104 protein-coding genes, 4 tRNA genes and 3 pseudogenes (2 of these 111 cut by a window edge) are annotated in these 115,343 nt (G+C 39.7%); 60 read left to right on the top strand and 51 right to left on the bottom strand.

The window, feature by feature from the left end:
- On the bottom strand, window positions 1–1,074 hold the 5' portion of the coding sequence (locus F944_RS10825; RefSeq protein WP_004990403.1) for an ammonium transporter. The gene continues 114 nt to the left of window position 1, outside the view; 1,074 of the gene's 1,188 nt are visible here — the first part of the coding sequence; its start codon is at window positions 1,072–1,074; its stop codon lies off the left edge, out of view.
- A 226-nt stretch (window positions 1,075–1,300) separates the two neighbouring features.
- On the opposite strand from F944_RS10825, the pseudogene F944_RS10820 reads away from it, so the two are divergent.
- Window positions 1,301–1,537: pseudogene (locus F944_RS10820) on the top strand (hypothetical protein); the annotation flags it as partial.
- 138 nt (window positions 1,538–1,675) lie between these two features.
- Window positions 1,676–2,257: a putative periplasmic lipoprotein gene (locus F944_RS10815; protein WP_004990402.1), complete on the top strand. Its 582-nt coding sequence runs from the start codon at window positions 1,676–1,678 to the stop codon at window positions 2,255–2,257.
- A gap of 226 nt (window positions 2,258–2,483) precedes the next feature.
- Here F944_RS10815 and F944_RS10810 read toward each other — a convergent pair whose 3' ends face one another.
- Window positions 2,484–5,387 (bottom strand): valine--tRNA ligase, encoded by a 2,904-nt coding sequence (locus F944_RS10810; RefSeq protein WP_004990401.1) that lies wholly within the window; start codon window positions 5,385–5,387, stop codon window positions 2,484–2,486.
- Window positions 5,388–5,632: 245 nt separating this feature from the next.
- Between F944_RS10810 and F944_RS10805 the strand changes: the two genes are divergently transcribed.
- Both F944_RS10805 and F944_RS10800 read left to right on the top strand, forming a co-directional pair.
- Window positions 5,633–6,313 carry a hypothetical protein gene (locus F944_RS10805; protein ID WP_004990399.1) on the top strand — a complete coding sequence of 227 codons (681 nt, stop codon included), beginning with the start codon at window positions 5,633–5,635 and terminating at the stop codon, window positions 6,311–6,313.
- A gap of 25 nt (window positions 6,314–6,338) precedes the next feature.
- Window positions 6,339–7,145: an SDR family NAD(P)-dependent oxidoreductase gene (locus F944_RS10800; RefSeq protein ID WP_004990398.1), complete on the top strand. Its 807-nt coding sequence runs from the start codon at window positions 6,339–6,341 to the stop codon at window positions 7,143–7,145.
- 32 nt (window positions 7,146–7,177) lie between these two features.
- Here the strand turns inward: F944_RS10800 and F944_RS10795 are convergent, their stop codons facing one another.
- From F944_RS10795 to sdsA, 8 genes are all read right to left on the bottom strand, one after another.
- The gene (locus F944_RS10795; protein WP_004990396.1) at window positions 7,178–7,639 is read right to left on the bottom strand and encodes a YbjQ family protein; all 462 of its coding nucleotides are present in this window, start codon (window positions 7,637–7,639) and stop codon (window positions 7,178–7,180) included.
- A gap of 10 nt (window positions 7,640–7,649) precedes the next feature.
- Entirely contained in the window at window positions 7,650–8,000 is a 351-nt protein-coding gene (locus F944_RS10790; RefSeq protein ID WP_004990395.1) for a YbjQ family protein, read from the bottom strand.
- Window positions 8,001–8,099: 99 nt separating this feature from the next.
- A complete protein-coding gene (gene adeK, locus F944_RS10785; protein ID WP_004990394.1) occupies window positions 8,100–9,551 on the bottom strand; it encodes a multidrug efflux RND transporter AdeIJK outer membrane channel subunit AdeK in 1,452 nt (483 codons plus the stop codon).
- Window positions 9,551–12,730, bottom strand: a complete 3,180-nt coding sequence (locus F944_RS10780) for an efflux RND transporter permease subunit (RefSeq protein WP_004990392.1) — start codon at window positions 12,728–12,730, stop codon at window positions 9,551–9,553. Before F944_RS10780 ends, adeK begins: the two co-directional genes overlap by 1 nt.
- A gap of 12 nt (window positions 12,731–12,742) precedes the next feature.
- Window positions 12,743–14,011, bottom strand: coding sequence for an AdeA/AdeI family multidrug efflux RND transporter periplasmic adaptor subunit (locus tag F944_RS10775; RefSeq protein WP_035245649.1), 1,269 nt, complete (start codon window positions 14,009–14,011; stop codon window positions 12,743–12,745).
- Entirely contained in the window at window positions 14,008–14,646 is a 639-nt protein-coding gene (locus F944_RS10770; protein WP_004990390.1) for a phosphatase PAP2 family protein, read from the bottom strand. Before F944_RS10770 ends, F944_RS10775 begins: the two co-directional genes overlap by 4 nt.
- Window positions 14,647–14,836: 190 nt before the next feature.
- The gene (locus F944_RS10765) at window positions 14,837–16,891 is read right to left on the bottom strand and encodes a site-specific recombinase (RefSeq protein WP_004990389.1); all 2,055 of its coding nucleotides are present in this window, start codon (window positions 16,889–16,891) and stop codon (window positions 14,837–14,839) included.
- Window positions 16,892–16,903: 12 nt separating this feature from the next.
- Window positions 16,904–17,881, bottom strand: coding sequence for an All-trans-nonaprenyl-diphosphate synthase (sdsA, locus tag F944_RS10760; RefSeq protein ID WP_004990385.1), 978 nt, complete (start codon window positions 17,879–17,881; stop codon window positions 16,904–16,906).
- 440 nt (window positions 17,882–18,321) lie between these two features.
- On the opposite strand from sdsA, the gene rplU reads away from it, so the two are divergent.
- Complete coding sequence (rplU, locus tag F944_RS10755) at window positions 18,322–18,633, top strand: 50S ribosomal protein L21 (protein ID WP_004664501.1); 312 nt, start codon at window positions 18,322–18,324, stop codon at window positions 18,631–18,633.
- Between the two features lie 18 nt (window positions 18,634–18,651).
- Window positions 18,652–18,909 carry a 50S ribosomal protein L27 gene (rpmA, locus tag F944_RS10750; protein WP_004929519.1) on the top strand — a complete coding sequence of 86 codons (258 nt, stop codon included), beginning with the start codon at window positions 18,652–18,654 and terminating at the stop codon, window positions 18,907–18,909.
- A 63-nt stretch (window positions 18,910–18,972) separates the two neighbouring features.
- Here rpmA and F944_RS10745 read toward each other — a convergent pair whose 3' ends face one another.
- Entirely contained in the window at window positions 18,973–19,857 is an 885-nt protein-coding gene (locus F944_RS10745) for a pirin family protein (RefSeq protein WP_004990381.1), read from the bottom strand.
- A gap of 300 nt (window positions 19,858–20,157) precedes the next feature.
- Between F944_RS10745 and lolA the strand changes: the two genes are divergently transcribed.
- The 5 genes from lolA (at window position 20,158) to F944_RS10720 (ending at window position 25,144) form a co-directional block, all read left to right on the top strand.
- Window positions 20,158–20,853: an outer membrane lipoprotein periplasmic chaperone LolA gene (gene lolA, locus F944_RS10740; protein ID WP_004990379.1), complete on the top strand. Its 696-nt coding sequence runs from the start codon at window positions 20,158–20,160 to the stop codon at window positions 20,851–20,853.
- 159 nt (window positions 20,854–21,012) lie between these two features.
- Complete coding sequence (locus F944_RS10735; protein ID WP_004990376.1) at window positions 21,013–21,798, top strand: RsiV family protein; 786 nt, start codon at window positions 21,013–21,015, stop codon at window positions 21,796–21,798.
- 117 nt (window positions 21,799–21,915) lie between these two features.
- Window positions 21,916–23,187: a serine--tRNA ligase gene (gene serS, locus F944_RS10730; protein WP_004990373.1), complete on the top strand. Its 1,272-nt coding sequence runs from the start codon at window positions 21,916–21,918 to the stop codon at window positions 23,185–23,187.
- 68 nt (window positions 23,188–23,255) lie between these two features.
- Complete coding sequence (cysG, locus tag F944_RS10725; protein ID WP_004990371.1) at window positions 23,256–24,629, top strand: siroheme synthase CysG; 1,374 nt, start codon at window positions 23,256–23,258, stop codon at window positions 24,627–24,629.
- Between the two features lie 35 nt (window positions 24,630–24,664).
- Window positions 24,665–25,144: a tRNA (cytidine(34)-2'-O)-methyltransferase gene (locus F944_RS10720; RefSeq protein WP_004990368.1), complete on the top strand. Its 480-nt coding sequence runs from the start codon at window positions 24,665–24,667 to the stop codon at window positions 25,142–25,144.
- Between the two features lie 6 nt (window positions 25,145–25,150).
- Here the strand turns inward: F944_RS10720 and F944_RS10715 are convergent, their stop codons facing one another.
- Together F944_RS10715 and F944_RS10710 are read right to left on the bottom strand one after the other, a co-directional pair.
- On the bottom strand, window positions 25,151–25,534 hold the full coding sequence (locus F944_RS10715; RefSeq protein WP_004990367.1) for a VOC family protein: 384 nt from the start codon (window positions 25,532–25,534) through the stop codon (window positions 25,151–25,153).
- Between the two features lie 14 nt (window positions 25,535–25,548).
- Window positions 25,549–25,932, bottom strand: coding sequence for a winged helix-turn-helix transcriptional regulator (locus tag F944_RS10710; protein WP_004990365.1), 384 nt, complete (start codon window positions 25,930–25,932; stop codon window positions 25,549–25,551).
- A 133-nt stretch (window positions 25,933–26,065) separates the two neighbouring features.
- Here F944_RS10710 and F944_RS10705 point away from each other — a divergent pair, with 133 nt between their 5' ends.
- Entirely contained in the window at window positions 26,066–26,626 is a 561-nt protein-coding gene (locus tag F944_RS10705) for a flavodoxin family protein (protein ID WP_004990363.1), read from the top strand.
- 169 nt (window positions 26,627–26,795) lie between these two features.
- Here F944_RS10705 and F944_RS10700 read toward each other — a convergent pair whose 3' ends face one another.
- Window positions 26,796–27,350, bottom strand: coding sequence for a hypothetical protein (locus F944_RS10700; protein ID WP_004990362.1), 555 nt, complete (start codon window positions 27,348–27,350; stop codon window positions 26,796–26,798).
- A 251-nt stretch (window positions 27,351–27,601) separates the two neighbouring features.
- On the opposite strand from F944_RS10700, the gene F944_RS10695 reads away from it, so the two are divergent.
- Both F944_RS10695 and F944_RS10690 read left to right on the top strand, forming a co-directional pair.
- A complete protein-coding gene (locus tag F944_RS10695) occupies window positions 27,602–29,101 on the top strand; it encodes a cation:proton antiporter (protein WP_004990361.1) in 1,500 nt (499 codons plus the stop codon).
- Window positions 29,102–29,710: 609 nt separating this feature from the next.
- On the top strand, window positions 29,711–30,919 hold the full coding sequence (locus F944_RS10690) for a tetratricopeptide repeat-containing glycosyltransferase (RefSeq protein WP_004990359.1): 1,209 nt from the start codon (window positions 29,711–29,713) through the stop codon (window positions 30,917–30,919).
- A gap of 38 nt (window positions 30,920–30,957) precedes the next feature.
- Here the strand turns inward: F944_RS10690 and oxyR are convergent, their stop codons facing one another.
- From oxyR to rubA, 4 genes are all read right to left on the bottom strand, one after another.
- Window positions 30,958–31,863: a LysR family transcriptional regulator OxyR gene (oxyR, locus tag F944_RS10685; protein WP_004990358.1), complete on the bottom strand. Its 906-nt coding sequence runs from the start codon at window positions 31,861–31,863 to the stop codon at window positions 30,958–30,960.
- Between the two features lie 6 nt (window positions 31,864–31,869).
- On the bottom strand, window positions 31,870–32,814 hold the full coding sequence (gene estB / locus F944_RS10680) for an esterase EstB (RefSeq protein ID WP_004990357.1): 945 nt from the start codon (window positions 32,812–32,814) through the stop codon (window positions 31,870–31,872).
- A 60-nt stretch (window positions 32,815–32,874) separates the two neighbouring features.
- Window positions 32,875–34,056, bottom strand: a complete 1,182-nt coding sequence (rubB, locus tag F944_RS10675) for a rubredoxin reductase RubB (protein ID WP_004990352.1) — start codon at window positions 34,054–34,056, stop codon at window positions 32,875–32,877.
- A 79-nt stretch (window positions 34,057–34,135) separates the two neighbouring features.
- Complete coding sequence (gene rubA, locus F944_RS10670) at window positions 34,136–34,300, bottom strand: rubredoxin RubA (RefSeq protein ID WP_004990351.1); 165 nt, start codon at window positions 34,298–34,300, stop codon at window positions 34,136–34,138.
- A 394-nt stretch (window positions 34,301–34,694) separates the two neighbouring features.
- Between rubA and F944_RS10665 the strand changes: the two genes are divergently transcribed.
- Entirely contained in the window at window positions 34,695–35,231 is a 537-nt protein-coding gene (locus F944_RS10665; protein ID WP_004990346.1) for an adenine phosphoribosyltransferase, read from the top strand.
- A gap of 64 nt (window positions 35,232–35,295) precedes the next feature.
- On the opposite strand, the gene F944_RS10660 is transcribed toward F944_RS10665, so the two are convergent.
- Window positions 35,296–35,799 (bottom strand): YqiA/YcfP family alpha/beta fold hydrolase, encoded by a 504-nt coding sequence (locus tag F944_RS10660; protein WP_004990343.1) that lies wholly within the window; start codon window positions 35,797–35,799, stop codon window positions 35,296–35,298.
- A 259-nt stretch (window positions 35,800–36,058) separates the two neighbouring features.
- On the opposite strand from F944_RS10660, the gene lysS reads away from it, so the two are divergent.
- Window positions 36,059–37,588 (top strand): lysine--tRNA ligase, encoded by a 1,530-nt coding sequence (gene lysS, locus F944_RS10655; protein WP_004990341.1) that lies wholly within the window; start codon window positions 36,059–36,061, stop codon window positions 37,586–37,588.
- Between the two features lie 59 nt (window positions 37,589–37,647).
- Here the strand turns inward: lysS and F944_RS10650 are convergent, their stop codons facing one another.
- On the bottom strand, window positions 37,648–38,334 hold the full coding sequence (locus F944_RS10650) for a superoxide dismutase (protein WP_004990340.1): 687 nt from the start codon (window positions 38,332–38,334) through the stop codon (window positions 37,648–37,650).
- Between the two features lie 453 nt (window positions 38,335–38,787).
- On the opposite strand from F944_RS10650, the gene F944_RS10645 reads away from it, so the two are divergent.
- Together F944_RS10645 and F944_RS10640 are read left to right on the top strand one after the other, a co-directional pair.
- A tRNA-Met gene (locus F944_RS10645) sits at window positions 38,788–38,864 on the top strand.
- Between the two features lie 149 nt (window positions 38,865–39,013).
- A complete protein-coding gene (locus tag F944_RS10640) occupies window positions 39,014–40,201 on the top strand; it encodes a hypothetical protein (protein WP_004990338.1) in 1,188 nt (395 codons plus the stop codon).
- A 52-nt stretch (window positions 40,202–40,253) separates the two neighbouring features.
- Here F944_RS10640 and F944_RS10635 read toward each other — a convergent pair whose 3' ends face one another.
- Both F944_RS10635 and F944_RS10630 read right to left on the bottom strand, forming a co-directional pair.
- The gene (locus F944_RS10635) at window positions 40,254–41,318 is read right to left on the bottom strand and encodes a hypothetical protein (protein ID WP_004990336.1); all 1,065 of its coding nucleotides are present in this window, start codon (window positions 41,316–41,318) and stop codon (window positions 40,254–40,256) included.
- Window positions 41,308–42,936, bottom strand: coding sequence for an NAD+ synthase (locus F944_RS10630; RefSeq protein ID WP_004990329.1), 1,629 nt, complete (start codon window positions 42,934–42,936; stop codon window positions 41,308–41,310). The genes F944_RS10635 and F944_RS10630 overlap by 11 nt, the downstream gene beginning before the upstream one ends.
- A 265-nt stretch (window positions 42,937–43,201) precedes the next feature.
- On the opposite strand from F944_RS10630, the gene F944_RS10625 reads away from it, so the two are divergent.
- The gene (locus tag F944_RS10625; RefSeq protein WP_026039879.1) at window positions 43,202–43,660 is read left to right on the top strand and encodes a hypothetical protein; all 459 of its coding nucleotides are present in this window, start codon (window positions 43,202–43,204) and stop codon (window positions 43,658–43,660) included.
- A 197-nt stretch (window positions 43,661–43,857) separates the two neighbouring features.
- Here the strand turns inward: F944_RS10625 and F944_RS10620 are convergent, their stop codons facing one another.
- The gene (locus F944_RS10620) at window positions 43,858–44,091 is read right to left on the bottom strand and encodes a hypothetical protein (RefSeq protein ID WP_004990327.1); all 234 of its coding nucleotides are present in this window, start codon (window positions 44,089–44,091) and stop codon (window positions 43,858–43,860) included.
- 498 nt (window positions 44,092–44,589) lie between these two features.
- Here F944_RS10620 and F944_RS10610 point away from each other — a divergent pair, with 498 nt between their 5' ends.
- Window positions 44,590–45,588 carry a CobW family GTP-binding protein gene (locus tag F944_RS10610; RefSeq protein WP_004990326.1) on the top strand — a complete coding sequence of 333 codons (999 nt, stop codon included), beginning with the start codon at window positions 44,590–44,592 and terminating at the stop codon, window positions 45,586–45,588.
- A 48-nt stretch (window positions 45,589–45,636) separates the two neighbouring features.
- On the opposite strand, the gene dctA is transcribed toward F944_RS10610, so the two are convergent.
- Complete coding sequence (gene dctA, locus F944_RS10605; protein ID WP_004990317.1) at window positions 45,637–46,896, bottom strand: C4-dicarboxylate transporter DctA; 1,260 nt, start codon at window positions 46,894–46,896, stop codon at window positions 45,637–45,639.
- A 203-nt stretch (window positions 46,897–47,099) separates the two neighbouring features.
- Between dctA and F944_RS10600 the strand changes: the two genes are divergently transcribed.
- The 10 genes from F944_RS10600 to F944_RS10550 all read left to right on the top strand — a co-directional run bounded on the left by F944_RS10600 (window position 47,100) and on the right by F944_RS10550 (window position 56,294).
- Window positions 47,100–47,636 (top strand): YaeQ family protein, encoded by a 537-nt coding sequence (locus F944_RS10600; protein ID WP_004990315.1) that lies wholly within the window; start codon window positions 47,100–47,102, stop codon window positions 47,634–47,636.
- Between the two features lie 44 nt (window positions 47,637–47,680).
- Entirely contained in the window at window positions 47,681–48,022 is a 342-nt protein-coding gene (locus tag F944_RS10595; protein WP_004990308.1) for an FKBP-type peptidyl-prolyl cis-trans isomerase, read from the top strand.
- 647 nt (window positions 48,023–48,669) lie between these two features.
- Window positions 48,670–49,062 carry a hypothetical protein gene (locus F944_RS10590; protein ID WP_004990307.1) on the top strand — a complete coding sequence of 131 codons (393 nt, stop codon included), beginning with the start codon at window positions 48,670–48,672 and terminating at the stop codon, window positions 49,060–49,062.
- Between the two features lie 474 nt (window positions 49,063–49,536).
- Window positions 49,537–51,612 carry a poly-beta-1,6-N-acetyl-D-glucosamine N-deacetylase PgaB gene (gene pgaB / locus F944_RS10580; protein ID WP_004990304.1) on the top strand — a complete coding sequence of 692 codons (2,076 nt, stop codon included), beginning with the start codon at window positions 49,537–49,539 and terminating at the stop codon, window positions 51,610–51,612.
- A gap of 12 nt (window positions 51,613–51,624) precedes the next feature.
- Window positions 51,625–52,887, top strand: a complete 1,263-nt coding sequence (pgaC, locus tag F944_RS10575) for a poly-beta-1,6-N-acetyl-D-glucosamine synthase (RefSeq protein WP_004990303.1) — start codon at window positions 51,625–51,627, stop codon at window positions 52,885–52,887.
- 28 nt (window positions 52,888–52,915) lie between these two features.
- On the top strand, window positions 52,916–53,329 hold the full coding sequence (gene pgaD, locus F944_RS10570) for a poly-beta-1,6-N-acetyl-D-glucosamine biosynthesis protein PgaD (RefSeq protein ID WP_004990302.1): 414 nt from the start codon (window positions 52,916–52,918) through the stop codon (window positions 53,327–53,329).
- A gap of 232 nt (window positions 53,330–53,561) precedes the next feature.
- The gene (locus F944_RS10565; protein ID WP_004990298.1) at window positions 53,562–54,695 is read left to right on the top strand and encodes an acyltransferase family protein; all 1,134 of its coding nucleotides are present in this window, start codon (window positions 53,562–53,564) and stop codon (window positions 54,693–54,695) included.
- A gap of 80 nt (window positions 54,696–54,775) precedes the next feature.
- Window positions 54,776–55,354: a nicotinamide riboside transporter PnuC gene (pnuC, locus tag F944_RS10560; RefSeq protein ID WP_004990296.1), complete on the top strand. Its 579-nt coding sequence runs from the start codon at window positions 54,776–54,778 to the stop codon at window positions 55,352–55,354.
- Entirely contained in the window at window positions 55,351–55,665 is a 315-nt protein-coding gene (locus F944_RS10555; RefSeq protein ID WP_004990294.1) for a hypothetical protein, read from the top strand. The genes pnuC and F944_RS10555 overlap by 4 nt, the downstream gene beginning before the upstream one ends.
- Before the next feature lie 29 nt (window positions 55,666–55,694).
- Window positions 55,695–56,294, top strand: coding sequence for an alpha/beta hydrolase (locus F944_RS10550; RefSeq protein ID WP_004990290.1), 600 nt, complete (start codon window positions 55,695–55,697; stop codon window positions 56,292–56,294).
- Between the two features lie 49 nt (window positions 56,295–56,343).
- On the opposite strand, the gene F944_RS10545 is transcribed toward F944_RS10550, so the two are convergent.
- Window positions 56,344–57,639 (bottom strand): MFS transporter, encoded by a 1,296-nt coding sequence (locus F944_RS10545; RefSeq protein ID WP_004990289.1) that lies wholly within the window; start codon window positions 57,637–57,639, stop codon window positions 56,344–56,346.
- Between the two features lie 243 nt (window positions 57,640–57,882).
- Entirely contained in the window at window positions 57,883–58,086 is a 204-nt protein-coding gene (locus tag F944_RS10540) for a hypothetical protein (protein ID WP_004990286.1), read from the bottom strand.
- A gap of 298 nt (window positions 58,087–58,384) precedes the next feature.
- On the opposite strand from F944_RS10540, the gene F944_RS10535 reads away from it, so the two are divergent.
- The 3 genes and pseudogenes from F944_RS10535 to F944_RS10525 all read left to right on the top strand — a co-directional run bounded on the left by F944_RS10535 (window position 58,385) and on the right by F944_RS10525 (window position 61,401).
- A complete protein-coding gene (locus F944_RS10535) occupies window positions 58,385–59,251 on the top strand; it encodes a Cof-type HAD-IIB family hydrolase (RefSeq protein WP_004990284.1) in 867 nt (288 codons plus the stop codon).
- Window positions 59,252–59,406: 155 nt separating this feature from the next.
- The gene (gene def, locus F944_RS10530; protein ID WP_004990282.1) at window positions 59,407–59,889 is read left to right on the top strand and encodes a peptide deformylase; all 483 of its coding nucleotides are present in this window, start codon (window positions 59,407–59,409) and stop codon (window positions 59,887–59,889) included.
- A 219-nt stretch (window positions 59,890–60,108) separates the two neighbouring features.
- A pseudogene (locus F944_RS10525) lies at window positions 60,109–61,401 on the top strand (glutaminase).
- Here F944_RS10525 and F944_RS10520 read toward each other — a convergent pair.
- The gene (locus F944_RS10520) at window positions 61,390–62,178 is read right to left on the bottom strand and encodes an AraC family transcriptional regulator (protein ID WP_004990277.1); all 789 of its coding nucleotides are present in this window, start codon (window positions 62,176–62,178) and stop codon (window positions 61,390–61,392) included. The pseudogene F944_RS10525 and the gene F944_RS10520 sit on opposite strands and share 12 nt — an antisense overlap.
- 105 nt (window positions 62,179–62,283) lie before the next feature.
- Between F944_RS10520 and F944_RS10515 the strand changes: the two genes are divergently transcribed.
- The 3 genes from F944_RS10515 (at window position 62,284) to F944_RS17110 (ending at window position 64,192) form a co-directional block, all read left to right on the top strand.
- Window positions 62,284–63,507, top strand: a complete 1,224-nt coding sequence (locus F944_RS10515; protein WP_004990276.1) for an MFS transporter — start codon at window positions 62,284–62,286, stop codon at window positions 63,505–63,507.
- 179 nt (window positions 63,508–63,686) lie between these two features.
- Window positions 63,687–63,980 (top strand): cold shock domain-containing protein, encoded by a 294-nt coding sequence (locus tag F944_RS10510; protein WP_004990275.1) that lies wholly within the window; start codon window positions 63,687–63,689, stop codon window positions 63,978–63,980.
- Between the two features lie 68 nt (window positions 63,981–64,048).
- Window positions 64,049–64,192, top strand: a complete 144-nt coding sequence (locus F944_RS17110; protein ID WP_004990274.1) for a hypothetical protein — start codon at window positions 64,049–64,051, stop codon at window positions 64,190–64,192.
- A gap of 62 nt (window positions 64,193–64,254) precedes the next feature.
- Here the strand turns inward: F944_RS17110 and F944_RS10505 are convergent, their stop codons facing one another.
- The gene (locus F944_RS10505) at window positions 64,255–65,001 is read right to left on the bottom strand and encodes an IS5 family transposase (protein WP_004990272.1); all 747 of its coding nucleotides are present in this window, start codon (window positions 64,999–65,001) and stop codon (window positions 64,255–64,257) included.
- Between the two features lie 19 nt (window positions 65,002–65,020).
- Between F944_RS10505 and F944_RS10500 the strand changes: the two genes are divergently transcribed.
- The gene (locus tag F944_RS10500; RefSeq protein WP_004990271.1) at window positions 65,021–65,365 is read left to right on the top strand and encodes a hypothetical protein; all 345 of its coding nucleotides are present in this window, start codon (window positions 65,021–65,023) and stop codon (window positions 65,363–65,365) included.
- Window positions 65,366–65,372: 7 nt separating this feature from the next.
- Here F944_RS10500 and F944_RS10495 read toward each other — a convergent pair whose 3' ends face one another.
- Complete coding sequence (locus F944_RS10495; RefSeq protein ID WP_001040037.1) at window positions 65,373–66,305, bottom strand: IS5-like element ISAha2 family transposase; 933 nt, start codon at window positions 66,303–66,305, stop codon at window positions 65,373–65,375.
- 56 nt (window positions 66,306–66,361) lie between these two features.
- Here F944_RS10495 and F944_RS16790 point away from each other — a divergent pair.
- Window positions 66,362–66,532 (top strand): annotated as a pseudogene (locus tag F944_RS16790) (IS256 family transposase); the annotation flags it as partial.
- A 36-nt stretch (window positions 66,533–66,568) separates the two neighbouring features.
- Here F944_RS16790 and metH read toward each other — a convergent pair.
- Window positions 66,569–70,255, bottom strand: a complete 3,687-nt coding sequence (gene metH, locus F944_RS10490; protein ID WP_004990270.1) for a methionine synthase — start codon at window positions 70,253–70,255, stop codon at window positions 66,569–66,571.
- Window positions 70,256–70,692: 437 nt separating this feature from the next.
- Here metH and F944_RS10485 point away from each other — a divergent pair, with 437 nt between their 5' ends.
- Window positions 70,693–72,324, top strand: coding sequence for an inorganic phosphate transporter (locus F944_RS10485; RefSeq protein WP_004990269.1), 1,632 nt, complete (start codon window positions 70,693–70,695; stop codon window positions 72,322–72,324).
- Between the two features lie 148 nt (window positions 72,325–72,472).
- On the top strand, window positions 72,473–73,810 hold the full coding sequence (locus F944_RS10480) for a D-serine ammonia-lyase (RefSeq protein WP_026039927.1): 1,338 nt from the start codon (window positions 72,473–72,475) through the stop codon (window positions 73,808–73,810).
- A gap of 73 nt (window positions 73,811–73,883) precedes the next feature.
- On the opposite strand, the gene F944_RS10475 is transcribed toward F944_RS10480, so the two are convergent.
- The 5 genes from F944_RS10475 to F944_RS10455 form a co-directional block, all read right to left on the bottom strand.
- Window positions 73,884–74,252 carry a DUF1090 family protein gene (locus tag F944_RS10475; protein WP_004990267.1) on the bottom strand — a complete coding sequence of 123 codons (369 nt, stop codon included), beginning with the start codon at window positions 74,250–74,252 and terminating at the stop codon, window positions 73,884–73,886.
- A gap of 142 nt (window positions 74,253–74,394) precedes the next feature.
- On the bottom strand, window positions 74,395–75,927 hold the full coding sequence (locus F944_RS10470) for a hypothetical protein (protein ID WP_004990263.1): 1,533 nt from the start codon (window positions 75,925–75,927) through the stop codon (window positions 74,395–74,397).
- Window positions 75,928–76,075: 148 nt separating this feature from the next.
- Window positions 76,076–77,074, bottom strand: a complete 999-nt coding sequence (locus F944_RS10465; RefSeq protein ID WP_004990261.1) for an SUMF1/EgtB/PvdO family nonheme iron enzyme — start codon at window positions 77,072–77,074, stop codon at window positions 76,076–76,078.
- On the bottom strand, window positions 77,071–78,753 hold the full coding sequence (locus F944_RS10460; protein WP_004990260.1) for an arylsulfatase: 1,683 nt from the start codon (window positions 78,751–78,753) through the stop codon (window positions 77,071–77,073). The genes F944_RS10465 and F944_RS10460 overlap by 4 nt, the downstream gene beginning before the upstream one ends.
- Window positions 78,754–78,937: 184 nt before the next feature.
- The gene (locus F944_RS10455; RefSeq protein WP_010588749.1) at window positions 78,938–79,555 is read right to left on the bottom strand and encodes a rhomboid family intramembrane serine protease; all 618 of its coding nucleotides are present in this window, start codon (window positions 79,553–79,555) and stop codon (window positions 78,938–78,940) included.
- A gap of 161 nt (window positions 79,556–79,716) precedes the next feature.
- On the opposite strand from F944_RS10455, the gene nfuA reads away from it, so the two are divergent.
- From nfuA to F944_RS10440, 3 genes are all read left to right on the top strand, one after another.
- Entirely contained in the window at window positions 79,717–80,355 is a 639-nt protein-coding gene (gene nfuA, locus F944_RS10450; protein WP_004990256.1) for a Fe-S biogenesis protein NfuA, read from the top strand.
- A gap of 188 nt (window positions 80,356–80,543) precedes the next feature.
- On the top strand, window positions 80,544–82,688 hold the full coding sequence (locus F944_RS10445) for a TonB-dependent receptor domain-containing protein (RefSeq protein ID WP_004990254.1): 2,145 nt from the start codon (window positions 80,544–80,546) through the stop codon (window positions 82,686–82,688).
- 210 nt (window positions 82,689–82,898) lie between these two features.
- Window positions 82,899–84,968 (top strand): TonB-dependent receptor domain-containing protein, encoded by a 2,070-nt coding sequence (locus F944_RS10440; protein WP_004990249.1) that lies wholly within the window; start codon window positions 82,899–82,901, stop codon window positions 84,966–84,968.
- 62 nt (window positions 84,969–85,030) lie between these two features.
- Here F944_RS10440 and F944_RS10435 read toward each other — a convergent pair whose 3' ends face one another.
- Complete coding sequence (locus tag F944_RS10435) at window positions 85,031–86,026, bottom strand: hypothetical protein (protein WP_004990247.1); 996 nt, start codon at window positions 86,024–86,026, stop codon at window positions 85,031–85,033.
- Between the two features lie 176 nt (window positions 86,027–86,202).
- Complete coding sequence (locus F944_RS10430) at window positions 86,203–87,249, bottom strand: alpha/beta fold hydrolase (protein WP_004990245.1); 1,047 nt, start codon at window positions 87,247–87,249, stop codon at window positions 86,203–86,205.
- A 324-nt stretch (window positions 87,250–87,573) separates the two neighbouring features.
- On the opposite strand from F944_RS10430, the gene F944_RS10425 reads away from it, so the two are divergent.
- Window positions 87,574–88,188 (top strand): carbonic anhydrase, encoded by a 615-nt coding sequence (locus F944_RS10425; protein WP_010588747.1) that lies wholly within the window; start codon window positions 87,574–87,576, stop codon window positions 88,186–88,188.
- A gap of 36 nt (window positions 88,189–88,224) precedes the next feature.
- Here F944_RS10425 and F944_RS10420 read toward each other — a convergent pair whose 3' ends face one another.
- The gene (locus F944_RS10420) at window positions 88,225–88,812 is read right to left on the bottom strand and encodes an arylesterase (protein ID WP_004990241.1); all 588 of its coding nucleotides are present in this window, start codon (window positions 88,810–88,812) and stop codon (window positions 88,225–88,227) included.
- A gap of 93 nt (window positions 88,813–88,905) precedes the next feature.
- Between F944_RS10420 and F944_RS10415 the strand changes: the two genes are divergently transcribed.
- Entirely contained in the window at window positions 88,906–89,643 is a 738-nt protein-coding gene (locus F944_RS10415; RefSeq protein WP_004990239.1) for an ABC transporter ATP-binding protein, read from the top strand.
- Window positions 89,640–92,105 carry an ABC transporter permease gene (locus F944_RS10410; protein WP_004990237.1) on the top strand — a complete coding sequence of 822 codons (2,466 nt, stop codon included), beginning with the start codon at window positions 89,640–89,642 and terminating at the stop codon, window positions 92,103–92,105. The genes F944_RS10415 and F944_RS10410 overlap by 4 nt, the downstream gene beginning before the upstream one ends.
- Before the next feature lie 32 nt (window positions 92,106–92,137).
- On the opposite strand, the gene F944_RS10405 is transcribed toward F944_RS10410, so the two are convergent.
- On the bottom strand, window positions 92,138–92,950 hold the full coding sequence (locus tag F944_RS10405) for a rhomboid family intramembrane serine protease (protein WP_004990236.1): 813 nt from the start codon (window positions 92,948–92,950) through the stop codon (window positions 92,138–92,140).
- Window positions 92,951–93,030: 80 nt separating this feature from the next.
- Between F944_RS10405 and mtgA the strand changes: the two genes are divergently transcribed.
- Both mtgA and ppk1 read left to right on the top strand, forming a co-directional pair.
- Window positions 93,031–93,705, top strand: a complete 675-nt coding sequence (mtgA, locus tag F944_RS10400) for a monofunctional biosynthetic peptidoglycan transglycosylase (protein WP_004990234.1) — start codon at window positions 93,031–93,033, stop codon at window positions 93,703–93,705.
- Window positions 93,706–93,843: 138 nt separating this feature from the next.
- On the top strand, window positions 93,844–95,937 hold the full coding sequence (ppk1, locus tag F944_RS10395; protein ID WP_004990233.1) for a polyphosphate kinase 1: 2,094 nt from the start codon (window positions 93,844–93,846) through the stop codon (window positions 95,935–95,937).
- Window positions 95,938–95,998: 61 nt separating this feature from the next.
- On the opposite strand, the gene F944_RS10390 is transcribed toward ppk1, so the two are convergent.
- Window positions 95,999–96,442, bottom strand: a complete 444-nt coding sequence (locus F944_RS10390; protein ID WP_004990231.1) for a universal stress protein — start codon at window positions 96,440–96,442, stop codon at window positions 95,999–96,001.
- 251 nt (window positions 96,443–96,693) lie between these two features.
- Between F944_RS10390 and F944_RS10385 the strand changes: the two genes are divergently transcribed.
- Window positions 96,694–97,002 (top strand): MGMT family protein, encoded by a 309-nt coding sequence (locus F944_RS10385; RefSeq protein ID WP_004990229.1) that lies wholly within the window; start codon window positions 96,694–96,696, stop codon window positions 97,000–97,002.
- A 17-nt stretch (window positions 97,003–97,019) separates the two neighbouring features.
- On the opposite strand, the gene F944_RS10380 is transcribed toward F944_RS10385, so the two are convergent.
- On the bottom strand, window positions 97,020–97,457 hold the full coding sequence (locus F944_RS10380) for a universal stress protein (RefSeq protein WP_004990227.1): 438 nt from the start codon (window positions 97,455–97,457) through the stop codon (window positions 97,020–97,022).
- 181 nt (window positions 97,458–97,638) lie between these two features.
- Between F944_RS10380 and F944_RS10375 the strand changes: the two genes are divergently transcribed.
- Window positions 97,639–98,337, top strand: a complete 699-nt coding sequence (locus tag F944_RS10375; RefSeq protein WP_004990225.1) for a toxin-antitoxin system YwqK family antitoxin — start codon at window positions 97,639–97,641, stop codon at window positions 98,335–98,337.
- Between the two features lie 95 nt (window positions 98,338–98,432).
- On the opposite strand, the gene greA is transcribed toward F944_RS10375, so the two are convergent.
- The 3 genes from greA to carA form a co-directional block, all read right to left on the bottom strand.
- Window positions 98,433–98,909 carry a transcription elongation factor GreA gene (greA, locus tag F944_RS10370; protein WP_004990223.1) on the bottom strand — a complete coding sequence of 159 codons (477 nt, stop codon included), beginning with the start codon at window positions 98,907–98,909 and terminating at the stop codon, window positions 98,433–98,435.
- An 89-nt stretch (window positions 98,910–98,998) separates the two neighbouring features.
- Window positions 98,999–102,232: a carbamoyl-phosphate synthase large subunit gene (gene carB / locus F944_RS10365; RefSeq protein ID WP_004990222.1), complete on the bottom strand. Its 3,234-nt coding sequence runs from the start codon at window positions 102,230–102,232 to the stop codon at window positions 98,999–99,001.
- A gap of 14 nt (window positions 102,233–102,246) precedes the next feature.
- A complete protein-coding gene (carA, locus tag F944_RS10360) occupies window positions 102,247–103,386 on the bottom strand; it encodes a glutamine-hydrolyzing carbamoyl-phosphate synthase small subunit (protein WP_004990219.1) in 1,140 nt (379 codons plus the stop codon).
- A 321-nt stretch (window positions 103,387–103,707) separates the two neighbouring features.
- Between carA and F944_RS10355 the strand changes: the two genes are divergently transcribed.
- Entirely contained in the window at window positions 103,708–104,133 is a 426-nt protein-coding gene (locus F944_RS10355) for an IFT57 family protein (RefSeq protein ID WP_004990217.1), read from the top strand.
- Between the two features lie 62 nt (window positions 104,134–104,195).
- Here the strand turns inward: F944_RS10355 and F944_RS10350 are convergent, their stop codons facing one another.
- Complete coding sequence (locus tag F944_RS10350; RefSeq protein ID WP_004990215.1) at window positions 104,196–104,732, bottom strand: DOMON-like domain-containing protein; 537 nt, start codon at window positions 104,730–104,732, stop codon at window positions 104,196–104,198.
- Between the two features lie 13 nt (window positions 104,733–104,745).
- Entirely contained in the window at window positions 104,746–105,069 is a 324-nt protein-coding gene (gene yhbY, locus F944_RS10345) for a ribosome assembly RNA-binding protein YhbY (RefSeq protein WP_004990213.1), read from the bottom strand.
- Window positions 105,070–105,288: 219 nt separating this feature from the next.
- On the opposite strand from yhbY, the gene rlmE reads away from it, so the two are divergent.
- The 5 genes from rlmE (at window position 105,289) to F944_RS10320 (ending at window position 109,660) form a co-directional block, all read left to right on the top strand.
- The gene (rlmE, locus tag F944_RS10340; protein ID WP_004990210.1) at window positions 105,289–105,939 is read left to right on the top strand and encodes a 23S rRNA (uridine(2552)-2'-O)-methyltransferase RlmE; all 651 of its coding nucleotides are present in this window, start codon (window positions 105,289–105,291) and stop codon (window positions 105,937–105,939) included.
- A gap of 134 nt (window positions 105,940–106,073) precedes the next feature.
- The gene (gene ftsH / locus F944_RS10335; RefSeq protein WP_026039926.1) at window positions 106,074–107,969 is read left to right on the top strand and encodes an ATP-dependent zinc metalloprotease FtsH; all 1,896 of its coding nucleotides are present in this window, start codon (window positions 106,074–106,076) and stop codon (window positions 107,967–107,969) included.
- A 131-nt stretch (window positions 107,970–108,100) separates the two neighbouring features.
- Window positions 108,101–108,952, top strand: a complete 852-nt coding sequence (gene folP / locus F944_RS10330; RefSeq protein ID WP_004990207.1) for a dihydropteroate synthase — start codon at window positions 108,101–108,103, stop codon at window positions 108,950–108,952.
- A 126-nt stretch (window positions 108,953–109,078) separates the two neighbouring features.
- On the top strand, window positions 109,079–109,273 hold the full coding sequence (locus F944_RS10325) for a hypothetical protein (RefSeq protein ID WP_010588745.1): 195 nt from the start codon (window positions 109,079–109,081) through the stop codon (window positions 109,271–109,273).
- A gap of 72 nt (window positions 109,274–109,345) precedes the next feature.
- On the top strand, window positions 109,346–109,660 hold the full coding sequence (locus tag F944_RS10320) for a DUF5713 family protein (protein ID WP_004990204.1): 315 nt from the start codon (window positions 109,346–109,348) through the stop codon (window positions 109,658–109,660).
- Between the two features lie 472 nt (window positions 109,661–110,132).
- Here F944_RS10320 and F944_RS10315 read toward each other — a convergent pair.
- A tRNA-Leu gene (locus F944_RS10315) sits at window positions 110,133–110,218 on the bottom strand.
- 73 nt (window positions 110,219–110,291) lie between these two features.
- Window positions 110,292–111,455 (bottom strand): glycerate kinase family protein, encoded by a 1,164-nt coding sequence (locus F944_RS10310; protein ID WP_004990202.1) that lies wholly within the window; start codon window positions 111,453–111,455, stop codon window positions 110,292–110,294.
- A gap of 105 nt (window positions 111,456–111,560) precedes the next feature.
- Between F944_RS10310 and F944_RS10305 the strand changes: the two genes are divergently transcribed.
- Window positions 111,561–111,806 carry a hypothetical protein gene (locus F944_RS10305; protein ID WP_010588743.1) on the top strand — a complete coding sequence of 82 codons (246 nt, stop codon included), beginning with the start codon at window positions 111,561–111,563 and terminating at the stop codon, window positions 111,804–111,806.
- A gap of 73 nt (window positions 111,807–111,879) precedes the next feature.
- Here the strand turns inward: F944_RS10305 and F944_RS10300 are convergent.
- Window positions 111,880–111,965 (bottom strand) — tRNA-Leu (locus F944_RS10300).
- Window positions 111,966–111,978: 13 nt separating this feature from the next.
- Window positions 111,979–112,052: transfer RNA gene (locus F944_RS10295), tRNA-Cys, on the bottom strand.
- Window positions 112,053–112,205: 153 nt separating this feature from the next.
- Between F944_RS10295 and folD the strand changes: the two genes are divergently transcribed.
- Window positions 112,206–113,054, top strand: a complete 849-nt coding sequence (folD, locus tag F944_RS10290; RefSeq protein ID WP_004990201.1) for a bifunctional methylenetetrahydrofolate dehydrogenase/methenyltetrahydrofolate cyclohydrolase FolD — start codon at window positions 112,206–112,208, stop codon at window positions 113,052–113,054.
- A 1-nt stretch (window position 113,055) separates the two neighbouring features.
- Window positions 113,056–113,724 (top strand): class I SAM-dependent methyltransferase, encoded by a 669-nt coding sequence (locus tag F944_RS10285; protein ID WP_004990198.1) that lies wholly within the window; start codon window positions 113,056–113,058, stop codon window positions 113,722–113,724.
- A 41-nt stretch (window positions 113,725–113,765) separates the two neighbouring features.
- Here F944_RS10285 and F944_RS10280 read toward each other — a convergent pair whose 3' ends face one another.
- Complete coding sequence (locus tag F944_RS10280) at window positions 113,766–114,194, bottom strand: hypothetical protein (RefSeq protein WP_004990195.1); 429 nt, start codon at window positions 114,192–114,194, stop codon at window positions 113,766–113,768.
- A gap of 241 nt (window positions 114,195–114,435) precedes the next feature.
- Here F944_RS10280 and glpD point away from each other — a divergent pair, with 241 nt between their 5' ends.
- A protein-coding gene (gene glpD / locus F944_RS10275; protein WP_004990192.1) for a glycerol-3-phosphate dehydrogenase crosses the window boundary here: on the top strand, window positions 114,436–115,343 show its 5' portion. Its footprint extends 613 nt past the window's final position; only the first 908 of its 1,521 coding nucleotides appear in the window; its start codon is at window positions 114,436–114,438; its stop codon lies beyond the right edge, outside the window.

Here is a 115,343-nt window from a genome sequence, read left to right as displayed (position 1 = left end):
GACAATGAAGCCGCCCAGTAAAGCAATACTGACAGCCAAAGCACTTCCAATTAACTGAGATATAAAAGAAACATGACCTAATCCACCTAGCCATTGTTGTCCAAATATTCCTACAGCAAGACCACCAAAAACACCACAAACGCCATGCAAAGGCCAAACACCTAGAACGTCATCAATTTTCAGTTTGTTTTGGGTATAAGTAAATAATTTAACGAAAATCACACCTGCAATTAACCCAATCAGCAATGCCCCAAAAGGATGCACCACATCTGAGCCTGCACAAATTGCAACAAGTCCAGCCAAAGGCCCATTATGTAAAAATCCTGGATCATTCTTTCCGACTAAGTTTGCGCTCAATGTACCGCCGACCATTGCCATGAGTGAATTAATCGCAACAAGACCAGAGATTGCATCGACGCGCTGGGCACTCATAACATTAAAGCCGAACCAGCCAACAATTAAAATCCATGAACCTAAGGCCAGAAAAGGAATAGATGATGGCGGATGCGCACTGACACGACCATCATTTTTATAACGACCATGACGTGCACCCAATAAAATTACGGCGGCAAGTGCAATCCAGCCACCCATGGCATGTACCACAACTGAACCTGCAAAGTCATGAAATGGCGCACCAAAATGTGTTTGTAACCAATTCTGTAAACCAAGATTTCCATTCCATGCAATACCTTCAAAAAATGGATAAACCAGAGCAACCAATAAAAAGGTGGCAATCGCTTGTGGTCGCATTTTGGCTCGTTCGGCAATACCACCTGAAATAATGGCAGGAATGGCTGCGGCAAACGTCAGTAAGAAGAAACAACGCATTAGGTTATAACCATGTTCTGCCGAAAGCGTTGTGCCCATGTGAAAAAAATGCAGCCCATAAGAGATGTAATAGCCGATAAAAAAATAGGCAATTGCTGAAATAGAAAAATCGGTCAAAATTTTACTGAGGGCGTTGACCTGATTTTTATGGCGAACTGTTCCTAATTCCAAAAATGCAAAACCTGCATGCATGGCTAAGACGAGTACTGCTCCAAGCAATAAGAAAAAGAGATCTACATTTTGCATAGTTTGCTCAAAATAGGTGCTATAAACCAGTTTTAATACATAACTTTTAGAGTTAATGCACCAAAATGGTTTAGTAAATCTAAAAAATAGGAACCAAAGTCATCATGCTTTGATAATTTAAAACTTTAAGCAAAAAACGCACCAGTTTGGATGTGATTCATCATTTTTTCAATAATTGTGGTGCATATTGGGCAAATATGGTGCTTGTAGTGATGAGTAAACGAAGTGTCTGTGGCTTGAGTTATCGCATCTTGAAATTCAGATTGTGACGATCTTTTTTGCTTTAGCGACTGCATCGACCGCTTATATTTTAACTAAAGTTTTAAAAGCAGATAGCCAACTAATGGCTGCGGTGATTAGTTTACAGACTTTGTGTGCTGCAATGACGTTGTGTTTGGTGATTTGTTTGGGGATGATGTTGATAAGTATCTGTAATCAAATTTATTTAACGCTTTTACTTTGAAAAGACATAGTTTAAATATCCTGTTATTTCAGTTTTAAATATGCATGTAATTTAATTTGAAAAGCAGATAGAATTTTGATGCGTTCAAAGACTTAGTCTTTGTTAATGCTTATATTAATCTTTATGTGAAATTAAAATATGAAAAAATTTTTAATGGTGATTTTACCAGTAGTCTTGGGTATGGTTGGTTGTGCATCTAATCCACCTAATATTGATAAAAAATCACAAAATATTATTGCCTTCACCAATATGCACCCTAAACAATATAAATTGAATGACGTAAATATTCGGTTAGAGAGCAGTGTGCAAAAGGAAGGTTTTCTCACAAAAGACAACATTCAGCAAACATACGTAGATGAGCTAAATAAGCAACTAGAACGTCAGCATAAGAATATAACTAATGTATCGACAGGGTTTGCACTAGTAGATATAGGCTTAATTCATAAACGAGTATTTATGGGAGAAGGGTTAAAGTTTATAGGTGGAGATAAACTTGTTGGTGGCTATGCGGATACTGTTTTTACTTACAATGTGAAAGTTACTTATAACGGAGAAGTCGTTCAAACGTTTCAACGTAAACAACAAATAGCATCTAAAGGTGGAATGATAGGAAATTTTAAAAAAATAGCTCGTGATTTATCTAGTACTGGTACTCCACAGAATGAAATCGAGGATATCGAAAAAGCTGTAATGACGATTGTTAATGATTTACAACCATAAAATATGAAGATTATGCATGTTTTAATATTTTTAAGTGGACTTAGCCCAAATTAATTGAGAGCTAATGTAGAAAAGATAACGAACTTATGGATTGGTTATATGTAAATTGATACTTCATAAATTTATCTAGATGATATTTTAATTTGAGCTTGTTTATTGAATGACATAAAAATACCCATCTTAAATAAAATTAGGATGGGTATTTTTTATGTTGAGAATAAGTATTTTAAAGCGCAGCAATCTGCTCCATACTTGCTTTAATCTTACTTAACTGATCCGCACATTCAGCCAACTTGGCTTTTTCACCTTCAACTACCGCCACAGGTGCTTTTGCCACAAAACCTTCATTACCTAGTTTATTGGCAATCTGGTCATGTTGCTTTTGAACTTTATCCAAGTCTTTCTGTAAACGACCCAGTTCAGCTTTCGGATCAATCAAACCTTTCATTGGAACAAAGACAGACGCATGACCGACAACACTAGAAGACGATAATGGTGGTTCTTGATCTTTCGTCAAAAATTCAATACTTTCAACTTTAGCCAATGCTTTAAATAACAGTTCAATACGCTCGATTTGAGTACGTTCTGCATCAGAAATATTTTGCAGCAATACAGGCAATAAACGTGCATTGCCTAAGCCCATTTCACCACGAATATTACGTACCGCACCAATCAAGCCTTGTAACCACTGCATATCTGCTTCGGCTTGTTCATTGATTTTTGCTGCTTCAGGAACAGGGTATTGCGCCGTCATGATCGTATCGCCACCTTTACCAATCATTGGTGCAAGGGTCTGCCAGATTTCTTCAGTCAGGTATGGCATGAGTGGATGTGCCAAACGTAAAGAAGCTTCCATCACTGTAAGCAACACACGGCGAACTTCTGCCTTACGTTCTTCTGACACATTGGCATCGTTAAGCACAGGCTTGGTCAGTTCGACATACCAGTCGCAGTATTCATTCCAGATAAAGTCATAAATGGTTTGCGCGGCAAGGTCTAAGCGATAGGTTGCAAATGCCTGATGAACGGCTTGTTCGGCTTTTTGCAAACGGCTGATGATCCATTGTTCTGGAAGCTCCCAAAGCTCAGGGCGAGCTTCTTGAGCAACAGTTTGACCTTCAACATTCATCAAGACAAAACGAGTGGCATTCCAGATTTTATTACAGAAATTACGATAGCCTTCGACACGTTTTAAATCAAACTTAATGTCACGGCCAGTATTGGCAAGTGCACAGAAAGTAAAACGTACCGCATCTGTACCGTAAGCATTAATCCCTTCGGGAAACTCTTTACGCGTTGATTTTTCAATCTTTTCAGCTTGTTTTGGATTCATTAAACCAAAAGTACGTTTCGCCACCAGACTTTCCAAGTCAATCCCGTCAATCAAATCTAAAGGATCAAGTACATTCCCTTTAGATTTTGACATTTTTTGACCTTCGCCATCACGAACCAAACCATGTACGTACACAGTTTTGAACGGTACTTGTGCAGTACCATCTTCATTCTTCATAAAGTGCATAGTCAGCATGATCATGCGTGCCACCCAGAAGAAGATAATGTCAAAACCAGTCACCAACACATCAGTTGGGTGGAAAGTGTTTAAGAAATAGTTTTCTTTATCTTTGGCAGCATCACCAGTCCAGCCTAAGGTGGAGAATGTCCAAAGACCCGATGAGAACCAAGTATCCAAAACATCTTCGTCCTGCTGTAAAGTCACATTGTCAGCAATATTATGTTTGGCACGGACTTCTTCTTCGTTACGACCGACATAGATGTTGCCATCAACGTCGTACCATGCAGGAATACGATGACCCCACCACAATTGACGTGAAATACACCAGTCCTGAATGTTGTTCATCCATGCCATATACATATTGGTATATTGCTCTGGAACAAACTTGATGCGTCCATCTTGAACCGCTTCAATCGCAGGTTTGGCAAGCGGTGCAATTTTCACATACCATTGATCAGTTAATAATGGCTCAACAATGACACCTGAACGGTCGCCACGAGGTGCTTTTAAGTCATACGGTTGAATTTGATCCAACCAGCCTTCTGCTTCTGCCTGTGCAACCAATTTTTTACGTGCAGCAAAACGCTCCAGACCGATATAGTCTGTCGGTGCCGCAATCGTCGCTGAAATCTGTTCGCCTGCTTTTGCAATAAATTCAAAATCAGCCAGAATTTCGGCATTTTTATTAAAAATATTGATAATTGGCAAGTCATGACGTTTGCCTAGGTCATAGTCATTAAAGTCATGCGCAGGGGTAATTTTGACGCAGCCTGTACCAAAGTCTTTTTCGACATACTCATCCGCAACAATCGGCACTAAACGGCCAGTAATCGGCAATACGATATTTTTGCCAATCAGATGTTGATAACGTTCATCTTCAGGATGTACCGCAACTGCACTATCACCTAATAAGGTTTCAGGACGTGTGGTTGCAACGACGAGATAGTTATTGCCATCTTGGGTTTTAAGAGATTTATCTTCAAAGAAATATTTGAAATGCCACAAAGAGCCTTTTTCTTCAACTGATTCAACTTCAAGGTCAGATAGGGCAGTTTGGAGTTTTGGATCCCAGTTGACCAAGCGTTTGCCACGATAGATCAGACCTTGTTCATGCAGTTGAACAAAGACTTCTTTAACGGCATTAGATAAACCTTCGTCCATGGTAAAACGTTCACGCGACCAGTCAACCGAAGAACCCAAACGACGAATTTGTTTGGTAATGGTGCCGCCAGATTGTTCTTTCCATTCCCAGACTTTGTCGATGAATTGCTCACGCCCCAAGTCATGACGACTGACATTCTGCGTGGCCAATTGACGCTCAACCACCATTTGCGTAGCGATACCTGCATGATCCGTTCCCGGTTGCCATAAGGTATTTTTTCCCATCATACGGTTATAACGGGTCAAAGCGTCCATAATGGTATTATTAAAACCATGTCCCATATGCAAGCTACCCGTGACATTCGGCGGTGGAATCATGATACAGAATGATTCACCATGACCAGATGGCTTAAAGTAACCTTGTTGTTCCCAAGTTTGATACCATTTTTTTTCAATCTCAGTCGGATCGTAAGTGGTCGCAATGTTTTGAGCAGATGGAGCGTTTGCGTCAGACATAATTTAAAAGTCAAAAGTGTATAAAAAATTGCATCTATTGTAGCAAAAAAACAATGAAAATGGCGTGTTACGATCAGATTGGATTGGGCTAAAAAATTGTTATCTATTTTGGTGCAAAAGTAATCTGTAGAGTCAGTAAAAAAGTTTATGTTTTAATCGAAACTTGTTAAATTTACATCAGATCAATGTTTCACTGGTCTATAAAAACAAACTACAGAAGATGTTAGGAATTTAGGGATGATGCAATGGGATATGCAGTTTTTTTAAAAATTAATGAAGCAACACATGGTCGTTTTGAAAATATTCGTACCCAATTAAATTTGGGCGCTGAACAAAGTCAGTCTAAGGCATTGGGGAATGTCTTATCTGAAATTGCCTGTGAAATTATTGAGCAGGTCTTTGCCGATTTGTTATATCAACAAAAGCAAAAGAATAGTGTAGATGCGCAAAAGCATGTCGCAGAATCAGAAAAAGTAGTTCAACAGGTTTTAGAGACTATGCGTAAATATATGCCGTGGTCTGTTTCTTTTTTTAGCAATGAACGATTAACACCGCTAGTCAACTATTTTTCAGATTTATTAAGTGAGCATAATCGACAAATTTATGTTCGTTATGAGTTAGATCCATCCTTGGTTCAAGAAGCTTTTGCACATATTGAAAAAGTGCGCGAAGGGCAGATGAGTTATGTGCCTAAGGCATTTCAGGTACTGACTCAGATTGTGGACGAGGGGGTTACCAGTCTTATTCGTAAGCCTAAGAAACTGCTCAAATTTAATTTGGTTGTCGATAAAACCCTTAATGGTGTGATTAAGATGACCACGCATCTAGGATACAAACGTCTTGAAAAATTAGGTGAAAAAATTGATTCAAGCACAGCAAATGAATATATTGAACACTTTCTGATTTTTATGCAAAAAGAAACATAGTTTCATTATTTATAAGGAAATAAACATGGCGAAGTTAACAACACTTGAAAATAAAGTCGTCTGGATTACTGGGGCATCATCGGGTTTAGGCAAAGCTTTGGCACGTGAATGTGCATTACAGGGAGCGCAGGTTATCTTAACCGCGCGCCGATACGATGAACTGGAAAATGTCAGAATCAGTTTATTTAAACCTGAACGACATCTTTCAATTGCTGCGGATATTACCGACGAAGTTCAAATTCGCCATGCCTATGTACAAGTTCTGGAAGAAAAAGGAAAAATTGACTGGCTCATTAACAATGCAGGATTGAGTCAACGCGCGCTCATTCAGGACACCACTATGCAAACTGAACGCGCGATTATGGAAATTGATTATTTTTCACAAGTTTATTTGACTAAAACCGTACTTCCGACATTTATTCAGCAAAAAACAGGTCGAATTGCCTTTGTGTCTAGTGTGGCGGGTTTGTTAGGCACTCAATATCGCGCTAGTTATTCGGCAGCTAAAGCAGCGATTCATATGTGGGCGAATAGCTTACGTGCTGAAATTGCACAGTTTGGCGTTGGAGTTTCGGTGATCTTTCCAGGCTTTGTTAAAACCAATGTGTCTTTTAATGCGCTTAATGGCGAAGGAAAGCCACAAGGTCATCAGGATGAAGCAATTGAAAATGGTCTTGAAGCCGATGAATTTGCGCAGGAAGTGGTGAAGGCGCTTATGCAGGAACAGGAATATATTGTAGTCGGGGGGACTAAAGAAAAACTAGGTGTTTTAATCTCTCGCTTAGCCCCTTCTTTACTTTATAAAATGATTCGTAAAATGAAAGTGAAATAATAGCTTTATTGGCTTTTATCAAGAAGTTGCTTTCAACTTCTTGATTGTTCTACTGTAGCTTTAGCAAAAATAGCTGTTCCATAAGCAAATACTTCAACCATACCGCCTTGCATCCCGAGTTCCGTGGTACTTAAACGTAGTCCCATGATTTTATCTGCACCGTGACGAACAGCTTCTTGTTTAAGTCGGACAATGGCTTCTCTTCGTGCACGATCGACTACGGTTTCATAACTGGTGAGCCGACCACCAAAAAAATTCTGGATATTGGCAATGATGTATTTAAAATAATCATGAGAAATCACAACATTACTTGAAATAAATTGACCTGATAATTCACTATAGACAAAGCGATTGCTATCAATGCGAATATGAGCAAGTTGCTGCTCTTTGTGCTCAAGTTCACGCCAGTGTTTTCGTTCAAAATACCGACCAAAACCCCATCCAATAGCACAAAGAATCAAAAAAAGAACAACCTGAAAAATAAGATTTTCCATCAGTTATGCCTTAAGAACTAAAAGGATCGGGGAGTTTGGGTGCATGAGGTTGCACAATCACGGCTGTACCATACACAAAAAGTTCGGATGCACCTTGTGCAATGTTCGATGTCGAGAAACGTATTCCTACAATTGCATTTGCACCTAATTGCTCAGCTTTAGCAATCATACGTTGCATAGCCTCCTGACGGGATTCTTCTAGAAGTTCTGTATATGCGGTGAGTTCACCGCCCACGATATTTTTTAAACCTGCAAGCAAATCGCGTCCCGCATGTTTACTACGAACAGTGCTTCCGTACACGACATCAAGTTGTTGTGTGATGAGGTAACCTGGCATACTTTCTAAATTACTTAATAACATATACTTATTTTTTAAAAATGGTGTTATGAAGATATAAAAAAAGTCATATAGATGCAATAAAAAAGCCCACCGAAGTGAGCTTAGTCAAACTATTGAGAATTACTGTTTTTTCAAGTCAGCACTTGATGGCTGATGAACAACAGTATCTGTAGTATTGGCTTTAACGCCACCACCCAGAGTCTTGTAAAGCTCAATTTGATTATTCAAATTGGCTTGTTCAAGTAACAATAAGCCTTGTTCTGCTGAGTAAGATGAGCGCTGAGCATCCAATACCGTTAAGTAGTTATCAATACCTGCGCGGAAGCGGGCATTAGATAAGTTGTAGGTTGTATTGGTTGCTTCCACCAGACGGCGTTGCGCAGAGATACGATCTCCGATATTGGCACGTGTGGCTAATGCATCGTTAACTTCGCGGAATGCTGACTGAATTGATTTTTCATAATCAGACAATGCAATTTTCTGATCAGTTTCAGAAATTTTGATGTTCGCGCGACGAGTGCCCCAATCAAAGATTGGCAGGTTAATACTTGGTCCAATTGACCACATACCTGAGCCAGATTTAAACAAATCGCTTAATTCAGCAGACGCATAACCTGCCGAACCTGTAAGGCTAATCGTCGGGAATAATGCTGCTTTTGCTGCGCCAATATTTGCGCCAGCGGCACTCAATTGATATTCCGCAGATTTCACATCAGGACGATTATTCAACAGGTCACTTGGTAAGCCCGTCGCAAATAAATTTTGACGTGTTACAGATTTAACAGGTTGATTTGGCAGTAAGTTCTGTGGAACAGGTTGCCCGACCAGTAAATTTAACAAGTTTTGTGCTTGCGCGATTTGGGTTTTATAGTTCGCTACATCATTACGTGCAGTTTCAACAGAAATCTGCGCCTGACGTAAAGGAACTTCACTATCGATCCCGACATCAAAGCGTTTTTTGTTCAAATTATATGAATCAAGTTGAGCTTTTAAGGTCTGATCAGCCAGTTTCAAATTCGCACTAGCAAAAGAATAACTTAACCAAGCTTGAGCCACCTGACTGACCAAACTAATTTGTGTCGCATCACGCGCACTTTGCGTCGCGAGATAATTATCGAGGGCAGCATCTTTTAGACTACGGACACGTCCCCAAAAATCCAACTCATAAGAGGTCACCCCTAAACCGACCTGAAAGGTGGAATAAGGATTATTTGGATCACGAGTCGGTGTGACTTGACGAACAGCACTACCACTTGCACCAATAGTTGGTAACTGATTGTTTTCAGTAATTTGATATTGCTGCTGCGCGCGTTGAATATTCAAAGTCGCCGTACGAAGATCACGGTTATTGTCTAGAGCCAACTCAATCACTTGCAATAAGCGAGGGTCAGAGAAAAAGTCTTTGTAGCCTTGTTCTGCAATAGATGTACCTGAAGCGCCATAACTATAGCTTCCAGGAATATCGGCCTTTGTCACTGGTTCTGGGCCACGCATGCTTTGACAAGCTGTCAAAGCAAGCGCAAGTGCAGATACCGCAATGCTACGACCCGAAATAGACCATACTTTTTGCATCACGATGTTTGCTCCTGATTATTTGGGGTTTTTGGTTTGTACTTAAAGATACTACGAATCCATACATAAAATACAGGGATAAAGAAAATACCTAAAAGTGTTGAACTGAGTACGCCACCGAGTACACCGAAACCAACAGAGTGCTGGCTTCCTGCACCCGCACCTGAAGAAATTGCAAGTGGGAGTACACCAAAGCCAAAGGCAAGTGTGGTCATAATGATGGGACGTAAACGCATTTTTGCAGCATGCATGGTCGCATCAAATAATTCTTCACCTTTTTCCTGTAACTCTTTGGCGAACTCAACGATCAAGATCGCATTCTTCGCGGATAGACCAATCACGGCAATGATCGCTACCCTAAAGTAGATGTTATTGGAAAGGTTTGGATTATGCAGAACATGGAAGCCAAAGTAGGTGAGGAGTACGGCACCTAATACACCTAATGGCACCACCAGCATCACTGAAAATGGAATTGACCAGCTTTCATATAACGCGGCAAGACACAAGAATACAATCAGCAAAGATAGAACATAAACCGCTGTTCCTGATTGACCAGAATCACGTTCTTCTAAAGAAAGTCCTGTCCATTCATGGTCAAATCCAGAAAGACCCATAGATGGAAGTTTTTGCATGATGTCTTCCATGGCTTGCATCGCTTCACCAGAACTTACGCCAGGGGCAGGTGAACCTTGAATGTTCATGGATGATACACCGTTATAGCGCTCTAGACGCGGTGAACCATAGCTCCAGTGGCCTGTGGTAAATGCTGAGAAAGGAACCATCGTACCCGCACTATTACGCACATACCATTTATCCAAATCTTCAGGCATCATTCGCGCAGTGGCTTCGCCTTGCATATAGACTTTCTTGATACGACCACGGTCGAGGAAGTCGTTTACATAGCTACTCCCCCAAGCAATACTCATAGTATTATTGATATCTGCCAGACTAACGCCCATGGCACCAGCTTTCGCCTGATCAATTTCAATTTGGTATTGTGGTGTATCTTCCATGCCGTTTGGACGTACTGCGGTCAAACGTGAATCTTTGGATGCAAGACCCAGTATGGTATTTCGAGCTTGTAATAGTTTTTGATGTCCTTGACCATCCACGTCTTTCAACATGAAGTCAAAGCCCTGACTCACACCCAATTCAGGCATGGCTGGCAATTGTAATGGGAAGATCATGGAGGCATCTTGAATCATGCCGTTCAAGCGCATGGCTCGACCAACAATCGCACCAATTTGAGTGTCATCTGATGTACGATCTGCCCAGTCTTTTAAGCGAACAAATGCCAAGCCTTGGTTTTGTCCCTGACCTGTAAATGAGAAGCCAGATACGGTAAAGATAGAAGCGACACTTTTCTTTTCCTGATCAATAAAATAATCAGTAATCGTATCAAGCGTTTTATCTGTTCTTTGTAATGAAGCATTCGGAGGTAACTGTACCAGTGTCATGATCACACCCTGATCTTCATCAGGTAGGAACGAGGTTGGTAAATTACGGAACACTAAGACAAAAATAGCAATAATGACAGCATAGAATATCCCTGAGAATATTTTATGATGTGTCATATGGTTGACACCATTTTGATACTTAGAAGAAAGCTTGTCGAAACTCTCGTTAAACCATCTAAAAAAGCGTGCAAAAATATTATTGCTTGGTTTTTTATCTGGATCGTGCTGCTTCAAGAATGTTGCACAAAGCGCAGGAGTAAAGGTCAGCGCGATGAACAAAGAGAAGATCATGGCTGTCACTAGCGTAATCGAGAATTGCCTGTAAATGACCCCTGTTGTTCCACCAAAGAAAGCCATCGGCACAAATACTGCTGTTAAAACGCTAGTAATACCCACAAGAGCGCCAGAGATCTGTTGCATTGATTTTTCGGTTGCAGGTACAGGTTCAAGATGTTCCTCCTGCATAATTCGTTCGACGTTTTCCACTACGACGATCGCATCATCGACCAATAAGCCGATCGCGAGAACCATGGCAAACATGGTAAGTGTGTTGATGGTAAACCCAAACAAATTAATGACTGCAAATGTACCCAATACAACAACAGGCACTGCAAGTGTTGGAATAATCGTCGCGCGCCAGTTCTGTAAGAACAAGAACATCACGATAAATACCAGTACGATTGCTTCAACCAATGTATGAACTACGTTTTCAATCGATAGCTTGACGAATGGAGTGGTATCAAACGCAATTTCATCTTTAAATCCAGCCGGATAGTTGGGACGAAGTTTGTCTAAAGCAGTCTGTACGTTGTTCGCAGTATCGAGTGCGTTTGCACCTGTTGAAAGACGAATCGCAATACCACCTGCTTCTTTACCATTATATTTTGAGTTGAACTGGTAGTTTTCCGAGCCTAATTCAACGCGAGCTACATCCCCTAAACGTACCTGAGCACCAGATGAAGTATTCTTCAGGAAAATATTACGGAACTGTTCTGGTGTCTGTAACAGACTTTGAGCGTTGATTGTGGCATTGATGGTTTGACCTTCTACAGCAGGTGCACCACCAACCTGACCAACTGCAACCTGAGCATTTTGTGCCTTAATTGCATTTGATACATCAATAGGAGTAAGTTGGTAGGTATTTAGTTTTGCAGGGTCGAGCCAGATACGCATTGAATACTGACCACCAAAGACCTGTACTTCACCGACACCTGGGACACGGCTCAGTGGGTCTTTGATGTTGGCGTTAATATAATCTTTAATATATGCACCAGATAGAGAATTATCGGGTGAATAAAATGCAACGACCTGTAAGAAACTAGCGCCCGATTTCTTAATGGTAATCCCTTGACGTTGTACCACTTCAGGTAAAGATGCTGTGGCAGTTTGCAGTTTGTTTTGAACCTGAACCTGCGCGATGTTGGCATCGACACCTTGATTGAAGTTAACATCAATGGCAACGCTACCATTAGATAAACTCTGAGAGCTGATATAACGTAAACCATCCAAACCATTTAACTGTTGCTCAATGACCTGTGTTACTGAGTTTTCAATGGTTTCAGCAGATGCACCTGGATACGTCGCCGAAATCGAGATTTTGGGCGGCGCAATCGTTGGATACTGTGAAATTGGCATTTTTGACAGCGAGATAATCCCTGCCAACATAATGACCAATGCAATCACCCACGCAAAGATGGGGCGATGAATAAAAAATTGAGCCATTCACTCTACCCCTTATGCATTTGAAGCAGCTTTCTGTTCAGGTTGAGCCTTATTTTGATCAGCTGACTTTTGTGTTTCTGCATTTGCTTTCGGATTTTGTGGTTGATCACCTGCTTGCGGCGCTGGTGCCTGATAAGGTTTTGCAGAAACCTGCTGACCTTCTTTCACTTTTGCGATACCGTCAACGATAATTTTATCGCCAGTTTTTAAGCCGTTGGTCACAATCCAGTTGGTACCATTAGTACCTGCTGTTTCAATTTGTCGCGGTTCCACTACGCCTTTTGCATTGACCAACATGGCAACTGCTTGACCTGTAGGTGTACGTGTAACGGCTTGTTGCGGAACTAGATAAGCATTAGGAATCACGGCTTGAGTGATCTGAGCAGTCGCATACATACCAGGAAGCAGTAAATGATTTGGATTTGAGAATACAGCACGTAAAGTCACCGTACCTGTATCTGGATCTACGCTGGCATCAGAAAAAGCGAGATGACCTTCAATTGGATAAGTTGAACCGTCTTCAAGGCGGATTTTAACTTTGGTGTTGTTGCTGTTATTCAGATTGCCTTTGCTTAATTGTTGGCGTAAACGTAACAATTCAGCGCTCGACTGGTTAATATCAACATAAATTGGATCTAGCTGTTGAATCTTCACCAGTGGATCTGTCTGATTCGCTGTGACTAATGCACCAGCCGTTACCGAAGAACGTCCTGATTGACCAGAAATAGGTGAACGAATGGTTGAATATCCAAAATTGACTTCAGCATTTTTAACTTGCGCTTTAGCCGCAGCAACTTGAGCTTCTGCAACGTTCACTTGTCCAACTAAATCATCATATTCTTGCTTAGAAACCGCATTACTCGAAACCAGTTGCTTGTAACGATTCATTTTGGTTCTTAGTGAGTTTAGATTCGCTTCCTGTTGTAACAATGCTGCCTTGGAGTTATCTAAAGTCGCACGATTTGTTCTTGAATCCAGCTCATACAATGACTGACCTTCACGAACATAACTTCCTTCTGTAAATAACCGCTTCAGAATTACACCGCTCGTTTGAGGACGCACTTCAGAAATTTGATAGGCTGTTGTACGCCCAGAAAGCTCAACCTTTTGCTCAACATTTTGTGGCTGTGCGACAAGCACACCCACTTCAGTCGGGGGCATTTGCTGAGCTGCACCAGCTTGCTGCGCATCTTTTGGATCTTTGCTACAGCCAACAAGTGCGATACTTGCTGCTAATGTGCAAGCAGTAAGGGCTGGAGCCCAAAGCTTTGCAGACATCATTGTTTCACCTCATTTAGAGCTTTATCTAAAAATAATTTGTTGTTGTTCAACTTGCTTTGTTTCCACAACCAAAGCAGTGAGATCCAAATAAAACCGATACTCCAACCCGCTAATACATCTGTAGGATAATGAACACCTGCATACACTCTTGAGAGCCCCATACTAAGCAGCCAAAAACAGGAAACCACTAGGAAATATGATCTTTTAGGATGATTTTGATAAATCAAGATGACTAAACTGGCAAGAGTAGCCGCGTAGGCACTATGAGCACTGGGAAATGATGCGCCATAGTTGACCACCAGCTGATAGACTTCTGGTGGTCTGGGCCGATTAAAACACCACTTTAATAACCATCCTAAAACAATACTTCCGCTCACACCTATTAAAATGAAGATGAGTGTTGAGTATTTTTTATACCATGCGCAGACTAAACACCAGACCATAGTAAAAAATAATACAAAAGGCATGCCACCTAAATAAGCTAAAGTAATTACAATTTGATTGAGCGTTTTATTTCGGTGTTCATTCAGGATTTGAATTGCATGTAGATCAAATCCTGAGATGACGGGAGAGTATAAACCAAACACACTCAACAAAAATAAAATGCAACCAATACAGAGTATTAGGTAGGGCATGCTTACAACCTTCAGTTTAACCAAGCTTATCGGTTGGAATATGGTTATGAAGTGTACTCGTCAGTACACTTTTTTTCAAGACTAGGTTATTTATACTAATTTCTTTTTTGAAAATATTTAACTATCAGCACACAAATATAACAATTTTAAGTGAATTTTGGCACATTTTCTTCATTATTTAGAACCGTCGCTAGTGTGATGCAGATCCTGACTTGGCTGTACCATCATCCACTTCAAGAGGCTGTTTGGGTGGCCAGAAAAAATCACTAGGACGAGTGAGAAAATGTGTGATTACCAGTTTGGCTAAAGGTTTCCATTGTTCAAAGCGTACACGACGCGCCCGCAAAGCCACAATAATAGTCAAACTAAAACTAACAAATAGGTTGGTCAAACCGATGAGTAACACCCCTAAAAAAGAAACAATAATGAGTCCAATATCTGGGGGACCATTAATACACATCAAACCTTGTATAAAGTTGGCAGAAGCAAACGCAATATGTCGGATATCTAGAGGTAAACCTAAAATAAAGCCTATGGTTCCCATACTCCCGAGCATAATCCCGAAAATAAAGTTACCCGAAAGCGCACCAAGATTACGTTGGATGTAGTCGGCAAATTTATTGAGGCGCTCTTGACCCATCCAGTTTGCCAACCGTTGGTGTGCTTTCAACCGTGGGCCGACTTTACGATAGATAGCCATATTGTCAAAATAACCCGCCAGCAAGCCTGATAAAAATAAACACACACCAGCAATAGCGGCATGGGGAATAGCCAGCGAGGTAAAAGGGTTCAAACTATGCAGTACGATATTGGCTTTTGCATGATTGAGTAATGGTTCATCCAAAAAGTATTGCCACAGATAAGTAATGATGGCGGCCGTAGGAATGGCGATAGAAATATTTCCTAAAATCGCAACAAACTGTGTCCTGATAATATTGATAATTAGGGCTGCCAGTTCTGCAATTTGAGCCGTTCTTGAACCTTTGCGTTGTTGTACAGTCGAAGCAAGCGCAGCCGCAGTCATGGCAGGCTGTTTTGTCGCAACCGTAAAATGCAAAACATGAATCAGAACAAAGCCCAATGAATAGTTCATACTATAAATAAAGGCATGCATCATGGGGGCGAGGGTGAGTCGTGCGGCCAATATTTTCAGTGTTGCCATGATGGCAATGATCACACCTGCACCTGCGGCGGCCCGATACATTTCAAAAAAACCTTTTTTATCGGTACTTACATAGTGTTCACCAGTACGGCTGGCGTTTTCTGTCACTTGTAAGGCGATTAACTCACTGTTTGTGGTCATCAGTGAGCGTACGCTTTTTTCACTATAATGTGCTTCTGTAATATTTTCTAGAAATTCGCCCAGCGAGAGATAACGAATTTGGGCATCACCCACCACAATATTTAAAAGTAACTCGATTCGATCCAGACATTGCTCAAGCAAGGACAATAAATAAGTCAGACTCAGACTGACACCGATCCGTTTGGTGGCTCGTCGTATTTTAAGTACAACTTCCCGACATTGCTCAAACATAACAAAGGCTTGAGAGGCATCAGGCGGTTCAAGCACTGCAACTTCGTGACCGGTATAATGCTGCTTTTTAAATTTTTCAATAAAATCGATCACTTCTCGATTTTGCACTAAAAAAGGCGATTCATATTCGGTCAGTTCAGGCTGCGCATTAATAAATTCTGGATATAAGCCAATACCACTGATACGGTAAGATAAAACCGTAATGGCTTTAATCATTTGATCCTGAATGGCACGTTTTTCATCGATATTGCTATTACTTTGCCCAATGATTTCAAAAAGAGCATACCAGTGCTTTTCATCAATCGCATTTAGCCAATATTTGTCACTACGTTGATGAAATACCTTTCCAATCAATGTACTCAGGTCATGGTCATCCTGAATTAAAGGGAGAAAATGTGCGCCAAGACGTTTGACTAGCTGGTTCCAAAAACCATCTAAAGACAATATGCCGCTGTCGGCATATAAGCTGGTTTGTTTGTATTGATTGATTAGGCGTAATAAAAAGCTTTGTAAGGTGTTGGCGGCGTTAGGTCCGATCAGTAAAGACTCGACAAATGCCTCAAACTTATCATTGATTTCATCTTGATCTTTGCTGTCGCTTGGACGAATACGATTGATCAGCTCAATAATAATATGTTCATCTAAAACAGCCTGAGTTTGATCAAGCTGTTGCTGCATTTGAATGTAAAGATCAGATAAATTTATATGCATAGGCAAAAGAGATTATTGAATCCGATGTAAAGCCATTAAAGTCAGATTGGTAAGTGCTTGACGCGCCTCACTATCTGGTAATTGATTTAAAGCATCAAGCGCAGCTTGTGTTTCTTGTTCAGCACGGGCGCGACAATACTCTAAAGCCCCCGAATTTTGCACAATCTGGATGACTTGCTCAAGTTGTGTGATGCCACCTGTGGAAATACTTTTACGAATAATGTCATGTTCTTCGCCAGTGGTTTTTTGTAACGCGGCAATCAATGGTAGCGTGGGTTTGCCTTCCATCAAGTCATCACCGATATTTTTACCTAAGGTGTCTGCATCAGAAGTGTAATCCAAAATATCATCAATAATCTGAAAAGCATTACCAAAATGACCGGCAAAATGACGTAATGGCTCACGATATTGGGGGGTATTGGCTAAAATCGCTGCGCCTTCGGTGGCCAGTTCAAATAGTCGGGAAGTTTTACCGTGAATAATATTTAAATAGGTTGTTTCTGTAGTTTCAGGGTCATGTTGCGACTGAAGTTGTAGCACTTCACCTTCAGCAATTTCACAGGTTCCTGTTGAAAAGTCCTTGAGTAAGACCATGTCGTTTAGATCGACCAATAAATCAAAAGCACGGGAGATTAAAAAATCACCTACCAAAACCGCCGTTTGATTGTTCCACGTTGCGTTGGCTGTTGGGCGGCCACGACGTAAGCCTGACTCATCCACAACATCGTCATGTACTAGCGTCGCGGTATGCAGCATTTCAATGATCGCAGCCAATTTACGATGATGTTCTAAGTCTTGAACGCCACATGCCTGACCTGCCAGCAAACACATGATGGGGCGCATACGCTTACCGCCAGCTTCGACTACATGTTTACTAACCGCCATGACTAAAGCGACTTTTGAGGTAATTCCTTCATTAATAAATGTGTCCATCACAGCAAAGTCATGAGCTACAGGCGCGAGTATATCTTGCTTAAAGTCGATGGCCATATGAAAGGAAACCTCATCAATATATTGGTAATTTGCTCAATGGATTTAAAGCTATAAAATCTTAAACTCAAATGAATGACAAAACACAAGTTTTCATACCGACCGATACAACGGTATGAACGTTTGATGTTAAATATTGTCTAGCCAGCGATAGGGAGAAGCTCCATGTTGAGTGGTTTTATAGTAGCAATTTGTTTTTAAACCTTATTTGCGATTTTACACATATTCAAACGAAATACTAGATTGATTCAGCCGATCATAAAGCTTAACTGTCTTTCTTCTTATTTTTTGTTTTAGCTTGCGTAATTTTGCATCAAAATACTTGTTGTTTGCCCAGTTATCCCTTAAAATCTTTCGCCTTATACATCCCAGTGGCGTTCGTTTTAAGATCGATATATCCCTTTATCGACACGACGACACGGGCTTGGTTGGAGTACGTTATGTACGCAGTAATCCAAAGCGGTGGTAAACAGCACCGTGTAGTTGAGGGTGAAACCCTTAAAGTTGAATTGTTGAAAGCTGAAACTGGCTCAACTATTACGTTTGATGACGTATTAATGGTTGTAAATGGTGATAGCATTCAAATCGGTGCTCCAGTTGTTGCTGGCGCAAAAGTAACTGCAGAAGTGGTTGGTCATGGTCGTCACGACAAAATCCGCATCATCAAAATGCGTCGTCGTAAACACTACCGTAAACAACAAGGTCACCGTCAATGGTTTACCGAGTTGAAAATTACGGGTATTGCAGGCTAATCACGAGGAGTAATAGACATGGCTTCTAAAAAAGCTGGTGGATCGACTAAAAACGGTCGTGATTCGAATCCTAAAATGTTAGGTGTTAAAATCTACGGTGGTCAATCAGTAACTGCTGGTAACATCATCGTTCGTCAACGTGGTACTGAATTCCACGCTGGTGCTAACGTAGGTATGGGTCGTGACCATACTTTATTTGCTACTGCTGATGGCGTAGTAAAGTTTGAAGTGAAAGGTCAATTTGGCCGTCGCTATGTAACTGTTGAATCTGTATAAGTTTTAATAGTTTAAAAAACCCGCATCTTGCGGGTTTTTTTATGTTTAAAGCCACTACTTGGTTTACGAACTTGACTCTTTAGCCTGATTTCGAATAAATCGATGATGTTTAATGTCATCGTAAGCTTGTAAAATTTCATCATAAGTATTCATGACAAAAGGACCTTGACCATTGATAGGTTCACCTAATGGTTTTCCTGAAAGCAAAAGTAATTTGCTGTGATGCAATGCCGTGATTTCAATATTGTCTCCATGACTCGACATCACAGCCAACGCTTGCTCTTCTAAAAGCTCATCTTGTTCGGTAAATTGTATCTGACCATGACGCAAATAAAGCAAAGTGCTGTCCCCATGTTGGGCAGGCAAGATCAGGTGCTGTCCTTGACGTAGATCAATATCTAAAACAGTCATTGGACTGTAGGTCAGTGCGGGACCCTGTACGTGTTGGTATTGTCCTGCAATGACCCGAACTGAACCCGCTTCTTGAGCCAATTCAACCTTTGGAATATCGGCATTTTTTAAACTTTGATAACGTGGCTCGGCCATTTTATCTTTAGCGGGTAAGTTGACCCAAAGTTGTACCATTTCAAAAGCTCCACCGCGCTCACGAAAAGCAGAACTAAATTGTTCGCGGTGCATCACGCCAGAGGCCGCAGTCATCCATTGTACATCGCCTTTTGCAATGATTCCGCCACTGCCAGTAGAATCACGATGTTCTAACTCACCTTCAAACATAAAGGTTATGGTTTCAAATCCGCGATGTGGATGTTCATTTACACCACGACGTTTATTTGACGGACTTAATACGCCAGGACCTAAATGATCCAACAATAAAAAAGGGGAAACGGTATTACCTAGTTCATGATAAGAAAACACGGAAAGTACAGGGTAGAAGTCACCGACTGAAAAACGGGTATCGTTGCGATGAATAAATGCAAGGCTTTTCATAGGTGAACTCCATTATTTTTAATCTATTGTCATCTGTTTTAGCATATGCCTTTTATCCAGATAAGATCAGTCTGTATAATAGGACACTGTATTTTAATTTCAGTATGTTCTCCTATTACCGCAAGCGTGTATTTGAATATCTTTATCTTGTTATTTTCTTCATAATGCTGTGATTTCTGTACATAAAATTGTTATTGGAGACATTAATTACACAAAATCAATGTGTTTCTCCACAGTTTTATTTTTCAAAAACAGTAAGATATCGATATAACAGTAAAAACTGATTAGAGGTTTTATTTTATGAATTCCGTAAAAAAAGTGGCATACGCATTAACTTTAACCGCAAGTGTAGTTGCACCTGTCATGAGCGCAACTGCTTTTGCAGCCACGGCAGCTTCGGAACAGCAAGCAACCTCAAACCTTGTGAAACAACTCAGCGGTATGCAAAGTTTATCTGCCAATTTTGAGCAAACGACAAAAGCCACCAATAATACCCGTGCGCCAAAAAATAAAGGTCTAACCGCACAACATATGAATCAAACCTTTAAAGGGGTGATGAAAGTAGAACGTCCGGGTAAATTCTTCTGGGAAACGACTTCACCCTCAAAACAAACGATTGCGACAACAGGTAAAACCGTCTGGATTTATGACCCTGATTTACAGCAAGCGGTACGCCAAAATCTGGATGATCAGGTTGCCAATACACCTGCGTTATTGTTGTCAGGCAATACCAATCAGATTATGCAATCTTATCGTGTGACTCAGCCCGATAGCAGTAAAACTTATTACACCTTATATCCTAAAGACAGTGAAGGTGCTTTTCAAAGTCTGACCATTAGTTTTGGTGCAAATAAAGCCCCAAGTTTGATGATTTTGCAGGACTCTTTGGGTCAAACGACTTATGTGCGTTTTAATAATGTGAAGCTAAATCCATCGATTCCCGCTTCGACTTTCAATTTCACCCCTCCTAAAGGTACAGATATTATTGATCAATAATATCTGGTTGATTTCCAAAACATCGTTTCAGTTAACCGCTCATTTTGGGCGGTTAATTTTTTGATGGATCATATAGATACATATTTTCAATGTTCAGTATAAATAGAGCTTTGTATAGTAGATCAAAATGAACATCGAAAACGATCAGAAGGGGCGGCAATGTCTGCACGACACTTTAAAACAACATTATTGATTCTGCCATTTTTAAGCGCTGTATTTCTCACTGTGGGCTGTCAGCCAAAAACGGAGAGTAAAAAGGACGACACTCCGACACAAAGCAAAGTTGAAAAAGTGAGCGTGCCTGTCATTCAGTCTAAGGTAGTTACAGTTAAATTACCCAAAAATAAACTGTGTTTGGAAGATGGCTGTACCACGTATCATTTTCAAACAGTCGAAACCAATCAACCGTGGATCAATGAATATTTTATGAATCGGATTAAAAAAGCCGATCCAAATGCGTTTGATAATATTCAGGATCAGCAAGTCAAATTACCAGAAGGCATGCCACAAGATGGTCAAAGCATCATGTTTGTGCGTTATTTAGGACAAAACTATAATGTGGCTTCATTTCAGTTATATAGCTACACCTATTCAGCAGGTGCTGCACATGGAATGCATCATGAAGAATATGTCATTTTTGACTTGAATAAGAAAAAACGCGTGAGTGTTGCAGACTTGCTGAAAGAAGGAAGCGATACAACTGTGCGTGATCGCTTATATAGCTTTAATCAAAGCTGGCTGGAAGAACACAATATTAGCAAAGATAAATTTCAACTGAGCGATAACTTCTACTATGGTAATGAAGGCATTGTCTTTGTGTATCCACTGTATGAACTGGCTTCTTATGCCGAAGGTTTAAGTGAATTGACATTACCTTATGATCAGGCCATAGATGTAGTCAAACCTGAATATTTACCAAGTCAGCCTGTGCTACCTAAAGAATAATCAATACCTGAAAGCTAAAATCATGATTTGTAAATATAGTCACTTCATAGTGACTATATTTTTTGCTGTGAAGCACTTACACTATAGGCAGTTTTTCTTTGCAACTTATGATTGGCTATGATCGACCCAAAATTACTCAGAAATAATATTGAAGCTGTAAATCAGGCTTTGGCAAAACGTGGTGTGCAACTTGATCCTGCTGAATGGGCATCTTTGGAAGCGCGCCGTAAAGAGTTTCAATCCAAAACTGAAAGTTTACAGGCAGAACGTAATTCTGGTGCTAAACAGGTAGGTCAGATTAAAAAAGCAGGCGGTGATGCCTCTGAGATCATGGCGCGTATGCAGGCCATTGGTGATGAAATTAAGGCAGCAGAAGTTGCTTTAGCAGAATTACAGGCTGAAATTGAAGACAAAGCACTGAGTATTCCAAACTTGCCAGATGATTCTGTGCCAGAAGGCAAAGATGAAAATGACAATGTGGAAATCTCAAAATGGGGAACACCACGCCAGTTCGATTTTGAAATAAAAGATCACACCGATTTGGGTGAGTGGATGGGCGGTCTTGAGTTTGAAACCGCAACCAAATTGACGGGATCACGTTTTAGCGTATTGAAAGGGCCTTTAGCTCGGTTACAACGTGCTTTAACGCAATTCATGCTAGATACTCATACCTTAAAAAATGGTTATACCGAAGCCTATGTACCGTATTTGGTCAATGCAGATTCATTACGTGGTACAGGTCAACTGCCTAAGTTTGAAGAAGATTTGTTCAAGCTACAAGGCGAAAAAGAATATTACTTGATCCCCACTGCTGAAGTTCCTGTGACCAACTTTGTGCGTGACGAAATCATTGATGCAGATCGTTTGCCGCTTAAATATGCGGCGCATACGCCTTGTTTCCGTAGTGAAGCTGGTTCTTATGGACGTGATACCCGTGGTTTGATTCGTCAACATCAGTTCGACAAGGTTGAAATGGTGCAAATCGTCAAGCCAGAAAATTCGATGCAGGCATTAGAAGAATTAACAGGTCATGCTGAGGGAATCTTGCAGGCACTTGGCTTACCTTATCGTAAAATTCTTCTTTGTGGCGGGGATATGGGTTTTGGTTCAACCAAAACTTATGATCTTGAAGTGTGGGTGCCAAGTCAAAATACCTATCGTGAAATTTCAAGCTGCTCAAATATGGGTGACTTTCAGGCACGTCGTATGATGGCACGTTACCGCGCGGATCAGAAAAAAACTGAATTGGTACATACCTTAAATGGTTCTGGTTTGGCGGTAGGTCGTACTTTATTGGCGGTGATGGAAAATTATCAACGTGCTGATGGCTCGATCGAAATTCCAGAAGCATTACGTCCTTACATGGGCGGTACAACTTATATCGATTAATCAGATCGATATCTATTGTGCATGATTTTTGCTTTAACCTACCCAAAATCAAGATGTAGAGGTCGGCTGTGGAAATTCTTCCAATTTCACTTAAGTTGCAACAGCAACGTTGTCTGATCGTGGGTGGGGGGCATATTGCCTATCGCAAAGCACTATTACTGGTCAAGGCGGGTGCAATTCTTGATGTAATTGCACCTGAAATTGATGAGCAGCTTCAAACCCTAGTTGAACAAAGCCAAGGGACACTGTATTTAAAAGTATTTGAAGACAGTGATTTAGATCAGGCTTATCGTTTAGTGATTGCTGCAACCAATGATGCTGCGGTTAATCAACGTGTGTTTAAGCAAGCCGAACTTCGAAATCTCTTGGTGAATAGTGTGGATGATATTCCCAACTGTCGTTTCATGATGCCTGCGATTATTGATCGTTCGCCATTAGTGATTTCTGTCGCCTCAAATGGCGCTTCACCTGTGCTATCACGTCAGTTGCGTACTCAGATTGAAACACTGGTTCCACATGGTATGGGGAAACTCGCTGAGTTCTCTGGACAATGGCGTACCCGCGTTAAGACCAAGATTACCAATCCAGATGAGCGCCGTATTTTTTGGGAAGAACTGTATGCCAGTCCGCTCAAAGAACAAGTGTTTCATGACAATCTGGAAACCGCCAATCAAATGATGGCACAGGCGCTTTCTGAATGGACTGCGCCTAAAGGTGAGGTCTATTTGGTGGGTGCTGGGCCGGGTGATCCAGAATTACTCACACTTAAAGCCTTGCGTCTGATGCAACAAGCAGATGTAGTCATTTATGATCGCTTGGTTTCTCCTCCGATTTTAGAGCTTTGCCGCCGTGATGCCGAAAAAGTCTATGTGGGTAAGGCACGATCCAATCACAGTGTACCGCAAGATGGCATTAATGCTTTACTTGTTCAATACGCACAATCAGGAAAACGTGTCTGCCGTTTAAAAGGTGGTGATCCCTTTATCTTCGGACGTGGTGGCGAAGAAATTCAGGAATTATTTGCAGCCGGTGTCCCGTTTCAGGTGGTGCCAGGTATTACCGCAGCATCAGGCTGTTCAGCTTATGCGGGTATTCCACTGACCCATCGTGATTATGCGCAAAGTGTACGTTTTCTGACCGGGCATCTAAAAGAAGGTTCGCCAGAACTACCGTGGAATGAACTGGTGTATGAAAATCAGACGCTTGTGCTGTATATGGGATTAGTCGGGCTTGAGCATATTTGCCAGCAACTCATTGCACATGGTCAACGTCCTGATATGCCTGTCGCTTTGATTTCTAAGGGTACGACTCCTGAACAAAAAGTAGTGGTCGGTACACTCTCTGATATTGCATCTAAAGTTGCCGAATACCATATCCATGCACCAACTTTGACCATTATTGGTGAAGTGGTCAGTTTGCGTGAACAATTGCAATGGTTATAGCCCGGATTGTTCCAATTATTTAGTAGAGAGACTTTGTGATCCACGTTGTATTGTTTGAGCCTGAAATTCCTGCCAACACGGGAAATATTATTCGTTTATGCGCTAATACAGGTGCGCAGCTACATTTGGTCAAACCTTTAGGCTTTGAGCTTGATGATAAAAAACTGAAACGTGCAGGATTGGATTATCACGAATATGCGCGGATGAAGATCTGGGACAATATTGAACAATGCCTTAAATATCTTAAAGCGCATGGAATTACTGAATCTGAAGTTTTTCCATTAACCACCAAAGGCAGTGCGACACCACATACAGTTGATTTAAATCGTTCGGTTGCATTATTGATGGGACCTGAAACGCGCGGTTTGCCTGAGCATATGCGTTTAATGTTTCCACAAAAAAACTGGATTCGTTTACCGATGGCAGAAAACTCACGTAGTCTGAATTTATCGAATGCAACGGCAGTGATTGTCTATGAAGCATGGCGGCAACAAGGTTTTCAACCTTTGTCATAAGAAGATTTAAATATCTCCATAATGACTTGCAACCACGATGACATAACCGTCAGGGTCTTTAAACCAGACTTCGCGATGGTTGGCATTTAAATTGACTTTCGGTTGTTCCAGAATGTTGACTTGATGTATCTGTAAACGCTGTACCAAGTCATCAAAATCAGGGGTTTTAAACCAGAGCAGAACGCCATTGCCTTTGGCGGCATCAGGATTGCCCAAATAAGGGTGATGATGCGCTTGCCATTGGTGTAGCTGTAAAACCATTTCACCTTGTTTGTTCAGCAGTTGTTCGTATTCAGTGCCGCCATGACCACTTTTGAGGGCGAGAACCTGTTGATACCACAGACTACTCAGTTCGACATTATGAACTGCAATTAAAGGTTGAGGTGTCATTCTATCTCTCTTTTTTATGATGTCGCTGTGCTTTGAGATGAATCATAATTTTGTTGTGCTTTGAGTACAGCTTCAATATGTGTTTCTGCCCATCCTTTTAGTTGTAATGCAGTTTGGGATACATCGCGACCTAAATCGGTTAAACGATATTCGACTCGAATGGGCGCAGTATCTTGTACCTCGCGCAAAATAAAGCCATCCCTTTCTAATATTTTTAGTTTCTGCGATAAAACTTTTGGAGAAATCCCTTCAACTTTTTTCTTGAGCAAATTGAAATGAATCGGTTGTTCTTCCAAGACATTTAAAATCAAGAGTACCCATTTGTCTGCAATTTTTTCAAAAAAAAGACGTGCAGGACAATTTTGACTATAGACATTATATCCGCAGGCAGAATTCACGACTGTACTCCTAAATTGTGGCTTTTGTGTAAATATTTTACGAGAAAGCACTCGGTTACTTATTGGTAACTAATTGACACCTAGTTTCTAAAATATATCATTAAACCATCTTCATGCAAATAGGGCATTTCTAATGGCTAAGGTATCTCTGGTTTATTTTTCAGGCTATGGTCACACTAAGGTTTTGGCAGAAACTTTTGCCGCACAAATTGAAGCGAATTTGATTGAAATTAATCAGGATGGTGATATTCAGGATCAAGACTGGCAGACGCTAGATGATTCTGCTGCAATTGTATTTGCAGCACCAACCTATATGGCTGCGGCACCATGGCAATTTAAAAAATTCGCCGATGCAAGCTCTAAGAAATGGTTCACGCGCGCTTGGCAAGATAAAATTTTTGGTGGTTTTACCAATAGCGCCAGCTTAAACGGTGATAAACAAGTCACTCTAATTCAGTTCCAGACATTGGCATCACAACATGGTGGTATTTGGGTCAGTTTAGGTTTATTACCTGCCAATACTAAAACAGCAACGCGGCAGGATATCAATAATCTGGGTGGTTCAGTAGGTGCACTGATTCAAACTCCCGCTGATGCAAGTGTAGATGAAATTCCAGAAGGTGATATTGAAACAGTCAAAAGTTATGCAGAGCGTATTCAAACGATTACCGATCGGTTTAGCCTAACAAAATAATGATGTCCAATATTGGCTCAGATTTAACAGATCAATCCGACAACTTTTGGATCGCAAACTGATTAAATTTGAGCCAATTTCCATTGTCACTCTTTATTGAAAATCTAAGTTGAAAAATAAAAAATGGGATAAATTATTGAGGTTCAATTTATCTTTATCATCATGTGAACTAAGCAATGAATTTTCTAAAATCACGTATGATCCGATAACAAACGTACAATCCGCTCAATGAAAATAAAATCAATGCGCCTAAGATATATTTTAAATTGTCTATATCATTCTGATAAAGCTGTTGAATATCTTGCTGTGACCAAGTCAAAGCGGTGGGTTGATTGTTTTGAATATCTATCCATTGAATATTTTGAAAATAAAGATAATTTCCGATCGATTGAATGGTCGCTTTACGGATGTAACGTGTACTAAATAGGTTGTATTGATCCGTACAAACAGTTTTTAAATAATGTTCACAACTGAGCTTCATCACATAACCGTGATCTTTTAGCACGATCAGCGCAGATTGATCTGGTTTTTGATTATTCGACATCAAGATGTACTGATGATCTGCATCTGTATAAAAATGAACGACTTTTCGACTTTCATACAGCTCATTACTGTTTAAAATATCCTGTGCTTTGATAAGACATGTGATGACCAAAGCGGCAGTAATTACAAAAATACAGATCGCTAGACTCAAGCGGAATATTTTCTTGATCGTTTGATGCATACTCATCTACTAAAATTTTAAAATTAAGCCCAAGACTTTAACATTCGAACCTGTTCAAGCATGTTGATTGTAAAAACATCATACACTCTTTGAATGGGTAGATTTTATGTTAAAAAAGCTAATTATTTCACAGATTGAGAGAAACTTTTCGTTAAAATTATCATGACTTTGAAATGACATTTTGATGTGTATTTTTATTAGAAATAATTGAAAACGGTTTCGGTTATTCCTGTAATAAGTGAAGGACTTTTATGGGTAATTATTTTTTACTACAAGCACTGAGCGTTATATTTGCACTTTCAATTGCAACCACGATGTTCAATAAGCGAATTTTAGATTTTCCTCAAGCCATTGGTGTACCTATTGTTTCGGCGGTGTTGGTATTTATTTTGCAATGGGGGGCGAACTTACTTCAAGGCAATCAATTTATCACCATCAATATCCATAATATTGAAGAAGCGGTACGGGGGATTGATTTTTATGACTTTTTAATCAATGGTGTGATCTGCTTCATCTTAACCTCCTCAGCGCTCAAATTTAAAATATCTGATTTACGAAACCATTGGAAACCGATCGGGATACTGGCCACGATTGCACTATTGCTTTGTGCGATTCTTTTTGCAGGTTTAATGTATGGTTTTCAATTTTTGATTGGTCATCCAGTTCCTATACTTGTATTACTCCTTTTAGGGTCAGCTTTGGGTGCAACAGATCCGATCGGTATTAAGGGAGTGCTGAGTTCGGTTCGCGCTCCACATCATCTGATTGTTAAATTAGAAGGTGAATCTTTATTTAATGATGCGATGTGTATTGCGGTATTTATGACCTTACTCAATGTATTGCAAGGGGAGCATTTCTCTCTTATGCATACACTTGAAAATTTCGTTTATGAAATTGTCGTTGCTGCGATGATTGGCTGGGCGTTTGGACTAGGAATTCTGCGCTTACTTCGTGGGAAACATGAAATGGAATCCCTGATTTTAACAACAGCATTACTCGCTTGTGGTTCTTATTTGGTGGCATTATTTGCCCATGCATCTGCACCGATTGCTTGTGTGATTGGGGGATTAATCGTAGGTAATAAATGGAAAGAAATATTACAGGAACGAGAAATCCGTGAAGTTAATCATTTCTGGCATACCGTGGAAGGGATTATTAATTCTTTCCTTTTCACATTAATTGGGCTGGAACTTTTTATTCTGGATTTAAATGCAAGCATGATTTTTGGTGGGATTCTTGCATTTATTGCGCTACATATTTCTAGATTTGCAGCAAACTTTTTATCCTTCTCATTTTTTCCATCATTTAGATCAAAGAGTTATAATGGTAGTTTGACGATATTATCTTGGGGTGGCGTACGTGGTGGTATTTCATTAGCATTAATATTAGCAGTCGCAAACGTTCCTGAATTACGTGAATATAGTAGTATTTTAATTGGTTATACATTTATTAGCGTACTTCTTTCGGGTGTTGTTTGTGGTTTGGGTTTGCCTGCGGTGATGAATGCATTTTATTATAATCCGAATGAGGAAACTCAAGGGTTTAAAGGTTGGTATCAGCAGTTATGCCATAAAATGAATCGGCGTGGGTTTAAATACATTGTTGGTGAAGATGCCAACGGAATGGAGACTATTACGATTTACAACCCTGAAGTCATTATTGATAAAAAATCAGAAGATGGAATAGCCTCTGTGCATAATCCTAATAAAATTGAAGAGGTTAAGCGTTTAGAAAACCCAAATAATTTTTAAAAAATTTAAATTTAATATATAGACTTGTTAGTTAATATAATAAGTATTTCCATTATGTATATTTAAAATACATAACATGTATTTTAAATATACTATGAAAAAATTTTGTTGATACTTTGAAATAGACTCTAATAAAAATTTAATTCCATATTATATATATGGAATTTTTTTTAGTTTTTTTAAACTTTTAATAATTTTAATTAAAGATATGTTTAATAATTGGTTTATTATCATATCCAATTACTAATTTTATATTTTAAATTTTTATAATTAATAATATTTTTGAATCAATGGGTTACCTTATACTGCTGTATTTTTTGTGATGTTATTATCGTTTTGGTTGTAAAATGATATTTTAATGTATTTATTTTTGTAAAATATACGTGTTTAATAGTCTAAATAATGTGAATTAGATCAACAATTCCCTAGCATTTATATGTCTTTGGTGTAATGGGAAATTATTAGAAAAATTTTTTTTCATGAGGAGAATAATCATGCCTGAGATTCAAATTATTGCGAAAGCAAGCCATGCGAGATCTATATGAAAACGATATAAAATTAAAGAAAGGTATTTAGTGTGATTTTAACGTAAAAAGGAGATTTAAAAATATGACATCAATTTGTTTAAATATGATTGTAAAAAATGAAGGGGAAATTATCCAGCAAACATTAGAAAATATTTGTCATTTTATAAAAATAGATTCTTGGGTGATTTGTGATACAGGTTCTACAGATGACACAGTAGAAAAGATAGAAAATTTTTTTGAGAATAAAAATATTAAAGGTGAAATTTTTTATGAACCATGGAAGGATTTTAGTTATAACAGAAATATTGCATTAAAACATTGTGCTGGAAAAAGTGATTATATTTTAATTTTTGACGCAGATGATTTTTTTGAGGGGTCATTCACACTTCCAGCTAAGTTGGATAAAGATTGCTATCTTATGAATATTTCAAGTGAAAACAGATCTTTACATTATCAAAGAAAACTTTTACTTAAAAATAATCAAAAGTTTTATTGGCGTGGTGTTTTACATGAGTTTATAGATCAGCATGGAGAAATTTCAGTCGGTTCAATCAATGGTGAATATCAAATTATTTCGGGCAGAAAAGGAAATCGAAGTAAGCAGAATGATAAATATCTGCGTGATGCCGAAGTCTTAAGTAAAGCTTTTTATGAAGATAATGATGAGAATTTAAAACCACGTTATGCTTTTTATTGTGCCCAATCTCATCGTGATGCTGAACAATTGGATCATGCAATTCATTGGTATGCAAAAAGAGCTGAAATGAAAGAGGGCTGGAAAGATGAGATTTATACAAGTTATGAACAAATGGGACTTTTGTACGAACGTAAAAAAATGGATATGCAAGCTTTGTATGCTTGGCAATGTGGAGTTTCAACTGATCCAGAGCGAGCTGAATGTTGGTATCATTTGGCAAGACTAAATAACTGGCGAGGAAATTATCATTTGGCATATTGTTATGCTAAAGAGGCGGTAAAATTTAAAATCCCCTCGGGAAATCGATTATTTGTTAACTTGCCTGTTTATCAATATTGGTGCGATTACGAATTGTGTCTAAATGCCTATAAGTTAAAAGATTATATCAATAGTTATGCAGCATATAAAAAATTAATTGAAAACTGTCCAGATGATTTGATAAACCGCTTGTTACATCAGCTTGAACATTATAAAGATATGCTGAATATTGAAAGTTTAGAAAATATTTTTAAAATATACCAGCGACTAAAAAAAGTAAATGAAGAGAAAATATTAACCGATATTCTTAATGTTAAATTTGACTTTGAAACCTAATATTATGAGGCTCATAAAAATGAGCCTCATAGTTTAAATCAATTCAAATTCGCTGTAATCTTTTTCAAAATACCTAAAATCACATCAAACTCGCTTTGAAGTGGAGTACTTTTGCGCGTGATTAAGGCGAGGGTGCGACTTGGAGCATCCTGAAGTGGTTTGATTACTAACTCATCATTGCCTTTTAACATATGCGTTTCAATTGCAATGGCAGGTAACAAGGTAAAGCCTAAGTTTGAAGATACCATTTCAATCAGGGTAGGTAAGGAGCTGGCTTTCAGACGATTGTCATTTTTACGCTCGCCAATTGGGCAGGCACTTAAAGCATGATCACGTAAACAATGACCTTCTTCTAAAAGCATTAATCTGGATAAATCAAGATCATCCAAAGATTGAGCATTTAAAGAATGTTGATCATGTTTATTACAGACGAGGTATAAGTCTTCTTTGGCAACTTCTGAGACTTTTAAGCCGCGGGTATCAAATGGTAGAGCCAACAGCACCATGTCCAGATTGCCATGTTCAAGGCGCTCTACAATTTTTTCACTTTGTGCTTCGTGTAGATGAAGCTGAATCTTAGGAAGTTGCTTATGCACCTCTTCAAGAAGCGGTGTCAAAATAAAAGGCGCAATGGTCGGAATAATCCCCAAATGGAGATCTCCTGTGAGAGGTTCACTCATTTCCCGACTTAAACGCATCAAATCCTGAGCATCTGCCAGTAAAACACGAGCCCGCGCAACCACTTGTTCACCAAGCGGAGTTAAACGTACATTTTGGCGGTCACGTTCAACCAGAACGCCACCAAGCAAACGTTCAAGTTCCATAATCCCGCCCGACAAAGTCGACTGCGTGACGAAAGAACGACGTGCTGCTTCTGTAAAGTGCAACGTTTCTGACAGCGTCACTAAGTATGACAGCTGTCTCAATGATGGTAATGCAGCCATAGTGTCCTAATTTGATGTTCTAAAGTGGTTCGCAAATAAACCGCTAAGTTGTGGAATAAAATGTGCAGGGATATCATGCCCCATTCCATGAATTAATTCAAATTTGGCATTTGAAATTGCTTTGGCAACAGCTTTACCATGACTTGGCGGAAGTAACCGATCTTGTGATCCGTGCACAACAAGGGTGGGCTGTTGAATTTGCTTATCAAGTTGTAGTAATGAACCTGTACATAAAATGGCTAAAAATTGTTGTAACACGCCCGCAGGATGATAACTGCGTTGATAAAGTTTGCGTGCAGTTTGCATGGCTTCCATTTGATTGACATAACCCGGTGAGCCAATAATTTCATAAAGTTTTAGGCTATGATTAATAATACCATCTTCATCATTGGATTTAGGCTTACCAATCAGACTAAAAAGCTGTTTGGGAAATGGAGGCGGTAGCAAGGCCTGATTATTACTGGTAAATAATAAACCTAATTTCTCTACTTTTTCAGGATATTTCGCCGCAACAATCTGGGCAATCATCCCGCCCATTGATGCTCCGAGTACATAAACCTTACCCAATTGCATTTCATCAATCAACATGGATACATCTTCAGCCATATCATAAAGGGTATAAGGCGCACCTTGATTGCCTAAGCCTAATGCAAAACGTCCCATCAACTTAAGCGTATTTAAACGTTTTCCTTTATGTCGAATCTTGGAGGAAAGACCAATATCACGATTGTCGAAACGAACGACATGAAAGCCTTGATCGATCAATGATTTACAAAAGAAATCAGGCCAGAATAACATTTGGGCGCCCAAGCCCATCACCAATAAAATCGTTGGTTTTTCAGGATCGCCACCGACTTCGACATGAAGTTCAAGTCCATTGCTCAGTTTGACTTTTGTTTCATGCATAAATGAGGTGTAAGGTGAAACTTTGTATTCCAAGGCGCTATTCATTTTTCTTTTGATTCTCCAAAAAGGCATTTAACAAGATAAATGCCTTGGATTATTTAAACCTTAAATTTGAGCTGGAATCAAGTCTGGAACAAGTTTTGTTAAGGTCAAACGTTGTTTTGCTGCTGTTGGCCCAAGCAGTACAAAGCCACGTAAGGTCCCCTCAGCATCTGAAGCTTTTGCAAGCATGCCATCTTCAAGTTCTTCAGTTTCCCAATTGACGTCAACATCTAAAGGGGCGGGAAGTACAGTTAGAGGTGCCGCTGGTGTTTTAACAGCAACGGGCATGGCAGGATAATGTACAGACGTTGTTTGTCCAGTTAATGTTTTGGCGAGTGCACGAGCTTGCTGCATAATTGGCATAACATAAGGAAGCAATGTTCCATTGACTTCGGCACAGTCGCCAATTGCAAAAATATCAGTTTGATTGGTTTCGAGTAAACTGTTGGTAATGACACCGCGACTGGTTTGAATCTCAGCGGTTTTTGCCAACGAGATATTAGGCTGTAAACCAATGGCTGAAAGGACGATATCTGCAACGAGGGTCTGCCCGTTGGCAAGTGTAACCGCATAATCCTGTCCATCATTTATTTTTGTGACTTTTTCAACTGTGGTTGAAAGTACAAAACGAATGCCACTTTGTTCTAGACTTTGTTGGAATGCTTCGGCTACATGGGCTGGCAATAGACGACCTAAAGGACGAGGTGATAAATCAATGACAGTGACATCATGATCTGTATTTTGAAGATCATTTGCAAATTCGCAGCCAATAAGCCCAGCGCCCAAAATGACTACACGTTTGTCATTACATTTTGCAAGATTTTCGCGAAATGCTCGATAATCGATCAGTGAATTCACCACATGAATGTCATCACTTCCATCGCCTGCAATGGCGAGACGAATCGGATTTGCGCCCACAGCTAACACTAATTTTGAATAGGGCTGAATTTGTTGTTGTCCGTCTTTTTCAGTCACCAATTCATGGCGATCTGCATGAATTTCTTTAACCCATGTATGTGTCTGAATTTGCATATTGAGTTGTGTTGACATTTTTTCGGCATCACCCAACTGAATTTGTTCAGGTGCTTTATTGCCAACAAGTGCATTAGATAAAGTCGGTTTAGCATAATTTACTGCATCGTCAGCACAAATCATGAGAAGTTCATGGTCTGGGTTTAATTTCCTAAACTCGCGAGCCAACGTGTAACCTGCCATGCCTGATCCAATGATGACGATAGGATGCATTGCGTATTCTCCATTCACAGTAAATGATTAACTTTTAAGTAAAAAGACCATGAATTGTACATGGTCTTGATGAAACATATTAGATTTCGATCATTTCAAAATCAGCTTTTGAAACGCCGCAATCTGGGCAAGTCCAGTCATCTGGAATGTCATCCCATTTTGTCCCCGGTGCAATGCCGTCTTGTGGCCAGCCTTCTGACTCGTCATAAATCCATCCACATACGATGCATTGATATTTTTTCATTTGATTCTCCAACCCGATAAGTTCGCTTCAGCTGCCTGTCGTAAAACGAATCCATTCTCTAAATATAGACTCTAGCGATAAATGCAATCACATTTATACAACTTATGATTTTTGCGCAGATCATCAGCTAAGTAAAGCAATTAAAGGAGTTTAATCATTCAGAATAAAAGCGGAATGGCAGCTTGGGACAAAAGCGTGGTTTTTTGGGCAATGAAGCCAATCAAGTCATTTTAAATAAAAATAAATTGATGCTTTACAATTGGTTGTATCGAGTCTTTCTTGAAAAAGTGGCATGATAATTAATGAATAATCTTGTTGTTGGTTGGTCTCACTGGTCTAGTTAAATATGAAGGTGTAAAATTAAGACATTCATTTGCCATCTTAGATTGTATTTATGACCGCTCTTGCTCAGACTTTATGGTCGCATATTCGGACTGTGCCTGATTTTCCTAAAAAAGGCATTTGTTTTTATGATTTAACTCCTTTATTTGTCAAAGAACTAGACTTACTCACTGATGCATTAATTGCGGCTATTCCTGAGTCACAATTACAACAGGTCGAAAGTTTTGTTGCAGTGGAGGCAAGAGGATTTGTATTAGCTACGTTATTGGCACAACGATTACAAAAAGGTTTATTGTTGGTGCGTAAGGCGGGCAAGCTACCGCCACCAGTCGAATGTGTTGGTTATAGTCTGGAATACGGTTCAGATCAGTTAGAAATGTCAGCGCAAATCGAAGCGCAAAAAGTGATTTTGGTAGATGATGTGCTAGCGACAGGTGGAACCTTAAAAGCGGTTAATCAACTTTGTCAAAAATGTGGACATCAGGTCTTGGGTGCTGTCATTTTACTGGATTTGCCAGATCTTCATGCGGATTTAGGTTTATCAGTCTGGCATGTGCTGGATAATAAATCTGAGGGTTATTCTGAATAAATCATATCCATAAAAAGAGAATGAGACCTCATTCTCTATAGGCGCTATAGGATAATTTTCAGATTTATTTAAAATACTGTTTTTGAATATGTTCAATCAGATGATTAATCTTTTCGGGTTGTTCAAGACGATGATGACCACCTTCAACAGCATCGATTAGCATATAGTTTTCCAATTGTGATTGAACTTCACGCATATCGATCACCTCATCACCTAATTCAAGATAAGCCAGTCGTGGAAGATCATTATCCAGATCTTCAGCCGAAATAGGGGGATAATCATCACGAAAATGAGGGGTTAAACTTGGGTTAGCCACAATCGCAGCCAATTGATATTGACTGGAGAGTTTAAGCGCCCAATATCCGCCTAGACTATGTCCAATCAGGATATTGGGTCGAATGCTTTGAATAATATTTTGATAAAAATGTGCAACCGTTTCATAGTTTAAATTGCGATAATCGACATCAATACAAAACTTGTTTGTACTTTGAATAGCATGAAACTTGGTGGATTCACGCGAGGAGTCCAAGCCATGCAAAAATAATATTTTAAATTGATCTTGCAGCATTTTTATTTAAACCAGTAGGATGAATAAACTGGTCATTCCATGTCCACAGCTATTCGTTTTAAAAGCACCTCAATGTTTAAATATTTTACTGTGAAGTGTGGAGAATGAATCTTAGATTTTGGTCTAAGGAGATGGGGTGACGCATTCAAGAAAACAGGATTCACATGAATTTCAAAGATAGAGCCGAAGAAATCATACGAAAATCTGATGACATCTGCTAAACTCTACGACTTCATTTTTTTACTTAATCGAGGCAGAGATGACGCAACAAAACGCTCAATCGACTTCTGAACCCATTATTTCCGAAAACGATTTAATTGCACAGCGTCATGCCAAGTTAAAACAAATTCAGGACAATGCGAAGCAAAGTGGCCAAAGTCCGTGGCCAAACAGCTTTAAACGCGAACATTACGCTGCTGATTTACAAGAACAATTTAAAGATCAAGATAAAGCACAGATTGAAGCGGCTGAACATGTTTATGTGAAAGTTGCAGGGCGTGTCATGCTCAATCGTGGATCATTTATGGTGATTCAGGATATGACAGGTCGTATCCAGCTGTATGTGGACCGTAAAGGTTTGCCAGCAGAAACCTTGGAAACTATCAAGAGTCTGGATCTGGGCGATATTATCGCGGCTGAAGGTTATATTGGTCGTTCAGGCAAAGGCGATTTATATGTTCACCTTGAAGGCTTTGAATTACTAACCAAATCGTTGCGTCCATTACCAGACAAATTTCATGGTTTAACCGATACCGAAGCCAAATATCGCAAACGTTATTTGGATTTGATCGTCAATGAAGAAACGCGCAAGACTTTTGAAATTCGTGCCAAAGTGGTTGCAGGGATTCGTGCATTTTTGAACAATGAACGTTTTATGGAAGTTGAAACCCCAATGATGCATATCATTCCGGGTGGTGCTTCTGCGCGTCCATTTGAAACGCATCACAATGCATTGGATATGCCATTATTCTTGCGTATCGCGCCTGAGCTTTATTTAAAACGTCTGGTGGTAGGTGGTTTTGAACGTGTGTTTGAAATTAACCGTAACTTCCGTAATGAAGGGGTATCGACACGTCATAACCCTGAATTTACCATGATCGAATTTTATCAGGCTTATGCAGATTATAAAGATCTGATGCAATTGACTGAAAACATGCTAGAAAAATTGGCTCTGGATATTCTGGGTAGTACAGATGTGCCGTATCAAGGCGAAGTATTCAGCTTTAAAGGGCCGTTTAAAAAGATTTCCATGTTCGATGCGATTTTGGAAAATAATCCAGAATTTACGCCTGAAAATGTGAATGACCGTGAATTTTTGGCTAAATTTACTCAAGACGTATTAAAAGAACAGGTAAAACCTGGCTTTGGTTTAGGTAAATTACAAACGATTGTGTTTGAAGAAACCGTTGAAACCAAATTGCGTCAGCCTACATTTATTACTGAATATCCAGCGGAAACGTCACCACTAGCGCGTCGTAACGATGACAATCCACATATTACCGATCGTTTCGAATTCTTTATTGGTGGTCGTGAATTGGCGAATGGTTTCTCGGAGTTGAATGATCCGATTGATCAAGCGGAACGTTTTCAGGCGCAGGTTGCAGAAAAAGATGCAGGTGATGATGAAGCGATGCACTATGATGCTGACTTTGTGGAAGCACTTGAGTATGGTTTACCACCAACCGCAGGTGAAGGCATCGGAATTGATCGTTTGGTGATGTTATTTGCTGATGCACCAAGTATCCGTGATGTCATTTTATTCCCGCATATGCGCCGGAAAGAAGGTTAATATTTTAAAAGCAAAAACAAGCGCCTAAATGGCGCTTGTTTTTTATTGATGCAGATAAATTATTTTTTAATGGCTTGTGTATAACGTTCGTTGACTTTATTCCAGTTCACCACACTCCAAAATGCCTTGATATAGTCCGCACGACGATTTTGGTATTTTAAATAATATGCATGTTCCCAAACATCCAATCCGAGTAAAGGCGTACCTTTTGTTTCAGCAATATCCATGAGTGGATTATCCTGATTCGGTGTTGAGGTGATGGCAAGCTTTCCATCTGGCGTGGCAATCAGCCAAGCCCATCCTGAACCAAAACGACCAGAAGCTGCCTCGTTAAATTTCTGTTTAAAGGCATCCAGTGAACCAAAGTCCTGATTGATTTTTTTCAGCAGTGTTGCGCTTGGTTGCCCTGTTTTCGCTGTGGGTGCTAGGCTATCCCAAAAGAAAGTATGGTTAAAATGACCACCACCATTATTACGAACAGCTGTATTGTATTTTGAAATCTGTTTTTGTAGCTGAATAAGTTCGATTTTGTCGAGCTCTGGATAAGTCTTAATCTGTGCATTCAAGTTATCGACATAAGCTTTATGATGTTTGCCATAATGAATTTCCATGGTCTGTTGATCAATGGCGGGCTCTAAAGCATTGCTGGCATAGGGTAAAGGTGCTTGTTTAAAGTCAGCAAGTGCAGACATACTGATGACTGATGTAGTTAAAAGAAAAAGCGTAGTCTTAAATGCTCGTGTCATTGGATCGTCCTTATATGTCGAAAACCTTTTCAGATCACATAGTAACGGGTTTATTATAGAGAATGATTCTTGGTTACATATATATAATAAATTTTGTATTAAATTGATCAAAATTTAAATATTTTTTAAGTTTTATATGGATCATTTTTAGGCTTATTTCAGACATCCTTTTATTTCTCTTTGCGAAAAAAAATAAAAGAGCTTAAAACCATGACGACAGAAGTCTTTTGTCTAAACATACACAGCAATACTATTTTTAATTTATTTATCTCAAATAAACTGCTCAATAGAATTTGAGTCATGCATCACCCAATATTGTATTTTGTATGCTAAATGTTCTTAAATTTTAAATGTCACCCAGTATTTCAATGTATTTGAGTATTTGATGAACAGATGGTCGCTAAAGGTGTTGACGCTTATCCTGCTTCTATAGATAATGCGCACACAGTTTATGGCTATGTAGCTCAGTTGGTTAGAGCACCGCACTCATAATGCGGGGGTCACAGGTTCAAGTCCCGTCATAGCCACCATTTTTAAAGATCATGTACCTTACGTGATCTTTTTTTTTATTTACATTTTTCGTTCATCTACTTTTGTTAACATCAAGTTCAATGTTTTAGTTTTCTAATTAAAAACGAACTTATGCATTTTCATCACCTCACTTTCAGGAAGTTATGACATGAATAAGTCAGTATTACTACTTACAACAAGTATTATTTTTAGCTCAAGCAGTCTATGGGCATCCGATTTAAGTTGGGGTGATCCTCATGAAAATCTGGGGGAAATCAAACTTTCAGGTGCAATACGAACTCATTTTTATAGTAAGGATTATCAGGAAAAAGCCAATGAGGGTCAAAATAATCTCTGGCGTTTAGCAGATATTCGTCTGGTGCTGGATTATGAAAATCCAGATTGGCTGGCTTCGATAGATGGACGCTGCTATCGATATGATCAACTTTGTGATGCGGTTTTTTTACGTCACGCATGGATAGGCTACAAGTTGAATGATGAACAACGGATAAGTTTAGGTTTGCAGCCTATTAATTTTGGATTAGGTGAATTTTGGGGCAGTAGTTATTATGAAACGCTCATGAATACCGCTGGGTTTGAGGATGTTTCCAATCTTGGAATCCAATACCAACTTCATCATGATGACTATCACGCGAGCTTTGCATTCTATCCAAGTGATGGCGGAAATTATAAAGGCACATCAAAAGATGCCAGTCGTTATACTCCAAACTTTGTGGAATCAGATGATTTAACGACGGGAACACATTTAAGAGAAAAAAATATGTGGATCGCGAGATTAACCAAAAAAATTGAATTACATGAACGTCGTCAGCTAAGTACAGAGCTAGGGACATCTTTTTGGTATTCAGAGATTGAAAATAAACGTACTCATCGCGATGGACATCGTAACACATGGAATGTTTTTGCTACGACTCAATTCGGTCAGTGGCAATGGCTTAGTTTATATGGTCAGCAGAAGATCAATAATCACGACGATATGTTCCCAGACAGCTCAACCATGGGTGCTTTCGATAGCAATTACCAACTGGCAAACCATGGACGCTATTTGCTCAATGAAGTGAATTACACCTTTGAGCAACCCTATTTTCACTTAGAAAATATTAAGCCGTATTTATCGCATAGTCGTTTCTTTAAAGATGAATCAGGTTATAAAGATTCAGAACGTTTAATTGGTGGGATTGCATTTAATTATAAAGCCATTGGTGTTCAGGCTGAATATCTTATGAGTCGCAATGACCCGATGAACGGCGGAGACGCTGACAGTTTGGCGCAGGGAAATCAAACTCAGAATGGCTGGGATAAAATGTTTTATCTCGCGGTGGGCTATTATTTTTGATTATCACGTTTTAAGCTCAATACATACATAGAAAATGTATTGAGCTTAAAGATTAGTTCGATTTTAAATGTTTAGAAATCACATTAAGCGTATCTGAACGAAGGTAAAATGGTTTCAATAGATTAAAGATTAAAGGCTCTAATAAATCCTGTTCATCCAATGCCTGAATCGCCTTAGGATAAAAACGTAAAGCTTCTGTTTGTATATCTTGTTCTGTTAATCCAACTCCAAACAGTAAATCTTGCAGAGTTTCATCTTCATAAAAACGATAGAACACCTCAACTCCATGTAAAATCAGATTTTGCATTAAAGGCGATTGGCGCAACTCTTTCCAATACTCATAAATTAGAACAAAAAATTCTTCAATATCAATGGGTTTAAGTTGAGAGGCGTATTGATAGATGGTTTTCTCTTTGACATCATCCCAAATATCACGAATGAGAATTTCCAAATCCTCATTACTTAAAATGCTTAACCCAGCAAGTTGCTGCTGAATAAACTCAGCTAGATAATCTTCCAGTTTTTGCTCAAGGCGTTGTTGCTGAATGCTCGAAAACTGACGTAATTTACGTTTCCATTCAGACCCAGCGCGTTCTGGTAGCTGACTTTTGGAGTTTAGGGTAGTGAATAATACTGGAAGCTTATTTTGTAAAACCGTTGTAGCAATAAACTGACACAACTGCCGAATCGCAGGGCTACTTTTCAAAAATTGGTTCAAATAAACCCGCACATTATCGAGTTCTAGAAATTTGGATAACCAGATTTCAAATTGATAATCAGAAACCAAGTCATTGACGGTGGCCGTAGACTGAAGCGTATATAAATAAATTTTTTGCGCAATTTCACCAATAAACTCAAGCAAACCAGCGCCAAGCTGCATTTCTAAGGCATAGCGTTTGACTACATCTTGTAGTTGCTCAAGGCTCACCACTTGACCAAGTGTCAAATGTTGTGAGGTATTAAATATGAGATGGGTAATATGCTGTAGATATTCTGGTGAATGTTCACCAGTAAGCTGCTGTTTAAAATAACGCACTTGCTCAAGCAAAAGTGCTTGAGCAAGTTGTTCGCTAGGCGATAATGTCTGATCCGTGACAGTTTGATCCTTAGATGTCATCTGGTCTCCAACCATTTACGATAGGGTAGCGGCGTTCGCGACTAAAAGCACGTGAGCTGATACGCGGTCCAATCGCACCCTGACGACGTTTATATTCATTGCGATCGACGAGACGAATGACTTTCTCAACGATAGCCTTGTCAAAACCTTTGGCAATAATCTCGGCCTGACTTTGATCTTCTTCAATATAGGCATACAGGATCGCATCCAGAATATCATAAGCAGGTAATGAGTCCTGATCTTTTTGGTCTGGACGTAATTCTGCTGATGGCGGTCGAGTAATCACACGTTCAGGAATGACAGGCGTATCACTTAAACTATTACGATACTTTGCCAATTCAAATACGATGGTTTTATAGACATCTTTGAGGACTGCAAAGCCACCGACCATATCACCGTAAAGTGTACAATAACCGACTGCCAGTTCAGATTTATTGCCCGTCGAGAGCACCAGATTACCAAATTTATTGGATAAACCCATCAATAGCGTACCACGTGCACGAGCTTGCAGATTTTCTTCGGTAGCATCGGCAGGACTGTTGCCAAAAAATGGATACAGGGTTTGCATAAAGCTATTCACAATATTGTGAATTTCAGCGATCCCAAAGGTTACGCCCATGCGTCGTGCTTGTTCAGAAGCATCTTCAACACTGATTTGCGCCGTATAAGTATAAGGCATCATGACGGCTTGTACTTTATCTGGACCAAGAGCATCCACTGCAATTGCAAGTGTTAGTGCCGAATCGATACCGCCAGACAAACCTAAGATTACACCTGGAAAACCTGAACGCTGAACATAGTCACGGGTTGCCATGACCAAACCTTGATAGATTTCAGCAATCGCATCCAAATTTGGCGATGGATCAGCCACATTAAACTTTTTATCTTCAGGATTAAAGTCTGTGAAATAAAGAGCTTCTTTAAAGCTAGGTGCTTTAAGTGCCAGACTACTGTCATGATTGATAATAAAACTACTACCATCAAAAATCAGATCATCTTGTCCACCGACTTGATTGACATAAATCAAATTCACATTAAATTGTTTAGACAATTCCGTCAGGGTTTGTACACGATGTTGTGGCTTACCGACTTCGTAAGGGGATGCATTTAAAATAACAATACTATCCACATTGAGCTGTGCGACTTGCTTAACCGTATTGATTGACCAGATGTCTTCACAAATCAAGACACCAAATTTATGACCTAAATATTCAAAAACAAGATGCTGATGACCCTCATTAAAATAACGTTTTTCATCAAACACACCGTAGTTAGGTAGATTGTGTTTGTTATAGATGCCGAGGACTTGACCGTCTTTCATCACCGCCGCTGAGTTATAACGTTGGCCTTCTTCGGTCAAATGTACAAAACCAAATACCATGACGATATCTTTGACTTCAGCAAGCTGTTTAAAGGCTTTATCGATACGTTTGGCAAGTGCTGGACGTAACAATAAGTCTTCAGAAGGGTAACCAATCACTGAAAGTTCTGGGAAAATAATTAAATCAGCATTTTGTTTTTTTGCTTCAAGCGCCTGCTCAATCATTTTTTGAGCATTTGCATCTATATTGCCAATATGCGGTGAAAATTGGGCAAGGGCAATTTTAAAACTTTTCATCCAAACCTAATCCTAGATTAAATATATAGATATACACAACATGTTGATTTATCATTTTTTTTGTTCAACTTTGCGTATGAGGTAACAAAGTAAATTAACGTATAACGTAAAAGCGCAAGGTGGATAATATATACCAATCCAATGTTTTTCGGCGTAAAAAATGACAAGTTTTTGCATATTATTATGGAATACTTACAAATTGACATTTTTTAAGCAACTCATCATAGCATTATATTAAGCAAATCATGATGTGTTTAGAAATAAGATGATATACGGTTTAAACAAGCACTTAATGGTTCAAAAACGCTTGCTGACCCATGCTGAAAAGCAATTGGCAATGAGTGTGTTTGGCACATCCATTAAACTTGAGCATATTCAAATTGTGGCGCATCGCTTGGTTTTAAAAAACTATGCGATTAGCCCTAATGGCAATATTTATTTTCATCCAGAAAATTGGTGTGAGGATTTTACTCAAGATACGATTTTAAAGCAGTCGTGGTTTATTCATGAACTGGTACATGTTTGGCAGTATCAACAAGGCGTTAAGCTGATTCGTACAGCTCTATTTGATCGTAAATATAATTATGTGTTACAGCAGGGCAAGCAGTTTTTTCAATATGGTATTGAACAGCAAGCACAGATGGTACAGGACTATTTTATTCGCTTGCATACAGGACAACCCTGCCAAGATCTTGCTACATGTATTCCATTTATTCCGAAATAAAACATAAGAGTATCGTTGACTTGAGTATGGATAAAAAGTTGATTTGTGTGTTGATCAAAACTGAAGATTAATCATTAGAAAAATAAACGATCTAAAAGCGTCAGAGGTCAAATCGCAGCAATGATTTAACCTCTGTCACTTGGTTTAAACTGGGAAATTTAAACCTAAATAAATGCTGTTATTGAGAGAGTATTAGATTATTGAGCTGGCTGTGTAGGTTGAGCTTGTCCTTGAGCTTCAGCAGCATTTTCAGAACCAGGTTGTGCTGAGGTAGGTTGACCAGCAGCTGACTCAGGCGTCGCAGTGTTTGGAGATTCTTGAGTGGATACTACCACTTTTTCTTGCTCTTGAGCATGATCTGCTTTTGCAGCAAAAGTAGTAGCAGCAGCTAAAGTAAGTGATGAAGCTAGTAGAATTTTAACGAGTTTCATTGGAGGCATCCTTTATTTAAATTAAAAAAAGCGATCAGTGAATGACTTTGAGTTGAGTAATCAAACGACTTCGCTTGAACATCATGCTAGAAGTTCTGTTGACAGGCAGCAATCAATGCAACAATGCTTAACGAGTAGATTTACACAAAAATTACAAATGGTGAGTGATTGTATTTTTATTGTAAAAATCATGCAATTTAATCCTGTAAAAAGTGTATGGATTTATTTCATGATGATTAAAAATAAACCAATATCATTACTCATATTTACACAAACACAGACAAACAGAGAATAGCTAAATTGGATATTTCACTAAATAAATGGATTTTAATTATTTTATTGAATATGTGGTGTGATTTTTATCACAAAATGACTTTAAGTGAATGTATCAAGAAAGAGCTAGGTATTTTTAAAAGATCCATAATAAGATAGATCAAGTCGCTATAAAGACGTCTGAAAAAGCCAAAATGCTCCCATGATTGATAAGTTGAGTTTAACGTGAAAATTATTAATTCAAGACCTGTTCCCACTCATATTCTTTCAGGATTTTTAGGTGCAGGTAAAACGACGTTGCTGCAACATTTATTACAACAAAAGCCTGAGCATGAAGTCTGGGCAGTCCTCATGAATGAGTTTGGTCAAATTGGCGTTGATCAACAGCTTTTGCCGCAGCAGCAAGGGTTTGAAATCAAAGAACTGCTTGGTGGTTGTATGTGTTGTAGTAGCCAATTGCCTTTACATATCGCGTTGGCGCGGTTGCTCTCCGAGTCAAAACCAGATCGTTTATTTATAGAACCCACCGGATTAGGGCATCCTGCACAATTGATGGAACAACTGACTGAGCCGCATTGGCAAAGTAGTCTGGATATGCGGGCATTGGTCACAGTGGTGGATGGCAGTCGATTACATGAAAGTAATTGGGTCAAACAAAATCTCTATGAAGATCAGATCAAGGCCGCTGAAATAGTCGTCATTTCGCATACAGATGTGATGACCTTTGACGATGATCAGGCATTGTTGCAACTTCAACAAGAATATGAGGTTTACCAACAACAATGGTTAAGTGCCGCGCATGGGGAGCTTCAGCTAAAACAGATTGATCTGGCACATGTTATCCGTGAACGTAAAATTCAGCCCTTACTGATCCAGCAAAGACAACAGTCGACTGCGGAACAAGCAATTGAAATCAAAGAATTACCTTACCATTATGTAGAACACGCGCAGGGTTATATGGTTGCTGGCTGGAAATTTCCGCGTCGTTGGATCTTTAATTTTGACCGATTATTGGATGTGTTATGCGAACAGCAGAATTGGTTGCGTATAAAAGCCATTTTTCATACCCATCAGGGCTGGATGTATTTTAATTGCAACCCGAAACAGTTTAATTATAAAACGGGTGAAGAAAATATTGATAACCGCATTGAAATGATTAGTCAGCATGAGCACAACTGGCTCAAACTGGAAACTGATTTATTGGCTGCGAGAATAGAAACCTGATCAGGTTTCTATTCTATGTTTAAGATTATTTGAGGTTTATAAGTCAATTTATTTTTGATCTAACACTGCTTTCGCCTGTGCATGGTCAATATCTTTTTCCCAGTGTGCGATGACAACAGTCGCAACACAGTTGCCGATGAGGTTGGTACAGGCCCGGACAATTCCAATAAACCAATCCACCGAAAGAAGAAGTACCAGACCAATGGCAGGTAAACTTGGAATTACCGATAAAGTCGCGGCTAAAATCACCAAGGCTGAACCTGGAATACCGTGCGCGCCTTTAGATGTCACCAGTGAAACCAATAAAATAGCCAGTAGGTCATGCATGGAAAGATCAATATTGCAGGCTTGTGCAATGAAAATAACGCCCAAAGTTAAGTAGATGGAGAATCCATCCAGATTAAAAGAATAACCCGTTGGAATGACCAAGCCGACCGTTGAATCTTTAATACCAAGCGCTCTGAGCTTTTTCATGATTTGTGGCAAAACAGAATCTGAAGACGCTGTACCTAAAACAATGGAAAGTTCATCTTTAAAGTAGTTTAAAAACTTGAAAATATTTAAACCTGCAAGTTTAAGGATGGAACCCAAAATCACTACCACAAAGACAATACAGGTCAAATAAAACAAAATCACCAGATAGCCCAGTTGCATGAGCGAGTCTAGTCCAAATTTTGCTGTGGTATAGGCCACCGAACCTAAAACGCCTAAAGGTGCGAGACGGATAATGAGTCCCATCATCTTGAATAAAACTTCAGAAAAAGCTTCGATGGATTGACAGACCAGTGATGAAAATTGTTTAGGAATCAGCAGCAGACTGACACCAAATAAGATGGCAATCAGTAAGACTTGAAGAATGTCGCCATCGGTAAAGGCACCGAATAAGGTTTTCGGAATGATATGCAAAATAAAATCTGAACCTGAACTAATCGCGTGTGCACGTTCGGTATAAGTACTTAAATCCTTACTGTCGAGCTTAGTAATATCAATATTCATTCCGACGCCAGGTTTGAAGATATAAGCGACGGCAATGCCCAGCATGAGGGCGATAGTCGTGACTACTTCAAAATAGAGAATGGTTTTTGCACCAACTTTTCCCATTTTTTTAATATCACTTGCACCATAAATACCCAATACCACAACACAAAACACGATAGGGGCGATCAGCATTTTGATCAAAGAAATGAAACCATCACCTAATGGCTTTAAATTTAAAGAAAAATCATGAAAACTCAGACCAATTACGATCCCCAAAATCAATGCAATAATGACTTGAAGAAAAAGACTGGATTTAATTTTTTGCCACATTGTACAGGTTCATCATCGAAAATTTCCCCAAACATTGCAAAAAGCTCGCCAGTTTTAGATTGGACCATCAAAAAAAGAAAATAACTAAAGATCGAACAATGCTGCAATGTCAGGAAATTTGAATAAATAGATGAAAACGATAACTTCAATCTGATTGCTAAAATCGGGTATGCTAGCGCCCATCAAAAATGGACAGTTTCATTATGGCGCTAAAAGCAACAATTTATAAAGCAGACTTAAATATTGCAGATATGGATCAGCATCAATATGGTGATTATCAACTCACATTAGCGCTGCATCCTTCTGAAACTTTAGAGCGTTTGATGGTTCGTATCGTGGCATTTGCACGTTATGCAGATGAACAACTCGAATTTACCAAGGATTTATTTGAAACCGATGAACCTGCTTTATGGAAAAAAGACTTAACAGGTTTACTTGAGCAGTGGATTGAAGTGGGTTTGCCGTCTGAAGATAAAGTCAAAAAAGCGGCTGCGCGTTGTAAACAGGTGGCTGTGATTGCTTATGGCTCACAAGTCGATGAATGGTGGAAAAGAAATCCTAAAATTAAAACCCTTGAAAATGTGGAAGTCTGGCAAATTTCAGCAGAGAGTTCAGCACAACTTGAGCAACTTAGTCAGCGTACCATGCAATTACAACTGAACGTGATGGATGGTGAGTGGACACTCATCGGTGATCAGGCACAAGTTGTGATTCAATGGACACAGTTACAAGGGTTATAATCTTGACAAGATAAGCCACGTTATTTGATCTGGAGAAATGTGTCATGACCGCAGAACTAGAAATTATCGATTTGAAAGTAGGAGAGGGTAAAGAAGCCGTTAAAGGAGCTTTAATTACCACACATTATACAGGCTGGCTTGAAGATGGAACACAGTTTGATTCTTCACTAGATCGTGGTCAATACTTTGAATGTGTCATTGGCACTGGTCGTGTGATTAAAGGTTGGGATCAGGGCATCATGGGAATGAAAGTTGGCGGCAAACGTAAGTTAATCGTTCCTTCGCACCTTGCGTATGGTGAGCGCAAGATGGGTAAAATTATTCCTGCAAACTCAAATCTTATCTTTGAAATTGAATTGTTCGATGTCAAAACGCGTGATGATTAAACTTTAAATCATCTCTCACATCGGATCTTTTATTCCGATATTGTAGGTTCGATGTGTATGAGCAATTTATGTTATGGCACATTTTAAAATGTGATGTTTAAATGAATAAAAATCAATAGGCTTCTTTCTACGTCCCTTTTATTTCTCCCTATGCAAGAAAAAATAAAAGAGTTTAAACAATGATGAAAGAAGTCTTATATATCTTAAATTTTTAACATCATAAAAAAGAATAGTCCGAGCTAAACCTAAGCAGAGTTAGAAGAGATTTGCTTGTTTAAATTGATGAAATGCAATGGGATGTTGAACGATTAAGTTAGGTTCATCTAATTCAAAAGGCATCATCAAATAGAGTTAACGCATACAGATAGAACGCATAAAAATACAATACCTTCATTCATAGAAGAAATTAACCTAATCTTGAACACATATTTTTCAGAATACTTTTAAGGGTTGAGGCGAAATTTAAATAAATTTACAACAATTTTATGTGATTTATTTGACTTTTATTTGTGTAAAATTAGATCAATAGGCAAAATACAACTGAATGCTATAAATGCAAAGCGAAGCTAAATATTTTCTAACAAACTTTGAAAATTTGGCTTCATATAAATTCTAAAATAAAAGTAACAATAAGAGAGACCACGACGATGAATGATTATTCTGATTTAACCGCGACAGAGCTTTTAAAAGAGCTACACCACTTCTTTATGATTGATACCACTGAGGATGAGTATCCTGGATTGTGGGTGCAAGAAAAAGTTAATTTTGATAAGCATTATTGGCTAGATGAAGACTATAAAGTTGAATTGATTAAAGAGACATTATCCATGCATCCGCATCAGTCCGCAAATTATCGTATCACTCTATTTCAAGAAGGAGAGCCGATCACTTTATTGGATTATGATGGGGTCAATAAAAAGATCAAAATTTTCCGCCGTGGACAGTGGATTAATCGTTTATATAAATATTTGTATCAAAAAGAACGTTATTATCTGGAGCAAATGGCTGAAAATCCGAATTTTGCAATCATTGAATATTAGACTTCTTTCATGATGGTTTGAACGCTCTTTATTTTTCTTCCCTAGGGATGAATAAAAGGGATTTATGAACAAAGTTTATTAAATGGTGATATGAACGTTTTGTCACATTTTTAAGAAAAACTAAGTGAAGTGATTATAATTTATTGTAATTTTCTTATAAGAAAGATGGTAATTTTGCCATCTTTTTTTATGCAAAAATAATCAATGGATTGTAATGGTTTTTGAGTGTTTTTTGTACAAAAACAAATGTTTGAATATTCATCTAAAAATTTTTTATAGCTTGCAATATGACTGTAAAGTTAAGAAAAACCTACAAAAATTTTTAAGTTTCTTTTCAGATTTGATTAGTATAACTGACACTGTTAAAAGCCTGATGGATTTCTGTCAAAAGCAATGGATTGTGGATAGAAAAATAGATATTTTCGATCAGACAAAGCCTTCAGAAAATAACCCGAATTGAAAGATGATATTTCTATGCCAACACGATTTCCCTTGCAATCTTTAACTCTGAGCATTTCATTATTGTTCGGTTCTATAGGAGTCAGTTCTGTTTATGCGGAAACGCCTGCAACAACAGATTTGCCTACAGCAGCGGAGATCCCAGCTGTGACTGATCCACATACAGGTGAAGCACCCGAAGAAGAACCACAAATCGATGTGTCGACTCTCACGATTATTGGTTATCATGAAATAACATCTAAGGATGAGGTTATTCCAGATTATGCTGTAACGCCACAGCGTTTTGAAATGCATCTGGATTGGCTGATTAAAAACGGTTATCACTTTATTAGTGTAGATCAATTGATTAAAGCCAATGAAGGTAAACTCAAACTTCCACCTAAACCTGTATTACTTACTGTGGATGATGGCTATCAATCATTTTATCAATATGCCTATCCGATTTTAAAAGCGCGTAAAATCCCAGCGGTATTAGCGGTCGTTGGAAAATGGCTGGAAGTTAAGCCGAATAAAATGGTGCAGTTTGGTGATGAAAAACTTGAACGCAGCAAATTATTAAGCTGGAAAGAAATTAAAGAAATGCAGGACAGTGGCTTAATCGAAATCGGTAGCCACAGTTATGATTTGCATCATGGTGTCATGGGAAATCCACAAGGCAACTCTGAACCTGCGGCAACCACACGTATTTATGATGCAAAAACCAAAACTTATGAGTCTGATCGTGCCTATGAAAAGCGCATTAGTGATGATTTAAAGAAAAATATCGATACGTTTAAAGCCAACGGTATTCGGGCACCACGAGTCATGGTCTGGCCTTATGGTCGCTATAACATGGAAACTGTGCGTATTGCTAAAAAACTCGGTATGCCAATTACCATTACACTTGATGATGGTCCAGATCATGTGACCAAATCTTTAGGGCACCTCAGTCGTATTTTGGTGATGAAAGGCGAAAGTACCGATGATTTGGCGCAAGACATTTTAACGCGTCAAATGAACCTGACCGATAATAATCGTCCGCAAAAAATCATGCATATCGATCTGGATTATATCTATGATCCTGATCCTGCACAGATTGAACGCAATTTGGGACATGTTTTAGATCGGATTCGTGCCTCTGGTGTCAATACAGTTTATCTTCAAGCTTTTTCTGATCCAGATGCCAATGGTTCTGCCGATATGGTGTATTTCCCAAATCGTTATGTTCCGATGCGCGCTGATTTGTTTAATCGTGTCGCATGGCAGATTTCAACACGGACAGGTGTCAATCGTGTTTATGCGTGGATGCCTTTGATGGCATGGGAATTGCCGAAAAATAATCCAGCCTCTAAAAAACTGGTGGTGACTCAACAGCCTAAAGACAGTGACCATTTGAATATGGGATATATTCGTTTAAGTCCGTATTCACCTGAAGCACGTAAAGTGATCGAAGGAATTTATACTGACTTGGCAAAATATTCCACATTTGATGGTATACTGTTTCATGACGATACCACGTTATCTGATTATGAAGATGCGAGTCCAGATGCATTGAAAGCCTATGCCAAAGCAGGCTTGCCAACTGATCTGGAAAAAATTCGGAATAATGATGCCTTGTTATCTAAATGGACTGATTTAAAAATCAAGACCATAGATAACTTTGCCATGAAGCTTGCTTCCGATGTGCGTTATTATCAGCCTTATTTGATGACCGCCCGTAATTTGTATGCGCAAGTCGCATTATCTCCTTATGCAGAAAACTGGTACTCCCAGTCTCTGGAGCAGTCACTAAAACGTTACGATTTTACTGCAATTATGGCCATGCCTTACATGGAACAAGCAGAAGATCCGACCAAGTTCTATCAGGATATTGTGAAACGTGTAAAACAATATCCAAACGGAATCAAAAAAACCGTATTTGAGTTACAGGCGACTAACTGGCGCACCAATCAACCTGTGCCATCGCAAGAACTCGTCGATACGATTCGTTCCCTGTACAGTCAGGGGGCTATGCACGTTGGATATTATCCAGATGATCCGTTTAAAGATCATCCAGATACCCAAATGTTGCATGATGTATTTGCGACTAAACCTTCAAAGTTAGTCCCGTAGCAGGAATTGACCATGTCAACAACCTTACAGCATTTATGGCATTCAGCACTGAACTTTGTGTTCTATTATCCGCTGTTTATGTCGTATTTGTGGATGATGGGTGCGCTGATCTTTTATTGGAAAGAGCGTAAAGAGCCCCCATATCAGCAACCAGCGGAATTAGATGTTTATCCAATGGTGGCGGTGCTTATTCCTTGCTTTAATGAAGGGGATAATGCAGAAGAAACGATTAGCCATGCGCTCAGTCTGGATTATCCTAACTTTGAAGTGATTGCGATCAATGATGGGAGCTCGGATAATACTGCCGAAGTGCTTGACCGTCTGGCTGAACGATTTGAAAAGTTACGTGTGGTTCATTTGGCGCAAAATCAAGGCAAGGCTGTGGCTTTACAAGCAGGTAGCTTATTGACTCAAGCTGAGTTTTTGATTGGAATTGACGGTGATGCCTTGCTCGATCCACATGCAGCCAAATGGATGATTCGTCATTTTCTGCAAGATCGAACTGTAGCTGCGGTCACAGGAAATCCTCGTATCCGAACTCGTTCTACTTTATTGGGACGGATTCAGGTCGGTGAGTTTTCTTCTATTGTTGGGATGATCAAACGTGCGCAGCGTAGTTTCGGACGATTATTCACGGTTTCGGGTGTGATTACAGCTTTTCGTAAGAGTGCAGTACATGAAGTCGGTTATTGGTCACCGAATATGTTGACTGAAGATATCGATATCACATGGAAACTGCAACGCGCTGGTTGGGATATTCGTTTTGAACCCAATGCATTGGTGTGGATTTTAATGCCTGAAACCTTAAATGGTTTATGGAAACAGCGTTTGCGCTGGGCTATGGGAGGCGCGCAGGTTTTAGTCAAAAATCTGGACGTGTTCTTTAAGCCAAAACTGAATTTTTTATGGCCGCTGATGTTTGAATTATGTCTAACACTGGTCTGGTCATATTTGATGCTTATTATGGCAATTCTCTGGTTATTACATTTTGTAGTACCGCTTGGAGAATTGTCTGGAATCAGCTCGCCATTTTTACCTTATGGCAGCGGAATATTATTAGGTGCGACCTGTTTACTTCAGTTTGCTTTAAGCAAATGGATGGACAGTCGTTATGAGCCTAATTTAGGTAAAAACTACTACTGGATGATTTGGTACCCGTTTGTGTTTTGGTTAATTACCATTACTGCTACAATCGTGGCGTTTCCAAAAGTCCTGCTTCGTGGTGATGAAAAACGCGCGCGCTGGGTCAGTCCTGACCGTGGCATGCGCATGTAGATATTAAGCATGTTTTCGAGAAAATTTCATGAAATCTAACAATTTGATTATCGACGTGCGCCATCAGTTGCCATGGCACAGACGCTATGTATCAAATACCTCTACGATGATGATGTGGGGTGCATGGTTACTCTTATGGCGTCCATTTCTTCTGGTTTGGGCGCTTGTCGAGCTAGAAAAAAGCCATCTCATCCATCAGATTTTCCATGCCCTTAGTCTGGGCTTGGAACACGGCATCACTTCATTGATTGCCTGTGCTGTTGCGTTGTTACTGTGGAGCAATTATGTCCCTGCGAAAAGTGTCAAGCGAACGCTTGAAAAGGATGTAACTGATTATGCACGATATTTTGAACTGGATGAAACCCAGATTCATCAGGGTCGTGCGCAAAAAATCAGTGTCGTGCATCATGACGAAATGGGTCGAATCACGCATATTGATTAAGTAGATTCGCACTTGTTGCTCATTGCAAAATGCCAGCTTGTTTCAAACAAGCTGGCATTTACATTAGGTATTTGGATTTACAAGGAAATAGTGTAATTCAAATGACAAAAAGACTTGCTGTAACTCATGGATTGATCGTAAGTCTAAGTTATAGACAGGAGATGAGTTACCACCTGTCAGAATAAAGGGAATGAATGAAGAGCGTGCAATTGAAAGATGAAGATGTCTCATAATGGATAAGTCCGTTAAACTTAATGCAGTTGAAAGTATTCGCGGGTTAGCCTGTCTGGCTGTGGTATTTTCACATCTGAGCTTAAGTTTCTACCCTTATTTACATCATTTTGATGAACATGAAATTGCCAGTAATGCATGGGTACATTTTATTCACCATTCGCCTTTTGCCTTTTGGTATTCAGGTACGGCTGCGGTCTATGTTTTTTTTGTGTTAAGCGGCTTTATTTTGTCTTATGTGATTTGTAATAGTCGTAATATGCAAGCAAAGCTAAAATCGATGATGGTGAAACGTTATCCGCGTTTAGCGATTCCTGCTTTAGGTTCATGCATCTTATTATGGGCAGCATTGCAGTTTAGTGATATTGACAGCTCTCATGTGCAGTATTGGCTAAAAGTTTTAGCGACCCAAGACATTGGTTTTTCCCAAGCGATTTATGAAGGGACGATTGGATCATTTCTATTTGCAGAATCCAGTCTCAACTGGGTACTTTGGACGATGCAGGTGGAGTTACTCGGTTCATTTTTGTTATTTGGATTGTTATATATTTACAGTCTGGATAAGCGACTATTTTTACCGCTGATTTTACTGTTTCCAACGACCTCAATTTTCTTTCAGAGCCAAGAGCTTTATTTGGGATTGTTGTGTTTTCTCATTGGTTCGCTGATATTTCTATATGGTCGTGTTATTCGTTCATCACTAGTTGCGCTATTGTTATTGCTATTCGGACTTTATTTGGCTGGAGCGCACAATACCAGTCTGGCGTATCACTGGATTTATGTTTTGGTGGGCGAGCGAACTTACGAGTATTGTAATTTTATTGCAGGGATTTTGATTGTGTATAGCATCCTGATGAATCCGATGCTATCGCAAAAGCTGGATAATCGCGTTTGTGTGTATTTAGGTAAATTGTCATTTTCAATTTATTTATTGCATTTACTACTCATGTACTGTGTATGTCTGCCCTTATTTAACTCTTTTATTGCGCTAGGTTGGGGCTATGACGCGGCTGCAATTTGGGCAATCTTACTTTTTTTTATTGCATTGATCATCTCTGCCGATCTTTATAGTCGTTATGTCGATACTTTGGCGATTAATTTGAGCAATCGTTTATCGGACTGGGTTTTAAAATAATTCACTTAGCGAATAGAAATCATTTGCGTATAGTCAGAAACATTTCATAATAGCGCTTTCCATTTTTTGATGCATAGAACATGTCTCCACTTGAGATTGTTGCCGTGATAATTAGCGTGATTGGCGTTGGTCTCACCATTAAACGCAATATGTGGTGCTGGTGGTTTAACTTTTTGGCTTTTGTTTTATATGCCTATTTATTTTTTACTTTTAAGCTATACGGCGAAACCATCCTACAATTTTTCTTTATGGTGGTGAACTTTTATGGTTTTTATCACTGGCTCAAAGGTAAACAGGTTGATCATGATATTCGGATAGAACCGATTAGTCCTAAGCTCGTCATTATACAAATGCTGATAACAGCAGTGGGCGGGGTGATTTTTGGTCTCAGCTTAAAACACTTTACCGATGCGGCTGTGCCGATGTTAGATTCTCAACTGGCAGCATTTAGTCTATTGGCAACGTATTGGACCAGTCGTAAGCACATTGCCACATGGATTTTGTGGGTATTTGTCGATATTGTTTATGTGGGCATGTTTATTTATAAAGACTTATATCTGACCGCAGGTTTATATGCTGCATTTGTCCTTATGGCTGCCTTCGGTTGGTGGCAATGGGAGCAGGTTAAGCGTAAGCAACAGACAAAATTAGTAATATGACAATATTTGATCTGGAACAGTATAAGCAGCAATGCTTTGATCAATTGGCTGAAAAAATTTGCCAAACACCAGAGAATTATCTGGATTTTGATTCTGTTTCAGATGTTTATAAAGCCAAATGGCTGCAAGATTTTCCTAAAGGTACCACTTGGGCCGTTTCTGGATTAGATGACGGTGCAGATGAATTTTATATTTTGATTCAATACCAAACGCGATACAAAATAAAAAAATTAAGCATCGAAATGAAGCAAGGGCATTACAAGATCGATATGAATGTATCAAGCATTGGTAACAAGAGCGAATTAAGATAGATGACATTGAATATTGGAGATGAGATCAGATGACGAATAAACTAGTAATCATGTTTCATGGGGTCGGTAGCAATGGGCGTGATCTATTGCCGATTGCACAATATTGGCAGCGTCAGATTGAAGATTTAAGTATTGCATCGCCAAATGCGCCTTTTCCTTTTATGCATAGCCATGAAGTGTTTGAATGGTTTAGTCTAACTGGAATTACCGAAGAAAATCGCTTTGAACGTATTCAGCAAGCACGAGAATATTTCGATCAAACAGTACAGCGGATACTGGAGGAGCAAGGTTTTGCTGATCGGCTTAATCAAGTGGTTTTTTGTGGATTTTCTCAAGGAACCATGATGTCGCTGGATGCCGTTGCTTCTGGTCGTTGGCCAATTGCAGCAGTCATTGACTTTTCTGGACGATTGGCTTCTCCGATTGAAGCCAATGCCAACAATACGGCAAAAGTGAGTCTAATGCATGGTGAAGCAGATGAAGTTATTCCTGTGTATGAAAGTCAGGATGCTTTTAAGGCGCTACGTGCAGCGGGTTTTAATGTCGAACTTGAAACTTATAAAGGTTTAGGACATTCAATCAACGAACTTGAGCTTAAGCGTGGTCTGGAATTTTTAAAAACACTTTAATGCGCATCAAAGCTCGTGATGATTGATCGTCATGAGCTTTAGCAATGGTTTAAATGACATGCTTAATGCTGTTTGATGATTCGAATTTCTTCTTAAAGACGACTGCTGTGAGACACGCCATTATGGCTAAAGCAACGATATAATACATTGCTCCAATATCACTGTACTGGCTTAAAATTTGAATTAGTGGCAAGGTTAAACCGCCCACAACCGCATAAGACACATTATACGAAAATGAAATCCCTGAAAAACGAATAGGGGCAGGGAACATTTTCACCATACTGCATGACACCATGCCCACAGTCCCTGAGCATAATCCCAGTAACATGTATAGCATGAAAATAATGATGTGACTGGCATGCCCCAAACTGTGATAAAAAAACGCAGCCACAACAGCTAGCGCTGTTGCACCCATCATCATCACTTTGGCACAGCCAAAACGATCAGCCAAGGTTCCTGCTAAAATACAGCCCAACATTTGCATGATAATTGCTGCACTTTGCATTTGAAATGCACTAGCCCGATCAAAGCCAAAAACGGTGGTAAGCAAATTAGGCATGGCTAAAATGATCACGACGACACAAGCCGTTAAAAACCAGGTAAACAACATGCCAATAATCACTGCTGCTTTATGATTTATCAAGACTTGTTTAATTGGTAAGTCTTTGGAGAGTTGTTTACGGGCTTGCATGGCTTTAAATACGGGGGTTTCTTTTAAGTAACTGCGTAAATATAGGGCAAATAACCCAAAAATTCCGCCTGCGATAAAGGCAATTCGCCATGCCCAGTCATGTATTACTGTTTCAGTAAACTGTAATGAAATCCACAAAGACATCAGTGAACCCAGTAAAATTCCTAAAGATAAACCTGCGGTTAATAAGCCGTTAGCAAGCCCAATGCGCCGTTCTGGGACATGTTCTGAAACGAATGTCCAAGCCGCGGGAATTTCTCCACCAATAGCGATGCCTTGTATCACGCGCATCAACAATAATAAAACTGGTGCAAAATAACCAATCGATTCAAAAGTGGGTAGTAGCCCAATCATTAGAGTAGGCAGTGACATCAATAAAATTGACAGTGAAAATAGTCGTTTACGCCCGACCAAATCACCAAAATGTGCCATCACCACACCACCTAAAGGCCGAAAAAAATAACCTGCTGCAAAAATGCCATAAGTATTCAGCATCGCCCAAAAAGGACTTAGAGTGCTTGGAAAAAATAAATCCGAAATGATCTTGGCGTAAAAGACATAGATGACAAAATCATAAAACTCTAATGCACCGCCGAGTGAGGAGAGCGCAAGAGTTCGTTTATCCTGAGTGGAAAGATGAGGAATAGCATCCATGCTGTCATGATTCAAAAGTAAAATGATGGGCCTGATATTACTTGAAATTTAAATTAAAAGTAAGGCAGTTCTACTCTACACAATTCGCTAGAATGGAGTAAATAAACAACCAACGCAATCTTATTGAAGTCAGCCTAATAGACTTTTTTCATCATTATTTAAACTCTCTTTATTTTTCTCTCATAGGGAAAATAAAAATGAAGTTATGAAAAAAGTGTATTGTTGAGAATCAATGGATTGACATTATAAACGTACAAAATAAGGAATAATCGAGAGTACAATTCCAATCACACTGAGTAAGGTGACATTTTCAATAAAGTAAGGAAAAATCATCAGTACCAGACCACATACCAAAGGCACAATCACTTTTTGCTTTTTGCCATACATAAAATAGCCTAAGCCAATACAGCTAAAGATTAATCCCAAGAAAAGCTGCGTAGTATTCATGATTTTAAAATTCGATTTGTTTTTGTGTAAATGAGCATAAAAACAAAAGCTGAAAATAAGATTAAAAGTAAACATATCCTGTATTTAAATAGGCTTGACCCAGCTTAAGAACTTGATCAGCCCATGTATTATCAGTTCATAAAACGGTGATCTCCTGATAGGATAATCATAATAGAGTTTTCATCATGCTTTGGATTTTTTTACTTTCTCCGATAGAGAGAAATAAAAAAGTGCGCAAAATAAGCCGATTGAAAGAAAGCTGATGCAAGATTAATGATTATCAAGATACGAGGTTTAAATGCCAGTCAAGCTTATTGCAGTTGATATGGATGGAACGTTTTTAAATTCAGAGAAGAAATACGACAAAGCCCGATTTTTGCAACACTATTCACAGCTTCAACAGCGTGGAATTCATTTCGTTGCGGCCAGTGGCAATCCGCTTTACACCCTAAAAGCCTATTTCCCAGAAATTGCCAATGACATGGCATTTGTGGCCGAAAATGGAGCTTATGTGGTCGATAGGACGCAAACTTTAAATTACGATCATTTTAGTCCAGAGATTTTGCAACAGATCCTACAAGATTTAATTCCTGATTATGCCCAAAATCTCATTTTATGTGCCAAAGACTGCGCTTATATTCAGCACAATGTCAGTGAAAAAACTCAGCAAAAACTCAACATTTATTTTAAGCAACTTCAGCAGGTTGACGATCTGTTACAGGTGCATGATCAGATTTGTAAAGTTACCCTAACGACAATCCAAGACAATAATCAACAAATTTTGGATGATCTGTCTGAAAAACCTTATATTCAACACACTGCTGCAAAAATGGTCTCCAGTGGTTTTGGTTTTATCGATCTTATTATTCCAAACCGGCATAAAGCCTACGGTTTACAGTTTTTACAACAAAAATGGGGTATTGATCATCAGGAGGTTTTGGCAATAGGGGATAATTACAATGATCAAGAAATGATTGAAATGGCGGGATATGGTTTTGCTATGGCGAATGCTGTACCAAAACTCAAACAAACCGCACAATATTTTGCCCCAACTAACGAGCAGCAAGGTGTATTAGAAGTGATTGATGCTGTACTACAAAACTCATCATTGCAGCGCTACAAAAAAACTGAACAATTTTTGCAAAAGAATGGCTCATCATTTTGAAATGATCCATTGGCTGAATTTAAATCTCAACTGATTTAAAGATGGATTGAAAAAACATGTCAGACAAAGCATGGACTGATTGAGGTGATCATTAGACTTGTCACAACGAAATTTCAAACGCAAAATAAACATGACATGATCATAGGTCTATTTAAATGGCTACCGTTTTACCTATTGCCCAGCGCGGTGAAGCAATCTTGAAACTTCAGGCTGCACCTGTGGCTCAATCCGAGTTTAATAGTGAGTGGCTATTACAATTAGCTGCTGCCATGCAGACGACCATGCTTGAGCGCCATGGTGTAGGTATTGCAGCACCACAGGTATATATTTCCAAACGAATTATTATTGTGGCTTCGCGTCCGAACCCACGTTATCCCGATGCACCAGAAATGGATGCTGTGGTCATGGTGAATCCTGAAATTTTGGAATTATCCCCAAATACGTGTTTAGGTGAAGAAGGCTGTTTAAGTGTGCCAAACGAACGAGGTGAGGTCGAAAGAGCTTATTCTATTCGAGTGCGTTATCAGTCGTTGTATGGTGAAGTCATCGAAACCGCTTTTGAAGGTTTTCCTGCTCGCATTGTGCAACACGAAGTAGATCATTTAAATGGAGTCTTATTTGTGGAACGCTTAAACTGATCTGGTGTGCGTATTGTTGATTTGATTCAATTTAAAATGTGACTGACATTGATCGTTGTGATGATATTTAGATGGTGGGATGATTTACCCCACATTACACAGTGAATCGAATAAATAGGATAGAACTAAAAATCATTACAAAAGATATAAATTTAAGATTATCAATACCCTGTACCATCAAAATTAAATGCAAAATAATGAATAGAATAGGTTGTTTGTATGAAAACTCCTTTACCAGATTATCTGGAACATGTGCTTGATGAATGTGATGGAGATGATAGCGGACATCTGGCTGATTATATTCCAGAGTTGGCGAATGCCAGTCCACATCGTTTGGCCTTAGCCATGTCGACCGTCGATGGTGAGATTTATTCAGTCGGTGATGATGACGTTGAGTTTACCATCCAGTCGATGTCTAAACCTTTTACTTATGCTTATGTATTACAACAACTGGGTATCGATGAGGTATTAGAAAAAGTCGGTGTTGAACCCTCTGGAGAGGCTTTTAATGAAATTTCACTGGGAAAAGATGGCCGTCCTAAAAATCCAATGATTAATTCGGGTGCAATCACCACGCACTCTCTGATTCCAGTTAAAGAAAATGTATCTAGTGCAGAAATTTTACGCCAGTTTATGAGCGAACTGGCAGGACGTGAATTATGTTTTGATGATTCCGTATATCATTCAGAAATTAAAACGGCTTATCGTAATCTTTCGATTGGTTATATGCTTTGAACCGTTGGAATTCTGGAAACGGATCCTGTGGATATTGTGAATGGTTATATTCGCCAATGTTCAATCTTAGTGACGGTAAAAGATTTGGTGCGTATGGGCAGCGTACTCGCCAATGGTGGCGTGGATGCTCAGACTGGAAAACGGTTATTGAACCGTTCAGTGGTGCGCCAAGTGCTTAGTGTGATGATGAGTTGTGGTATGTATGATGCCGCAGGTGACTGGCTGACAACAGTTGGTATTCCTGCTAAAAGTGGCGTGGCAGGTGGAATTTTAGGTGTATTGCCCGGTCAGGTGAGTATCGCAGCCTTTTCACCCAAACTGGATGAACATGGTAATAGTGTCCGTGGGATTGATATGATGGAACGGCTGAGCCGTGATATGGGGCTGCACCTGATGGAGGGGACACCTTCTGCACAAACCATTGTTCAGAGTCATTATCGGACTGGACAAGATGCATCACTGAGTGTTTATGTATTACGCGGAGTCTTGAAGTTTACTGAAGCTGAAATGTTATTGCGTATTTTTCAGCGTGAACCTGTTGATCAAAGTACGATTATTATCGATTTAACCCAGATTTCATTGATCCATGATGTCGGTAAACGTATGTTTTTAGAAGGCGTTGATCGTTTGATCGATGATGGTCATAGCTTGCTTTTGGTCGACCCTGAACAACGCTTGGATCATGCCCGCACACATAAGGATCGGGTATTACATGTGTATCAGGATTTAGATGATTTACTTGAACAAAAAAAAAGGTCTTCACAATTAAATCAATGAACTTGATATCGTTTCAGTTTTAAAGTGTTGCGGTGTTTTGCCTAAATGCCGCTTGAACATCGCGCTAAATGCACTGGCATTGGTATATCCCAAAGATTCTGAAATCTGACTTATGGATAAGCCATCTGCAATTTTACTTAAAGCTAAAGCAATGTGCATTTGTTGAATCCATGCTCGATATGAAAGTCCTGTTTCTTTTTGGAACATTCGCATGAGTGTGCGGGAACTGGTGCCAATTTCATCTGCCCAAGTATTTAAATCTTTTAATTGATCGGGCGATTGCAACAAACTTTCGCAAATCTTGATCAGGCGTTTGTCATTTGGCCACGGAATTTGCACTGCTAAAGAATGAGCTCTCTGGATTTCATCAAAAATAATCAGTTGTAAGGCTTGGGAAAGCGCTTGAAAGGGAGCGGAATCATTTTTTCTAAGCTGATCTAGTTCATTAAAACGAATGAGTAATTCATGTAATAAATTACTGACTCGAATCAAAAAACAAGTTTGACCCATTGCTTGAGCGGCATTTTGTTCCACCAACGCAGTGTTTAACTGTACATGGCTTAAAGAAATCACACTGTGTTCAACCCGCGGAGGAATCCATAATGCACACATGGGCGGCATAATCCAGACTTGATCATGGGTTAAAACCTGAATGGTTCCTTTAGATGCATACAGCAATTGTGCCTGCACGTGTGCATGGGCATAGGTCACTTCTCGATAACGATGCTCAGAGGAAAGACCGATCATTAATTCAGGTTGCGGATGAGATGGTGTCATGATGAGACTGAAATTGTCACTTATACAATGATTATTGGAAGATAGCTGTATAAACGACAGATTACAATAGCAAGCTCAGTTAAACAATGATTGGAGTTTCTTGGGATGACGTCTTCAATACCGTTGAAAGAAAATATCATGGAAAATACAAATATTAATGCACAGCCACAAGTGATGATTGTTAAAGTGGTCGGTGCTGTCGCGATTGCACATCTACTCAACGATTTGATTCAGGCGGTACTGCCTGCCATTTATCCCATGCTCAAAGCCAACTTTGCCTTAAGTTTTACGCAGGTCGGATTGATTTCACTGGTCTATCAGGTGACTGCATCCTTATTGCAACCGTGGATTGGACTGTATACCGATAAACACCCCAAACCATATTTATTGCCAATGGGCATGTGTGTGACGTTTCTGGGAATTTTGTTACTCGCATTTTCGCCTACCTTTACCGTGTTATTAATTGCTTCGGCTTTGATTGGAGTAGGTTCATCGACCTTCCACCCAGAGGCTTCACGTGTTGCACGTATGGCATCAGGCGGGCGGTTTGGTACAGCACAATCTACTTTTCAGGTGGGTGGGAATACGGGAACGGCAATTGGCCCTCTATTGGCGGCATTGATTATTGTGCCATTTGGACAACATGCAGTTGCTTGCTTAGTGGTTTTTGCATTATTAGCCATCTGGATATTAACTCGCGTCAGTCAATGGACGATTCGTCATGCCAAAACGCAGGCGGTTTCACGTATTGTCAATGCCAGTAGTAAATTGCATGGTCGCCAATTAACCTTGGCAATTGGCACGATTTGCGTGTTGATGTTTGCTAAATTTACTTATATCGCCAGTATTAGCAACTATTTTACTTTTTACTTGATACATAAATTTCATGTCAGTTTAGCCACTGCGCAACTGCATCTATTTGCTTTTTTGGCAGCGGTTGCAGTGGGAACCTTTGCAGGCGGCCCAATTGGCGACAAGATTGGACGTAAAGCGGTGATTTGGGTCTCTTTTGTCGGAATGGCACCGTTTGCCTTGTTGATGCCGTATGCAGATTTATTCTGGACAACGATTCTTTCCGTCATTGCGGGTTTGGTATTGTCTTCGGCTTTTGCTGCAATGGTGGTCTATGCACAAGAAGCTGTTCCTGGGCGAGTGGGTATGATTTCAGGGTTGATGTTTGGTTTAATGTTTGGTGTCAGTGGCATTGCCGCAGCAGGACTTGGGCATTTAGCGGATATCAATGGCATCGAGTGGGTATTTAAATTGTGTTCGTATTTACCATTACTGGGTTTAGCGACATTCTTTTTACCTAAGACGCATGTAAAGTAAAAGTCATCTTTCAAATTATCCTCTGCAACAGGGGATAATTTGTTCTCGTGATTTGATGTGTTGAAACGGCAAAATATTATTCTAGATAGGCTGAACCAGTCGATATCTTTTGCAACTCTGCTTCATTCATGCAGATTGATGTATAATTCGATCATTGTGTAAAACTATGGGCTTATATCATGAAATCTGAATTTTATCAGGGAAAAATCAAACAATACGATGCGAAAAAAGGATTCGGATTTATTGGCGGTTTAGAACAGGATATTTTCTTTCATATTTCGGATTTTCCACTTGAAGGTGGCGAGCCTAAACGCAATGAGCGAGTCAAATTCATGGTTGTTGAAAATAACGGTAAATATAAAGCTGTAAAAATTGAAAGAGTCATCGATCAATCTGCTAAAGCTAAAAAAACCAGAGCGGTGGAAGCGAATAAGTCGATTACCAATGCCTTGTTAGATGGTTTTAGGAAGTAGATGGACTAAATCTACAAAAAAGTGAGGTAACTTGATAATTTTGAAATTGTTTAGATATTGAGAAAAATATGGGCAAAGATATTTTGGATAAAATTGAATTAATGATTGAAACGATTAACAAAATTCATGCTGATTTTTCTCAGGATTATTTTGAAATTGGACACATTGAAAAGTTCAATCTGTCTAAAATGATTTCCCGTGTACCGTATTAACATATTGCAAAATATCGTCTAAATTTACACGAAAGTATTAATGACTAGGGTCTGTTGACATTTCATAATGGCAACCAAATGTATATGCAAGCTAAAGCAACCGCATTTTCATAATTACGTTTTAGCTTGTCATATCGAGTTGCTATTCCTCTAAATTGCTTCAATCTTGCAAAAGTATTTTCCACTAAGTGCCTAATTTTATATAAATTCCAATCCATATGATTATTGTTGGACTGAGTATTTGACTTCCGTGGAATATTAGCTTCAGTATCTGTTGCTCTGATTTGCTCTCGTAATGGTTCAGAATCATAACCCTTATCTGCACATAAGACCTCAGTTTTTTCCAAATCTAATTTTTCAACTAGCTCAGGTGCAACCTTAACATCATGTGTTGTTCCATTCGTGATCATAATTTCAATTGGATTACCATAAGAATCAACGGCCAAGTGTATTTTTGAACTATTCCCACCAATGCTTTTTGATATAGCTTGATCTTTTAACCCAGCAGAGTGTTGATGCGCCCTAATATGAGAACCATCAATAAAAATCCACTCTTTATCTGTATGTCTACTGATTAATTTAAATATTTTCAGCAGCTTATTATGTTTAGACCAACGACTATATTTTTTAAATATTGAATTTGGATTACCAAAATCTGGTGGTAAATCTCGCCATGGGCAACCTGTTCTAATTCGATAAAGAATAGCTTCAATAAAATTTCGAAGATTTCGTTTGAGATAAATATCAAAATTACGCAGAATAGTTTCTAACTTTGACCAGTGTTGATCATTCAGCATTGTACGAGGCATAGCGAGTAGTAAATTTGGTTTGGCGATTGAATTTTACTTACTCGCTATTTTTTATACATCAAATGTCAACAGACCCTATTTGATTAAAAATAAAAAAGGTTTTTTATTACAGTATTATTATCGTGTTAAAACGTTAGAAAGTATTGATGATAAGATTAATCGGTATTCACTCAATACAGATCAATATCCAGTAAATAACTGGTTAAATGATATTTTTGGCGCAAGAATTATTTTAAATACACAAGAAGTTGAAGAGCTAAGTGAATTATTAGATGGATGGCAGGAAAAATTTGGTTTAAAAAACTGGTATTTCCGAGAGGCTTTGTTGCACAAAGATTTAAAAGATAACACTCTGCTCATTTGAACAGAATTCAAGTGACAACTTGGGTATGAGGACGACCTAATTCTGTAAATTTGTTCAATACGGCTATGCGTGCATGAATCTCATTCACCTGACTAGAAAAACTCCTTGCTGTTAATTTATCACCTAATAGTTTGATGCAATGCATCTTGGTTTCAACTAAACTTCGACGATGATAACCAGACCATTTTTTCCAAAGCGTTCTTCCTAAACGTTTAACTGTTTTCAGTAACTCATTCCGCTCTAAAGATCTCAATTTCTGATCTTTCCATGGTTTTGCATTTTTTCTTGGCGGAATGAGCGCATGTGCATCTCGATCTAGAATGACTTGTCTGCAGTGCTTCGTGTCATAAGCACCATCGGTATAGACCGAATCAATTCGTTCATCTAAGGGAATTTGAGCAAGTAAATCACCGAGTACTTGCGAATCGCTCACATTATTTGTAGTAAGCTGTACTGCACGTATTTGCAAGGTTTCAGCATCGATGCCAATATGAAGCTTACGCCATTGGCGACGATATTCAGGTCCATGTTTCTTACGTTTCCACTCACCTTCACCTAGAAACTTTAAGCCAGTTGAGTCGACGAGTAGATGTAGCCCATCACTACTTTTTTGATAGCTAATCGCAATATCAATATGTTTTTGTCTTCGACAAAGCGTACTGTAATCTGGTGCGGTCCAATTTAATCCACAAAGTTTAATCAGACTTTGAACAAAACCTGTGACCATGCGTAAAGAGAGTCTAAATAAAGATTTGATCATTAAACAGCATTGAATAGCCGTATCGGAGTAAGTTTGATTTCGACCTTGCTTGTTTTGTGGTTGTGCATACCACTGAGTGTTTGGATCAAACCAAATGGAAATGTTGCCCCGATTAATGAGAGCGCGATTATAGGAAGACCAGTTGGTTGTACGATAAGTTTTAGGAGTAGGTTTATTCATTTTGAAATTATAGGACTGAATAAACCTTATAGGCTCTAGGTTTGTGCAACAAAGCCCATTCAACCAAGAAGCGAAAGATCTTCTCGTCAGATGATTCAGTCAAAAAAGTCATTTACTTAGCAACAACCAATGCTGCTAAGAAATGGACAATGCCAATTCAAAATTGGCGTTTAGCAATGAATTGGTTTACGATTCAGTTCGATGATCGATTAAAAGATCATTTATAAAAAATAGAACTTACACAAAATAATTTACAGGCTCAGTTAACCAATCGAATCATCCAAATTCGGTGCTAACCAACGCTTCGCTTCATCTAGTGTCCAACCTTTACGTTTGGCATAATCCTCAAGCTGATCTTGAGCAATTTTGCCCACATTAAAGTATTCACTTTGAGGATGCGAATAATAGAAACCACTGACACTGGATGGCGGCATCATTGCAAAATGCTCAGTTAACTTCGTTCCAATTTTCTCCTCAGAACCTAACCAATCGAACAACACTGCTTTTTCAGAATGTTCTGGGCAAGCAGGGTAGCCAGGCGCAGGACGAATGCCGACATACTTCTCTTTGATCAGCGCTTCATTATCCAAAGTTTCATCGGCTTTATAGCCCCAGAACTCTTTACGGATACGTTCATGCAAATGCTCTGCAAAGGCTTCGGCAAAACGGTCAGCCAATGACTGTACTAGGATGGCAGAATAATCATCACCTTTGGCTTTATATTCAATGGCGAGTTCTTCAGCACCAAAGATCGATACCGTGAAACCACCGAGATAATCGGTATTGTCTTTTGAGGTGCTAATAAAGTCGGCTAAAGATAAATTCGGTTTACCTGTGACTTTGTCAGATTGCTGACGGACATGCTCGAAAGTATGTGTAACCTTTTGACCTGCTTCATCAAACACACTCACCGTATCCGCAGCTGTACGTTGTGCAGGGTATAAACCAAACACCGCACGAGCATCAAAACGATGATTCTCGATAATATCTTTCAGCATCGCTTGCGCTTGGTTATACAAATCCGTTGCGGCTTCGCCGACCACTTCATCTTCTAAGATTTTCGGGAATTTACCTGCCAAACTCCATGAGATAAAGAACGGTGTCCAGTCAAAATAAGGAACTAGAGTTTCAAGTGGATAATTTTTAATAACTTGCGTACCTAAAGCGTTAGGCTCTGGTGGCACATAGTGTTCATCAATTTTAAAGCCATTCTCAACCGATTCGGCATAGCTAAGTTTTGCTGCTTTCGGTTGCTTGTTGGCTAAGCGTTCACGAATTTTGGCATATTCAGCACGATGTTCAGTAATAAAGTCGCCACGCATTTCTTTTGATAATAGGGTGGTTGCAACACCCACTGCACGTGATGCATCAGCCACATAAATCACGGCATCATTTGAATATTGTGGATCAATCTTCACTGCGGTATGCGCTTTAGATGTGGTTGCACCGCCAATCAATAATGGAATGGTAAAGCCTTTACGCTGCATTTCTTTAGCAACAAATACCATTTCATCCAGACTTGGCGTAATCAAACCTGACAAACCGATAATGTCACATTTTTCATCAATTGCAGTTTGCAAGATTTTTTCCGCAGGCACCATCACGCCCAAATCGACAATATCATAACCATTACAGCCTAAAACCACGCCTACGATATTCTTACCAATATCATGTACGTCGCCTTTTACCGTCGCCATCAAAACACGACCTTTAGACTGTGCGTTACCTTTTTCAGCTTCGATGTATGGGTTCAACCAAGCCACAGCTTGTTTCATGACACGTGCAGATTTGACTACTTGTGGCAGGAACATTTTTCCTGAACCAAACAAGTCACCAACCACATTCATGCCATCCATCAATGCACCTTCAATCACATCGAGTGGACGTTTAGCTTTCAAACGTGCTTCTTCAGTATCTTCATCAATATATGTGGTGATACCTTTGACCAACGCATATTCCAGACGCTTTTCTACCGACTCATTGCGCCATTCAAGGTTTTCAGCTTCGCGTTGTGCACCTGTATGACCACGGAATTTTTCCGCCACTTCAAGCAGTTTTTCCGTCGCATTTTGACCAGATTCACCTTGGTTTTGATTCAGAACAACATCTTCAACAGCTTCTTTGAGTTCTTTTGGAATATCGTGATAAATCGCCATTTGACCCGCATTGACGATCCCCATAGTCATGCCTTGTTTGATGGCATGGTAAAGGAAGACAGAGTGAATCGCTTCACGTACAGGTTCATTACCACGGAACGAGAATGAAACGTTGGAAACACCACCAGAAATCATAGCATGTGGTAAGTTCTGTTTGATCCAGCCCGTCGCCTCAATAAAGTCAACACCGTAGTTATTATGTTCTTCGATCCCTGTTGCAACCGCAAATACGTTTGGATCAAAAATAATATCTTCAGCGGGGTAGCCCACTTCATTGACCAAAATGTCATAAGAGCGTTTACAAATTTCACGTTTACGTGCAGCGGTATCGGCCTGACCTGTTTCATCAAAGGCCATGACGATAATCGCCGCGCCATATTGACGGCATAAACGCGCTTTTTCGACAAACTCGTCATAACCTTCTTTTAGGGAAATGGAGTTGACCACAGGTTTACCCTGTACGCATTTTAACCCCGCTTCAATGATTTCCCATTTAGATGAGTCAATCATGATCGGTACGCGAGAGATATCAGGTTCAGACGCCACCAGATTCAAAAAATGCACCATCGCATTTTGCGAATCAAGCATCCCTTCATCCATATTGATGTCAATGATCTGCGCGCCAGCTTCAACTTGTTGCTGAGCGACTTCTAATGCTTCGGCAAAATTTTCTTCACGAATTAAGCGCAGGAATTTTTTTGAGCCTGTGACGTTGGTACGTTCACCGACATTCACAAATAGTGAATCATCATAAATGTTAAATGGTTCTAAACCACTTAAACGGCAAGCAGGCTTGGTTTCAGGGATTTGACGCGGTGCAATGTCTTTAACCGCATTGGCAATCGCACGAATATGGTCAGGTGTAGTACCACAACAACCACCTGTAATATTGATCAGACCACTTTCAGCAAATTCTTTTAAAAATGCTGCGGTTTGCTCTGGCGTTTCATCATATTCACCAAAGGCATTGGGTAAGCCCGCATTTGGATGCGCTGAAACAAAAGTATCTGCCACATCACTAATGGTTTTGACGTGCGGACGCATCGCATCTGCACCCAAAGCACAGTTAAAACCAATCGAAAGTAGGTCGCCATGACGCACCGAGTTCCAAAAAGCTTCAGCAGTTTGACCTGTTAAAGTACGACCTGATGCATCGGTAATCGTGCCTGAAATCATCAAGGGTAATTCACGGCCAATCTGCTTAAACACTTCTTTGACCGCAAAAATCGCAGCTTTACAGTTTAAGGTATCGAATACAGTTTCAATCAAAAGAATATCTGCACCACCTTCGATGAGTGCATGTGTCGCTTCTATATAATTTTCTTTCAGTTCATCAAAAGTGATGTTACGAAATGCAGGATCGTTGACATTCGGCGAAATTGAACAGGTACGAGATGTTGGTCCAAGTACACCCGCCACAAAACGCGGTTTTTCTGGGGTGGAGTATTTGTCACAGGCTGCACGTGCCAAACGCGCTGCTTCACGGTTAATCTCTGGAACCAGATCTTCCATGTGATAATCCGACATGGAAACACGAGTGCCATTAAAGCTATTGGTTTCAATGATGTCCGCGCCTGCATCCAGATAGGCTTCATGAATCCCCTGAATAATCTGCGGTTGGGTTAAAACCAATAAATCGTTATTGCCTTTAAGGTCAGATGCCCAGTCTGCAAAACGTTCGCCACGATAATCTTCTTCTTCGAGTTTATGGCGTTGAATCATCGTTCCCATCGCACCATCAATGATCAGGATACGTTGGGCAAGAAGTGATTTCAGGGTGGCAAGCGTGGACATAAGAACCCCAGATAGATTTAAAAGGCGCGTTATTGTAACAGAATCCCTCACAATAAGTGGCTTTGATTGATCGCCGAGACGGTCAAACACAGATTCATACCATTCAGGATTGAGATGGTGACGATTTCATCAAAATGCAATATTCATGTTTCAAAATAGCTTTACATGAAATGTGACATCGGAAATGTGACCAGCTGTCATAATTTCATCATCATTGCTTCAAAATACAACAATTGAATGTCATGATGGTTTTTGTGTTTTAAGTTTTTGTATTTATTAGTTTTTATTGATTGTACTGGCATAAAATTAAACTAAAAAATGCCTTTTATGAGGTCAAGTGTTTAAAAAATGACTTCATTAGACCCCTATTTGTCATATAATTGTCATAATTTAATTTAAGAATATGGGGATTTTAACGATCCTCTTGAACCGTCTACATGAATTCAAATCTTCCTCCCGTTTCGGATTCAAATCATGTCGAAGCTGGACATGTTCAATCGACGAATGTACATGTACCCACACCGAAGTTTTTTATGCCAGTGTTTTTTACGGTTATTATTGCAACCCTGATTTACATCGCTGTACAGGTGAATGCTGATTTGGCGCATGTGCCTGCACTTAGTTTATATTCCGTGATCTTGCTGGCAACAGCACTTTTTATTGCTTTGGGATTTGAGTTTGTAAACGGTTTTCATGACACAGCCAATGCTGTGGCAACGGTCATTTACACTAACGCATTGCCTGCACCTGTCGCCGTAATGTGGGCAGGTTTTTGTAATTTTCTGGGTGTTATGGTCGCAAGCGGGGCAGTGGCCTACGGTATTATTGCATTATTACCTGTTGAATTAATTATGAATGTCAGCAGTGGTGCTGGCTTTGCCATGGTTTTTGCTTTGCTGATTGCTGCGATTATCTGGAATTTGGGAACCTGGTTTTTAGGGATTCCTGCATCAAGTTCACATACCTTGATCGGTTCGATTTTGGGTGTGGGCATTATGAACCATCTGATTAATGCTGCAACGGGTAGTACCAGTGGCATCGATATGGATCAGGTGATTAAAGTGGGTAAAGCTTTACTATTTTCGCCACTAATCGGTTTTGCTTTTGCTGCTATTTTATTCCTACTGGTGAAAAAAGTATTTAAACGCCAACTTGAACTGTTTCAGCCACCTGAAGGCAATAAGCCACCCCCACCTATCATTCGTGCCATTTTGATTTTTACCTGTACAGGCGTGAGCTTTGCGCATGGTTCTAATGATGGTCAAAAAGGAATGGGCTTAATCATGCTGGTGTTGATTGGCTTGGTGCCGATGGCTTATTCATTAAATAAGAGTCTGGATGCTCAGCAATTGCAAACCTTTGAACAATTATCTGGTCAGACTTCTTCTGTTCTTTATACTCAGCATACAGACATGCAAGATGAAAAAGCACGTGTCATTTTGACCAAGTATATTCAAACCAAACAGCAAACTCCTGAAGTGGTTCCTGCATTAGCCAGTTTGACCGATCATTTGGGTCAACGTGTCGGTAGTTATGGAAGTTTGAAAGATATTCCTGAAGATGCGATTGGTAATATCCGTAATGACATGTACTTAAGTACCACAACATTTAAGCGTCTGGATAAAGCTGAAGCACTCCCTGCAATGACAGCCGATCAGCAAAAAGTAGTGAAACAGTACCGCGATAGTCTGGACTCTTTCCTGCAATATATTCCAACTTGGGTCAAAGTCGCTGTGGCATTGGCACTGGGTCTGGGAACCATGGTGGGTTGGAAACGAATTGTGGTGACTGTTGGTGAACGTATTGGTAAACACCATATGACTTATGGTCAAGGCATGTCTGCTGAGTTGGTGGCGATGAGTACCATTGCAGCAGCGGATGGTCTTGGTATGCCTGTCTCCACTACGCATGTACTGAACAGTGCAGTGGCAGGGACAATGGTTGCCAATAAATCTGGCTTAAACTTTAATACGGTGAAAACCATTTTATCGGCTTGGGTCTTTACCTTACCTGCAACTATTTGTTTATCGGGTGGTCTGTACTGGTTGTTCCTTCAATTTGTTGGATAAATCCCGAGCTTGTACAATTGAATTTTTAGAGTTGAAAAGGTCACATCAGTGACCTTTTTTATTCTCTAAAATTTTTATGTGAAGATCGCTTTCTTTTTAGCGAATGTTTGCTACCTTGTGATAAAAACCCATGTTGAAACCCATCAAAATGACTGCTTTAAATTTAGATCAATTACAACAAGACCCATTGATTCAAACATTACAGCAATACCAATCTGTATTTTGGTTTCCACCTGAAAAGATGCCATTAAAACAAGCGCTACAGCATGTGGGTCTAACCCGAGCCGATATTGAGGATGCAGAAGCTCGCTTACAACGTTTTGCTCCATTTATTGCTCAAGTTTTTCCTGAAACTCAAAACCAGCAAGGTATCATTGAATCCGATTTGGTGCGCATTGCACAGATGCAACAGCTGCTTTCGGAACAATGGAAAATTCCATTACAGGGACAATGGTGGCTGAAACAAGATAGTCATTTACCTATATCTGGTTCGATTAAAGCGCGTGGAGGTATTTATGAAGTGCTTACCCATGCTGAAAAGTTAGCTTCGGCTGCTGGGCTAATCTCTTTAGAAGATGATTATCGAAAATTTGATTCGGATGAGTTTAGAACCTTTTTTCACAATTATCAGATCGCTGTTGGCTCGACAGGAAATCTGGGACTTTCAATTGGGATCATGAGTGCCAAACTGGGTTTTCGGGTTTCGGTGCATATGTCTGCTGATGCAAGACAATGGAAAAAAGATAAACTGCGCTCTTTAGGGGTTAATGTCGTTGAATATGCCAGTGATTATGGTGTCGCCGTTGAACAGGGGCGTAAAGCTGCTGAGGCTGATCCAAACTGCTTTTTTATCGATGATGAAAATTCCAAAACTTTATTTCTGGGTTATGCTGTAGCAGGGTTAAGACTCAAACAGCAATTATTTGAGCGTCATCAAGTGGTCGATGCCGCGCATCCATTATTTGTGTATTTGCCTTGTGGCGTGGGTGGCGGGCCTGGGGGAGTCAGCTTTGGGCTTAAACAGGCTTTTGGTGAGCACGTACATTGTATCTTTGCAGAACCCACCCATTCGCCATGCATGCTACTTGGTGTTTACACGGGGTTGCATGATCGAATTAGTGTCAATGATATTGGGCTGGATAATCAGACCGCCGCAGATGGTCTTGCCGTTGGACGCGCTTCTGGTTTTGTTGGCCGTGCCATGCAAGGACTGATAGATGGTTATTACACTCTTTCTGATCAAAGTTTATATGCGTTGATTGGGCAACTTAATCAATCAGAACAGATTCAACTTGAACCCTCTGCTGCGGCAGGATTCATGGGGGGCTATCACACAACTGCCCAAACATCTTATCAGCAATTACATCAGTTTACGCCATCTCAATTAGCCAATGCCACGCATATCATTTGGGCAACAGGAGGAGGGATGGTACCACCCGAAGAAATGCAAAGATATCTGCTTCAGAGTCAACATCTGCTAACTTAGTACCTACACTGATGTTTTCATTGACGAGATATTAAGCTCGCATTTATTCAAATCAAGCAGTCAAATCACCGTATTAACTGGTGGTTTGTATTTGCTCAAGTTCAAACAGCGCTTGATTTAACTCTTGTTGTTTCTTTAATGCTTTCTGGGTATCCTGATTTTGTTGGGCTTTATAAAGTTCGGCCTTTAGTTTTTCAATTTTATGCTCAGTTTGTAGCTGCATTTTAATTTGAGTAGGAGTGTCGTCTTGGCAATAACGATCAATATTTTGAATGGCTCGTTTTAAGCCTGCAACCCGATAGCTACTCGCATATTTTTCAGCATAACGAAGTTGATTGCTGAGTTCTTGTTTTTTAATTTCACAATTTTTTGCAGCATAGGTGGGGGAGATCCCGATCATAATTGTCGTCAAAATAACGACTACTTTTTGGACATGATTCATCAGACTAAAACCGTATAAATAAAATCAACTTTAAACATGGCAACTGATTAAACGTACGCTTAGGAATAATCATATTTGCCATGCTTAAAGCCTAATTTATCAAGTCTGATCCGATAAATATTGGCATTTAAAACAGTGTTGTTTATCTTTTTTTCAAAGGGATTTTATCACTGACAAAACCATAAATTGCAGCAAAAGGTAGAGCGGTTCTTGCCAGATAAGCCACGCGCCACAATCCACCATGATTAGCACCTTCCATCATCAACTCTAGAGGGTGTTCAAGTGGCATTTCTGGGTTGGCAAAAGCCTGATCATTTCTTAAGTCATGAACCCAAAGTGCAGCCATAATTGCGTTGGTGGTTTCTGGACTAAAGGCTTCGACATCAAACAAATCAGCGCCATTAAATGCTGCTTTTAACAACGGATTCTTGGTAACTGAATGGGTGGTAGTAGAGGGTGCAATATTGATGCTCACGCGTTGTCCTTGATGACGCGCCAATGTTGCTCGCCATTGCTGGATCCGCTTTGCCAAGGCATAGTTTGGTCCTTGTTCAAGCACTAAACAATCTGCAATTCCATATTTTTTCCCATTATCAGAAGCGATCAGACTTGAATCGTTGGTTTTAAAGAAATGTTTGAGTGAAAGTGTCGAAATCCCTTTGGTCAGTAACTTTTGCAGGCTAGAGCGATCCAGAGATTTTTGCTGTGCTGCCGCAACAACCTCTTTAGGTACCGCATAGACATCAGTCGGTGTGCACATAAACATCAGACTGGTGTTGGCTTTGCGTTCACTCACTAAGCTCATAATCGTATCCATTGCTATCGAAACACGGACATGTTTTTCACCATCCAGATAGGCAATGGCTGCTAAATCCAGACTTTGTTCAAATTTGATTAGCCATTCAGCAATTTCAGGTAATTGCGTCAGTAGGTTTGCACCCAGTTTGTCCTTAAGGTCATAAGACGGGGTTGTATCATGGATAGGGTTCAGACTTGGTGCAATGAGAGTGGCATTGTCTTTTTGGATGGTGGTTAATATTTTTTCCCAAACTTTGGCATTGGGTAAATCAACCGCGACAATATTCGCTTTCCATTTGGCAAGCCATGTTAGTGGGCCCGCTTCAGATGCCGCCCCAAAAAGTACCATAGTACGATCAGACAAATCGAACCATTCAGGATGTGCATGAACTTCTCTTAATGCTGTGGCATGACTCGGTTCAATGATTCCACGCTGTTCCCAATTTGAAATTTGATCAAGCAGTGCTTGTCCTTGTAGTTTTTGACCATGATAAGGCACATACCATTCAGGTTTTTCCTGACTTTCACCTTTAATGATCACTGTATTAAATTCTGCAATATCAGGTATCCGTGGTACATCTTTGAGTAAGTATTGCTCACCATTTCGATAAAATTCAAAACTATGATGTGCTTTATGCAAGCCTTGTTTTGCAATGGTAATCGGGTTGACTGTTTTTTCGATACCCAGTTCGACCAAAGCCTTAAAATAGGTCGGATAATTTTTACGCCAGTCTTTTTCTTTTGCAGCCTGTTGAGAAATTTTATGATCCACTAAAGACAATGCTTCCGAGACAATTGCTTTGCCTGTTTGTGAAGTACTTGGCTTCTGAGTTGCAGGATTGACTGGGAACTGCAAACCTTCAATTGGACTGGACATGCAAAAAAACTCACTTTAAATGGCATTAATATACAGATGTAAACATTATCTATGCCAACTTACTTTCAGGGTTGGCATTAACTACCAAAATTGCAAGAAAGCGTTAAATCTGGTGTCTACTCGTAAATTAAGATACTGAGGTTTTGTATTATGCTCTCATGATGGTACGAAATCCGACATGACTGGTGGCTAAATCAAACTCTTGCGGATGGCGACTACTGTTACGAAAACGTGCGCAATAGTTATCTGCACATAAATATGAGCCGCCTTTAATCACGAAGTTCTGGCTGGGTATATTGGTTTGGCGCAGATGTTGATAATCTCCCATGTGTTCATCATGCGCACCCTGATAAACAGAAGATGTCCATTCCCAGACATTGCCGATCGTGTCATAGAGTTGAAAATTATTTGCCGCAAAACACCCAACGGGTGCGACACCCTCAAATTGATCTTGCTTTGTATTGTGAAATGGGAACTCACCCTGCCAATAATTGGCTTGGGGATGTTGATGATGATCCATGGGGGCTTGGTGCAAGGGGGTATCTTGAGTTTGTCCTGCTTTGGCGGCATATTCCCACTCTATTTCAGAAGGTAAATCCCGACCTAGCCAGACAGCGTAATGTTCGGCATCATTTTTCGTGACAAAACGGACAGGCTCGTTGGGTAATGCTTTTTCTGCTTGTGGTCCATTTGGGCTTTGCCAAGTGTAGCCAGATTTAAGCTGCCACCATTGTTGTGGATGATTAGCATCGGGTAAAAATACCGCAGCCTGTTTTTGTCGTTCAGCATCAGTGATATAGCCTGTTGCTTGAACAAAGCTTGCAAACTGTGCCACTGTGACTTCAGTCTGATCGATCCAGAAGCCAGCTACCTGCCGCTTTTTTTCTCCAAAATTAATTTCATCGGGATAAGCCAGATTCGAACCCAGATTGACTGTACCCGAGTCGACCCAAACCATACCTGCATGATTATTCTTTCGCCATTGATTTGGCAATCCTGAATAATTTTTGCAGGTTGAAAGTGAGCCAAGTGCTAATAAGGCTGGTGTAGGATCCTCTTTTTTATTAGGGAATGCAGGTTGTGATGTTTGGCTACAGCCAGCCAGTAACAAGCTGTAGCCTAAAATTGAAAGGAATACCGCTTTCATTGAACAAGATATTCCTTTACACCATTTTGTTGCGTGTATTGTTGATAGACTTTAATCAATTCCTGAACTTTATCTGGATAGGTATTTGCCAGATTTTGATTCTCACCACGATCCTGTTTCAGGTTATATAGCTCCCATGTTCCAGTACCAAGATTGGCTTTGCCTTGTAATGCGATTTTCCAGTCTCCTTGTTTCGCATATTTATTACCATGTAGTTCATCTGCAAAGCTGAATCCGTCAGGGCGAATCGTTGTTGCTTTATTTTCCAGAACCGCTTTCCACGAACGTCCGCTTGGCGTATTGATATTGCGACCTTTATATTGACCTTGTGGAATATTGATATTGGCATAATCCAGAACGGTCGGGAATACATCCAAGACCGATGCAAAGCTGTTATGAATCGGTTGTATCTTATTTTGGTGAGGCAGTTTTACGATGGCTGGAGCGGTGGTAGCACCTTCACCTGCGGTATTTTTCCAAAGATGAAAGGGTGCAGCACTGACTTCAGCCCAGCGAGGACCAATAAAGGTATAAGAATTATCTGTACCCAAACCAGTCAATGAATTATCCACCTGAGCGCCTGCATTTGCGCTACCTGTTGAACCTTCTGCACCATTATCAGACACAAAGAAAATCAAGGTATTGTCATATAAACCATTGGCTTTTAAATATTGAATCAGGCGTCCAATGTTGGCATCCAGATTTTCGACCATACCTGCATAGATTTCCATATTACGCGCTTCAAGCGCCTTACGTTCTGGGCTGAGTTCATTCCATCGGCCAGACTGTGCAGGCGCATTTGCTGTTGCAATAGGTTCGGCGGGAACAAAATTGGCTGGAATGATGCCTAACTGTTTTTGTTTTGCGATACGTGCATTGCGAATGGCGTCATAACCTACATCATAGATTCCTTTATATTTATTACGGTATTCTTCTGGCGCTTGGATTGGCCAGTGTGGGGCTGTATATGCTGCATAGGCAAAAAATGGCTTACCAGTGTTCTTGCCTGAGTCTAAGTATTCAATGAGTTTGTCAGTGTAATAGTTGGTTGAAAAGAAATTATCTGGCAAAGAAGACAATGGTATGACTTGACCATCTTCGGTGTAGGTTGCATTGCGATTATAGCCTGTTGGGGTACGCTTAAAGTGCAAGTCAAAACCTTGTAACAAGGTAAATGAATGATCAAAACCGCGCGCTTGTGCATTGGTTTCAGGCGTTAACCCCAAATGCCACTTTCCACTGATATATGTTCGATAACCATTGTCTCGTAGTACTTCGGCAATCGATAGCGAACGTTCATTTAAGTAACCTTCATAACCTGGCTGCCCTTTAAGATGGCTGGGTGTAAGTTCAGCCATCGCTCCAATACCTGCCAAATGATGATCTGTGCCTGAAATCAGCTGTGATCGAGTTGGAGAGCAAGTTGGAGCAGTGTGATAATCACTCAATAAACGGCCTTCATTGGCTAAAGCATCCAGATTCGGAGTGTGAATTTCTCCACCAAAAGCCCCTATATCTGAATAACCCAGATCATCTGCCATAATGAATAAAACGTTTGGCTTTTTTGCTTCTACCACAGGCGTAGATGTAGCAGATGTGTCATTGTTATCGTGACACGCACTCAAAGATAAACTTAAAAGGATGAAACTTAAGCTTAATACAAGTGGTTGTTTTTTCATGATTAAAGTATTATTGTAAAATTCAACCCAGCTTAACCATACTGTTTTGAATTTTTAAATAATTAGTTTGGGAAACGTCTGCATAAATAATGCTGAACATTTTTTGATATAACTAAATTCCTGACTGTGAAAAAGCCCCGAAGGGCTTCAAAAAGATAGAAATCAAATTAAAAAAGAGAGCAAATCAAAAAGGCAATTGAGTCAGCTTATTTAAGAAATGCTGAATCAAACGAGGTTCTAAGATGATGGTCATCACTACACCATAAGCTGCTCCCCACAAATGCGCGCTGTGATTGATATTACTGTTGCCACGTTTACCTGACCAGACACTATATCCCACATATAAAACTGCAAAAATAATCGCAGGCACAGGAATAAAAAATACCAAAATCAATTTCCAGGGTTCAAACAAGATATAGGCGAAAAGTACTGCTGAAACCGCACCCGATGCCCCTAAACTTGCCCAATTGGTATCATTTTTATGTTTTAAATAACTTGGCAAAATTGCAAAAATCAGACCGCCTAGATAAAACAGCACAAAGCCAAGATCGTAAAAAAACTGACGATAAAAACTTTCAATCACACTGCCAAAGAAAAACAGGGTAATCATATTAAACAATAAATGAGTCCCATCGGCATGTACAAAGCCATGGGTAATAAAGCGGTCATATTGTCCACGTTGCATGGCTGGCGGCCAGAAAATCAGACGATTCATGATATTCTGGTTGGAAAAGGCCATGAGGGAGACAATCATGGTAATCGCGATAAGCGTAATCGTATGATTAAAAGGCAAATGAAACATAGTGAAATTTATAAATAATATTAACGTTAACTGCCATAATGCCATTAAAAAACAACAGAGCACATATTTTCCTATGAATAAATCCGACAATTTTGGTTGATTTTTTTTAATTCTCCCGCATCTTCAGTTAAAATAAGCGCTTCAGCTTGAGGATCATGATTATGTCGACTGAGAACACCAACACTGTGGTTGCAGAAGAAATTCCCAACCTTTTGATTACTCCAACTGCACAAGAGTATTTAAGTGACTTGTTGGACAAACAAAATACTCCAGGGATTGGCGTTCGTATTTTTGTTGAGCATCCAGGTACTCCACGTGCTGAATGTTGTATGGCATATAGTGCGCCTGATGAAGTCGTGCCGACTGACTATAAACAAGATTATGCTGCATTTCCTGCTTATATTGACCAGCCATCTATTCCTTATTTATTAGATGCCGTGATTGACTACAACAAAGACCGTTTTGGTGGTCAATTGACTTTCCGTGCGCCTAACTCAAAAGTGCCGCGTGTCGGGCCTGATGCATCGATTGAAGAGCGTATTACTTATATCCTTCAGTCAGAGATTAATCCTGGTTTGGAAGGACATGGGGGTAATTGTGCTTTAGTAGAAGTACAAAATGATTCTGAAAAAGGTTTAACTGCTGTACTTAAATTTGGTGGCGGTTGTCAGGGCTGTTCAGCAATTGATGTGACTCTTAAACAAGGTGTTGAAACTACTTTACGTCAACATATACCTGAGTTACAGCGTGTCGTAGACCAAACTGACCATTCACAGTCGGAAGGTGCATATTTCAAATAATTTTTTGAAATATGTAGAAAACCTCTAATTCGTTAGAGGTTTTTTTTTGGCCTAAAATCGGATTTATAAATAAAATAGATTAAAATAATGATAATTATTATCATTAGTATTGTTTTTTATATATGAATTGTTACAATGCAATCGTTTTTTTAAGCTTCTTTTAATATTTCTTAAAATAGGGGATGAAAATGTCTCAACCTATATTACGCACAGTTCTCTCAGCTGCAATTGCAGCGACACTTTTTTCAATGGTTCATGCAGCGGAAGATAGCACTGTAAATGCTGAACAAAGTACTACACAAACAGATTCAGCAAAATTAGAAAAAATTGTTTTAACTGCTAGTGGTCAGGCAGTCGATTTAAAAGAGGCTCCAGCTTCTATTTCTGTGATTACTGCTGAGGAAATAGAAAAACGTCCAGTATCAAGTCTGGCCGATTTATTAAAACGTGTGCCAGGCGTAACAGGTGGTTTAAGTACAAATGGCGACGGATCAAAAATAAAATTACGTGGTTTACCAGATAATTACACACTGATATTGATTGATGGTAAGCGGATTGGTTCATCACGTGATACCAATTATCGTCCAGATTTAGGAAGACAGGATCTAAACTGGATTACTCCAGATATGATTGAACGGATTGAAGTGGTACGGGGGCCAATGTCATCTCTTTATGGTTCAGATGCAATGGGAGGTGTAATCAATATCATTACGAAAAAAATTCAGGATCACTGGACAGGTAGTGCAACTTATAATTATACCCAGCCAACGACATCTGGAGATAAAGGACGTACTTTCCAAACGGGTGCTGTAGTGAGTGGGCCATTAGCTGATAATGTTGGATTGCGTTTAAATGCGAGTCAGATTCGTCGGGAATCTGATAAAGGTTACACAGTAACCAGCCCTCCTAGAGGTGGTGATGCAAATTTAAATAATGTTGAAGGTACAACAGGTTACGTTAATAATAACTTCGGTAGCCAATTAAACTTTCGATTAAATGAAAATCATGATTTATCGTTGGAAGCGACCTACGGTATCGAAAAGAATTTAAAAGCCAAAGGAGTGACTACCCAAAATGGAGCAACAGGAGCAATCACTGGTCAAAATACAAATCAGAGTTGGGGAGCTGATAAATTAGAAAAACAAGGTTATGTGGCATCTTGGGATGGCAAATGGGGACATGAAATTACCTCAAAATTATCTGCTTATTACAATGATTATGATCAATCTGGCGATGGCTTAACCGCAAAATCCAATGAATCAATTGTTGAAGGACAGGTCAATTTACCTTTTAATCTCATTGTACCGAATAAGTTGACTTTGGGCGGACAATGGCGTCGATCAGAGCTTAATAATACAGATACAATTGGTACACCGATTAAAGATGCCAATGGTAACGTAGTACCTAGCTATGATGGTGCGGATTATGCTGGTAATGCTAAGCTCGAAGGTAAAACATGGGCTGTATTTATTGAAGATACTTTAGATTTGAGTGATAAATTTAAATTAACCTTGGGTAATCGTTATGACCACGATGAAAAATTTGGGGATCATAATAGTCCAAGAGCTTATCTGGTCTTTTTACCAAGCGAAGATTGGGCGATTAAAGGTGGAGTAGCAAGTGGTTTTCGTGCACCTACCATTAAAGAAAGTACTGCTGGTGCTGCAACGCAGTCAGGAGGTAATGGTTGTACCTCTTTAGCTTCAATGGGATACATTTCTGGTGGTTGTTATATGGCGGGCAATGCTGATTTGCAACCAGAAAAAAGCACAAACTATGAAATTGGAGTGAATTACACAGGCTTTGGTACAGATATTAATCTGACTTATTTCTACACAGACTTTGAAAATAAAATTGAATATGCACCGCTAGGTCGAATTAATGGTGTTTGGTGGACTCAGCTCAGAAATATACAAAAAGCAAGAACAGAAGGTCTGGAGTTTAGTGCAGCAATCCCTGTGACTGATCAACTCAAATGGACCAATAGTGCAACGTACTTCTTTGAAGCAAAAAATCTGGATACAGGTGCAGCCTTAATTAATACTCCAGAATTAACAGCGACTTCTTCTTTAGACTATCTTATTAATGATGCTTGGGCGGTAAACCTGTTAGCAGAATATACTGGAAAACAATATTCAACCACAGTCACGAAAGATACAACGTTGCAAAAAGCCCATACAGTTTTGGGTTTAGCGACAAATTATGATGTCAATGACGATATTACTATCCGTGCAGGTATGAATAATTTGTTAAACAAAAAGTTAGCGCGAAGTACCTCTGGATACTATTTAGAAGGTCAATCAGCATTTGTGGGAATGACATATCGATTCTAAGAATTAATTTAATCTAAGAATCTTAAAAGACGCCTCGTGCGTCTTTTTTTACCTAAAATTTATTATTAAAATTTCCTAAATAATTTGATTGTTGGTTAAATCATTAATAATAATAATTCTCGTTTTTATTGAATTTTACAATTTGTTTGCTAAAATGCCTGCGAGTTTTAAGCTTATTTTAAGTTTTTAAGAAATCATAAGGGGTGGGAAATGATTCGGCGTTCACTTTTAGCGGCATCAGTTTTGTCAAGTATGTCTGCTATTGCAAATACTGAAATTAATCAAGATGGTGCGATCAGTAACAAACCGACGGAACAGGTAAAACTTGAGACCATCGTTGTTACTGCTACAGGTTACGAACAGGACGTCTCTAAAGCACCTGCATCTATGACCGTCATTAGCCGTGAAGAGCTGGATAAACGTGAATATAACGATATAACTGATGTGCTTAGAAATACGCCAGGGGTGGTCATTTCAGGTTCAGGTTCTGCTCAGACGGTCAGTATCCGTGGTATGTCATCAAACTACACGCTATTTTTGGTCGATGGTAAACGTCAATATTCTAAAGATGTAAACCCTAATGGGGATGATAACGGATTTGAAAAAAATATCTTGCCACCAATAGCGGCAATTGAACGTATCGAAATTATTCGGGGACCTGCGTCAACGTTATATGGTACGGATGCCATGGGTGGTGTCATCAATATCATTACTAAAAAAGTAAGTGATGAGTGGACAGGTACAGTTGAGTTAGGTACGGTCATTCAGGATCAAGGCGATGCTGGAGATATTAAAAATGGATCGGTTTATCTTGCAGGACCACTTATTCCAAATAAATTAGGTTTACAACTCAATGTTAATAAACAAGAGCGTGAAGAAGACCAATATGTCGGTGGTTTTCGTGGTAATGAACGAGAAAGTTTAAATACACGTTTAACCTATTTGATAAATGATCATCATGACCTTGCTTTAGATGCCAATTTTGTTAAACAAGAAAGTAAATCGACGGTCGGAAAAACAGTGGAAGCTGTAGCCAATGCAGCTGATTCATCTTCACGTAATTATCGCGATGTTTATTCGATTACACATAATGGGCGTTACACAGACAGCCTGAATAGCACAACGTATTTACAGTACGAAAATTCTAAAAATCCTGACCGTGAAAATACTACGTTAGACACTAAAGGTATAGAACTAGAGACTTGGACGTTCAATAACCAATGGAACTGGACTTTAGCCGATCATGTTTTATCTTTTGGTGCTTACTATAAAGATGAATCATTAAATGACAAAGCGACTAACCGTAATCCAAACATTCCAACTTTTAGTGAACTGACGCGCTGGTCTGCTGCTGTATTTTTGGAAGATACTTGGAGTATGACCGATCGTTTTAATCTCACAGGTGGTTTACGTTATGATTATGATGAAAACTACAAAGGAAATCTTTCACCGCGCCTATATGGTGTGTATAGCTTCAATGATAACTTAACATTAAAAGGTGGCGTTTCCACGGGATATAAACAACCTGACATTCGTTCAGCAACGGAAGGTTTCTATAGCGTCACAGGTGGTGGTGGTTCTCCAACACCTACAGGACGCGGTATCATTCGTGCCAATCCAGAGCTTGATCCAGAAAGCAGTGTATCTTCCGAACTTGGGATTAACTGGAAAAATGATTATCTTCGAGCATCACTAACAGGGTATATCACTCAGTTTAAAGATAAAATTACCGAAGTTCGTACCTGTGAAACAGATACAGATGGCTCTACAACCAACCGAAATAATGTTGCCGCATGGAAATGTGCCGAAGGTGCGATACCATTCTATTTTATTAGTGACCGTATCAATGTTGATAAAGCGGAACTTAAAGGGATCGAAGCAACTGTAGAATCAGATGTGAACGAGTATATGACTGTAAGTGCAAATTATACTTTCACAGATACAGAAATTAAATCGGGTGAATTTAAAGGTCGTCCTTTAAACGAAATGCCTGAACATATGTTTAACATTACAGTTGATTACGACATTAATGATGCTTTAAATATCTGGTCACGTTTGCATTATCGCGGCGAAACTTCTGCTTATTTAAGCCGTACATCAATGTCTAATCCAAATCCTGGCTATGAGTTTTTAGATGTTGGTTTTAACTATCAATTTACCTCAAATTTGAAAGGTAAATTTGGTGTATATAACCTGTTAAATGAAAAAGCAGAAAATGCTGATGGTGACCAGTTGCTTGATGGTCGTCGTTATGGCATTAGTTTCGTAGCCAACTTCTAATCATTGCATCCCAATCTTGTCATAACCACCTAAAAAGCCGCATCAGCGGCTTTTTAGATCAATCATTTAAGAATATTTTTAACCTGTTCAGAATAATAAAACTTTTCCAGATAATGTCGTGCACGTTCACGCAAATGTTTGGATTGAACCATTTCCTGAATAATGGGGGTTAATAATTCAGTCAGTTGGTTTTGAATTAACTCTTCATTGATATTTATATCGCGTAACAACAAATCAAAAGAACGTTCCTGATTACGTGCATACCATGCATAGACACCATCATGCACTTGTTGTTTTAAATAATCGGTCTGGCGGATGTGTTCCCAGATTTCATGACCCATTCCCACAGTTTTAGGCAAGTCATTGACTTCAATATAATTACGCACAACATTTACAGGTAATTTTTTGATCTTGTGCCATAAATTGGCCTGAAATTGATAAAGCTTTTCATCATTAAAATGCTGATTTAGTACAGTTTCACTCAGCTGACTTAACTTAATAATGTTCTTTTGTAAATAATTAGCGACTGTGTCATCCAGATTGGAGTCGGTTACAGATTCAAGTACAGATTTTCCCATTTTCATAAAACGTCCAACACCGGGAACTTTTTTATTCATGAGGGAATTATCCAGATAATCCTGAATGGAATGTTGGATGAGCTGCGTCACCATGGTTGAAAATGCAGGATTATTGGTAATGCGTTTAATCAGTGCTTTACGGTGTTCGCTTTTACTGGCTACATATTGGGCGATATGGTCAATCGTTACCACAGGGATAATATCTTCAATCGTTGTCTGATCATTGCTTGGATGAATCAAGGCAAAACGAATATGTTCGGTAATTTGCTCGATTAAAAAGGGACTTGCAGCAGTATCTAAAATTTGCGTTTGAATCAAATGATAAATTTGTTCAAATGACCATAAATCTTTTAATTGTTGCTTTCTAAACCAATGATAAAATTCAGAAAACTCAGACTGAATCGTCGTTTTTTGAGAAAACTCCTGATCCAGAAAATCAAGCTGTGCTTCTATCAATTGGTCAATGATCGGGTTGCTCATAATATCTCTAAATTGAATGTCTGAGTTTTAAACACTTTACTTTAAAAATCATCTCTGCATGTTTAACTTTTAATGTGTAGTAGACTTTTTTCATAACTCCCTTTTTTCTCCCCTAGTGAGAAAAATAAAGAGGGTTTAAACAATGATGAAACAAGTCTAGTGATTCATCTGTTGTTTTAATCGGAAACTGAATGTCTACCTAGGGACACCAAAGGGTCGGTTAGTGGATTTTTCTGTTTTTGGGTTTTTTCCAAAAAAGGCAAGTAGTATTGAATAACCAATTGATCCGCTTCCAGTATCGGCATATGTCCGACATGATTTAAAATAATCGGTGCTTCGGCACGTTTCAACATTTTCTTTAATTCACCCGCGGCTTCAACATTGACAATTTTATCGTCTGCACCCCATAAAATTAAGGTGGGCGCTTCAATCGAGCGAGCTAAAACTGAAAATGTATCTGGTGTATATAGACGTTTAAGTGCTACCAATTGATCGACAATTTTACTGGTTTCCTGCGCATGGGTGATTAAATTTTGTTCCATCGCATTTTTATAATCATTGGACAAAAATGGCTGATGATACATGACTTGATTCAGCACATAATTCAGATCGCCCTTCTTGGAAACAATCAATTGTTTGAGATAAGTTGGATCTTTCAAGTAAATGGTATTGGCGGAATGATAAACCCCCGCACTGCTGATGAGAAATAGACTTTGTGTGTCAAACGCATATTGTGATGCATAGAGCATCGCGATCGCTCCACCAACTGAATGCCCCACAATATTAATTTGATTAGACACATGTGCAGCTTCGGTAAAACGTCGAAGTTTTTCAGTGACATTGGGTACAGATAAATCAAAATCCTTTGGAACAATGGTATCGCCCGCCATAGGCAGATCAGGAATGATTACGTGATAATAAGGGGTTAATACTTTGGCAATTGAATTCCAGTTATCACGGCTGCCTGCTAAACCATGAATCAATAAAATCGTTGGTTTATTTGATGCACCACCTTCGCTATAGACCCATGTAATATCATCTACTTTGAGCGTTTTGGTTTTTAAGCCTGCCCAATTACGTTGCTGTTGTAGTTCATCGTGTAAATTAAAATGACAGTCTGCGGCATGAGCGATCTGTAAACTTCCCCCAAATAGTCCGATACATATACAAAAAGCACATGCCAATATGTACGAAAAGTTGATTTGAGGAACACGGAAAGTCATTAAACTTCATCCTTGAAAGTTGCTGACGCTATTTTTGAGTCTTTATATTATGAAATAAAGACAAAATCATCGTCATTTGCTGCTAAAAAAAATATAGAAGAATTATAGTCAATTTGGTCATCTGCTCAGACTCAAAAAGTGATAAATAGGTCGTATTATTGTAGGAATAAAATGTAAATAAATTTATAGACAACAAGTGATTATCAAAAATTGATTAAAAAAATATCAAAATGGAGAAAGATTGTCATAGTTTAGTTTTTGTCAGTGACTTTCACAGTCTAGCTTATTACACTATTTTGAACTCATTATTTGATGGCAAAACAAATGATCACTGCTCAGGAAGCGCTTGAACGTCTTAAAGCTGGTAATAAGAGATTTGCGACAGGTGAAGTGACTCACCGCAAATTATTATCGCATCAAGAACGTACCGATATGGCTCAAGACCAAAATCCGTTTGCCATTATTTTGGGATGTTCTGATTCGCGTGTGCCTGCTGAAATTGTATTTGATCAGGGGCTTGGCGATCTGTTTGTGATCCGTGTGGCAGGCAATATCGTTGCGCCTTCACAGGTTGGAAGTGTTGAGTTCGCAGCCGAGCGTTATGATTGTGCTGTGGTTGTGGTATTGGGACATAGTCATTGTGGCGCGATTCAAGCAACAGTTGATACTTTGATGAATCCAGATCATCCGCCGTCTGACAACTTAATGTCAATTGTCAATCGAGTTCGTCCTTCTGTGGAAATTTTGCTACAAACTGACTTGAAACATGATCATGCAAAATTATGTATGCATGCTGTCCGTTCAAATGTGTTTGCTTCTGTGAATCAGCTACGTCACGGTTCTGCGGTACTTGAACATTTGATTGAAAAGGGCAAAATGATTGTGGTCGGTGCAGAATATTCTTTAGAAACAGGCGAAGTGACTTTTTTTGATTTTTGATTCTTTGTGTAAACGAAAGATCTGATTAAAGGCGCGTTATAACGCGCCTTTAATATATGGATAGGCATTATTCAATAAAATACTTTGTGATTTGGCATTCGGGTGAATCTGGTCATTTTGCATCAGATCTTTATGTCCCGCGATGCCTTGCATAAAGAAAGGCAGTAGTTTGATTTTGTATTGTTGACTGATCACTTTATAGTTATTTTCAAAGGCTTGGCTATAAGCCGTGCCATAGTTAGGCGGAATTTTCATACCAAATAATAATACTTTCGCTTTGGCTTGCTGACTCTGTTGTACCAGTTGTCCCAAATTTTTTTGGATCATTTGAGGTGGTTGACCGCGTAATGCATCATTACCACCCAACTCGATGACGACCACATCAGGTTTATAGCTTTGTAGTAGTTTTGGCATTCGGGCCAGCGCACCGCTGGTGGTTTCACCACTTACACTTGCATTGACCACTTTATGCTGTTTCGGATACTGTTGGTCAAGACGTTTTTGCAATAATTGAACCCAGCCTTGTTCAGGATTGATTCCATAACCTGCACTGATGCTATCTCCCACAATCAGAATGGTTTTTGCATCTACGGCAAAAGGGATCAGACAGAGCGTAGCAACCATGTAGTATTTTACAGTTTTGGGTTTGAACAAGTGTTTTAAAATTTGCATATTAAAAAATGACCGATCATTGCATCAGACAGGATAATGACCATCATGCCACAACCGATTATTTCTGCCCACCAACTGACACAATCCATTCAATTTAATAACAAAATATTAACTATTTTAAATGATATCAATCTCGATATTTATGCAGGTGAGCAAGTTGCAATTACTGGGCGTTCGGGGTCAGGAAAATCCACTCTTTTAGGGATATTGGCAACATTGGATCAGCCGAGTTCAGGCGAGGTATGGGTTTGTGAGCAAGCCGTACATCAACTGAGTGAAGAAGCAAGAGCAAAAGTTCGTCTGGAAAATATCGGTTTTGTATTTCAGTCTTTTCAACTGTTACCACATTTGAGTGCGCTGGAAAATGTGATGCTGCCTTTACGTTTGCAGCCAAAGTTTGATTATCAGCAGGCTGAAGAAAAAGCCTTGTCTTGGTTAAAACGAGTAGGATTAGAGCGCCAAGCGCTACAAACCCCTAAAGTCTTATCAGGTGGTGAGCAGCAACGTGTAGCCATTGCACGTGCTTTGATTGCATCACCTAAAATTATTTTTGCCGATGAACCGACAGGAAATCTGGATGGTCAAACTGCACAAGACATTGAGAGCCTGTTATTTGAACTGAATCGTGAATTAGGCACGACACTGATTTTGGTCACGCATGATGCCAAGCTGGCAGCAATGTGTCAGCGTCGCTTACAACTGATCGATGGTAAATTATTTGAAGATCAAGTCTCTGCCCAAGAATCCTCTCATCCAGTTGATCAGATGGAGGATGGGACATGAGTGCATTGCTTAAACCCTTATTTATCCAAAGCTTTCGGACGGGCGGTATTTATTTACTCATCATTGCCTTGTCACTTGCCATCAGTGCAACCACTGCCCTTAAATTTAGTAATGATCAGATCCAAAATGCTGTGACTCTACAAGCTGCTGAAATGTTAGCAGCCGATTTAGTGCTTTCTGACAATGAACCTATTGCAGATACATGGAAGCAACAAGCAACTACTGAAAACTTTCAGCAATCTAATGTCACTGTTTTTAGCTCAATGGCACGAACGAATGATCAATTTGTCATGGTCAATGTTAAAGCAATTGATACACACTTTCCGTTACGTGGAAAATTACAGATTGAACCTCCAGCAACGCAGATCAACTCTGGTGAAATCTGGTTAAGTCCACGCGCGATGGATTTACTTAAGGTTAAGTTGGGTGAGCAGATCTTTATCGCAGATGGTGCATTTAAAGTTACGGGTGTGATTAAGCATGATTCCAATCAGGAATTGGGCTTTTCTGGATTTTCTCCCACTGTCATGATTAACCAATCAGATATTGCCAAAACCAATGCGATTCAAGTCGGTAGTCGGATTGAATATCGGTTATTGATGGCTGGAACGCCTGAACATATTCAAAATTTTGAGAAAAAGTTCAAAGCGCAACATCATGTTCAGGATGATACAGAGGCTGATCCAGAATCGAGCTTAAGGCTGCGTAATGCTGCGCAAGGCAATACACGTTTGATGAAACCAATTGAAAATCTGGATACGTTTTTACAGTTGGCCAATATTTTAACGATTTTGCTGTGTGGTATCGCCATTGCTTTAACCAGTCAGCGCTATGTCCAACAAAATCAGGATCACATTGCCTTGATGCGTTGTCTCGGGGCGACTCGTGTACAGATCGTCTGGGCATATCTTGGATTATTGGCTGTAGTCAGTCTCATATCAATCTTGATTGGCTCATTATTAGGCGTGGGACTTGGCTATGGCTTATTACAACTGATGTTGCAGTTGATTCCGCAACTCGAGTTAAGTTTCTCAGTGATTGCATTTTTGTTCGGCCCATTACCGATTGCGATATTCACCAGTATCGTAGTGATGGCAGGATTTATCTTGCCGAGTATCTGGGAGTTACTAAATACGCCTCCAATTCGGGTGATTCGTCAGGAAACACGTTCTAAACGATCATTTGCTTTTATGTTTTTAGCAGGTGTGTTGAGTTTAGCGGTGTTTAGTATGGCGCTGAGTGAAAATATTCAACTGAGTGGTCTGATGCTGGCGGCGATACTTTTACTGAGCGCGATTCTATATGGGGTTGTCTGGAGCCTATTAAAATTCTTTAAGCGCCTCAAAAATCAGTTTTCGGGATATATACGGACACCTGCACATACGGCTTTACAGATTACGGCGCTGGCTTTGGGCTTGAGTTTAATTACTGTATTAACTGTATTACGCACAGATCTATTGCAGCGTTGGCAACAACAATTACCAGAAGGAACGCCAAATCAATTTGTGTATGGGTTGCCGCCTTTTGATATGCCTGAGTTTAAGCAACAGCTTGAAAAAAATGGCTGGCATAGTACGCCTTTATATCCCAATATTCGAGGAAGGTTAGTTGCCAAAAATGATCAGCCCTTTGCAGCCGACTTGATTCAACACAATAATTCTTTACGTCGTGAGCTGAATCTGACTCAGGCAGAAACCTTGCCAAAGGACAATGTCATTACACAAGGTCAACCTTTATTTAATCAGGTCAATCAAGTCTCAGTTGAGGCTAAACTGGCTGAAGAATTAGGCATACAAGTCGGAGACAAGCTGACATTTAATTTGCCAGAAGGGACGTTATCTGCGCGGGTCATCAACTTACGAAGTGTAGAGTGGGAAAGCTTTAGTCCGAATTTCTTCTTTATTTTTTCACCGCACAGCATGGATGAAAATGCAGGAAGTTATTTAGGCAGTTTTTATGTTCCACCACAGGATAAGACGCAATTGATTCAGGTGATTCAACGTTTTTCTAACACTGTCTTTATTGATGTCAGTTTGATACTGGATGAAATTAAAAGACTGGTCAGCGTATTGGTTCAAGTGATTACGGTATTGGCAATATTGGTTGGGCTGTCTGGAATTTTAGTCTTAGTGGCGTGTTTGAATCTACTCATGGATGAACGCCGTCGAGAAGTGGCATTGATGCGTTCCTTTGGATTATCCAAGTCAAAACTTAAACATATGTTGAGTTTGGAAATTGGATTTATCGGTTTAATTGCAGGGGTAGTATCCTGTTTCTTCGCTGAAATTATCAGTGCCATTGCCAGCTATAAAATGAACATTGCTCTACAATGGCATCCTGAAATCTGGCTGATTTTACCTGTTGCCATGATGCTGATTTGTGCCTTGATTGGACGATATCGACTCAGTTATCTATGTGATATTCCACCTTTACAAAGTTTAAGAGAAATCAACCAATCTTAAGCTTTAAGTAAAATCAAACTATAAAAAGCCAGCTATATACCCAGCTGGCTTTTCATTTGCGCTAAAATTTCTTGCCAAAGTGGCTCAATCGGTGGAATCAGACTGACACAGTATTGATAAAATAAGGCACACAATACTGCCCCGATGATCAATCCAACTACTGCGCCTAGATTTGCTTGATGTATCTTTTGGCTGATATACCAAGTCATTGCCAATAAAGCGCCCATGATCATGCCACCGATATGCGCCGCATTATTAATGCCTGTTGCCATAAAACCAAAGGCAAGGTTAATTGCCATGACCATCACTAAAGATTTTTTATCTAAAATAAAACGCTGATCGGGTAAAGCAGGCAACAAGGCCAAAATGGTGAGTGCTGCACCAAGTCCCATCACCGCACCAGAGGCACCTGCGCCAACATGAGGAAGTAAAGTTGGATCAAAATGCTCAAGTAATGCATAGCTGTCACGAATAGTGACGTAACTGCTGAGCAAGCTACCCATCAGTCCTGCCAATAGATACAACCCGATAAAATAAAAACGCCCGAGCATTTGTTCTGCAATACTGCCAAAAATATACAGCGCCCACATATTCAGCATCAGATGTACCAGTCCAAAATGGAAGAACATACTGGTAAATAAACGTTGTGGTTGTTCCAGAAAAGTCAGGGGCGAGAAGTCTGCACCCCAACGGATGGCATCAGCTGTTGTCGGGCTGGTGGCATCGACACCTGATAGCACTTGCCAGCCATATAAACCCACATTCATGGCGATTAAAACTGCGGTGATCCACCACAGATTGACTTCAAGTTTACGATTTACTTGCGGAGGACTATATTCAGACATGATATGCTTTTGTTATATATCAATAATGCTTAGTTTAAGCTTAACATGAAATACGTGATTTTCTGGAGAACCCATCTGGCATGAAGAAATTTATTGTTCGCGCTGTTTTAATTCTTGTCAGTTTTATTCTTCTGGTGCAGTTATGGATTTTTTGTAGTTTGGCTTGGTGGCGAACGCATCCCGTTGAAACGACGATGTTTATGCGCATCGATTATTGGTCAGATCCTTCTGAGCCGTTGCATCATGAATGGCGTGACTATGACCATATCAGCGATACATTTAAACGCGCAGTTGTCGCGGCAGAAGATGGTAAGTTTTTACAACATCATGGCTTTGACTGGGATGGTATTCAGTATGCACTTGAGAAAAATGAAAAATCAGGCGAAGTCGTCAATGGTGGTTCCACTATTTCGCAACAATTAGCAAAAAATTTATTTTTATATAATAAACGCTCATTGATTCGCAAAGGTCAGGAAGCTGTTGCAACTTGGATGATGGAACGCATGTGGTCAAAGCAGCGTATTTTGGAAGTGTATATGAACTCGGTTGAACTCGGAGATAATATTTATGGCGTGGAAGCCGCCTCTCAATATTATTTTCATAAAAGCGCGAGAAGCTTAACCAATCAACAAGCTGCATTTTTGGCTTCATTATTGCCAAATCCAAAAGGTTATCAAGCCAACCGTAATGATCCAAAATTTAAGTTTAAGCAGCGTTTTACCTTAAAATATATGCGCTATAGCCAGATTCCGTAAATATCTGGTTTTAGAATGTGGTAATTTTTAAAAAAGCTTGTGAATACGAGCTTTTTTTATGAAATTGTCATAATTTTGCAGCATACTATTTAAAAGCCTTGTTTAGGCATCAAAAATTTATAATGTCAGGTTGAATGCATGAATACCGCGATTACAACACCGTCTGAAACTATGCCGACAGAAGCAGAGTATACTTATAATGATCGCTATATTAACCGCGAGCTTTCAATTCTCGATTTTCATTTGCGAGTTTTGGAACAAGCGGTCGATCCATTACATCCTCTGTTAGAGCGGATGAACTTCCTGCTGATTTTTTCGCGTAATCTGGATGAGTTTTTTGAAATCCGCGTGGCTGGTGTCATGGAGCAAATGTATTTGGGCAATGAAAGTCGTAGCCCAGATGGTTTGACCCCACGACAGGTTCTAGATCAAATTTCTAAAACCGCACATGCCGCCATTGAACGCCAATATCGGATATTAAACGAAGAAATTTTGCCAAAGCTGCGTGAAGAAGATATTTGCTTTTTACGTCGCGGTGAGCTGACACCTGCCCAATCGTCATGGATTAAAAAATATTTTCAGGAACAAGTTGCACCTGTATTAACACCGATTAGTTTAGATCCTGCGCATCCATTTCCGCGTTTGGTCAATAAAAGCCTGAACTTCATTGTCACTTTAGAAGGCAAAGATGCTTTTGGTCGTCAGATTGATTTGGCTGTTGTACCTGCACCACGTTCGTTGCCACGTGTAGTACGTTTACCCAATGAATTAACTGGCGGTAAAGAACATCATGTGATGCTTTCTGCGATTATTCATGAACATATTTCTGACCTGTTCCCAGGAATGACTGCGACAGGTTGTTATCAGTTCCGTGTGACGCGTAATGCAGACTTGGCCTTAAATGAAGACGTTGAAGATTTGGCTAAAGCCTTAAAAGGTGAATTAAGTTCACGCCGTTTTGGTCGTGCAGTGCGTTTGGAAGTTACTGAAAACTGTCCAAAGCATATCTATGAATATTTACTAGATGAGTTCGATCTGGACGAAGAACAGCTTTATAAAGTCGATGGTCCCGTCAATCTTGCACGTTTATTATCCAATTTTAAACGTCCGCATTTGCGTTATGATTCGCATACGCCTGTCATTCCAAAAATACTCAAAAAATCAGAAAATATTTTTGCAGCGATGCAGAAGCAGGACATTTTACTGCATCATCCGTTTGAATCTTTTGCTCCTGTCATCAATTTACTGCGTGAAGCAGCACGTGATCCACAAGTTCTTGCAATCAAGCAAACCTTATACCGTAGTGGTGCGGATTCTGAGATTGTTCAGGTTTTAGCAGAAGCAGCGCGTAATGGTAAGGAAGTGACTGCTATTATTGAGTTACGTGCACGTTTTGATGAAGAATCCAATATCGAAGTGGCAAACCTGTTACAAGAAGCGGGAGCAGTCGTGGTCTATGGTATTGTGGGTTATAAAACTCACGCCAAAATGATCATGGTGGTGCGCCGTGAAAATAATAAATTGGTTCGATATGTACATTTGGGTACAGGGAATTACCATGCAGGTAATGCCCGTATTTATACCGATTACGGCTTGCTGACCACAGAGAAAGAATTATGCGATGACGTCCATCGTATTTTTCAGGAATTGACGGGAATGGGTAAAATGGCAAAGCTGAAAAAGCTGTTACATGCACCATTTACCTTACACGCTCAATTGATTAATTTTATTGATGATGAAATTGCCAATGCCAAAGCAGGCAAGCCCGCCCAGATTATTGTCAAGGTCAATGCATTGACTGAAATGCAGTTGATTAACAAACTATATGAGGCTTCGCAGGCAGGCGTTAAAATTGATTTGATCATTCGTTCGATTTGCTGTTTGCGTCCTGGTTTACCTGGACTATCTGAAAATATTCGTGTTCGATCCATTGTCGGCCGTTTTTTAGAACATACCCGCGTTTATTATTTTAGTAATAATGGCGATGCTCGGATTTATTGTTCGAGCGCAGACTGGATGGATCGTAATCTATTCAATCGTGTTGAGGCGTGTTTCCCGATCGAAGATCCAGTGTTGAAGAAACGAATTTATCAGCAAGGTTTGGTGAATTATTTAAAAGATAACCAGCAAGCGTGGTTGCTGCAAGGGGATGGAACATGGGTGCGTGCTCAACTCGCTGAAGGTGAGGAACCTCATAATGCACAGCAAACTCTATTGGAAATTTTTAAGTAAATTAAATCTGAACTCAAAGAGAATCGAATGATTCTCTTTTTTTATGTCTGAATATTTATGCTTAACTTCGAACAATCAATACTGGAATATAAATCTCTCCCAATACTTTTTGTGCCACACTACCCAGTACTAACTTTTTAAACCCTGTACGGCCATGTGAACCCATCACTAAAAGGTCAGCATTTACCTCTGTTGCAGCATTCACAATTTCTTTGTAAATTTCCTGACCTTCGACTATTTTAGTATTTGCTTCGACACCTTGTGATGAAAACACTTGTTTTGCTTCTTCCAAAATATCTTGGATCATGGCGCGTCCACGATTAATGGCATCTTCTTTTTGACTTTCAGCATTGACATATTCAACCCCAATAAAAGGATCAATCGTCACGACCAGTAAAATGGTCACCTGACTATTATAGGTTTTTGCTAATTGTGCCGCTTGATGAACCGCAGCAAGGGCAGTGGATGAACCATCAACAGGAACCAAAATATGTTGATATGACATCGGTAAACTCCTTTTCATTATAAAAAATTGTTTGTAAAAGTTATTGTGTATATATTTTCAACATTATCATCATATTGCCTGAAATATGTCGTTTGAGCTGAACGAGCATTTAAGGATTAATTTGAGTTAATCATGTGCAATATAGTGATAAAATAGCATAATTAATCGGCAACTTTGTCATGCTTACACTAAAGTCGAGCAGATTGAGAATCCTATTCAATAAAGACGATCATGATATGTGTGGCGTATAAATGACCAAAGAACTTCATATCCAGATACTCGAAGTAGTGGCCCTGATTCCTTATGGCAAAGTCGCCAGTTATGGACAAATTGCCCAATTGGCGGGACTCCCTAAACATGCGCGGTTAGTGGGATATGTTTTAAAACATCTTGACCGTGAAAGTGATTTGCCGTGGCATCGTGTGATTAATGCTCAAGGCAAAATCAGCACCAACCGATTAAATGCACATGGAGAAAATATCCAGCAAATAAAATTACTAGAGGAAGATGTTGTAGTAGTTGCAGGGAAAGTGAGTCTAAAAAAATACCAATGGAGTTGATCTCTTGAAAAATAGATTTATTTAGCAATAAGAACAGGTACTGGACTTTGAGCCAATACGGTTTGAGCGACACTACCCAATACAAGTTTCTTTAAACCTGTGCGTCCATGTGACCCCATCACCAGTAAATCAGCTTCAAGCTCTATAGCGGTCTGAATGATTGTTTCGGCAATTGAGAGGCCTTCACGATATTGAATGCTTAAGCTTAGTCCATCTTCTGAATATTGGGCTTTAATCTTTTCTAGCGAAGCCAAGATATAATCCTTTGCTCGATCGATCAATACGTTACTTTGCCCCTTATTTATATAGTCCTCAGCAATCATCGGGTCGAGTTCCAAGACCTCTAAGACCGCCACTTGACTACCTAAACTCTTGGCTAATTGTATGGCGTGTTCTAGTGCCTTGATAGAAGGTTCAGAATCATCTACACAAACCAGTATATGCTGATAGCTCATTTTATAGTCTCATATTAAGTTTAGGTATGCATTAGGTGGATAAAGAGAATAAACCTTAAATGATATTTTTAGCAGAAAGAACAGATGGCAACAATGTGATTTTGTTAAAAATGAATATGATATATTGATAAATATAATTAAAAATAATGTGCAAAACTTTATTGTTTGTATTGGGGACTGAATGAAAAAGTGTGCAGTTTTTACTTTGATGATGACATCATTTTTAATAGGCTGTTCTTCAGATGGTCTACTTGGTGTTGCTTACTGGGTGGGTTCTTTAGGCGATCCTAAAGATGATTTTAAATACAATTGCCAGATTAAGCTAATTAAGAAAGATGATCAGGATAATTTATTCATCCAGTATTACCATGAAAATAATCAAAAAAATTCGAGTGCGTTTTGGGTCAAAAGTTTAGATCCAAATTCGGGTCAACATTACGCTGAGTGTCTTAGATTTGATGTTGAAACGAATTTTGATTTTTTTGAAGATATCGTAAAAAATAACGATATCCAAGTTTGGGATTATGATGGACATAAAGTGGCTGAAGGTCATTATATTGGCAATAAAAAGCAAGGAACGTGGAAAAGTTGGTATCGCTCAGGTCAATTAAGATCTAACCATCACTATCAAAATGATCAATTATTGGGTTTGCAGCAATCTTGGTATCAAACTGGGCAACAGGAAATTCAGGCGATCTATGGAGAGGGGAATTATCAAGAAACTTACTGGTATGAAAAAGAAGATACGCGACGTGAAACTCAACAAAAAATAGTCAATGGCATTGAACATAAAACCATCACCGAGTTTGACGCTTCAAATAAAATCACAAGCATCATGCAATATGAAGGAAAAGAAATTGTTCGTTGGGATACATTTTAAGTGCAATAAAAATATCCAAATCTAAACCTTTGCAGGCGTAGCATTTGGATATTCATTTTTGAGTCTTGTGGGTTTTAAGTCATTAAACTAGATGTTTAGAGATACTCAACACTTACGACTTCATATTCGACTTCACCTTGTGGAGTGACAATTTTGGCTTCATCGCCTTCATTTTTGCCCAAAAGCCCACGTGCAATAGGGGAGTTCACAGAGATTTTATTGATTTTGAAATCAGCTTCATCATCACCTACAATTTTATAGGTCTTACGTTCTTCAGTGTCCAGATTTTCAATGGTCACCGTTACCCCAAAAACCACACGACCATTTTTTTCAAGTTCATGAATATCAATGACTTGAGCTGCACCTAATTTGCCTTCGATGTCCTGAATACGACCTTCACAAAAGCCTTGTTGTTCACGTGCAGCATGATATTCAGCATTTTCTTTCAAATCGCCATGTTCACGTGCCTCAGCAATCGCCTGAGTAATACGTGGACGTTCCACAGTCTTTAGCTGGTGTAATTCTTTCTCAAGAGCTTCTTTGCCCTCTGGAGTCATTGGATAACGTTGCATTTTAGTCCCTCTAAATGAAATGGGAGTTGACCTTTTTAAAAAAACAAAAAACCCGCCACCGATAAAGTGACGGGCTTATCGGTAACGAATTAACCTACAGTTTGTAAATCTTGCAAGCGATATACATCCATTGGTAATTGAATTGCAAAAGCTTGGCAAACTGCTTCAGCACCATTAATAGTCGTCGTATAATACACTTTGCCTTGTAGGGCTGCACGACGAATCATGGCTGAGTCATACTGAGCTTGTTTACCTTCAGTGGTATTGACAATAAGGTGTATTTCACCATTTTTCAAGCGGTCAACAACATGTGGACGGCCTTCAGTTACTTTATTTACACGTTCGCATGCCAAACCTGCATTTTTAAGTACCTGATAAGTTCCACCTGTAGCAAGCAGTTTAAAACCATAGTCCACGAGTTTTTTAGCAATATCAGCAATATATTTTTTATCTGACTCACGTACAGACAAGAAAGCATGCTTGATTTCACCTTCAGTCGGTAATCCAGGCAGGCGTTCATTTGAACCCAATACTGCTTTATAGAACGCTTCACCAAAGGTTTTACCGACACCCATCACTTCACCTGTCGATTTCATCTCAGGCCCAAGCATTGGATCAACGCCTTGGAATTTCGCGAATGGGAAAACTGCTTCTTTTACAGCAAAGCGAGTCGGAATGATTTCTTTAGTAAAACCCTGAGAAGCAAGCGTTTGACCTGCCATACAACGTGCAGCAACTTTAGCTAAAGATTCACCAATACATTTCGATACGAATGGAACCGTACGCGATGCACGTGGATTTACTTCAAGCACATAAACGTCATCACCTTTTACAGCAAACTGAACGTTCATTAAGCCCACTACACCCAGTTCTTTTGCCATCGCGATAGTTTGACGACGCATTTCATTCTGAATGGTGTCAGAAAGAGAATAAGGTGGGATTGAACATGCAGAGTCACCTGAGTGAATCCCTGCTTGTTCGATGTGTTGCATAATACCGCCAATCACCACATCTTTACCGTCAGATACGCAGTCGACATCAACTTCAGTCGCATCATCCAAGAAATGATCAAGCAAAACAGGTGCTTCATTGGATGCTTGAACTGCATCACGTAAGTAACGTTTCAGTTCTTCATCATTGTAGACGATTTCCATGGCACGACCACCCAATACATAAGATGGACGAACGACCAACGGATAACCTACTTTAGATGCTTCTGCCATACCTTCTTCAGCAGATTTGACGATGCTGTTGTTCGGTTGACGAAGCTGTAAGCGCTGAATCATTTGCTGGAAACGTTCACGGTCTTCTGCACGGTCAATGGCATCTGGAGATGTACCAATGATAGGCGTACCTGCTTCTTCTAAAGCACGAGCCAATTTCAAAGGTGTTTGACCACCGTACTGTACGATTACGCCTTTAGGCTTCTCGGTACGTACGATTTCAAGCACATCTTCAAGGGTAACAGGTTCAAAGTACAAACGATCAGAAGTATCGTAGTCGGTTGAAACTGTTTCAGGGTTACAGTTGACCATGATGGTTTCATAACCATCTTCACGCATTGCAAGTGCCGCATGTACACAGCAATAGTCAAACTCGATGCCTTGACCAATACGGTTTGGACCACCACCAATCACCATGATTTTGTCACGGTTTGATGGATTTGCTTCACATTCTTCATCGTAAGTTGAGTACATGTAAGCCGTTGAAGATTCAAATTCGGCTGCACACGTATCCACGCGCTTGTAAACAGGATAGACACCTAAATTCCAGCGTTGTTTACGGAATTGTTTTTGTGAAATACCCATGAGGTCAGCAATACGCAGGTCAGATAAACCTTTACGTTTAAATGCACGAATATTATCGGCATTCAAGTCACCAAAGCCCAAGGTTTTCACTTGTTCTTCAGTTTTGATGATGTCTTGAATCTGGATCAGGAACCAACGATCAATCTTGGTTGCATTGAATACGTCATCAAGGCTAAAACCGTGACGGAAAGCATCTGCAACATACCAGATACGCTCTGGTCCAGGAACATTCAGTTCATGCTGGATTTTCTCGCGTGCGCCTTCAGTCCCAATTTCAATTTTTTCATCAAAACCAGATACACCTACTTCCAAGCCACGAAGTGCTTTTTGTACAGATTCCTGGAAGTTACGACCAATCGCCATGACTTCACCGACCGATTTCATCTGCGTCGTCAGTACAGGTTCAGCTTGTGGGAATTTCTCAAAGTTAAAACGAGGAATCTTGGTTACGACATAGTCGATCGATGGTTCAAATGATGCAGGTGTGGTTCCACCTGTAATGTCATTTTTCAACTCATCAAGGGTATAACCCACTGCCAGTTTTGCCGCAATTTTAGCAATCGGGAAGCCTGTTGCTTTAGAGGCAAGTGCAGATGAACGAGAAACACGTGGGTTCATCTCGATCACGACCATACGGCCGTCTTGAGGATTGATACCAAACTGAACGTTAGAACCACCCGTTTCAACACCAATTTCACGAAGAACGGCAATCGATGCATTACGCATGATTTGATATTCTTTATCTGTCAGTGTTTGGGCTGGTGCAACTGTGATCGAGTCACCTGTATGAACACCCATTGGGTCAAAGTTTTCGATGGCACAGACAATGATACAGTTGTCGTTTTTATCACGAACAACTTCCATTTCGTACTCTTTCCAGCCTATCAATGATTCATCAATCAATAACTGATGCGTTGGAGAAAGATCGAAACCACGTTCACAGATTTCAAGGAATTCTTCGCGGTTATATGCAATACCGCCACCTGAACCACCCATGGTGAACGATGGACGAATAATGACAGGGAAGCCAAAGCGTGATTGAATTTCCAAAGCTTCCTGCATGTTTTCTGCAATGGCGGCTTTTGGACATTCCAACCCGATTTTACGCATTGCGATATCAAACAGTTTACGATCTTCTGCTTTTTCAATTGCGTCTTTGCTTGCACCGATTAATTCAACGTTGTATTTCTCTAAAACGCCGTTTTCATCCAGTGCCAATGCACAGTTCAATGCCGTTTGACCACCCATGGTTGGGAGAACCGCATCTGGACGTTCTTTTTCAATAATCTGTGCAACCGTTTGCCAAGTGATTGGCTCGATATAAGTTGCATCCGCCATAGAAGGGTCGGTCATAATCGTCGCAGGATTGGAGTTCACCAAAATCACGCGATAACCTTCTTCACGAAGCGCTTTACAGGCTTGTGCACCAGAATAGTCAAACTCACAGGCCTGACCAATCACAATAGGACCCGCACCAATAATCAGGATGCTTTTTATGTCCGTACGTTTAGGCATTATTCGCTCCTTAATTACTTCTTAGCGGCTTCAATAAGTTCGATGAAATGATCGAACAATGGGGCACAGTCATGTGGACCTGGGCTGGCTTCAGGATGACCCTGAAAACTAAATGCTGGTTTGTCAGTACGATGAATTCCTTGGTTTGTACCATCAAACAGTGAGCGATGTGTCACTTTTAAGTTTGTAGGTAAGGTACGTTCATCAACAGCAAAGCCGTGGTTTTGAGAAGTAATCATCACTGTACCTTGTTCAAGATTTTGTACAGGATGGTTGGCACCGTGGTGACCATGATTCATTTTCATGGTTTTGGCACCTGAAGCAAGTGCTAAAATTTGATGTCCCAAACAAATACCAAATACAGGTAACGTCGTGGTTTCAACAATCGTTTTTACCGCTTCAATGGCATAGTCACACGCGGCTGGATCGCCTGGACCATTAGATAAAAACACACCATCTGGATTTAACGCTAATACTTTTTCAGCAGGTGTTTGAGCCGGAACAACAGTCAATTTACAGCCGCGGTCTGCAAGCATACGCAAGATGTTGGTTTTGACACCGTAATCGTATGCAACCACATGATATTTTAATTCAGGTTGACTAAAGCCTGTACCCAGCTCCCATGAACCTTCAGTCCATTCAAAGCCATCTGGGTCACAGCATTCTTTCGCAAGGTCTAAACCATTTAAGCCGCCAAATGCTCGTGCTTTCGCAAGTGCTTCTTCTTCTGTAATATTTTCGCCCGCAAGGATACAGCCATTTTGGGCACCTTTATCACGCAAAATACGTGTCAATTTACGGGTGTCAATATCGGCAATCGCTACGACATTATTTTGTTCTAAGTAGTCGCCTAAGGATTGCTCTGCACGGAAATTACTATGCAGTAATGGAAGATCACGAATGATTAAGCCATTTGCCCAAACTTTGTGGATGCGACCCGATTCATTATCTTCGCTATTGCAACCAGTGTTACCAATATGAGGATAAGTTAACGTCACCAGTTGTTGTGCATAACTTGGATCGGTCAGAATTTCTTGATAGCCAGTCATGGCTGTGTTAAAAACGACTTCACCAGTCGTTGATCCCGTTGCACCAATAGACGTTCCTTTAAAGATCGTTCCATCAGCAAGGGCTAAAATGGCGGGGGTGCTCAAACCAAAGCTCCTGAATTAAAACCACAAAAATAGGGCTGTAAAAAAGCGAGTAGACATAAAAAAAGGCCGGCTGTCTTAAAAAAACACGCCCTCCTTCTTGGTCTGCTCGCTTATAACTTAACAGCGCATTATACGCATGAAGTCTGTGAAAGTCTACGCATTTTAAAGCAAATCCTGACTTATTTAGGTAATACAAATGATGTTGGCCTTTTATCGGGATCAGTTTGTAAAATAAGTATTGTCTAACAATTTTGTATGGTGGGTAAATGTTGATCGATTTAAAATAAAAACTGACATAATTCAAAAAAAGAGGATCATCACATGCCAGCAAAAAAACCATTGAAGGCCGTTGTTGAAGAACACCAACAACAAGTTGAACAGTTATATACTGAAACAAGTGCTCAGGTAAAAGATGTTCTAACTGAGACACAGGAAAAAATTGAAGCTGAAGCAAAAGAATTGAATCAAACCATTCAAACCCAACTTTCGCATCTTAAAGAAGATGTATTACAGCGCGTTGACATTATTAAGTCTCAATTTAATAACTCTCAAGGTGATTTAACCGAACTTGGTGATGTCATTAAAAAAGAGTTTGGAACTTTGGTAGAAGATCTTGGTAAAGTCGGTCGTGAAATTAAAGATGATTTAGGTCAAATTACTTTAAAACACAAGGATACTTTAACTGACGTACTCAAACGCTCAAAAGAACATGCTGTTGAAGCATGGAATAAAGTACGTGAGAACTAAAAAACAAAAAAACCAGTAAAAGTAACTACTTTTACTGGTTTAAATAGCTCAAAATAATTGTATTAAAACTCATGTAGCCAATCGCGTTTATTATGAAAATCAGCTGATGGGCTGCTGTGTTGCATGGCATAAAAATGCATACCTTGTGATGTGTTTAAAACGGCGCTTAAACCTACATAAAGATCAGACCATTTCAGTTGATGCTTTTGCATAAACACTGTTAAGTCCACACTTACATTCATCCCATAATGGGTTCGTTTCAATTGATTTAACTCAATGTCGTAAGCTGCGATTGGCGGTATATTTTCAGGATAACGATACTCTTCAAACTGATAGGCTTGCCATGCTTCAGAAGGGGATAAATTAATCTCGCGATAAAAATCCTGATTTTTCACCCCAATGAAAATTTCAAAACAGGTTTGCTCCCACAAAAAATCACGGCGTGGATGAGCTGCAACTTGCTCTGGCCAAAGCATTAAATGATTAGGATCACGTAGCCAATAACCAACATTGAGTGTAAATGGAGATTGTTGTTCGATCGCTCCAACCAATGAGATTGATTCAAAACGATCGAAAGACATCAATTCATAACTTGCCATAATTAAAATCGATTTATTTGGCTAAATGAGCGTGACGAACCAGATTGGATAAATTCGGATTTTGTTTCGGTGCTTTTTTGTAGAGTAATACGATTTTGCCAATTTTCTGAACTGCTTCTGCACCTGTGGCTTGAGCAAGCTCATCAATGACTTGTGCACGAACTTCGCGATCTTCACCTGCAACTTTTACTTTAATCAGTTCATGGTCGTTTAAAGCACGGTTGGTTTCTTCGATCACGTTTTCAGTTAAACCTTGCCCACCGATCATGACCACAGGATTTAGCGCATGTCCGATCTGACGTAAACGTTTGCGCTCTTGAATAGATAAAGCCGCCATGAAAACTACCTGAATGTAAAAACGACCTAGTATAACTTGCATCCCGTATCTAAGATAGATTCAGCATGCAGCCAATACGCATAAATATACGAAATATTCGATCATGATCATTGAAAAAAAGATCATGAAAGTGTTAATTCTAGATACATATGCATACTGCAAAATCAGTATTTTTCACGTACAATAACAGATCAGAAGTTTTTTATAATTTAGTGAGTTATGGCGACACGCATTACCAATCAGAAGTTATCGAAGAGTAGTCGTGCGTGGATGCGGGAACACCTTGATGATCCTTTTGTGAAAAGAGCACAAAAAGAAGGTTACCGTGCCCGTGCTGCATACAAACTTCTTGAAATTCAGGAAAAATACAAACTGATCAAACCGGGTATGACGGTGGTTGATCTAGGTGCAGCCCCAGGCAGTTGGTCGCAAATTGCAGGAAAACTGGTGGGAAGTAAAGGATTGGTCATCGCATCTGATATTTTAGCTATGGATGCACTTCCAGATGTTACCTTCCTACAAGGTGACTTTCGCGAAGAGGAAGTCTTCGAAAAATTGTTAAATATTTTAAATGGTCGTACTGTAGATATTGTAATTTCAGATATGGCCCCCAATACATCAGGTAATAGGGCTGTCGATCAACCTCGACAGATTTACTTATGTGAACTGGCTCTCGATTTTGCCCAGAAAGTACTCGGCCCCAATGGACAATTTGTGGTAAAAGTGTTTCAGGGCGCTGGTTTCGATGAGTTTCGAAAGCAAGTCGTCGATAGTTTTGATGTGTTGAAAACTGTAAAACCTGAAGCTTCCCGTGCGCGTTCAAAAGAAGTATTTTTGATCGGGCAGGGGCGTAAAAAGGCAATGCGATAAAGTTTACTTGCCAAGTCGAGAAAAATTGTGCATTTTGTACAATTTCAACTTGTAGCAAGCATTAGACTTGCTGTTTACTAGGGTCTACCCCGTAATGGGCATGATCAAATTAGATTGATAATGGGAATAAAGCTTTGAGCGATCTCTTCAAGAATGCCGTATTGTGGCTAATAATACTTGGTGTTCTGATTTTGATTTTCAGTAACATCAGTGACCGCAATAAGCCATCAGCAATGAATTATTCAGAATTCGTTACTGCGGTGAATGCTGGTCAAATTAAGCAAGTCACTATTGATGGTTTAAATATTAGTGGTGAAAAAACCAACGGCTCTCATTTTGAGACAGTACGTCCGCAGGTTGAAGACACCGGGCTTTTACCAAGCCTAAACAAAAATAACGTCGTGGTTGAAGGAACTGCACCACAACGTCAGGGCTTGTTGATGCAACTTCTCATTGCTAGTTTTCCTGTACTTCTCATCATTTTGTTATTCATGTTCTTTATGCGAAATATGGGTGGGGGAGCTGGTGGCAAAAACGGACCAATGAGTTTTGGTAAGTCTAAGGCCAAGATGCTTTCAGAAGACCAGATTAAAGTGACATTTAAAGATGTCGCTGGCTGTGATGAAGCGAAGCAGGAAGTCGTTGAAATCGTTGATTTCTTAAAAGATCCTGCAAAGTTTAAGCGTTTGGGTGCAACCATTCCACGTGGTGTGCTTATGGTGGGTCCACCGGGTACGGGTAAGACTTTATTAGCCAAAGCCATTGCGGGTGAAGCCAAAGTTCCGTTCTTTAGTATCTCTGGTTCTGACTTTGTTGAAATGTTTGTCGGTGTGGGTGCGTCCCGTGTCCGTGACATGTTTGAGCAAGCGAAACGCCATGCACCATGTATTATCTTCATTGATGAGATTGATGCGGTCGGTCGTCACCGTGGTTCAGGTACAGGTGGTGGGCATGATGAGCGCGAACAGACTTTGAACCAAATGTTGGTTGAAATGGACGGTTTTGAAGGTAATGAAGGGGTAATTGTCATTGCTGCAACTAACCGTGCAGATGTTCTGGATAAAGCTTTGTTGCGTCCAGGTCGTTTTGACCGCCAAGTGATGGTTGGTTTGCCTGATATTAATGGTCGTGAGCAAATCCTGAATGTTCATTTGAAGAAACTTCCTTCAGTTACTGGTGTAGATCTAAAAGTTTTGGCACGTGGTACACCGGGTTTTTCTGGTGCACAGTTGGCTAACCTTGTAAATGAAGCAGCTTTGTTTGCAGCTCGTCGTAATAAAAATACGGTGGATATGCATGATTTTGAAGATGCTAAAGACAAGATCTATATGGGACCTGAGCGTAAATCGATGATTCTTCGTGAAGAAGAGCGTCGTGCAACGGCTTACCATGAGTCTGGACATGCGATTGTTGCTGAGATGTTGCCGGGTACTGATCCTGTACATAAAGTGACGATTATGCCGCGTGGTTGGGCCTTGGGTGTCACTTGGCAATTGCCTGAACAAGACCAGATTAGTCATTATAAAGACAAAATGCTGAATGAAATTTCGATTTTATTTGGTGGCCGTATTGCCGAAGAGATTTTTATCAATCAGCAATCCACCGGTGCATCCAATGACTTTGAGCGTGCAACTAAAATGGCGCGTGCGATGGTGACCAAATATGGTATGTCCGATAAGTTAGGCGTGATGGTCTATGAAGATGAGAACCAGAATGGTTTCTTTGGAAATGTAGGCAGTCGTACCATTTCAGAAGCAACACAGCAGCAGGTCGATCAGGAAGTTCGTCGCATTCTGGATGAACAATATAAAGTTGCTTGGGATATTCTTGAAAATAACAAGGATAAAGCGCATGTGATGGTTAAGGCGCTTCTGGACTGGGAAACGATTGATCGTGAGCAGGTACGTGACATTATGGAAGGTCGTGAACCACGTCCACCAAAAGTCTATGTGGCTGAAAATCCTGTGGTAGATTTGGATCCGCCAAGTAGTGGTCCTTCTACACCACCACCGTTGCCTTCAATGGGTTAATGATTTAAGTGTTACAAGAGCTGCTTCGGCAGCTCTTTTTATTTGCATATTATTCAGCTTGATGTGAAATTAAATCAACTAGCATTAGAAAACATACTGTTAAAATACGCCTCAACAACAGGAGTCAATTCATGCGTTTAATGCCTTTACCTCAGCGACAACTCAAGTGTGGTCAGCACCTACTCGATTTATCTCAACCTCAGGTGATGGGTATTTTAAATGTAACGCCTGACTCATTCAGTGATGGCGGGCAATATCATCAAAAACAGCAGGCTTATGAGCATGCCATGCAAATGATTGCAGATGGCGCTTCCATTATTGATATTGGTGGGGAGTCTACACGACCGGGGGCATCACCTGTGGAGGTTGAGGAAGAAATTCGACGAGTAGTGCCCGTTGTTGAACTATTGGCAAAGCAAGACGTGATTTTATCAATTGATAGCAGTCAACCTCATGTGATTAGGGCTGCTGTCGAGGCTGGCGCACATATCTGGAATGATGTTCGAGCATTAACTCGCCCTCAAGCGCTAGAGACTGCTGCTGAGCTGAACGTTCCCGTGATTGTCATGCATATGCGCGGTGAGCCAACGACCATGAATCAGTTGGCTCAATATGGCGATGTAACACGAGACGTCATCGATGAGTTGAAGATTCGGATTGATGAAGCATTGGCTGCGGGTGTGAAAGCAGAAAATATTATGATTGATCCGGGATTTGGATTTGCTAAAAATGCGCAACAAAATTTAAAGCTCTTGCAAGAGTTTTGGAAGTTGAATGAATTGGGTTATCCGATTTTATCGGCATTATCACGTAAACGTTTTATCGGCGAGGCATTGGGCGGTGCTGATGCGCAACAACGTGCGGTGGGTAGTGTGGCAGCGCATTTGTTGAGTATCCAGCAGGGGGCTTCACTGGTGCGCGCACACGATGTTAAGGCAACTGTGGATGCAATTCGAATTTGGCAGGCAATGAATCAAGCTTAAAAGCGTCAATCTTATTTTGCCTAAAGATCCTTCAATTGCTGAATTGTTTGAGAAGATGAAGTTTTGGGTATGTGAAGATAAGGCTGAAAGTGAAGCGCATGTTAATTTATAAATTGGTTGTTATCGATGAGTAAAGTGATCATGCAGCTTCATCCATTCATTTTTGTGGTGTTTATTGCTTCTATCCTTTTAGACATCCTTTTTTTATTTGTTGCAATTTTTACTGCAAATACCTTATTTGCCTTTATGGCGATCTTATTGTTGCTTGCAGGTTGGTTGATTTTTGAAGAACATCGACTAAATTTTGAACTCTGGGATTAGTGACTAGTCGAATTTAATTTGAAGGTATGTTATAAGCATCACCGAATTTTTAATGTTGTTAAGCCTTTATCCATGTTAAATGATCTACTTCTCCCTATGTTTGATGATGGTTATTATCCTCAAATCTTGGTGGCTGAAATAAAGCAAGACCTAATTGATTTTTCAAGAAAAATTCAAGCTAATCCTAAAACTGAATCTGAAATTTATCAATTAGCAGATTCAACTTTACTGAAAATCAATGAAATGAAAGCTGATTTTGAAGATTTGGATTCAAGCCTTGATGATACTGCCACGGATTATATCGCTGAAGCTATGATGATGGTGGTGCAGGATGCGGGATACCTTGAGATTGATTTAGAGGAATTGGTCGCGAGTAGAGAGTGGTAATTTCTCTTGTAAGTCTGAGGTTATTTCTGTTGGCTTGTGTGGGAATCGGCTAAGAATAAATCTAGCAACATTTGGTTTATGTCGCAACTTTGATTCGGATGTACATCTGTAATGTCTTCAACGTTTAATTTTAATTGTGAATGATTATATTTAGCGGTTGCTAAAAGACGTAGCCAAAATTGAGAATAATTTTGCTTGAACTTTTCGAGTTATTTTATTACTTCAACTTTTTTACTTTGAATAAGATATTCATTTGCCGCCACTGCGCGATTTTTTAAATAGAGCTTCTGTTTTTTTTTATTTTTACTGGTTCGAAAAATATCTTGAGCATGACGGGGCGTCATGTTTAATGCTGATACTAAATATAATAGGTAACAGTTCAGTTTTTTTCATCAGATTATTATCTTACTAGATATAAAAAAACCAGCATTATGCTGGAAATTTTATTTTACACCATTTCAACAGTTTAAAATGGTGCCCGGGGCCGGACTCGAACCGGCACGCTTTGTGGGCGGGGGATTTTAAATCCCCTGTGTCTACCTATTTCACCACCCGGGCATGTCGGCAATGATAGATGAACTGCCCAATATTGGCAAGAATATCTGAAATTATTTGTAGTTTTTTCAATCAACTACTCGTTTTTAAATGTGCTTGCGTCAATGCTGCGAATTAATCTGGCAATATTTTCGCAGCATCGACTTAGATTTTTGGGGCCATTTTGCAGTGCTGTTTTGAGATCACTGCTTTGATCAAGTATTCCGAATATTGCAGTAATGCCTTCCTCATACAGACTTTCGATTCCTTCACCCATATAGCCTGCACAAACAAAAACGGGTTTATCATATGTGTGCGCAAGACGTGCTACTCCGATGGGCGTTTTTCCAAATTTGGTTTGAAAATCAATTCCTCCTTCGCCTGTAAACACATAATCGGCCTGTTGTATGGTGTGTTGCATATCTAACAGATTAATCACTGTTTCTACGCCAGACTGGATTTTGGCTTGTGTAAACACCAAAAGCCCAGCAGCTAATCCACCCGCTGCACCAGAACCTGCAATATCTTGAACTGTTATATTGAGCTGCTTTTCAATTAAATTGGCAAAGTGAGTGAGGTTTGATTCAAGTTGTATAACTATTTCAGGACTTGCACCTTTCTGTGGGCCGAATACATGACTTGCACCATTTGGTCCTAATAGAGGGTTATTCACGTCGCTAGCAATGATAATTTCAACGTTATTCAGGCGTTGATCTATTTCAGAAATATCTATGAACTGAATGTCATTGAGATAACCACCACCTAACCTAACGGGTTGTTTCTCTTGGTCTAGAAATTTAACTCCTAAAGCAGTCGCCATTCCCATGCCTGCGTCATTGGTCACACTTCCACCTAAACCTATAATGATTTGAGAAACACCGTGATCCAGTGCTAAGCGAATCATTTCACCCGTTCCATAAGTTGAGGTAAGTAAAGGGTCACGCTGTTCGGAAGAGAGAAGGTGAATACCGTTGGCTTTTGCCATCTCAATGATTGCTGTTTTGCCTTGATTGATTAAGCCAAAATAAGTTGAGATTCGCTGTGAAGGTAAAGGCCCCATCACTTCAATATCAATTTTTTGTCCATGCTGAGCATTAATTATGGTATCGACTGTACCTTCACCACCGTCTGCCATAGGGTACAAAATAAAATAAGCATCAGGAAATACCTTTTGCAGCCCACTTTGCATCGCTTGACAAGCTTCAAGTGCAGTCATACTTTCTTTAAACGAATCTGGGGCGAGTACAAAAGTTTTAGGCATAGATGACGGCAGCTTTTCTGGAGTAAATTGTTAATTTAAAATCAAATGCTATTTAAGATAACATCGCTTTAAAACAATACGAAATATTTTAATTGGGTGATAATAATGAAAAAAAGAATGGAGCAGTGGACTTTGACGGATCGATTTGTATTCGCAGGATGTTATGGATTATTAGGTTTGGTTTTCGGGTTTCTGATTGCACTATCTATGGCGAAATACTTAGATACAGGCTTTAGTTCTTCAACGATTATTTTAGTCATCAGTTTGACGTGTACATTGATGGGGTTTTTTGCACCTGATACTGCGAGTCGGTGTTTGAATAGATTATGGCTTTGGTTTAAATATTGGTAAAAAGGATCATTTAGACATAAAAAAACCAGCTTATGCTGGATTCTTTATTGGCACCATTTTAACTGATTTAAAATGGTGCCCGGGGCCGGACTCGAACCGGCACGCTTTGTGGGCGGGGGATTTTAAATCCCCTGTGTCTACCTATTTCACCACCCGGGCTTTTTACCAAATTTGGAGGCGGAGGTCGGAATCGAACCGGCGTACACGGAGTTGCAGTCCGCTGCATGACCACTCTGCCACCCCGCCATCATTTGGTGATGCACATATTAGCAAGCTTCAGAAAAAAAACAATAGTGATTTCAGCGAATATGCACAGAAAAACAACATCTAAAATAAAATTGACTCAATTATCATGTATCATTTGCAAAATCGAATTCATATCTACTTTGGAGATGTGCTGTGGCATTGGTTCTTGATGGTCGTGCATTGGCAAAACAAATTGAAGCTGACTTGCTTACACGTGTAGAAGCGTTAAAAGCAAAATCAGGTCGTACCCCAATTTTGGCTACCATTTTGGTCGGAGATGATGGTGCATCTGCAACCTATGTACGTATGAAAGGTAATGCCTGTAAACGTGTAGGCATGGATTCAGTTAAAATTGAATTGCCACAGGAAACCACCACTGAGCAACTTCTGGCTGAAATCGAAAAATTAAATGCCAATCCAGATGTACACGGGATTTTGTTACAACATCCAGTACCTGCTCAAATTGATGAGCGTGCCTGTTTTGATGCGATTTCTTTGAATAAAGATGTCGATGGCGTGACTTGTTTGGGTTATGGTCGTATGGCCATGGGCGAAGCGGCTTATGGTTCAGCTACACCTGCTGGGATCATGACGATTTTAAAAGAAAACAACATTGAAATTGCGGGTAAACATGCGGTTGTGGTTGGGCGCTCTGCGATTTTAGGCAAGCCAATGGCGGCGATGTTACTTGAAGCGAATGCGACTGTGACGATTTGCCATTCACGTACACAGAATTTAGCTGAATTCGTAAAACAAGCAGATATTATTGTGGGTGCTGTGGGTAAAGCAGAACTCATCCAAAAAGACTGGATTAAACAAGATGCAGTCGTGGTCGATGCGGGTTTTCATCCGCGTGATGGCGGCGGTGTAGGTGATATCCAATTACAAGGAATTGAAGATATTGCATCGGCTTATACGCCTGTACCAGGTGGTGTTGGGCCAATGACGATTACGACTTTGATTCGTCAAACTGTTGAAGCGGCTGAAAAAGCTTTAGTTTAATATGAACTCTACATTTCAGTGTTCAAAAGCGCCTCAACATTTGCTTGAGGCGCTTCATCACGTGATTCCTCAGTGTGAATTATCACCACAGCAATTACCAGAAACGCCAATTTCACTTTGGTTAATTCCACCTGTCTTTCCATCCGATCGTTTGGATGATGAAGTGATTCGACGGATTTGGAATGACACACCTTACTGGATTTTTTGTTGGGCTTCTGGATTGGCGATGGCGCAGTGGTTGCTGGCAGAGCCACAGCATGTCAAAGATAAAGTGGTTTTAGACTTTGGTGCAGGTTCTGGTGTTGTCGCTATTGCAGCGAAAATGGCAGGGGCTAAGCGAGTCATTTGTTGTGATATCGACCAAGTAAGTTTGGCTGCCTGTCGTGAGAATGCATTGCTTAATGATGTTGAGCTTGAATATCTGGATGATTTATACAAGGCAGAACAAGTGGATGTGTTACTTGCTGCCGATGTGCTATATGATCAATCTAATCGTTTCTTTTTAGATGAATTTTTAAAATTTGCCCCAGAAGTGTGGGTGGCAGACAGCCGGGTCAAAAATTTTAGTCATCCTCAATATATGAAGATTGATGAACGTAGTGCCACAACATGGCCTGATCTGGATGAAGCAAAAGAGTTTCGCAACGTGAGTTTTTATAAAACGCTGTAAGATTACAGCGTTTTTTTTATTTGGAGGCGATTAAGTAAAGCTTATGAGCAGGTATAGCGTACAACTTTAAGTGTGCTGGGTTTAGTGTCTAACGCTTGACGTGTCGCATAGCCTTCACTGTTGTTGAGACTAGGAGAGTCCATTAATCCCACAGACATACGTGAGTTGCCGACTTGTAATCCATCCTGACTTGATTGATTTGCCGCAGGATTGGCGATTTCATTAATACTTAAAATAGATAATTTATAAGTTTGTGTGGTGCCTAAAACTTGTTGGCAGGCGCGTTGTAATTTTCGTTCATCAAGTTGTTGGTTAGAGCGTCCAGCAAGTGTATAAGCCAGTGTTGCAGAAGATGCCGTTTTATTTTCAACCTGATAGCCTGTGTTGCCGTTGTATTGACGTGGGGTACTCTGACACGCAGTTAATACAATGACACTCCCTGTAATTAAAAATAATAAGCTTTTTTTCATGAGGTTGTTCCTTCTAATCGTATTTAAGTCAGTAGTTGAAAATATGCAGATGTATTTTTTATATTTTAAGCATTTACGGACCTAAACAAACCATAAAATTGTATTAACTTTAAAACCATTCAGCTTGGCAAATAAAATACGTACCGTATATGGCGGGTAAAGCTTTCACTTTGTGTTTAAATTTGCTAATTTCAAATGATCTTGATTAAAGATTGATAATAATAAAAAGGGGGAATCACACATGTTATCTCATTTTAATGATCTTCCTCTTTATGATATTGCGGTGATCGGTGGTGGTATTAATGGGGTAGGGATCGCCAATGATGCTGCTGGACGGGGACTCTCCGTTTTTCTTTGTGAAAAAGATGACTTTGCGAGTCATACCTCATCTGCCAGTAGTAAATTGATTCATGGTGGTTTGCGCTATTTAGAGCATTTTGAATTTCGTCTGGTGCGTGAAGCACTTGCTGAACGCGAAGTTCTTATGGCGAAAGCTCCGCATATTATCCGTCCTTTACGTTTTGTCTTGCCACATCGTCCACATTTACGATCAGCATGGTTGATCCGTTCTGGCTTATTTCTATATGATTATTTGGGAAAACGAGAAAAATTACCTGCATCTAAGCGTTTGGTCTTGGATCAACGAAGTCCTTTAAAACAGGATATTGTATTGGGCTTTGAATATTCAGATTGTGCAGTAGATGATGCGCGCTTAGTGATTTTAAATGCGATGCAAGCTAGAGAAAAAGGGGCAGAACTGGTAACTCGAACTGAGTGTGTTGCCGCAGAAGTAATTGATGGTACATGGTTATTAACTTTGAAGCAGCAACAAACACAGTATCAAATTCGTGCAAAAGCCTTGGTCAATGCAGCGGGGCCGTGGGTTGAACGTTTTCTAAAAGATACGCTTAAACTGGATTCTCCTTATAAAATTCGCCACATTCAGGGTAGTCATTTGATTATTCCCAAACTTTATGAGGGAGACTATGCCTATATTTTACAAAATGAAGATCGACGTATCGTATTTACCATTCCTTATTTAGATGAATATACATTGATCGGAACGACGGATCGGATTTATCAGGGAGACTTGCAGCAGGTCGCAATCACACAGGATGAAATTGAATATTTATTGACAGTGGTAAACTT

It is taken from the genome of Acinetobacter ursingii DSM 16037 = CIP 107286, from assembly GCF_000368825.1.
Lineage (GTDB): Bacteria > Pseudomonadota > Gammaproteobacteria > Pseudomonadales > Moraxellaceae > Acinetobacter > Acinetobacter ursingii.
Note: the sequence above shows the minus strand (reverse complement) of the source record. Positions and strands in the feature narration are given on the sequence as shown.

Excerpts from the sequence above, each read along its gene's own strand:
- F944_RS10815 (WP_004990402.1), top strand. The coding sequence starts at position 1,676 with ATGAAAAAATTTTTAATGGTGATTTTACCAGTAGTCTTGGGTATGGTT.
- F944_RS10810 (WP_004990401.1), bottom strand. The coding sequence starts at position 5,387 with ATGTCTGACGCAAACGCTCCATCTGCTCAAAACATTGCGACCACTTAC.
- F944_RS10805 (WP_004990399.1), top strand. The coding sequence starts at position 5,633 with ATGGGATATGCAGTTTTTTTAAAAATTAATGAAGCAACACATGGTCGT.
- F944_RS10800 (WP_004990398.1), top strand. The coding sequence starts at position 6,339 with ATGGCGAAGTTAACAACACTTGAAAATAAAGTCGTCTGGATTACTGGG.
- F944_RS10795 (WP_004990396.1), bottom strand. The coding sequence starts at position 7,639 with ATGGAAAATCTTATTTTTCAGGTTGTTCTTTTTTTGATTCTTTGTGCT.
- F944_RS10790 (WP_004990395.1), bottom strand. The coding sequence starts at position 8,000 with ATGTTATTAAGTAATTTAGAAAGTATGCCAGGTTACCTCATCACACAA.
- adeK (WP_004990394.1), bottom strand. The coding sequence starts at position 9,551 with ATGCAAAAAGTATGGTCTATTTCGGGTCGTAGCATTGCGGTATCTGCA.
- F944_RS10780 (WP_004990392.1), bottom strand. The coding sequence starts at position 12,730 with ATGGCTCAATTTTTTATTCATCGCCCCATCTTTGCGTGGGTGATTGCA.
- F944_RS10775 (WP_035245649.1), bottom strand. The coding sequence starts at position 14,011 with ATGATGTCTGCAAAGCTTTGGGCTCCAGCCCTTACTGCTTGCACATTA.
- F944_RS10770 (WP_004990390.1), bottom strand. The coding sequence starts at position 14,646 with ATGCCCTACCTAATACTCTGTATTGGTTGCATTTTATTTTTGTTGAGT.
- F944_RS10765 (WP_004990389.1), bottom strand. The coding sequence starts at position 16,891 with ATGCATATAAATTTATCTGATCTTTACATTCAAATGCAGCAACAGCTT.
- sdsA (WP_004990385.1), bottom strand. The coding sequence starts at position 17,881 with ATGGCCATCGACTTTAAGCAAGATATACTCGCGCCTGTAGCTCATGAC.
- rplU (WP_004664501.1), top strand. The coding sequence starts at position 18,322 with ATGTACGCAGTAATCCAAAGCGGTGGTAAACAGCACCGTGTAGTTGAG.
- rpmA (WP_004929519.1), top strand. The coding sequence starts at position 18,652 with ATGGCTTCTAAAAAAGCTGGTGGATCGACTAAAAACGGTCGTGATTCG.
- F944_RS10745 (WP_004990381.1), bottom strand. The coding sequence starts at position 19,857 with ATGAAAAGCCTTGCATTTATTCATCGCAACGATACCCGTTTTTCAGTC.
- lolA (WP_004990379.1), top strand. The coding sequence starts at position 20,158 with ATGAATTCCGTAAAAAAAGTGGCATACGCATTAACTTTAACCGCAAGT.
- F944_RS10735 (WP_004990376.1), top strand. The coding sequence starts at position 21,013 with ATGTCTGCACGACACTTTAAAACAACATTATTGATTCTGCCATTTTTA.
- serS (WP_004990373.1), top strand. The coding sequence starts at position 21,916 with ATGATCGACCCAAAATTACTCAGAAATAATATTGAAGCTGTAAATCAG.
- F944_RS10715 (WP_004990367.1), bottom strand. The coding sequence starts at position 25,534 with ATGACACCTCAACCTTTAATTGCAGTTCATAATGTCGAACTGAGTAGT.
- F944_RS10705 (WP_004990363.1), top strand. The coding sequence starts at position 26,066 with ATGGCTAAGGTATCTCTGGTTTATTTTTCAGGCTATGGTCACACTAAG.
- F944_RS10700 (WP_004990362.1), bottom strand. The coding sequence starts at position 27,350 with ATGCATCAAACGATCAAGAAAATATTCCGCTTGAGTCTAGCGATCTGT.
- F944_RS10695 (WP_004990361.1), top strand. The coding sequence starts at position 27,602 with ATGGGTAATTATTTTTTACTACAAGCACTGAGCGTTATATTTGCACTT.
- F944_RS10690 (WP_004990359.1), top strand. The coding sequence starts at position 29,711 with ATGACATCAATTTGTTTAAATATGATTGTAAAAAATGAAGGGGAAATT.
- oxyR (WP_004990358.1), bottom strand. The coding sequence starts at position 31,863 with ATGGCTGCATTACCATCATTGAGACAGCTGTCATACTTAGTGACGCTG.
- estB (WP_004990357.1), bottom strand. The coding sequence starts at position 32,814 with ATGAATAGCGCCTTGGAATACAAAGTTTCACCTTACACCTCATTTATG.
- rubB (WP_004990352.1), bottom strand. The coding sequence starts at position 34,056 with ATGCATCCTATCGTCATCATTGGATCAGGCATGGCAGGTTACACGTTG.
- rubA (WP_004990351.1), bottom strand. The coding sequence starts at position 34,300 with ATGAAAAAATATCAATGCATCGTATGTGGATGGATTTATGACGAGTCA.
- F944_RS10665 (WP_004990346.1), top strand. The coding sequence starts at position 34,695 with ATGACCGCTCTTGCTCAGACTTTATGGTCGCATATTCGGACTGTGCCT.
- F944_RS10660 (WP_004990343.1), bottom strand. The coding sequence starts at position 35,799 with ATGCTGCAAGATCAATTTAAAATATTATTTTTGCATGGCTTGGACTCC.
- lysS (WP_004990341.1), top strand. The coding sequence starts at position 36,059 with ATGACGCAACAAAACGCTCAATCGACTTCTGAACCCATTATTTCCGAA.
- F944_RS10650 (WP_004990340.1), bottom strand. The coding sequence starts at position 38,334 with ATGACACGAGCATTTAAGACTACGCTTTTTCTTTTAACTACATCAGTC.
- F944_RS10640 (WP_004990338.1), top strand. The coding sequence starts at position 39,014 with ATGAATAAGTCAGTATTACTACTTACAACAAGTATTATTTTTAGCTCA.
- F944_RS10635 (WP_004990336.1), bottom strand. The coding sequence starts at position 41,318 with ATGACATCTAAGGATCAAACTGTCACGGATCAGACATTATCGCCTAGC.
- F944_RS10630 (WP_004990329.1), bottom strand. The coding sequence starts at position 42,936 with ATGAAAAGTTTTAAAATTGCCCTTGCCCAATTTTCACCGCATATTGGC.
- F944_RS10625 (WP_026039879.1), top strand. The coding sequence starts at position 43,202 with ATGATATACGGTTTAAACAAGCACTTAATGGTTCAAAAACGCTTGCTG.
- F944_RS10620 (WP_004990327.1), bottom strand. The coding sequence starts at position 44,091 with ATGAAACTCGTTAAAATTCTACTAGCTTCATCACTTACTTTAGCTGCT.
- dctA (WP_004990317.1), bottom strand. The coding sequence starts at position 46,896 with ATGTGGCAAAAAATTAAATCCAGTCTTTTTCTTCAAGTCATTATTGCA.
- F944_RS10600 (WP_004990315.1), top strand. The coding sequence starts at position 47,100 with ATGGCGCTAAAAGCAACAATTTATAAAGCAGACTTAAATATTGCAGAT.
- F944_RS10595 (WP_004990308.1), top strand. The coding sequence starts at position 47,681 with ATGACCGCAGAACTAGAAATTATCGATTTGAAAGTAGGAGAGGGTAAA.
- F944_RS10590 (WP_004990307.1), top strand. The coding sequence starts at position 48,670 with ATGAATGATTATTCTGATTTAACCGCGACAGAGCTTTTAAAAGAGCTA.
- pgaB (WP_004990304.1), top strand. The coding sequence starts at position 49,537 with ATGCCAACACGATTTCCCTTGCAATCTTTAACTCTGAGCATTTCATTA.
- pgaC (WP_004990303.1), top strand. The coding sequence starts at position 51,625 with ATGTCAACAACCTTACAGCATTTATGGCATTCAGCACTGAACTTTGTG.
- pgaD (WP_004990302.1), top strand. The coding sequence starts at position 52,916 with ATGAAATCTAACAATTTGATTATCGACGTGCGCCATCAGTTGCCATGG.
- F944_RS10565 (WP_004990298.1), top strand. The coding sequence starts at position 53,562 with ATGGATAAGTCCGTTAAACTTAATGCAGTTGAAAGTATTCGCGGGTTA.
- pnuC (WP_004990296.1), top strand. The coding sequence starts at position 54,776 with ATGTCTCCACTTGAGATTGTTGCCGTGATAATTAGCGTGATTGGCGTT.
- F944_RS10555 (WP_004990294.1), top strand. The coding sequence starts at position 55,351 with ATGACAATATTTGATCTGGAACAGTATAAGCAGCAATGCTTTGATCAA.
- F944_RS10550 (WP_004990290.1), top strand. The coding sequence starts at position 55,695 with ATGACGAATAAACTAGTAATCATGTTTCATGGGGTCGGTAGCAATGGG.
- F944_RS10545 (WP_004990289.1), bottom strand. The coding sequence starts at position 57,639 with ATGGATGCTATTCCTCATCTTTCCACTCAGGATAAACGAACTCTTGCG.
- F944_RS10540 (WP_004990286.1), bottom strand. The coding sequence starts at position 58,086 with ATGAATACTACGCAGCTTTTCTTGGGATTAATCTTTAGCTGTATTGGC.
- F944_RS10535 (WP_004990284.1), top strand. The coding sequence starts at position 58,385 with ATGCCAGTCAAGCTTATTGCAGTTGATATGGATGGAACGTTTTTAAAT.
- def (WP_004990282.1), top strand. The coding sequence starts at position 59,407 with ATGGCTACCGTTTTACCTATTGCCCAGCGCGGTGAAGCAATCTTGAAA.
- F944_RS10520 (WP_004990277.1), bottom strand. The coding sequence starts at position 62,178 with ATGACACCATCTCATCCGCAACCTGAATTAATGATCGGTCTTTCCTCT.
- F944_RS10515 (WP_004990276.1), top strand. The coding sequence starts at position 62,284 with ATGACGTCTTCAATACCGTTGAAAGAAAATATCATGGAAAATACAAAT.
- F944_RS10510 (WP_004990275.1), top strand. The coding sequence starts at position 63,687 with ATGAAATCTGAATTTTATCAGGGAAAAATCAAACAATACGATGCGAAA.
- F944_RS17110 (WP_004990274.1), top strand. The coding sequence starts at position 64,049 with ATGGGCAAAGATATTTTGGATAAAATTGAATTAATGATTGAAACGATT.
- F944_RS10505 (WP_004990272.1), bottom strand. The coding sequence starts at position 65,001 with ATGCCTCGTACAATGCTGAATGATCAACACTGGTCAAAGTTAGAAACT.
- F944_RS10495 (WP_001040037.1), bottom strand. The coding sequence starts at position 66,305 with ATGAATAAACCTACTCCTAAAACTTATCGTACAACCAACTGGTCTTCC.
- metH (WP_004990270.1), bottom strand. The coding sequence starts at position 70,255 with ATGTCCACGCTTGCCACCCTGAAATCACTTCTTGCCCAACGTATCCTG.
- F944_RS10485 (WP_004990269.1), top strand. The coding sequence starts at position 70,693 with ATGAATTCAAATCTTCCTCCCGTTTCGGATTCAAATCATGTCGAAGCT.
- F944_RS10480 (WP_026039927.1), top strand. The coding sequence starts at position 72,473 with ATGACTGCTTTAAATTTAGATCAATTACAACAAGACCCATTGATTCAA.
- F944_RS10475 (WP_004990267.1), bottom strand. The coding sequence starts at position 74,252 with ATGAATCATGTCCAAAAAGTAGTCGTTATTTTGACGACAATTATGATC.
- F944_RS10470 (WP_004990263.1), bottom strand. The coding sequence starts at position 75,927 with ATGTCCAGTCCAATTGAAGGTTTGCAGTTCCCAGTCAATCCTGCAACT.
- F944_RS10465 (WP_004990261.1), bottom strand. The coding sequence starts at position 77,074 with ATGAAAGCGGTATTCCTTTCAATTTTAGGCTACAGCTTGTTACTGGCT.
- F944_RS10460 (WP_004990260.1), bottom strand. The coding sequence starts at position 78,753 with ATGAAAAAACAACCACTTGTATTAAGCTTAAGTTTCATCCTTTTAAGT.
- F944_RS10455 (WP_010588749.1), bottom strand. The coding sequence starts at position 79,555 with ATGTTTCATTTGCCTTTTAATCATACGATTACGCTTATCGCGATTACC.
- nfuA (WP_004990256.1), top strand. The coding sequence starts at position 79,717 with ATGTCGACTGAGAACACCAACACTGTGGTTGCAGAAGAAATTCCCAAC.
- F944_RS10445 (WP_004990254.1), top strand. The coding sequence starts at position 80,544 with ATGTCTCAACCTATATTACGCACAGTTCTCTCAGCTGCAATTGCAGCG.
- F944_RS10440 (WP_004990249.1), top strand. The coding sequence starts at position 82,899 with ATGATTCGGCGTTCACTTTTAGCGGCATCAGTTTTGTCAAGTATGTCT.
- F944_RS10435 (WP_004990247.1), bottom strand. The coding sequence starts at position 86,026 with ATGAGCAACCCGATCATTGACCAATTGATAGAAGCACAGCTTGATTTT.
- F944_RS10430 (WP_004990245.1), bottom strand. The coding sequence starts at position 87,249 with ATGACTTTCCGTGTTCCTCAAATCAACTTTTCGTACATATTGGCATGT.
- F944_RS10425 (WP_010588747.1), top strand. The coding sequence starts at position 87,574 with ATGATCACTGCTCAGGAAGCGCTTGAACGTCTTAAAGCTGGTAATAAG.
- F944_RS10420 (WP_004990241.1), bottom strand. The coding sequence starts at position 88,812 with ATGGTTGCTACGCTCTGTCTGATCCCTTTTGCCGTAGATGCAAAAACC.
- F944_RS10415 (WP_004990239.1), top strand. The coding sequence starts at position 88,906 with ATGCCACAACCGATTATTTCTGCCCACCAACTGACACAATCCATTCAA.
- F944_RS10410 (WP_004990237.1), top strand. The coding sequence starts at position 89,640 with ATGAGTGCATTGCTTAAACCCTTATTTATCCAAAGCTTTCGGACGGGC.
- F944_RS10405 (WP_004990236.1), bottom strand. The coding sequence starts at position 92,950 with ATGTCTGAATATAGTCCTCCGCAAGTAAATCGTAAACTTGAAGTCAAT.
- mtgA (WP_004990234.1), top strand. The coding sequence starts at position 93,031 with ATGAAGAAATTTATTGTTCGCGCTGTTTTAATTCTTGTCAGTTTTATT.
- ppk1 (WP_004990233.1), top strand. The coding sequence starts at position 93,844 with ATGAATACCGCGATTACAACACCGTCTGAAACTATGCCGACAGAAGCA.
- F944_RS10390 (WP_004990231.1), bottom strand. The coding sequence starts at position 96,442 with ATGTCATATCAACATATTTTGGTTCCTGTTGATGGTTCATCCACTGCC.
- F944_RS10385 (WP_004990229.1), top strand. The coding sequence starts at position 96,694 with ATGACCAAAGAACTTCATATCCAGATACTCGAAGTAGTGGCCCTGATT.
- F944_RS10380 (WP_004990227.1), bottom strand. The coding sequence starts at position 97,457 with ATGAGCTATCAGCATATACTGGTTTGTGTAGATGATTCTGAACCTTCT.
- F944_RS10375 (WP_004990225.1), top strand. The coding sequence starts at position 97,639 with ATGAAAAAGTGTGCAGTTTTTACTTTGATGATGACATCATTTTTAATA.
- greA (WP_004990223.1), bottom strand. The coding sequence starts at position 98,909 with ATGCAACGTTATCCAATGACTCCAGAGGGCAAAGAAGCTCTTGAGAAA.
- carB (WP_004990222.1), bottom strand. The coding sequence starts at position 102,232 with ATGCCTAAACGTACGGACATAAAAAGCATCCTGATTATTGGTGCGGGT.
- F944_RS10355 (WP_004990217.1), top strand. The coding sequence starts at position 103,708 with ATGCCAGCAAAAAAACCATTGAAGGCCGTTGTTGAAGAACACCAACAA.
- F944_RS10350 (WP_004990215.1), bottom strand. The coding sequence starts at position 104,732 with ATGGCAAGTTATGAATTGATGTCTTTCGATCGTTTTGAATCAATCTCA.
- yhbY (WP_004990213.1), bottom strand. The coding sequence starts at position 105,069 with ATGGCGGCTTTATCTATTCAAGAGCGCAAACGTTTACGTCAGATCGGA.
- rlmE (WP_004990210.1), top strand. The coding sequence starts at position 105,289 with ATGGCGACACGCATTACCAATCAGAAGTTATCGAAGAGTAGTCGTGCG.
- folP (WP_004990207.1), top strand. The coding sequence starts at position 108,101 with ATGCGTTTAATGCCTTTACCTCAGCGACAACTCAAGTGTGGTCAGCAC.
- F944_RS10325 (WP_010588745.1), top strand. The coding sequence starts at position 109,079 with ATGAGTAAAGTGATCATGCAGCTTCATCCATTCATTTTTGTGGTGTTT.
- F944_RS10320 (WP_004990204.1), top strand. The coding sequence starts at position 109,346 with ATGTTAAATGATCTACTTCTCCCTATGTTTGATGATGGTTATTATCCT.
- F944_RS10310 (WP_004990202.1), bottom strand. The coding sequence starts at position 111,455 with ATGCCTAAAACTTTTGTACTCGCCCCAGATTCGTTTAAAGAAAGTATG.
- F944_RS10305 (WP_010588743.1), top strand. The coding sequence starts at position 111,561 with ATGAAAAAAAGAATGGAGCAGTGGACTTTGACGGATCGATTTGTATTC.
- F944_RS10285 (WP_004990198.1), top strand. The coding sequence starts at position 113,056 with ATGAACTCTACATTTCAGTGTTCAAAAGCGCCTCAACATTTGCTTGAG.
- F944_RS10280 (WP_004990195.1), bottom strand. The coding sequence starts at position 114,194 with ATGAAAAAAAGCTTATTATTTTTAATTACAGGGAGTGTCATTGTATTA.